The sequence below is a fragment of the Desulfovibrio legallii genome, from assembly GCF_004309735.1.
In the GTDB taxonomy this organism is placed as follows: Bacteria; Desulfobacterota; Desulfovibrionia; order Desulfovibrionales; family Desulfovibrionaceae; genus Desulfovibrio; species Desulfovibrio legallii.
Genome location: NZ_SIXC01000010.1, coordinates 1 through 99,860, shown reverse-complemented (window position 1 = coordinate 99,860; position 99,860 = coordinate 1). Strand labels below are relative to the sequence as shown.

Below are 99,860 nucleotides of genomic sequence, written 5' to 3'. Positions count from 1 at the left end.
GTCCGAGCGGGGCCGTTTCCTTGCCAGAGAACAAAATTCGCAGCGCCTCGCCGCACAGGATTCCCGGATGACGGGCAGGCGTTTTTGCGTTTTCCCTCTGGCTGCGTCAACGGCCCCTTTYCGTCCGGGTCTGTACCMTAAGAGTACTATCCCCGTCCGAGCGGGGCCGTTTCCTTGCCAGGGTACGGCTGTCGCGTTGCTTGAGGAAAAGAAGTTTTTTGAGGGGTGGGGGGTGTGGGGGGAGGGGGACTTTTGTTCACAAAAGTCCCCCTCCCCCCACAAAAAGCGCATCACTTACCCGTGCTCTTGCGCGCGCTGGCGTTGGCGCAGGCCATCGATGAGCATGCAGCAGCCGCAGAGGGCGATGGATACGGCGGTGGTGACGAACACGCCGCGGTATCCCCAGCCCGCGTCCACGACCATGCCGCCCAGGAGGGGGGCCAGCATGCCGCTGGCGTCGAAGGTGGCCATCATGATGTTGGAGTTGAGGGAGCGGGCGTCGGGGGCGGAGCGGTCGTAGACGGCGGCGGCCAGCAGGGGGTAGAGCAGGCCCAGGCCCAGGCCGTAGAGGGCGGTGGCGGGGATAAAGGTCCAGAGGGGGCCCCAGGCCAGGGTCAGCTGGGTGCAGGCCAGCACAACGCAGCAGAGTAGGGTGACGCGGTAGCGGGGCAGGGAATCGAGCCGGTGGCTGCCCAAAAGGCGCACCAAGATGATAGTGAGGGTGTAGGTGCTGAAGAACCAGGCCGGCTGGGCGCCGGTAACGGAGCAGAGGCCTTTCATGAAGAAGATGGCCAGTACGGTCATGATGCTGAAGGTCATACAGGCCATGTAGACGAAGAACAGGCCGGAATGGCGCACGGCGTGCCAGAGTTCGTGGCCGGAAACGCCGCCCTCGGTGACGTTTTGCAGTTCGGGTTTGCGCAGGCGTGGGGCCAGGGGCAGGAGCATGAGCAGGGAGGGCAGGCCCAGCAGGCCCATGAAGCCGAAGAGGTGTGGCTCGCCGCCCAGCAGGGGCAGAATTTGTTCGCCCAGGGCGGGGATGACGGAATAGGGCAGCAGCAGTGTCAGGGAAAAGAGGGCGAAGCCGCGGGCGCTTTGGCCCTTGGGGATGCAGCTCACCAGCACGGCCACGGTACAGCTGGAAAAGACCGCCAGGGCAATGCCCTGGACGATGCGCAGCAGCCAGATGAGCGCCACCATATGCGGGCCGCTCACGTGGGCGTAGGCCAGCATGACGCCGCTGGAAATAAGGATGGCCGTGCCCACGGCCAGCAGTTTGCCCCGACGCAGGAAGAAAATGCTGGACAGGGGGCGGAACAGCAGCACCATGGCGAACATGGAGGAAATGAGCACGCCGCGCCAGTTGGGGCTGACGGCGAGTCTTTCCAGCCATTGTTCAAAGCAGTAGAAGACGGCCACAAAGCTGTTGCAGAACATGGTCATGCAGAATAGCAGGATAAAGTCGCGGCTGAGGAGGCGTTGGGGCGCGGCGTCCGGGGGGGGCGTCGGGCTGGGGGTTTGTGCGGCGTTGGGCGCGGTGAAAGCGTGGGGCGGCATGGGGCCTCGGAGCAAAAAGGTGGGCCGGGGTGGGCTGGGGGAGGGCCTTCCGGCGGAGCGTCGCGCTGGCGCGCAACTGTCCCGGTCAGTGGTATGCGCCGTTGAGAAATTTGGTGGCGTAGGTTTGCACGGCTGCTTCGTCCACCATGAGCATATCCATCTGGCGGGTCATGATTAAAAGACGCCCCAATTGGTCCAGACGCGTACAGAGGTCGTGGCGCGGGTACTTTTGGAAGCGTGCCCGTATTCTATCACCGGTAATCTCCACGGTAAAGCCGAGTTCTTTGAGGATCAGTCCGATGCAGCGCACGCGCCGTTCGCGCTGCGCATTGCCGGCGGCCCCGCCGGCGAACTCAAAGCGGACGTAGTTTTTACTGAGGGTTTCGCCGCACCAGCTGTCCACGATGGCGTAGTGGTAGCCCACGCGGGAGGAGAAGTTGAGGTAGCGGTCGGAAATGATGGCGTAGCTGCGCTGGCCGAAGCGCGCGCCGGATTCCTGATTGCCGCCGATGACGCTCTGGCTCATGACCGAGAGAAAGCCGCGCATGTTCACAGGGCGCGGCCCGTGCGCCTGTACCGCCGGGCTGAGCATGCCCCGGAGCAGACAGCGGAAAGGGGCGCTGCATACGTCTTCGGGGGTGACGGTGGTCGCGCCGGAGGCATGCAGGCCGCCGCCCAGGTCAATGATGTAGAGGTCCAGGGGGATGGGGGCCGTGAGCCGACAGGCAAGACCGGCGTCTTTTTCGCTGACGCTGTCCGAGATCTGGAACATCTGGCTGTAGCTCAGCTCGTGGGCGTAGCGCATGACGTCGTGCAGGGATGTGCAGTGCTCCGGGCTGAAGGTGGCGGCTTGTGGATCCACCAGGTGCAGAGGCAGGATATAGGGGGCTACGCGCCGGAGCAACATGAGGGCCGGGCTGTCTGTCCGGCTGCGGGGGCGCACCAGACGCAGGGGCAAGAGTTCCGGCACCTCGCCGTCGTAGACCCGGCCGGACAGGGCGTCCACGGTCACCACCTGGCCGGGGGCGAGCAGACTCATGGCTCCGGGCAGATTCATAACTGTGGGCACGCCGAATTCCCGGCAGAGGGAGGCCATGTGCCCGGTGAGGCTGCCCGTTTCCGCCACGATGGCGGCGGCCCGGCGCATGGCCGTCATGGCGTTGGGGGAGGAGTGGGCCAGAAGCATGACCGCGCCTTCGGGAAAGTGGGTCATATCCTCGCCTTCGACCACGGGGGTCACGGGGCCGCAGCCCACGCCCCTGGCGGCCACGTCGCCGTCGGCCAGCAGGGGCCGCAGGTGCCCCAGGGCCGGGGCAGTGGCCAGTTCGGCCGTGCTGTCCAGGCCCATGGGGCGGGTTTGCAGCAGGACAATCTGATCATCCTCGTCCACAGCCCATTCCATGTCCTGGGGGTACTGGTAGTGGCGTTCCAGATCCAGCACCATGCGGGCCAGGGCGCGGGCCTGGTCGTCGCTCAGGCAGGGCACGTCGCGCAGGGCGTCGGGCACGGGTTCCAGCAGGCCTTCCACCAGACCGCCCGGCGTGCGGGAAAGGCGCAGGCGCATTTCTTTGTGAGCTATGGCGGCCTTGACGATTTTGCCCGTGGCGCGCGAAACCAGCCATTGGTCCGGCGTGCCGGAGCCGTCCACCACCATTTCGCCCAGGCCCCAGAGCCCGTTGACGACCACGCAGTTAGAGCGCAGGTCTACGGGATGGCGTGAAAAAGCCACGCCCGCCGCCTTGGCCCGGACCATTTCCAGACAGCACAGGCCCATGCCCGTGGCGTCCAGGGCGTAGCCGTGCCCGGCGCGGTAAGCCAAGGCGCGAGCGGAGAAGAGGCTGGCCATGACCTGACGGAAGGCCATGAGCAGATCCTGCCGGGTTACGCCCAGGATGCTGCGGTACTGGCCAGCAAAGGACTGCACGCCGTCTTCGGCTATGGCGCTGGAGCGCAGGGCGGCCACCACGTCCGCGCCGGTGCCGAAGGCCGCGTCCCAGGCTCCCAGCAGGGCCGTTTCCACTTCTGGCGGCATGGGGGCCGCCAGGAGGCGTTGCTCCACCTGGCGTGCAATGAGGGCAATGTCTTGGGGTTTGTCCGGATCCACGGAGCGCAGCAGGTCATAAATGCTTTTGAACAGGCCGGGCGTGCGCAGCAGAAACATGTTGCCCGCCTGAATAGTGATGGCAAAGCCGCGCGGCACGGGCATGGCGAGCATGTTGCGCAGTTCGCCCAGGTTGGCGTTTTTGCCGCCCACGCTGTAGGCCATGCTGGCGTCCACCTCATCCAGAGAAAGGACCAGCTGGGCCACGTCGCCCTGGGCATGTTGGCTCAGCTCTGTTTCAATGCGTGCGCCCAGGGCCCGCACCGTGCGCAGCAGGGCCGTCTGGCCGCCGTTGGCCAGGTGGTTGAGGGCTGTGGCCATGCGCTCGCTGAAGACCACGGCCCGGCGCGCGTTTTTGCGCACCTGGCCCACGTCCATGCTTTTGTCCCCGCGCTGGGCCTGGTCCAGGGCGGCCAGCACGCCGGCCAGGTCCGCGTTGGCCTGGAGCAGCTCCTTGAAGTCTTTGTAGCGGCTGTTGAACGAAGCCAGGGCCTGTTCGCGTCCGGGGCGCGCGGGCGGGCGGCCTATGAGTTTGCGCAGCAGAGGCAGCATGGGGGCCTCCTTTACGGTTCCACGGCCTTCTGTGACGTGCCGTGGGTTTGGGACTGAGGGGCAACAGCGGTTTTTCCCAGATCTGTAAGCAGATAGCGTTGGGCCGGACCCCGGCCCTCCCGGCGCAGCAGGCCCAGGGTCACCAGCAGCTGCAGATCGTAAAGGGCCGTGCGCACGGAAATGTCTTCGCCGACCAGGCCCTGGTACTCCTGGCGGCTGACAGATCCCTTGGCCGTCAGTAAGGGCCAGGTCCGCAGGATGCGCCTGTTGAGGCGGCCTTCTTGCCCGGCCCGGCGGGCCGCCAGCAGGAGGACGTCGGGCTCCGGCGCGGCGGTTGGCGGGGCGCTGTCAGGGGCGTCTGGGGCGTCTGCGGCGTCTGCGGCATCAGGGGCGTCTGGGGCCTGCGGTGCGGGGACGCGGCGTACCAGCGGGCCCGCCGGCGCGCCGGCGTCCTGCGCGTCAGTGGGCGTTTTCTGGTTGTCTGCCGGGGCGGTAGGGGGACGTGTCCCTGGCGGCGTTTGCGGCGGGGCAGGGCTGCCCGGCGGGGGCAATTGGATATTCTCCTCCTGCAGCAGGTCGCCTTCGCAGAAGGCCAGGGCGCGGGTGAGGGTGTTTTTGAGTTCGCGCACGTTGCCGGGCCAGGAATGGGCCATGAGCCGGGCCAGTGCGCCGCGGCTGAGGCGGGGCGGTCCAGTCGGCGCGGGTTTGCCCTCGGCCAGAGCCTTGCGCACGGCCGCTTCGTGGGCGGCGGTAAGGAAGCAGACCGTAAGCTCCGGGATGTCCTCCCTGCGTTTCCGCAAAGGGGGCGTATGGATAGTAATGACGGCCAGGCGGTAGTAGAGGTCTTCGCGAAAGCCGCCGCTGCGGGCGGCGTCCAGCAGGGGTGTGTTGGTGGCGGCGATAATGCGGGTATCAAAGGGCACGTCCTGGTCGCTGCCCAGAGGGCGGATGCAGCGGGTGGAGAGCGCCCGCAGCAGAGCCTGCTGCACCTTGGGCGCGGCATTGCCCACTTCATCCAGCATGAGAGTGCCGCCGCAGGCGGCCAGAAATGCGCCCTTGCGGCTTTGTTTGGCTTCGGTGAAGGCTCCCTTGGTATGCCCGAAGAGCGTATCCATGAGCAGGCTTTCGTCCAGTGCGCCGCAGTTGATGGTAATGAATGGCCCGGCGTGCCGGGCGCTCAGGCGGTGGATGGCGGCGGAGACCAGCTCTTTGCCCGTGCCCGTTTCGCCCACCACCAGCACGTCGGCCGTGACCTGGGCGGCCTTGCGCACCTGTTCGTAGAGGGCCCGCATGGGCGGGGAATTGCCCACCAGCCCGTGGGCGGGCAGATCCTGGGGATGGGGCAGATCCAGCACGGGTTCGCGCCGCCACTGGGCGTTGTGTTCCGCCTCCTGGCTGCGGCAGAGCTCTTTGGTCAGGCGCAGCCGTTCCAGCAGGGCGTCTATGCCCGCGCGCAGGCGTTCCAGCTCCACGGGCAAAGGGGGGAGCCCCAGGGGGGCGGCGCTGTCCGCGGCATTGCGTTCCTGCAGGCGCCTGGTCACGCTGTGCAGGCTGCCGCTCATCTGGCAGGCCAGCCACCACAGGCTCAGGCCCAGAAGCAAAAATCCTCCGCCGAAGGCGGCGATGTAGATGCTCATGATCTGCATGCCCGTGCGGGTGGTGGTGAAGCTGGTGTCCAGCACGGCCAGGCCACCCAGCACCACGGGGGGGGCCGCCACCTCAGGCTGAAAACTGACGGGCACATAGCTGACCCGCTCCACGCGCATCTGTCCGTTACTCCAGACGGTGACGCTTTCACGCATGGGCAGCTGGCCCGAACGGCCCTCTTGCACGTCGGCCACCATGCTCCAGTAGCTGAGGTGGTCCGGGCCGGGGCGGAAGGCCAGGTTAAAGCCCGGTCTGCCGAAGTCGCCGGCAAAGCCCGCCCGCACGATGTCTGTATTCAGACTTTTTTTGCGCAGGCTGGCGTCCTTGGGCTCGGACTGGAAGAGCATCCAGCCTTCACGGTCAAAAAACAGGCTGCGCACGCGCGTTTCCGCTTCGGCGGCAATGGGGGCTTCTGGGGCGGAATAGGCCGAGATGGTGTCGCGCAGTTCGCGCAGATCCAGAGAAAGGAGCAGACAGCCCGTGAAATTGCCCCGGCGGTCGTAGACCGGCGTGGAAAAGCGCAGCACATAGAGGGTCACGGTCTGCATGGCGCCGTCCATTGGCACCAGGGAGTAGACCGCCTCCAGAGGCTGCCCCACAGTGACGTAGCCGGGCCGCTGCTCGCCGCACATATGGTGGAAGGGACCGGTGGGGCTTTCCAGCGCGATTTTCGGAGGCACGCTGATGACCTTGCCCTCGTAGTTCATGAGGACATAGCGGTCTTCGGGGGCAATCCCCATGAAGGCCACTTCCCGGTAGCGCAGTCCTTTAGTCTGGACGCGGAAGCGAAAACGTTCGGTCATGGCCTGCAGGTCCATGGAGCCGGCGGCCAGGATGAGCAGCTGGTTGCGGGTTTCGGCCAGGGATTCTTCCAGCGCCAGGCGCATGGCCTGGGTCTGGAGTTGCGCGTTGCGCGCAATTGCGCGGTTTAGGACCGTATCCACGGCCTTGCCGGTGAACAGCACGATAAGCAGCAGCGCCAAGGCCAGCAGGGGCAGGCCCAGCATGAGCATGCGGCTGCACAGGCTGCGGTTGAGGAAGAAAGCGGTCAGCTCCAGCGAGTTGCCGCCCGGTAGGGGTCTGGGGAAACGCACGCCCGTCCTCCCTGTTGCGCAAAAAAGCGCAAGCGGTTCTGACTATAGGGGTCTTTATCACTCCGCGCAAGCTGTTTCTTGCAAAAATCGCGTGACACACCCGGATTTTTGTTCTGGAGGCTGCTGTCTCTGTTGTGGCGGGGTGCGCTGCCCTCCCCATGACGGACTGGGGACTGAGCTTCTTCAGCGCAAGGCCCGACCAGCGGCCCTGCACCCGCGCAACGGCCTGCGCGGCCAGCTCTCCGGGCCGGTTCCGGAAAGTTTTTTTGCGCGGCGCCTCCTCCTGTGGCAGGGCGGTTTTTATCCCTTTTTCCCCTCAGACCAGGGGCCATTGCGCGCCTTGCGCTTTGGGGCGGCGCCGCGCAATGGCACGGCAGTTGCTATAATTTTCACAATTGCATGGCATGTGCGGCGCGCCGTGGGCTGCGTTGCGACACTGGCCCGGAAATTGTCTGGATATGGAGGGAATCATGAGCAAGCTGCGTAGGTTCTGGACCTGGATCACCGGCAGCGCCCTGCTGGTCACGGTTTTGCCGTCCCTGGCCCTGGCGGCCAAGAAGTCGGCGGATGTGGTCATTGTGGCGGATACCCGCAAACTGGACGGCATCCTCTACTGGTGGGCGGAAATGTATAATGAAAGCCATTTCTTTTTCGCCATTCTGACCATGATCATCATCCCTATCGTGGGTGTGATCTTCGGCTGGCTGGCCGACCTGGTCATGTCGCACATCGGTATTGACCTCAAGCACCGCGAACTGGCGGAAAAGTAGCCGGAAGGAGGCGCATATGGACTGGTTGTATATGTTGATGCCCATTTCCGGCGTGCACATCTTCTGGCCGGGACTGATCATTCTGGGCTTGGGCGTGGGAATCATCGGCGGGTTCTTCGGCATGGGCGGCGCGTGGATGGTTACGCCCGGCCTGAACATTCTGGGCTTTCCCATGGCATTTGCCATTGGTACGGACATGGCGCAGATGGCGGGCAAATCGCTCATCTCCACCATGCGGCACGGCAAGTTCGGCAATGTGGACTATGCCCTGGGCCTGACCATGCTGATAGGAACCATCTTCGGCATGGAACTGGGCGCGCAGATGGTCATGTGGCTGGAGCGCCTGGGCTCCGTGGACAAAGTGGTGCGCTGGCTCTATGTGGTGCTGCTTTTCTTGTTGGCCTGGCTGGTCTTTCACGACATCGCCGCGCGCAAGCGCAAGGAACGTGAGGCTCTGGCCCAGCACAAGCAGCTGGACAGCACCGCCACCGGCGTGGACTGGGCCTCGCGCCTGCAGGCCATCCGCATTCCGCCCGTGGTGCACTACAAGCACGCCAACATCACCTGCTCTGCCTGGTTGCCCCTGGTCGTCAGCCTTTTCACCGGTTGGCTGGCCGGTATCCTGGGCATCGGCGGCGGCTTGATCCGCATGCCCGCCCTGGTCTACCTGGTCGGTTGCCCCACGCACCTGGCCGTGGGCACAGACCTTTTTGAAGTGGCCATCTCCGGCCTCTATGGTGCGGCCTCCTACGCCTACAAAGGCCGCGTGGAACTTTTGGCTGCCCTGATCATGCTCTGCGGCGCGGCCATCGGCGCGCAGATCGGCGTGGTCGCCACAAAGTACGTCAAGGGCTACGGCATCCGCTTTGTGTTCGGTCTGGCCGTGGTGGGCTGCCTTCTTTCCGTGCTGCTCAAGCTGCTGCAGGCCGAACTGCCTGCCTGGAACTGGCTGCTCGGCCCTGTGGCCACAGTGGTGGTGCTCACCCTGGTCACCGGCATTTCCCTCTACATCACCGTCAAGATGGTGCAGGGAGCCAAGGCGGAATTGGCCGCCAAGAAGCGCCAGCCCGCCGGCAACTAAAGGAGACGCGCCATGAAGATACGCAATCTGCTGTTTACGTTGGCAATGGCCGGCTCTCTTGCCCTACTTGCCGGCTGCAACTTTGATGGCGGGGTGGAGCAGGGCCGTTGTGTGGCCTTTGACCCCGCGGCCAAAACCATGACCATCGTGGTGGACGTGACCCACGACCAGTTCAACCCGCACTACAGCGGCGGCGTGCATACTTTTAAACTGCCCGTCGAAGCCAAGGATATGGGCCCCGCGCCCATGGTTGGCGGCCGCCTGATGATCGACATCAACAAGTCCGTGGTGCTGATCTACGACCAGGCCTCCAAGTCCGTGCGCGAACTGCCCGTGCAGTTTACGGATGTGGAAAAGAACATTGGCGCGGACCATCCCAAGGTGGCGGGCAAGACCTTCCCCGTGGTGGATAAGGAACAGAGCTCTGTTACCGTATACTCCGCCAGGCTCAAGGCCTTGATTACCTTTAAGGTGCCGGCTGAGGCCCTGGATCTGCCGCCCTACGCCTGGACGGCGGGGCACGAAATGCGCGTGGCCTTCCGTAATGCCGAAAAGGGCCAGGCCATCCGTATTATGAATGTAACCAAGACCAATATCTTCAAGAAGTAGCCCCCACGTCGGGCGGGGGATCATGCCGCCCCCGCCTGTAGACACGCGGCGGCTCCCCTCTGCCGCGCAGGCCGGCCGGAGCGGAACAGGTCCGCTCCGGCTTTGGCAAAAGCGCCGCCTACGGCCCCGGCCTGGACAGGACAACTCTCCGCCGCGTCCGGCCGTTACCGGGCGCTGCCCGCATGCGGCACACAGGAGGATGCAGTGAACAGCTACCGTCAGTCTCTCTATACGGGCGTCATCCGCGTTCTGGCCAACCTGGTCATGGTGGCGGCCGTGTTTGTAGGCATGTACATGTCCGCCCACAGTACAGCGGCTTCGGAACTGGTGTTCAGCGTCTGGTTTTTCGGCATCAGTCTGCCCGTCTGGGGGGCGGCCTTTTGGCTGACCCGCCTGGTGCGTCGCCGCTGGCCCGCCGTTGGGCAAAGCCTGGTGGACCTGCCCAAACGCGGCCCTTGCCTGGTCTGCTGGCAGGTGGCCCAGACGGCCACGCAGCCGCTGCCCGTCCGCAGCCGTGGGGGCCGGACCGCGTAATGCGCCGCCGCGGCCTTGCCATGCCCCCGTGTCCGAGGCATAACCGCGGCAAGGAGGAAAACCGCATGTCCCCTACGCCCACCCCTCTGTCAACCTCGCCGGACGCATCTTCGCTGACTGCCCCGGCATCCGCCGCTTGGCGGGACTACGGCCGTTTGCGCGGTTATCAACGGCGGTTGGGCGTGTGTTGCGCCGTGTTTCTGGCCCTGGCCTTGCTGGCCCTGCTGGACGGCGCGCAGGGGCTTATGCGTGCCGGTGCGGGCGTGCTGGACCTTGTGCCCGGCCAGGGCCTGGAGATCTCCGGCCCGGCAGCCTTGAAAAACCCCGTGGACAGTGACCTGCAGGCGGTTTTTACCCCGTCGGTCCCAGATCTGACTTTCCGACTGGAAGGCTTTTTCACCGGCTACTGGATGGGCAACGGCATGTGGCGTGCCGCAGTGGCCGCCGGTCCCTCAACGGAACCGGGCCGGTACGATCTGCTGGTGCGCTTCCGCGGCGCGCCCCCCAGCACGGAGCAGCACCTGACCGTGCAGGTGTACGCCGACGCGCGCTCCCTACGTGCGGCCTCCCTCTCTCTGCTGCAAAGGCTGCTGGGCTGGAACCCTTTTATTTTGGCCGCAAGCCTGGCTTTGCCCGGTCTTGCAGGTGGGGTGCTGGTCTTTGCCCTGGGCAGTCGCTGCCAGAATCTGCTGGCGACCCTGGGCTGCGGTGAAGTGCTGCGCGTGCAGTCGGAAAAGACAGCCCTGCGTCTGTGGTGTCTGCTGCTGGGTGCGCCGCCCCCGCCGCCGGGCACGTCCTGCACGGTGCTGGACCCGCAAGGTTGGCCCCTGGTCCAGGCTCAGGCCCAGGCCCAGCCCGCTAAACCCCGTGGCGTGCTGGAACTGCTGCTGGAACAACAATCTTTTGCCGCGTCGAATGCGGCCCGTTCCGCCGTGCGGCCCGGCTGCCTTGTGCGCCTGCGGCCCCCCAAGGGGCTGCGCACTCCTCAGGACACAAGGCGCTGACCCATGGCCAGGCCGTGCGGGGCGCGTCCCCCGCGCGGCCTATCGCCGTTGTGTCCTTTCCCCCTCCTGCAAAAAATTCCCCCCATAGATAAATGACAGACATGCCTTGGAGACAAAGAGGCTGTCGGCTGCGCACGCAACCGCCAGGGCACTTCAAGGTTGCAATGGCTAACCTGCTTCCCCGCGCAATAATCTCCCTTTCGCCTGTGGGCGTCAGCGTCTGTCTATAAAATGGTATACCATTCTGCATGGTTGGATGGGCATAAAAAGGGGGCAGATCTCCTTGTAAAAAATGGTACAGCCTTGCGCTGTCACGGTTTTTAGATTAGGGTGACACTAATTCCTTCCGTTGCGGAAGAGGAGGGGTCGTGCTGTGGCGCGGCCGCAACGCGGAGCGTCCGGAGCTGCCTCGGCTCCGCCCGCCCTGTACCGGTCAACACCAAGGAGAGGTATAATGAAAAGCACCCGACGGAGTTTCCTCAAGGGCGTCGGTGCCGGAGTCCTCTGTCTCACGCTGGGGCAGTTGGGCTTTGATCTGGGCGAGGCCCAGGCCTATGCCGGCAAGCTCAAAATCGAGGGCGCCAAGGAAGTCATCAGCGTCTGTCCGTTCTGTTCCGTGTGCTGTCAGGTCATCGCCTATGTGCGGGACGGCAAGCTGGTCTCCACCGAGGGCGACCCCGACTTCCCCGTGAACGAAGGGGCCCTTTGCGCCAAGGGCGCGGCCTTGTTTTCCATGTACACCAACGATCACCGCCTGCACAAACCGCTCTACCGCGCACCGCACAGCGACGCCTGGGTGGAGAAAGACTGGGAGTGGTGTCTGAACCAGATCGCCCGGCGCGTAAAAGAAACGCGCGACCGTGATATGGTGCTTAAAAACGCTAAAGGCCAGACGGTCAACCGTCTGGACACCATCTTCTGGATGGGCACCAGCCACGCCTCCAATGAGGAATGTGCGGCCATCCATCAAGCCATGCGCGGCCTGGGAGTTGTCCATATGGACCACCAGGCCCGGGTCTGACACAGCCCCACTGTTGCGGCTCTGGCAGAGTCGTTCGGACGCGGTGCTATGACCAACCACTGGATCGATATCAAAAATACCGATGCAGTGCTTATTATCGGCAGCAATGCCGCTGAACACCATCCCGTGGCCTTCAAGTGGATTATGCGGGCCAGGGACAACGGGGCCGTGCTTATGCACGTGGACCCCAAATTCTCGCGTACGTCCGCCCGCTGCGATTTCCATGTGCCCCTGCGTTCGGGCACGGATATCCCCTTCCTGGGCGGCATGATCAATTACATCCTTGAAAACAATCTGTATTTCAAAGACTATGTGCTCAACTATACCAACGCCGCCTTTGTGGTGGGCGAAGGCTACGGCTTCAAGGACGGCCTGTTTACCGGCTACGATCCCAAGACCCGCAGCTACGACAAGAGCAAGTGGGTCCTGGCCAAGGGCCCGGACGGCGGGCCGGTTATTGACCCGACCCTCAAAAACGAACGCTGCGTGCTCAACCTCATGCGCCAGCACTATTCCCGTTATTCGCTCAAAAACGTTTCGGACGTGACGGGCGTTTCACAGGAAAACCTGCTTAAGGTCTACAAGGCCTTCTGCGCCACGGGCAAGCCGGACAAGGCGGGCACCATCCTCTACGCCCTGGGCTGGACCCAGCACACCGTGGGCGTGCAGAACATCCGCACCTCCACGCTTATCCAGCTGCTGCTGGGCAACATCGGCGTGGCGGGCGGCGGTATCAACGCCCTGCGCGGCGAACCCAATGTGCAGGGCTCCACAGACCACGCTTTGCTCTACCATATTCTGCCGGGTTACAACGCCACGCCGCGCGCGCCCTGGCAGAGTCTGGCCGACTACATGAAGGCCAATACCCCTGTCACCACGCTCAAAAACAGCGCCAACTGGTGGGGCAACCGGCCCAAGTACATGGTCAGCCTGCTCAAGGGCTGGTTTGGCGATGCGGCCACGCCCGAAAACAACTTCTGTTATGACCTCCTGCCCAAGCTGGAGCCGGGCGAAGACTGCTCCTACATGTACGCCATGGACAAGATGTACCAGGGCAAGATGCGGGGTGGCTTCATCGTGGGCGTGAACCCCATGAACAGCTTCCCCAACACCAACAAGATGCGGGCGGCCCTGGACAAATTGGACTGGCTGGTCTGCATGGAAATCCATAACTCTGAAACCACGGACAACTGGAAGCGCCCCGGTGTGGACCCCAAGGCCTGCAAGACGGAAGTATTCTTGCTGCCTTCGGCCCACCGCATTGAGAAGGAAGGCACCATCAGCAACAGCGGCCGCTGGCTGCAGTGGTTCGACATGGGCGTGAAGCCCGGCTATGAGGCCCGCGACTTCGGCGACCTGGTAGTGCCCCTGTTCAATAAGATCCGCGAGCTGTACAAGGCGCAGGGCGGGGCCCTGCCTGATCCCGTCCTCAAGATGCACTGGACGGACAAGTTCGTCGCCGCCGAGTGGACCAGGCGCATCAACGGCCTGTTCTGGGCCGACAGCAAGGTGGGCGACAAGCAGTACAAACGCGGCCAGCTTGTGCCCGCCTTTGGGGCGCTCAAGGACGACGGCACCACCTCTTCGCTCAACTGGCTCTACTGCGGCAGCTGGACGGAAGAGGAGGGCAACAAGTCCAAACGCCGCGATACCAGCCAGACGCCCATGCAGGCCAAGATCGGCCTGTTCCCCAACTGGTCGTGGTGCTGGCCGGTCAACCGGCGCATCCTTTACAACCGCGCCTCTGTGGACCCCAACGGCCAGCCTTGGAATCCCCAAAAGGCGGTTATCCAGTGGGACGGTGCCAAGTGGGTGGGCGATGTGCCCGACGGCCCCTGGCCGCCCCTGGCCGACAAGGAAAAGGGCAAACTGCCCTTCATCATGATGAAGGACGGCCATGCTCAGTTCTACGGCGTGGGCACGGCGGACGGGCCCTTCCCCGAGCACTATGAGCCCGCGGAAACCCCGCTCAAGAGCCACCCCTTCTCCAGCCAGCTGAGCAGCCCGGTCTACAAGTTCCATACTTCGGATATGGACAAGATCGCCCCGCCGGCAGACCCGCGCTATCCCATTGTGCTCACCACCTACAGCCTTACGGAGCATTGGTGCGGCGGCGGCGAAACCCGCAACGTGCCCAACTTGCTGGAAGCCGAACCCCAGCTCTATGTGGAAATGAGCCATGAGCTGGCCAAAGAAAAGGGCATCAAAAACGGCGACGGGGTTATCCTGGAAAGTGCGCGCGGCACCTGCGAGGCTATTGCCATGGTCACCGTGCGCATCCGGCCCTTTACGGTCATGGGCAGGACCATCCACCTGGTGGGTATGCCCTTTGCCTTTGGCTGGACGACCCCCAAGTGCGGCGACTCCACCAACAGGCTGACCGTGGCGGCCTTTGACCCCAATACCACGATTCCGGAATCCAAGGCGTGTTGCGTCAATCTGCGCAAGGCCGAAAAGTTGACCGAAATAGGCTAGAGCGGCCGACCCTTCGGGAGAGCTTCTCTGCAAATCGGACCCACAGGAGGGCGCGTCCCGGCAAAGGGCGCGCCCGCCAAGGAGCATAGCAATGCCGAAAACCTTTCTTATCGACACCACGCGGTGTACGGCATGCCGGGGCTGCCAACTGGCCTGTAAAGAATGGCACAACCTGCCCGCCAATGAGACCAAGCAGCGCGGCTCGCACCAGAACCCGCCGGATCTCAACCCCAATAACCTCAAAATCGTGCGCTTCAATGAGCGTATGAACGACAAGGGCACGGTCATCTGGAACTTCTTTCCCGATCAGTGCCGCCATTGCCTTACGCCCATCTGCAAGGACGTGGCCGACATGAGCGTGCCCGGCGCCATCATCAAGGATCCCAAGACCGGCGCTGTGCTGGCTACGGAAAAATCCGCCCAGCTCAGTGAAGAAGACGCCCAGGCCGTCATAGACGCCTGTCCGTATAATATTCCCCGCCGCGACCCCAAGACTGGCATGCTCGCCAAGTGCGATATGTGCATCGACCGGGTTTCCGCAGGAATGCAGCCCATCTGCGTCAAGACCTGCCCCACGGGCACCATGGTCTTCGGCGAACGGGAGGAAATTCTGCCCCTGGCCCAGAAACGCCTGGAAGAAGCCCGCAAGCGCTTCCCCAAGGCCTTCCTGGCCGATTTTACGGAAGTGAGTGTCATTTACCTGCTGGCCGAGGAAAAAGAACATTATTACGAATACGCCGCCTTCATGTAGGCGCGGCGTTACAGGGGGGCGGCCCCGGCTGCCCCCCTGTCCGCAAAAGGTTTCTCTCCCTGCCAAAAATCCCGCAAAGAACCTCGCGGTCTGTAGTTGTAAAAGTGCCCTTGGGGCGGTATTATTCACAAGCAGGCGGTTTCGGTCGCCGGCTCTTGCATCCATAACTTTTTTCGGAGCGCTCATGCCCCTTACCCCTGCCCACACGGCTGCCCAGGTGACCCGCACCCTGGACGAAATCCATGAATGGCGGCCCGTGCTGGACCCTGTGCTGCACGCCTTTGCCCCCTTGCTGCGCGCCCGCGCCGACCTGGCGGCCCCTATGGCCGCCGCCCTGGAAGAGGCCGGGCTTGCTTTGCCCGCGCTGAATCCCGAACGCCTGGGCCAGGGCGTGCCCCTGCTGGCCGACGCCACGTTTGCGGGCAGCGCCGCGCCTCTGCGTCTGGCCGCCGCAACCCTGCTGCCCCACATGCGCGAGCTTAAAGGCGTGGATGCGGCCCTGCCGGCCCTGGAAATTTTGCTGTTGGCCGAAGACGCGGCCCACAGCGCCGCGCAGGAAGCGCTGGTCCGGGCCGTGGCGGCCGACGACCACGCCGCCCTGGCCCGCTTGGCCGAAGAAAACGGGGTGGAAGCGCCGGCGCTGGAGTTTGTGGGCCAGTTTGTGGCCGGGGCCGTGCTGCGGGGCCTTGCGGCCCAGGCTGCGCCTGAAGGGGCGGCCGCCCCGTGGGATGCGGGCGGCCTGTGGCGCGAAGGCTGCTGCCCCGTGTGCGGCGCTCTGCCCACCCTGGGCTGGCTGGACAAGCCCGCTGTGGACGAAAAAAATGCCTACCTGGTGGGCGGCGGGGGCAAAAAGCATTTGCACTGCGGCCTGTGCGGGGCCAACTGGCCGTTCCGACGCGGCGCTTGCCCGGCCTGTGGGGCGGAGGGCAACGACGTTATGGAATTGCTGCGGGAAAGCGGCCCGGCCCACGGCGAACGCCTGGACTGGTGCACCAAGTGCAAGGGCTACTGCCCCACCGTGGACCTGCGGGAGCGCGATACCGTGCCCGACCCGGACGCCCTGGCCCTGGGCATGCTGCATCTGGACATGGTGGCGGCGCGCAAAAAACTGCATCCGCTCCGTCCTTCGTTCTGGAACACGTTTTAACCCTTACTGGACGCACGACGGCTGTTACGCCGCGCGCAACCGCTCACTGGAGGAAGCACCAATGAAGTACGCTGTTGTTCTCATGCTGGCCCTGACCTGTTGGTGGGCGGGTGACGCGCAGGCCCGCACCATCAAGGAAATGTCGCAGATTATCAAAAATCCCATCAAAATCGAAGGCGGCAACTCCGACCGCATGAGCGTTATGTTCCCCCATACGGCGCATAAAGGCATCAGCTGCATTCATTGCCACCACGAAAATCCCGGCGACGACCGCTATGTTTCCTGCACCGAATGCCACGCTACCCCCGGCGCGCGTGAACGTGACCCCATGAGCATGTTTATGGCCTTCCACTCCAAAAATTCCGACCGCTCCTGCTACGGCTGCCACTCACAGAAAAAGGCGCAGGATCCGGCCCGCTATGCCAAATTCAAGGGCTGCCAGCCCTGCCATATGAGCCCCGCCGCCCGCGAAGCCGCCGCCAAGGCCGGTAAATAGGGAAAACGCAGACTGTGCTTTTTTGTGGGGGGAAGGGGGAACTTTTGTTCACAAAAGTTCCCCCTTCCCCCCACGCCCCCCATCCCCTTCAAAAAACTTCTTTTCCTCACCGGCCGATACGGCTTTCTCTCAGGCCGTTGCCGCCAGCGGCGTTTTTTGTGGACCACGATGCCTTTTCTTGAGGTAGCCCCTTTCCCCCATCGTCGCCCGTACAGCTGCTCATATCTCCGACCAAGGCATACCCGCGGCCCTTCCTCACAGCCACCAGCCCCAACCTGCGCATATCTGCATCTTTACCCTTACTGCCCCATATCCTTACCAGCCCGCATACCCGAGTGATTTTCCCCCGGAAGTTGAGCGCGGCATAAAGGGGTGTGGTCGCGCAGCGGCACACCCCAGCCGCGCCGGATAGAGTGGGGCTGCCTGTGGCAAGCGGGGTATGGGGGTTGTAGGGGGGCTAGAGCAGTTAGCGAATGAAATGAGCTAACTGCTCTGCAAGGATTTTCTTGAAAATCCTTGCCACGAAATGCGAGAAGGCAGGTTTTTGCCTGCCGTAAGCGAGCATTTCAAGTGTTAAATGCTCTAGGGGCTGCAGGCCCCTCCCCCCCTCGCGGGGGAGTCCCTTCTCCTCTTACGGAGGAGAAGGGACTCCAAACGCCGCAGCGCAATTCCACTCTGAAATTGCGCTAGTAATCAATATAGGCCACATGGGTCTGCAGGTACTCCATCAGCCCGTGCTTGCCGTCGGCCCCGCCGATGCCGGACTTGCGCCAACCGGCGTGGAAGCCCTGCATGGCCTCGAAGTGCTCACGGTTGACGTAGGTTTCGCCGAACTTGAGGCGGTTGACCGCTTCCATGGTATTGGTGAGCTTGGTGGTGAAGATGGAGGAGGTGAGCCCGTATTCGCAGTCGTTGGCCAAGGCAATGGCCTCATCCAGGGTATGGAAGGTGAGCATGGGCAGCACGGGCCCGAACACTTCTTTACGCACAATTTCCATGTCCTGGCGGCAGTTGCCCAGCAGGGTGGGGGCGTAGAAGTAGCCGGCTTCACGGTTCAGGGGCGCGCCGCCGGTGATGGCTTCCGCGCCGTCGGCCTTGGCGCGTTTGACCATGCTGTCGATTTTTTCCAGCTGTTCGGCGTTGATCTGGCTGCACATATCGGGCGCGGGCTCGTCAAAGGGATTGCCCAGGCGTACCTTGGCAAAGGCTTCAGCCAGTTTGTCGGCGAACTGTTCGGCGATGCTGTCCTGCACATAGAGGCGTTCGGCGCAGTTGCAGACCTGGCCGCTGAAGATGGTGCGCGAGGCCGTGACGCCGCGCACGGCCAGATCCAGGTCGGCGTCGGCGCAGACGATGACCGGGGCCTTGCCGCCCAGCTCCAGCGAAACTTTGGTGACGTTGGCCGCGCTGGCGGTGATGATGCGCTGGCCTGCCTCCACGCTGCCGGTAAGGGTGACCATATCCACCAGGGGACTGGAGGAAAGGGCCTCGCCCAGGGTGGAGCCGCCGCCGGTGATGAAGTTGAGCACGCCGGCGGGGAGGTCCAGATCCGCCACCATTCTGGCGAATTCCATGACGGTCACGGGCGCGACGCTGCTGGGCTTGATGACGGCGGTGCAGCCGGTAAGCAGGGAAGGCGCCACCTTACGGGCCATGACGAAGAAGGGAAAGTTCCAGGGGCAGATGCCCGCCACCACGCCGATGGGCTGGCGGTAGAGCAGGATATTTTCGCGCTGGCGGTCGCTCTGGATGATTTCGCCTTCGTAGAGGCGGGCCCAGCCGGCATAGTAGTCAAAATATTCTGCGGTGCCGTCGATTTCAGCATAGGCCAGGGGCAGGGTTTTGGCTTGTTCCTCGGCCAGCAGGCGGGCCAGATCCGTGCGGTGTTTGCGGACCAGGGTGGCCATTTGCTTGAGGTATGCGCCACGGGCGGCGGCGGACTGTGCGGCCCAGGCTTCCTGCGCCTTGTGGGCGGCCTCCAGAGCTTCCTGGGCGTCTTCGCGCCCGCCGTTGGGGGTCTGGGCCATGATTTTTCCGGTGGAGGGGTTTTCCACCTCAATCATGCTCTGACCGGGGCGGGAAACAAGTTTGCCATTGATGAACTGCTGATAGGTGCGCATAGGCTGCTCCTTGGTTTCCCAACACATAGCCACAGTTCGCCCAAAAGGTAAAGAAGGGCGGCAAGTCCGTGGCGTCAAAGGTCCACAGGCTCACCGCCCGGCAAGGAATTGTTGCGGCGCGCTCAGGCGGCGGGTTTGTCCGCCAGGGCTTCTATCGTCTCCAGGGCCTTGTCCAGCCATGGGCCGGTGACGGATTCCACACCGCCGGCGTCACAGGCGGCGGCCAGGGCCGGGTCAATGGGTAGGCGCCCCAGCACGGGCAGGTGGTGGCGCGCGGCTACTTCGTCCAGGTGACTTTCACCAAAGATTTTGTAGTCCTTGCCGTTGTCCGGGCAGTGGAAGTAGGCCATGTTTTCCACCAGGCCCAAGATGGGAAGGTCCATCTGCCGGGCCATGTCAATGGCTTTTTCCACAATCATGGAAACCAGATCCTGAGGCGAAGTCACCACTACAATACCGTCCACGGGCAGGGACTGGAAGACCGTAAGGGGCACGTCGCCCGTTCCTGGAGGCATGTCCACAAACATGTAGTCCACATCCTGCCAGATGACTTCAGACCAGAACTGCTTGACCACCCCGCCAATGATGGGCCCGCGCCAGATGACGGCGTCGCTTTCGCCCGGCAGCAGCAGATTCATGGACATCATTTCCACCCCGCCTTTGCTGCGCACAGGCAACAGGCCGGATTCGTTGGCCCTGGCCTTGCCGTGCTGGCCAAAAATTTTGGGGATGGAAGGGCCGGTGATGTCCGCGTCCAGAATGGCGCTCTGCCGTCCCCGCCGGGTCATGCCCGTGGCCAGCAGGGCCGTGACCAGGGACTTGCCCACGCCGCCCTTGCCGCTCATGACCGCCACCACCTTGCCCACACGGCTCTGGGGGTGCGGCTTGACGCGAAAGTCTGTCTGCTCCGTCTGGCGGTCTGTACACTGCTCGCCGCAGGAACCGCACGCATGGTTGCACTGTTCGCTCATGGGAAACTGCCTTTTTGAGGTAAAAGATTTTTTCACAGCCCGGAAAATTTTTATTGACATATGTCAAAAACTGGGCCTAAATGGATTTACGACATATGTCAAATAACAACTCAAGCCAATTCTGGCAAGAGCAAGGCGTGGCCCTGGGACCAGCCTGAAAGGATAGTCCGCAGGGCCCGCGTACACAAGGAGGTTCATATGCCGGGCAGAGATCACACTGGTCCTGAGGGCAAGGGTTCCCGCACCGGGCGGGGTTTGGGTAATTGCGGCACGGCCGCGCGGAGCAATGAGGATATGGTGCAGGATAGGGAACAGGGTATGGACCAGCCCCAGACTATGGGCTTGGGGCTGGCCCATCGCTATGGTCAGCGGCGCGGCTTGTGCATGGGCAACGGCCAAGGCCAGGGGCGCGGTAAGGGCCGCGGGCAGGGCCAGGGGCGTGGCATGGGCCAGTGCCGGGGCAGCGGTATGGCTCGCGCCGGCAACGCGCAGGGGGCTGCGCAGCCGGACAAAACGTCGTCTGCCGCGCCTGCAGTAAGCGTCAATGAGTCGGCAGCGACTGTGGAAAAGGCCTGACCGCCACGTCCGCCGCAAGCGGACGGGGGTTTGCAATGGGTGTCAGGCAAGCCTGACCGTCTGAGAAAAACAGCGGCGGGGCCACATGGGGTGCGGCCCCGCCGTAATCAAGTTTGCCCTGGCGCGCCGTGAGGCGGCGTTTGCGATTTTTTACAATGCCCCGGAACCAGGATATAGATGTGAAGTGGGCGGGTGCGGGCCGCGGCTTTTTGGAAGGCGCGCCGTGTACCGGCCAAAATATTTTGAAGCATGAGGTCTGTGTATGCCGCGACCGCGAAAATGGCGCAAGGTCTGTTGTCTGCCGGAAAGCGACTGTTTTGGCCCCCTGGGGCCGCAAGCGCCGCAGGGTGAAGTGGTTATGACGGTAGATGAATACGAGGCCGTGCGCCTGATTGATCTGGAAGGGCTGAACCAGGAATCCTGTGCCGAAAAAATGCGCATTGCCCGCACCACAGTGCAGAGCATCTATGCCGCCGCGCGCCGCAAGGTGGCGGAAGCCCTGGTCAACGGACTGCGGCTGCGCATTACCGGCGGCGATTACCAGCTTTGCGACGGGCACGGTCCGCAGTGCGGAGTGGGGGGGTGTCGCCGGAGGCGGGGGGGCACGCTGCGCTAGGCAGTTAGCGAATGAAATGAGCTAACTGCTCTGCAAGGATTTTCTTGAAAATCCTTGCCACGAAATGCGAGAAGGCAGGCTTTTGCCTGCCGTAAGCGAGCATTTCAAGTGTTAAATGCTCTAAGGGGTCCCGCCGGAAGGCGGGGGTGTCGCTGCGCGACCACACCCCTTTATGCCGCGCGCAACTTCCGGGGAAAAGTCGCCCGGATGCGCGGATCGGGAATGTGGTGGGCTGTGAGGGCACAGGCCCGGAGAAAAAGCTGACGCTGGGGGCAACGGCCTGGAAAAACACCGCATCTGTCAGTGAGGAAAAGAAGTTTTTTGAAGGGGATGGGGGGGCGTGGGGGGAAGGGGGGACTTTTGTGAACAAAAGTCCCCCTTCCCCCCACAAAAAATTAACTTGCCGAGTTGGCGGCGGCCACGCGGCGGGCGGCCTGGCCATCGGCGCGCTTGTGGCGGGCGGCTTTCTGGCTGGGGGCTTTTTTGGCTTTGGCGGCTTTGAGCTGTTTGTCCTGCTGTCGGGCGGCCTTGCGCACATGCTGCTTGCGTGCGGGCTGGTCTGCGCCGGCGTAGAGGCGGCTGGCTTCGCGGGCCAGGAGGTGGGGGTCGGGGTGGTAGGCGTTGGGGGGCAGAGTATCAAGAGCGGCGGTGACGGAGACAGCCTGGTTGGTGCAGACCTTGAAGCCTGCGTCCAGCAGACGGAAGGCTTCTATACTGCGGGTGCGGCCATCGGGCGCGGCCATAATCACGGCCAGGAGGCGGTGGTTTCCCTGGGCGGCGGTAAAAATAAGATTATAGCCTGAAGCGTTGGTCCAGCCGGTTTTGAGGCCGTCCGCGCCGGGGTACTGGCCGAGCAGGGGGTTACGGTTCCAGGTAATGCTGCCCCTGTGGTTAAGCACATGGGTGCTGTGAAAGCGCAGGGCCTCCGGATAGGTGCGCAGATAGGCGCGGGCAAGGGCCAGCATGTCGCGCGCGGTGGTCACTTGGCCGCGGGCGGGCAGGCCGTGGGGGTTGACGAAGACGCTGTCGCGCATGCCCAGGCTGCGGGCCTTGGCGTTCATCATGTTGACGAAGGCGGGCACAGAGCCGCCCACAAATTCGGCTGCAGCGGTGCTGGCATCGTTGCCTGAAGAAACGGCCATGCCCGTGAGCAGTTGTTCCAGAGTGAGTTGTTCACGCTGGCGCAGGCCCATGCGGGAGCCGCCGGTGCGCGCGGCCAGACGACTGATGGTCACCGGGCTGTCCAGGCTGGCGAGGCCGGCGCGGATCTGGTCCATAACCAGAAACATGGAAAGAACTTTTGTTAGTGAAGCTGGTGGAATGGGGGTATCAGCATTTTGCTCGAAGAGGATGGCGTCCTGATCCAGGTCGTAGAGGATGGCGGCGCAAACCCCCACGGCCCCGTGCGTCGGCACTGGAGGCGCGGCGCGGCTTGTGGCGGGCAGTCCGGCTAAAAGCCAGCACAGGCAGCACAGGGTCAGGAAAGCAACGCGCGACGCGCGGGGCGCGTCGGCAAAAAACGGTGAGTTCATGCGTATACCCTCGGTTCGCTCCGGGTCCGTGGCGGTTTCGCCTGGGCAGCTGACGTTTGGAAGGGGCAGGCCGTGCACAACGGAAGTGCGGGCGGAAATAGCTCTAATCTAGAAAAACAATAGACAGTTTATTGCCTGTACGCGAGAAATCCGGCAAATGCAAGCGGGCCGGGCCGGGGGAGGAAGAGGCTTGGCCGTTGCGGGCACGTGTTTATCGGAGGGAGCCCTTGCGGGGAGTCGGGCAGAGCCCTTTTCGTTGCAATTCTCCTGCGGCAGTGCGAGGCGGCCACGGGCCGCCAAGGCGTTACGTAAGCCTTATGCAGCCGGACGTGAAACCGGCCTGCCTGAGGCGCTGAACCAGTCTGTTTCCCACGCAAAAATGTTATGCGGGCGGCTGTTGCGGCAGGCGGGCGTCGGTATGCAGGCACATATGCCTGACAATGCCGTCCACTAGGCCGATTTTGGGAATGATAATCCGTGTAGCGCCCACAGTGTCCGCCACTTCCAGAAAGATTTCCAAGGCGGGCACAATAACGTCCGCACGGTAGCTGTTGAGCCGGAACTTGTCCATGCGATCTTCCAGGCTCAGCCCGCGCAGCGCCATGTGCAAATTGCGCAGCTCTTGCGGGGTGGCGGATTTCCCTTCTTTTTTATCCAAGAGTTTTGCTATCTTGTTAATGTTTCCGCCAGTGGCGATAATTTTGCGCGGTTGGTAGGTCTTGGTCAGGCTGGCTAACTCGCGCGCCAGCCGTCGGCGTTCGTCCGGAGCCACGGCCCCGGCAAGTAGCCGCAGTGTGCCCACTTGGAAGGAAAAGGCCTCGACCAGAAGCCCGCCGCGCGCCAGGACGATCTCCGTGCTGCCGCCGCCCACATCCACATAAAGGACCGCCTCGCTATCTTCCATATAGCGGGAAAAGACATTGGCTTCGAACAGGATTTCCGCTTCCTCGATGCCGGAAATAATGGACATATCCAGGCCGGTATCGGCCTTGACGGCGGCCAGGAGGTCCAGGCCGTTGGCGGCGTCACGCATGGCGCTAGTGGCGCAGATGCGGTAGTGGTCCACGCTGTAGGCCCGCATGAGGTGTGCGAGGGCCTGCATGGCCTCACGGAAGAGCGCCTTTTTTTCGTCCGAGATGCGCCCTCGTGCGAATACGTCCGCTCCCAGCCGTAGGGGAATGCGCAGATAGGCGCTTTTTTTGGCGGGCCTGTCAGGTCGCAAGCGGCTCACGTCGCTGATCAGACAGCGTACGGCATTGGAGCCCACATCCACGGCGGCCACGGTTTGCAAGTTCATATCTGCGCTCCGCGTGGGGCATTGTCCCTGGCTTTGGCGGCGTCCGTCTTTTGTCTTCGCTTGGGGGACGTCCCCTGGCGCAGGGCTTTGCGGGCGTAATAGTCGTAGAGCAGAAGCTGCGATCGGCAGGGCACCGCCGTGAGGCCGGTATGGTAACTGTTGCAGCAGGCGTCATCAAGTACCCTGGCCTTAACGTTGTCCGACCATTGGATGGCGAAAATATCCCGCAAAGTACGTGCCAGACGGGGGCAGTCCACAGGAGCCGCGACCTCTATGCGTCGGTCCAGGTTGCGGGGCATCCAGTCTGCGCTGGCGATGTAGACTTTTTCTTCATCGGCGTTGCAGAAAATCAGAATACGGGCGTGCTCCAAAAATTTGTCTACAATGCTGATGGCCCAGATATTTTCGCTCAGGCCCGGCACCTGCGGCTTAAGACAGCAGGCCCCGCGCACGATAAGCCGTACCTCCACCCCTGCGGCTCCGGCCTTGTAAAGCAGGCGGATCATGCCTTCGTCCGTGAGGCTGTTGAGTTTGGCAAAAATATAGGCGGACTTTCCAGCGCGGGCATTTTTGATTTCTTTTTCTACCAACCGGCTGAAAAATGTGCGCATGTGGTAGGGGGCCACCACCAGGTTGGCACATTCCAGGGGTTTGTGCGAAGCGTCCAGCACGCTGAAGATGCGGCGTGCGTCCTCGGCAAAGCCGGGGGCGGCGGTAAGCAGCCCCACATCACTGTAGAGCCGGGCCGTGTCCTCGTTAAAATTGCCGGTGCCGATGTAGGTATAGCCGTTTTTCTGTCGGCCCTCCATGCGTTCTACCAGCACAAGTTTGCAGTGCACCTTAAGATCCTTGACGCCGTGGATAATGTGGACTCCGGCCTGGCGCAACACATCCACGGCCTTGACGTTGCGTTCTTCATCAAAGCGGGCCATGAGCTCTACAAACGCGGTGACGCGCTTGCCGTTCTGGGCCGCGTTGGCCAGAGCATTAATGACCCTGGATTGGTCCGCCGTGCGGTAAAGCGTGATGCTGATGTCCGTCACCTTGGGGTCAATGGCCGCTTCTCCTAAAAAGTCCACCATGTGGTTGAAGGAGTGGTAGGGAAAGTGCAGCAGAATATCTTTCTTTTTCACTACCTTTAAAATACTTGAAAAAGGCGTCAGATCCGGATGGGCCAGGGGCGGAGGCATATTGCTTTCCAGGTCCGGCCGCACCTGCGGAAAATGCATCAGGCTGCGCATCATGTGGTAGCGGCCGCCGGGGTTGAGTTCTCCAGACTTCAGATTGAGCTTAGAGGCCAGCAGCGCCAGCAAATCGGCGGGCATGGCCTGGTCGTAGATCAGGCGCACGGGTCGACCGCGCAGACGGTGTTCCAAGCCTTCTTCCATTTTTTCAATAAGGCTTTTAGATACGTCATCGTCCAGTGAAAGCTCGGCGTCACGCATTACTTTGAAGGTATAGGCGGAAATTTTTGCGTAGCTGAACATAAAAAAAATGTTGTTCAGACACAGGCGGACGATGTCGTCCACAAAAATGATGTCATGACAGCCGGGCTGGGAGGGCATTTCCACAAAGCGGGGGCAGCTGGCGTTGACGGGAATGCGGATAATGGCGTAGCGCGCTTTTTTGTTGCCTTCCGGGGCCATGCGGACAGCGTGGTAGATGTGGCTGTCCTGCAAAAAAGGCAGGCGGGCGCGGCGGTTGAGGATCAGGGGCACCAACTGGGGTTTAATGACATCGGCAAAGTAGGCGCGGCAAAAAATTTCCTGCCCTGTGGTCAATTGGTGTTCGTCCCGTACGCGAATGCCCTGGCGCGCCAGGGCTGCCAGCACTTCCGCGTAGGTGGCGCTGAAGGCCGCCTGCCCCCGTGCCGCCCTTTCGTTGACGCGGCGCAGGGCTTCTTGTGGGCTGAGGCCACCCATGAGCAGGGGGCGGCGCGGATCTCTTTCGCGGCATAAGCGCACCAGCGCGGCCAGCCGCACTCGGATAAATTCATCCTGATTGCTGGAAAATATCCCCAAAAATCGTAAGCGCTGCACCAGAGGATTGGCCGGATCGCGGGCTTCCTGTAAGATGCGTTCGTTAAAGCACAACCAGCTCAGCTCCCGGTTGTTCATCCTGGCGCTGTCGTTCATCACGCGGGCTCCGTTTTTTGTGTTTTGCCCGGCTTATAGGCCTCCTTTGTGAAAATATGGCGACAGTACGGAAAAAATTGCGGCGTAGACTTGTGGTGCATTTTCCCCAGGGCAGGCGCACTGCCTTACCCGCAGGCATAACAACAGGTTGACCGGATTCCTGCCCGCCGTGCCCTTGGCCGCGAAAAAAGCTGCGGCGCAGGGCGTAGTTACGCCTCGTCCGCAGAGGTGTCCATGCGGAAATCTACGCGGATTTTGAACAGTTTGGTGGCGGGCAGGTTGAGGATGTCCACGCCCGTGTCGCGGCTGATGGCGTCCAGGGTAGCCTGGGCGTCCTGCCGCGAGGGACTGATGAGGGTGAACCAGATGTTATAGGCGTGTTCGCGCTGGTAGTTGTGGGTGACGCCTGGTTCGGCATTGACGCGCTCCACAAAGGCGGCCATGCGCGCCTCCGGCACTTTGGCGGCGCAGAGGGTGGAAACATAGCCCAGCTTGGCGGATTGAAAGTTGGCCCCCAGGCGGCGGATGATCTTACGGGCCTTGAGGGCGCGCACCCGCGTAAAGGCTTCCTCTTCGCTGATGCCCAGCTGCTCCCCCAGCACGGCGTAGGGACGCGGAGCCAGGGGAAAGGCCGTCTGGATAATGTCCAGCAGTTGTCTGTCCGTGCGGTCCAGGGTCTCCTGGGGCGTGGCCGTATCCGTGGCTTTTTCGCGGGCCTGGGTCATGCTTTCTCTCCCTTGGGGCGCAGTTTTGCCGGAATATAGGTGCAGAGGGGCTCTTCGCCCATGTGGTCATTGTCCATGCTGTAAGCGCGGGCGCGGCAGCCGCCGCAGACCTTGTGATACTCGCACACGCCGCATTTGCCCTTGTAACAGGATTGGTCGCGGAACTGCAGAAAATACTTGCTGCTGCGCCAGATTTCGGGAAAGGGCGTTGTGCGCACGTTGCCGCAGTTGAGTTCCAGGTAGCCGCAGGGCTGCACCTGGCCCACATGGCTGATGAAGCAGAAACCCGTGCCGCCCAGACAGCCGCGGGTGTGGGCGTCCATGCCAAAGGTTTCGGCCGTGACGCTGAGGCCTTCTTCCCGCGCGCGCTGGCGCATGATGCGGTAGTAGTGCGGCGCGCAGGTGGCCTTGAGGTGCATGCTGGTGCCTTTGCGGAAGTCGTAGAGCCAGTGCAGCACGTCTTCGTATTCCTGAGCCGAGATGACCTGGTCGGCCAGACCAGAGGCGCGGCCCATGGGCACCAGCAGAAAGATGTGCCAGGCCGCCGCGCCGATGCGCTCACAGAGCTCGAAGATTTTTTTGAAGCTGCTCAGGTTGTTGCGGGTGACGGTGGTGTTGATCTGAAAGGGCACGCCCGCGGCTTTGAGGTATTCTATACCCCGCAGGCTGGCTTCAAAAGCGCCGGGTACGCCGCGGAAGCTGTCGTGGCTGGCCGCGTCCGGTCCATCGATGGAGATGGAGCAGCGGTTGACCCCGGCGGCCTTGATTCTGGCCGCCGTTTCCGGGGTGATGAGGGTGCCGTTGGGCGAAAAGGCGCAGGGCAGGCCCTTGGCGTGGGCATAAGCTACCAGCTCGTAGACGTCGGCCCGCATCATGGGGTCGCCGCCCGTGAAGATGATGATGGGACGGCCCACCTGGGGGAAGGTGTCGATAAGGGCCTTGGCCTCGGCTGTGGAAAGTTCGCCGGGGTAGGGCTCCGGATGGGCCTCGGCCCGGCAGTGCTTACAGGCCAGGTTGCAGGAGCGGGTCACTTCCCAGGCAATGAGCCGGCACACGGGGCTGCCGTCCGGCAGGGCGGCGGGTCCGCCCTTGTGCGCGCCCTTGTGCGCTCCGGGATGTCCGCCTGCAGTGTGTCCGCCGGGATGCCCGGCCAAAGCCGCAGACCCTTCCTCAGCGGGGGGCGCAACATCGGGCAGGCCGCAGGTGGGGTTGCCGCTCAGGCCTGGGGGGGGGCAGTGGTGGGACATCAGCGGACCAGCCTTTCCTTGAGCAGGGTTTCGGTAAAATAGGTGATGATCATGTCCGCGCCTGCGCGCTTGAGGCCGGTGAGGGATTCGAGCATGACGGCGCGTTCGTCCACCCAGCCGTTAAGCCCGGCGGCGCGGATGAGGGAGTATTCGCCGCTGACCTGGTAGGCGCAGAGGGGCACGCTGACGTGGTCGCGCACCGTGCGGATAATGTCGCTGTACGGACCGGCGGGCTTGACGATCAGGGCGTCCGCGCCTTCTTCCAGGTCGGCCAGGGCTTCAATGAGGGCCTCGCGGGCGTTGGCCGGGTCCATCTGGTAGGACTTGCGGTCGCCGCAGGCCGGGGCGCTTTCGGCCGCGTCGCGGAAGGGGCCGTAGTAGGCCGAGGCGTATTTGACGGCGTAGGAAAGGACGGGCGTTTCCGTCAGACCGCCCTGGTCCAGGGCCTCGCGGATGGCGGCCACGCGGCCGTCCATCATGTCCGAAGGGGCCACCATGTCGGCCCCGGCTTCGGCGTGACTCACGGCGGTTTTGGCCAGCAGGGGCAGGGTGGCGTCGTTGAGTACCGCGCCGTCGGGCATGAGCACGCCGCAGTGGCCGTGGCTCATGTATTCGCAGAGACAGACGTCGGTGATGACCAGCAGCTTGGGCCAGCGCTGTTTGAGCAGGCGCACGGCCTGCTGCACAATGCCGTTTTCAGCATAGGCTCCGCTGGCCTGTTCGTCCTTAACGGCCGGAATGCCGAACAGGATCACGGCCGTGAGGCCCGTATCCACGGCCTTGGCCACCTGCTTTTCCAGCTCTTGCAGGCTGAGCTGGTACTGGCCGGGCATGGAGGGAATTTCTTTACGCAGGCCCGCGTCTGCGGTTTCCACCACAAAATAGGGCATGATCAGGTCTTCGCTCAGGAGGGGCGGAGTTTCGCGGACCAGGGTGCGGAGCTCCGGGGTCCAGCGCAGGCGGCGGCCCCTGTGGAATGCGTTCATGATGTGCTTCCTTGTTATGTTCGCCGGGCGCGCTAAAAACGGCGGCGCGCCAAGGAGAAGTTTTTGCCATTGTCCTGCGGGCAAAGCGCCCTGTCAAGGGCGGGACGGCGCAAGCAGACGTGTCGCGTGTCCTGCTGCGCCGTTTTTGCCCGCCGGTTTTTGGCGGGTCAGGCCGTGCGCAGCACAAGCCGGCTGATTTCGGCGGGCACGCCGAGCCTTACGGGAAAGCCCGCCCACAGACCCACGCCGGGGCCGACAAAAAGCCGCATGGCGTCCACATCATAGAGCCCGCGGACAAATCCGTCGTTGCGGGCGGCGACGATCTGGTCAAAGCCCAGCATCTGCCCGCCGTGCGTGTGTCCGGAAATCTGCAGGTCAATGCCGTGGGCGGCGTTTTCGCGCGCGCCTACGGGCTGGTGCGCCAGCAACAGCGTGGCGGCCCCGGCCGGAGCTCCGGCCAAGGCTTTTTCCAGGTCCGGGCCGGGCCTGCCGAAGAGGGGGGCCATGGGGTCATTGAGGCCCGCAATGACCAGGGGGGTTCCCCCAATGTCCACAACCGTATGAGCGTTGTGCAGGAGGGGCAGGCCCAGGGCGGCAAAATGCCGCATCCAGCCGGCATAGTCGGCATAATATTCGTGGTTGCCCTCGCAGGCATACACCCCGTAGCGGGCGCGCAGCAGCCCCAGCGGGGCCACGTCGGCGTCCCTGTTGGTGGTGGTTCCGTCCACCAGGTCGCCGGTGCAGACAATGAGGTCCGGGCGCAGAGCGTTGACGGCCGCCACAATGGCCGCCACGCGGGGCGCGTGCAGCAGGGCCGAGGCGTGCAGGTCCGTAAGCTGCACAACCACAAGGCCATGCAGCGCGGCGGGCAGGCGGCGCAAAAAAATTTCCGTTGTTTTGACGGCCGGAATCCGCAACGCCTCTTTAAAGCCGTAAGCGCCCACGGTCAGCCCCAGACCGGCCAGGGCAACGGCCCGCCTGCCCGGCGAAAAGGGCGTGCTGCGCCGGCACGTCAGTTTGCGCACAAGCAGGAGCCCCAGCCGCAGGCCGTCGCGCAGCAGCAAGAGGGCGAAAATGACGGTCATGACGATGAAGGCCGCACTGAAGGCCGCCAGCACAAAGTAGGGCATCTCCGGCGAGCTGAGCGAACCGGACAGGAAACGGACACACAGATGGTACTGCGAGACCAGCAGGGCAAGCGTTGCGGCAAGAGCCTTGCCCCGGGGCGGCAAAGGCGCGGGCAGGATCAGCCGGAAGGTCACGTAGAAGAAGAGCAGGACACCGTAAAGATGGATGAGTATCATAAACCCTGCTGCCGGTTCCGACCCGCGAAAACTGCGGGACAAAGCGGCGTGGCTGGCATGTTTCTGGATCGTCTGGCCGGGGGAACGGCGTGCGGCGCTGGCATTGGGGGCGGGCGGGGGCGCCGGCGCTGGCTTTTGTGTCCGGCCGGGGGGGGGCCCCCTGTGCTGTGCGGAAAGAGGATTTTTTGCAGGATGGGGGAGGCAACGTCAGGGTCGTGCCGTTTTGCACGGGCCCCGACGCTTCCTTCCCCGCAATAACGCGCCCTTACAGTCCTATTTCTTCGTCCGTAAGGTAACAGGCGGGATCCTGGGCCCAGATGTCGCCGTAGAAGGCTTCGGCGCGGGCGCGGAAGTTGCCGCCGCAGATGTTGAGATAGCGGCACTTGGCGCAACGGCCCTTGACGTGGGTTTTTTTGTCCTTGAGCTGGTGCAGCAGTTCAATGTCGGGGTCGTCCCAGATCTGGGAGAATGGGCGCTCCAGCACATTGCCGAAGACGTGCTGCCGCCAGAACTGGTCGGCGTGCACCTTGCCGTCCCAGGAGATACAGCCGATGCCCCGGCCGGAGTTGTTGCCCTCATTGTACTGGAGAAGCTCAAAAACATCCTCGGCGCGTTTGGGGTCTTCGCGCTTGAGGCGCATCCAGACGTAGGGGCCGTCGGCGTGGTTGTCCACGGTGAGGATTTCTTTGGGCTTGCCCGCGTCAAACAGGGCACGGGTTTCGTCCATAATGAGGTCCAGCACCTGGCGGGTTTCGCTGTGGTCCAGGTCTTCCTTGATGAGGTCTGAGCCGCGCCCGGAATAGACCAGGTGGTAGAAGCAGGCGCGGGGCACTTCCAGTTCGCGCAGCAGGCGGAAGATGCCGGGAATTTCAGCCACGTTACGCTTGTTGATGGTAAAGCGCAGGCCCACTTTGAGGCCCTCGGCCTGACAGTTGGCAATGCCCTCCAGGGCCTTTTTAAAGGCCCCCGGCACGGCGCGGAACTTGTCATGCACGGGCTCCATGCCGTCCAGCGAAACGCCCACATAGGAAAGCCCTACGGACTTGAGTTCGCGGGCCTTGGCCTTGGTGATGAGCGTGCCGTTGGTGGAGATGACCGCCCGCATGCCCTTGGCCGTGGCGTGGCTGGCCAGCTCCACCAGGTCTTTGCGCACCAGGGGCTCACCGCCGGAAAAAAGCATGACCGGCGCGCCGTAGGCGGCCAGATCGTCGATCATGGCCTTGGCCTGGGTGGTGCTGATCTGGTCCTCGCCGTCCACGGGCACGGCCTTGGCATAGCAGTGCACGCACTTGAGGTTGCAGCGCTGGGTCATGTTCCAGACCACAACGGGTTTTTTATCCTTGGAAAATTGCAGCAGATGGGAGGGCAGCTTGCCCGATTGCCGCCCGTAGCGCAGGGCGTCGGAGGGTTCCACCTGGCCGCAGTAGAGTTTGGAGATGCCGATCATGGCGTATATGTCCTCATGCGTCCAGCAGGCGCTGGTGTAACAGGGCGAACGCGGCTTCCAGGCCTTCGGGCCTGGTGCCGCCGGCCTGGGCCATGTCCGGGCGTCCGCCGCCCGAACCGCCGCACGGGGCCGCGACTTCCTTGATCAGGGCCGGGGCCGTAAATGTGTTGTGCAGATCCTTGGAAACATAGACAAGCAGACCCACCTTGCCGTCCTCTACCGTGGCCAGGCAGGCCACGGCCTTTTCCGGCAGGCGGGCGCGCACGTCGTCCATGAGGCCGCGCAGGGCCTTGATGGGCACGCCGTCCAGGCGGGCGGCCAGCAGACGCCGGCCGTTGACTTCCTTGACCTGCGAAACCAGGTCCGCGCCCGTGGCCGGGGCGGCCTTTTCCGAAGCCTTGCGCAGCTTCTTGATTTCGCCGTGCAGGGCCTGCACCCGCTCGGCCAGCTGGCCCGGCCGGGCTTTGAGCAGGTCGGCCAGGGAGGCCAGCTCGGCCCGCTGCTCCACGGCGCGGGCATAGGCGTTCCAGCCGGTGACGGCTTCAATGCGCCGCACCCCGGCGGCCACGCCGCTTTCGGAAACAATCAGGAAGGAACCGGCCTCGCCCGTACGGGAAAGGTGCGTGCCGCCGCACAGTTCCACGGATTCCGGCGCGTCTGCCGTCGGGTCGGCCACGGTCAGCACGCGCACGGCATCGCCGTATTTTTCGCCGAACAAGGCCATGGCTCCGCTGGCCATGGCTTCGGCCACGGGCATGATTTTGGTGCTGACGGGCATGTCCGCCAGAATGGCGCGGTTGACCTGGCGCTCTACAGCAGCCAGCTCTTCAGGGGTCAGGGCCGCAATGTGGGAAAAGTCAAAACGCAGATGCGTGCCGTCCACCAGTGAGCCCGCCTGCTTGACGTGGCTGCCCAGCACCCGGCGCAGGGCCGCGTGCAGCAAATGGGTGCAGGTGTGGTTGCGGGCCGTGGACGCGCGCTGGTCGGCGTCCACGGTCAGTTCTGCCGTGTCGCCCAAGCGTAGTTCGCCCGAATCCACATAAATTTCGTGCACCAACAGGGTGGGCGCGGGCTTGAGGGTGGTGCGCACCGTGGCTGCGCCTGAAGCGGAGCGCAGATGCCCCGCGTCTCCGGCCTGCCCGCCGCCCTCGCCGTAAAAGGGCGTGCTTTCCGTCACCACATAGCCTGTTTCGCCCTCGCCCAGCAGGTCCACGGCCGCGCCCGCCGCGTTGCGCAGGTCCGTGACCGGGCTTTGGGCCGTAAGACGCTCGTAGCCCACAAAGGTGCTGGTCAGGCCCGCGTCCAGCAGAGGCTGGAAGGGATTGGCCCCCGCTCCGGCCTGGCCCAGCAGGCCGCCTTTTTTCTGGTGCTCGCGGGCGCGGGCGCGCTGCGCGGCCATGTGGGTTTCAAAGCCCGCCGCGTCGGCGGTAAAGCCGCGTTTTTCGGCCACGTCCGTAACAATGTCCAGGGGGAAGCCATAAGTGTCGTAGAGTTTGAAGCAGAAGTCGCCGGGGATGCGCGTTTTGCCCGCGGCCTTGAGGGCGGCCAGCTCTTCGTCCAGCAGCTCCAGGCCTTTCTGCAGCGTGAGGGAAAAGCGCTGCTCTTCCTCAAACACGGCGCGGGCGATAAAATCGGCATGTTCCGTCAGTTCGGGATAGGCGTCGCCCATGACCTCCGTGACCTTGCGGGCCACTTTGTACATGAAGGGCTCGTGTACGCCCATGAGGGTGGCAAAGCGTAAAGCCCGGCGGATGAGACGGCGCAGCACATAGCCCCGGCTTTCATTGGAGGGCAGCACGCCCCCGGCAATAAGAAAGGCTGCGGCGCGGCTGTGGTCGGCAATGACGCGCAGGGCCGTATCCACGTCGTTGGTGTCCGGCGCGCTGTAGCTGTAGCTTACGCCCGCCAGGCCCGCTGCGTACTGGATGATCTCCTGAAACAGGTCGCAGTCGAAGTTGGAGCGCTTGCCCTGCACGACGGCGGCCATGCGCTCCAGGCCCATGCCCGTATCGATGTTGGGCCGGGCCAGGGGTGAGCGCGTGCCGTCGGCGGCCTGGTCAAACTGGGTGAAGACCAGGTTCCAGATTTCCAGAAAACGGTCGCAGTCGCACTGGCCGATGCCGCAGTGGGGGCCGCAGGACATTTCTTCGCCCTGGTCCACATAGATTTCGGAGCAGGGGCCGCAAGGGCCCGTATCGCCCATGGTCCAGAAGTTGTCCTTCTCGCCCATGCGCACAATGCGTTCTTGCGGCAGACCGGCCAGCTCGGCCCACAGGGCGGCGGCCTCATCGTCTTCGCGGTAGACCGTGACCCAGAGCTTTTCCTTGGGCAGTTCCAGTTCTTTGGTCACAAACTCCCAGGCCCAGGCAATGGCCTCGCGTTTGAAGTAGTCGCCAAAGGAAAAGTTGCCCAGCATTTCAAAAAAGGTGTGGTGGCGCGCCGTGCGGCCCACGTTTTCCAGGTCATTGTGCTTGCCGGAAACGCGCAGGCATTTCTGACAGGTGGTGGCGCGGCTGTAGTCGCGCTTTTCCTCGCCCAGAAAAAGTTTTTTGAACTGCACCATGCCCGCATTGGTAAAGAGCAGGGTGGGGTCGTTGGGTGGAATGATGGGCCCGGAGGGCACAATGGCGTGCTGGTGACGCTGAAAAAATTCCAGATAGCGGCGGCGGATTTCTTTGGCGGTGAGCATAGTGGCTCCGTAGTGCAAGGCTGCGCGCGGCAGGGCGCGCCGCGCCCCCGGCGCGGCGTCCTCTGCCCGAAATTAAGGGCCTGATCAGTCGTAGTCGGGGGCGGGGGGCGGCGTTTCGTCCAGCTCCTCGCCGTCAGGAAGGCTTTCCTGCGGGTGCAGTCCCAGAAACTCCACGACCTTGGCTTCAATCTGGTTGCGCAGTTCGGGGGTTTCGTCCAGCAGGGCGCGCACCTTTTCACGTCCCTGGCCCAGCTTTTCCGCGCCAAAGGCAAACCAGGAGCCACTTTGCTCAATGACCTTGGCCTCAATGCCCAGGTCGATGAGTTCGCCGGAACGCGAAATGCCCTGACCGTACAAAATGTCGAAAATGGCGCTGCGGAAGGGCGGGGCCACCTTGTTTTTGACCACCTTGACCTTGGTGCGCGAACCGAAAGACTCTTCTTTGTCCTTGAGGGTCTGGATGCGGCGGATGTCCATACGCACCGAAGCGTAAAATTTGAGGGCGTTGCCGCCGGTGGTGGTCTCCGGGCTGCCGTAGCCTGTGACGCCGATCTTCATGCGGATCTGGTTGATGAAGATGACCGACGTGTGCGACTTGTGGATGGTGCCCGTAAGCCGCCGCATGGCGTGGGACATGAGCCGGGCGTGACCGCCCACCTGCGTTTCGCCCATGTCGCCGTCCAGTTCCGCCTGGGGAATCAGCGCGGCCACCGAGTCCACCACCACCAGATCCACCGCGCCGGAACGCACCAGCATATCCGCAATGTCCAAAGCCTGCTCGCCGTAGTCCGGCTGTGAAATGAGCAGCTCGTCCGTGTTGACGCCCAGCCTTTTGGCATAGCCCACGTCCAAGGCGTGCTCCGCGTCCACAAAGGCGCAGGTGCCGCCCTGCTTCTGACACTCGGCAATGATGTGCAGGGTAAGCGTGGTCTTGCCCGAAGATTCCGGGCCGAAGATCTCCGTGATGCGCCCGCGCGGAATGCCTCCCACCCCCAGGGCCAGGTCCAGACCGATGGAACCCGTGGGAATAACAGGGATGTTGACATGAGCCTCGTCGGAGAGCTTCATGACCGCACCCTTGCCGTATTTGCGCTCAATAGTGGAAAGCGCCGTGCCTAAGGCCTCGGCGCGCGCGTCCGCAGGACTGAGGGCCGGTTTTCTGGCCATATGTGTACTCCGTGTAAAGATGCCTTCAAGCTGTCAAGCATACCAAAGCCGCCCTCGCATGGCAAATGTTCCGGCCGGGCCGGAGGCGGTTGCAGACGTGCGGTCGGGATTTTTGTGTGGGGAAGAGGGCGAAAAAACGGGGGTGGCTATTTTGTGCCGTTGCCGTCGCCCACAGCCCGGACGCAGGCTTTTCCAGGAGATAATATTCCCTGATAATAGTATATTGAAAAAATAAATTTCTCTGACGTCACCCTTGTTACCCCGTTCAGGGTACGCCCGGCATATTGCCGGGAGGGAAAAAGTTTTTTGAAGGATAGGGGGTGTGGGGGGAAGGAAACTTTTGTTCACGAAAGTTTCCTTCCCCCCACTTCTTCCCCGTCTACTTCAGCTTTCGAAAAGCCTTTTCGGCGCCTTCGGGCAGGGGATAGACGTGTTCTTCAGCGGGGAAGGCCGCGGCGCGCACTTCGCGGGCGTAGGCTTCCACAGCGCCGCGCAGGGCCTGGCCCACCTCTCCGAAGCGTTTGACGAAGCGGGGGAGTTTGCCGGGGGTCATACCGGTCATGTCCTGCCAGACGAGCACCTGGCCGTCGCAGTCCGCGCCCGCGCCAATGCCGATGGTAGGGATGGTCAGGGCCTGGGTGATCTTGGCGGCCAGGGGGGCGGGAACGCATTCGAGCACCAGGGCGAAGGCCCCGGCGTCCTGCAGGGCGCGGGCGTCGTCCAGGAGTTTTTGGGCGGCCAGGGGGGTTTTGCCCTGTACCTTGTAGCCGCCGAAGGCGTTGACGGACTGGGGGGTGAGGCCCAGATGGCCCACCACCGGGATGGAGGCCCGCACCAGGGCGCGCACTTCGGGGCAGAAGTCCGCCCCGCCTTCCAGTTTGACGGCCTGGGCGCGGCCTTCGACCATGAGGCGGCCGGCGTTGCGCACCGCTTCTTCCACGCCCGTGTGGTAGCTCATGAAGGGCATGTCGCAGACCACCAGGGCTTCGCGTGTGCCGCGGGCCACGGCGGCGCAGTGGCGGATCATGTCGTCCAGGGTGACGGAGAGGGTGTCTTCGTAGCCCAGCATGACCATGCCCAGGGAATCGCCCACCAGGATGGCGTTAACCCCGGCGGCGTCCATGACCCTGGCCGTGCTGTAGTCGTAGGCCGTGATCATGACCAGTTTTTCCCCGCCCTTGGCTTCTCGAAAGGTGACTGCCGTATTTTTCATGAGCGTGCCTCCGCAGGTTGTTGGTCGTTGGCGGCCTGGGCCAGGCCCATGAGCAGGTGGGTCAGCTTGGCCGCCGTAAAATCCGCGTGGTGCAGGCCGGGTATGGGGGCCAGCTCCACCACGTCCAGGCCCGCCACCCGGCGGCCCGCCACGCAGCGTTCCAGAATGAACTGGGCCTCGCGCCAGTTGAGGCCGCCGGGCGAGGGCGTACCCGTGGCCGGCATGAGGGAGGAGTCCAGTCCGTCCAGGTCAAAGGTGATGTAGATATTGTGGGGGAATCCTTCGGGAAAGGGTTTTTCCGGCAGGCCCACGCGGGCCAGGAAGCGTGCGTCGTAGTGCGTCACGCCCAGGCGCTCGCGCGTGGCGGCCTCTTCGCGGCAAAAGTCCCGCACGGCAAACTGGACCAAGGGCAGGCCCAGGTCCGCCGCAGCCCGGTACATGACGCAGGCGTGGGAATAGGGGTCGCCCTCATAGCTCTGGCGCAGGTCGGCGTGGGCGTCAAACTGCACCACGCCCAAAGGCTCACCGCGTTGTTTTGCCCGCGTCGCCAGGGCGCGCAGGGCCCCCAGGGTGACCGTGTGCTCGCCGCCCAGCAGCACGGGCACGGCCCCACAGTCCAGAGCCGTGTCAACGGCGGCCGTAATGCGGTCCAGCACCTCTGCCACCGGGCCGGTGCAGTCCACGGGCGGGGCAGTATAAAAACCTGTCTCGCCGGGCGCGAGGCCGCTTTCCCAGGCTTCCAGCTGCTGCGAGGCGGCCAGCAGGGCCGCCGGGCCTTGGGCCGCGCCCCCGCCGTAAGAAACGCTGCGCTCCAGCGGTACGGGGATGATGTGAAAGCCCGCGCGTGCCGGCGGGCAGGGCGGATATTCCGAAGCCAGAAAATGCTCGTGCATGCTGTTCACCGTGGTTTGGAGATAAAAAAACGGCCCGCTTGGGGAGGCAGGCCGTTTCGTTTGGAGGAGGCTGTCAGCAAAAGAAAGGAAGGTACTCTTTCTATTGCAATGGCCGTGCCAAGAAAAATACGCGGATGATTTTTTCTAATATATTGATTTTACAAACTTTTGTTAATAACGCCCGTATGCCGCTCCGTAAAAATTGTTTAACCGGCAAGGCGTTCTCCCGGCCTTGTGGGGCCCTACGTGTACAAAATCTTGCTCCGGGCCGGGATCACTGTACGGTGGTTTTGGGGGGCGTTGCCGCGCCGGACTGGATGGAGATGGAGAGTTTTTCGCCCAGTTCCCGGGCTGCCGGGGTGGCCGTCCATTCCGTAAACAGCTTACGCCACGCGCCGAAGTCCAGAAATGCCTGGTCCAGTTGGCTTTCGTGCATCTGCACCCAGGCGTTGAAGAGCTGCAGGCGCACCTGAAAGGCCGTGCTGCCGAAGATCATGCCTGCAGTGTCGCGCGGTATGGTCTTGCCGTCCATCTGTTCCAGTACAAAGTGGCAGACGGCCTGGCGCGAGGTTTCAAAATCCACTTCCTTGCCGTTCATGGCGTCGGCCAGGGGCAGCAGGTGGGGGTAGAGCTCACTGATGCGCTCCATGCCTTTGACCGGCACGGCCATAAACAGGGGCGCTTCACCGTCTTCATGGGCGGGGGCGTCGGGCTTTTCACTGATGAAATAGAAGCGCAGCCAGTTTTCAAACATGACGGCTTCCAGCACCTGGTCCACGGTTTTTTGGAATTGTTCCTGTTCCTGGGGCATGGCGTTTCCTCGCAGTGTGCGTCGCGTCCTGGCGCGGCGCGGGTTGGGGCCGTCTGTGGTTGTAAACGCGCGGGCCGTTTGCGTCAATGCGGGCGCAGCGCGGATTGTTCCTGTGCAGGCGTTTCCTGCGCCCGGCGACGCGCCAGCAGACGGTTGCCCGCAAGACCCGTGAGCAGGGCCAGCAGGCCGCTGGCGGCGCAGATCAGGCCCAGGGGCACAGCGGTGTCCGGGCCGCCCAGCCCCACCAGGGGGGAAGAGGCGGCTCCGGCCAGAAACATGGCCACGCCCAGCAGCCCCGAAGCCGTGCCCGCACCCACGCGCTGGGCCTCAATGGCCAGGGTAAAGGCGCAAGGCATGGTCATGCCCTGCAGCACCAGCATGGCGTAGAGGCTGGCCATGATGGGCAAAGGCGAGGCGGGCCGCAGCAGGGTTACGGCCAGGACCGCCAGGCAGGCCACCAGACGCAGCCAGTTGCCCACGTTGAGCAGGCGCATTTCGCCCCGGCTGCGCGCCAGCCGCCCCGTGATCAGGGCCATGATGGTGACGCTCAGAGCGTTGCCGCCGAAAATAAGGCTGTAGCCCGTGGGCGAGATGCCGTACATGCCCTGAAAAACAAAGGGCGAGGCGGCCACATAGCCGAAGAAGCCGCCCATGGTAAAGCCCTGCATGCCCACATAGCACATGAAGGCCGGGTCGCGGCAGAGAGCGGCGGTGGCCTGCAGGCTGGCGCGGGTGCCGCCCTGACGGCGCAACTTGGGGGGCAGGGTTTCGGGCAGGCCGAAAGCGCAGAAGAGCAGCAGCGCCACGCCCATGCCGGTCAGAAAGATGAACACCCAGGGCCAACCGCCCAGCCCGGCCAGCGCGCCGCCCAGCACGGGCCCGGCAATGGGGGCCACGCTGTTGACGGCCATGAGCAGGCTCATGAAGCTGGTGAGCTCTGGTCCGCGAAACAGGTCGCAGGCCACGGCGCGGGAAAGCACAATGCCGCCGGCTCCGCCCAGGCCCTGGGCAAAGCGCAGGGCAATGAAGCCGTGCCCCGACCGGGCCGCCACACAGCAGGCCGAGGCCAGGGTAAAGAAAACCAGGGCGCAGAGCAGGGGGCCGCGCCGGCCTGTGCCGTCGGAAAGGGGCCCCACAAAGAGCTGGCCCAGGGCCATGCCCAGCAGACAAGCCGTGATGGTGAGCTGGGTGGCTGCCGTAGAAAGGGAAAGGTCCGCCCCCATGGCGGGCAGGCTGGGCAAATAGGTATCGGTGCAGAGGGGGCCGAAGGCCGCTAACATGCCCAGCAGCACCGCCAGGTACAGCCGCCGCCGGCGGGAGAGCCGGGCCCCCGCCCCCACTACCAGTTCGTCTTCCGTAAAGCGCATGGCAAATCCTGATTAAAGGCCAAAGAAAGATTGTCACTGCTGCGGGGGTGGGTGTCAATGCCGGGTATTGGGGGAGGCTTTGCCGCGGTTGCCGTCGGCTTTTCCTCAAAAAAGGCTCGCGTCGCTTGAGGAAAAAGTTTTTTGCAGTTCCCTTTCCCCCACAAAATCCCTCTTTTCCCCCAGGTTTCGGCCTCTGGCCTGTGCGGGCCGCCTGTGCTACCGTGCCCGCATGATTGATTACGCACAAGCCCTCAATGAGGCGCAGTACGCGGCGGCCACCAGCGGCGACGGCCCCACCCTGGTGGTGGCGGGCGCGGGCAGCGGCAAGACCCGCACCATCGTGTACCGTCTGGCCTGGCTGGCGGAGCGGGGCGTATCGCCGGAGAGCATGTTGCTGCTTACCTTTACGCGCAAGGCCGCACGGGAAATGCTGCACCGGGCCGGGCTGCTGCTGGGGCAGGGGCTGGCCGGGGTGCAGGGCGGCACGTTCCACGCCTTTGCCTACGGGGTTTTGCGCCGCTGGCGGCCGTCCTGGCTGGGCGACCGGCCTTTTACGGTCATGGACGCGGCGGACATCACCGCGGCCGTAAAGCAGTGCAAGGAGGCCCTGCGGCTGGGCAAGGGGGATCGCTCCTTCCCCAAAACGCAGAGTATTGTGGGGCTGCTGAGCAAGGCCAGGAACAAGGAACAACCCCTGGACGAAGTGCTGCGGCGTGAGGCCTTTCATCTGCTGCCGCACGCGGAATCCCTGGCGCTGCTGGACACGGCCTATACGGCCTACAGGCGGGAAAAGGGGCTGCTGGATTACGACGACCTGCTTTTTGAGCTGGAAGCCCTGCTGCGGGAGAACGCCCTGGCCGCCGCGGCCCTGCGCGAGCGTTACGGGCATATCCTGGTGGACGAGTATCAGGATACCAACCTGGTGCAGGCCCGTCTGGTGCGGTTGCTGGCCGGGGAGAGCGGCAACGTCATGGCCGTGGGTGACGAGGCCCAGTCCATTTACGCCTTTCGCGGCGCCAATGTGCGTAATATTTTGGATTTTCCCAAGCTGTTCCCAGGGGCGCGGGTCATCCGCCTGGAAGAGAATTACCGCTCCACCAAGCCCGTGCTGGACGTGGCCAACAGCTTGCTGGCCCACGCGGCGGAATCCTTCCGCAAAAAGCTGTTTACGCGCAGACAGGGCGGCGCGCCCGTGCGCCTGATCACGCCCCTGAGCGACCTGAGCCAGGCCCGGCTGGTGGTGCGGCGCATTGAAGAATTGCTGCAGGAGCATCTGCCCCACGAGATTGCCGTGCTGTTCCGGGCGGGCTTCCATTCGTATCAGCTGGAGCTGGCCTTGAACCAGGCCGGGGTGGCCTTTCGCAAGTACGGGGGGCTGCGCTACACTGAAGCCGCGCACGTCAAGGACGTCATGGCCTATGTGCGTCTGCTGCTCAACCCTCTGGACCTGCCCGCCTTTGCCAGGATGGCGGCCCAGCACCGCGGCATCGGCCCCAAGACCGTGGAAAAGCTCTATACGGCAACGGCCCGCGGCGACGCCAAGAATGTGGAAAAAGCCTTTGCCCGCTTTCCCGCCCTGCTGGAGGACATGCGCTTTGTGGACAGCCTGCGCGCCGCGCCCCAGACCCCGGCGGCCACGCTGAACGCCGTGCTGGAGCACTACCGGCCCCGGCTGGAGACCCTGTACCCCGAAGACTGGCCCCGGCGGCAACAAGGCCTGGAAGAAATTGTGCAGATGGCCTCAGCCTATACGGAGCTGGACCTCTTTGTGGCGGATCTGGCCCTGGAATCGCCGGAAGAGGAGGGCGACGACGGCGAGGGGCGGGTGACCCTTTCCACCGTGCATTCGGCCAAGGGGCTGGAGTGGAATGCCGTGCTCATTATTGATTTGGTGGAGGACCGCTTCCCCTCCCGGCATGCCCTGGCCCGGCCCGAAGATTTTGAGGAAGAACGCCGCCTGATGTACGTGGCCTGCACCCGCGCCCGTCAGAGTCTGGACCTCTACGTGCCCGCCGCCCTGTACAGCCGGGCCGAGCGGGGCAACCAGCACGCCAGCCCCAGCCCTTTTGTGCGTGAGCTGGCCCCCGGTCTGGTGGAGGAATGGGTAGAGGGCTTTGGCGGCGTACTGCGCCGCCGTGAGGCCGGCGGTGCGGGTTTTGGGCGCAAGGCCTCCGGCGAGGGGCTGTTGGCTCCGGCCGCGGCCTTGGGCCTGCGCAATCACGGGGCCGAACCTCCGGCCGCCGCCTGGGACGACTGCCAGCTGCCGCCGGAAGAGCGCGCGCCCGCGCCTGCGGCAACGTCCGTGGAGCCTGCCGCCGCGCCGGAGGCTTCGGGGACAGCTTCTGCGGCCGCAGGCGCGCTCTGCTACTGCCGCCACCGCATTTTCGGGCGCGGCAAGATCGTGAAGGAACTGCCGCCGGACAAGGTGCAGGTTAATTTTCCCGGTTTCGGTCTCAAGGTTATTTTGCGCGAATATCTGCTGCTGGAGGGTTGAGATGCACGCCTCCCTTTCCGAAGACGGCATTCTGGGCCTGCTGGCCCGCCACTTTCCCGCCACCCATCCTTCCCTGCTGCTGGGGCGCGGCGATGACTGCGCCATCCTGCGGGCGGGGCGCCCCTTGTGTGTGAGCAGCGATCTGTTTCTGGAGGACATCCACTTCCGCCGTGCTTATTTTACGCCGGAGGACACAGGCTACAAGGCCCTGGCCGTCAACGTGAGCGACATAGCCGCCTGCGGCGGCCGACCTTTGGGCTTCAGCCTGTGTCTGGGGCTGCCCGCCTGGGCGGACGCGGCCTGGCTGGACGCGTTTTTTGCGGGCATGGCCGGGCTGGCCCAGGAACGGCAGATGGTGCTGGCCGGTGGCGACCTTTCCCGCTGCGAACGGCTGCACATTTCCGTCACGGTCTGGGGCGAGGCCGTGGAGCCGGGCGGCTTTCTGGTGCGCGGGGGCAGCATGCCGGGGGACAGCCTGTTTGTGGTGGGCCGCCTGGGGCTGGCCCGCACGGGCCTGCAGGCCCTGGAGGCTCAGGGCCGCGCCGCTCTCGACGCCTGGCCAGCCGCCTGCGCTGCCCATCTGCGCCCCTGGCCGCAGGTGGACGCGGGGCTCATGCTGGCGCGGGCGGGTTATAACGCCCGGCCTCCGGCCCTTATGGACCTTTCTGACGGCTTGCTGCGCGATCTGCCGCGTCTGCTGGGGCTCACGGGCGAGCAGAGCGTTACCTGCACAGACCGCTGCGCCTGCCTGGGGGCGGAAATCGTTTTGGCCCGGGGCCAGCTCCATCCGGAGGTGGTGCGCTACGCCGCACAAACGGGCAGAAATCCCGTGCACGAGGCCCTGAACGGCGGCGAGGACTATGCCCTGCTGGGCTCCTGCGCGCCGGATATGCTCCCGGCCCTGCACGCGGCCATCCCCGGCCTGACCAGCATTGGCGTGGTCACCTCCGGGGGGCGCATTCTCTGTAATAACGAACCGGTAGAGGCTCTGGGGCAGGGGTTTGACCATTTTGCCGCCGCAGGCTCTGGGGCCTGAAAACCGCTTGCGGGGCGCGGCAGCGCCTTTCCGTCGGCGGCCCTGACGGGCGGCCCGGCAAGATGAAAACGCTTTACGGCCGTGTGAGGGCAAAGGGGCGCGTTCATGAGCACGACGACACAGTGCAACATCACCATGCCGGTTTACAACCGTCCGGCCATGACCCTGAAAAATATTCTGAACCTGCGCGGCAAAACCCGCACGTCCATCCCTTATGTACTTACGGTGGTGGACAACGGCAGCGAACCGGAACTGCGTCGCAGGCTGCTGGATCTGCACCGCGAAGGGCTTATCCACAATCTGTTTCTGTTGCCGCGCAACATGGGCATTTCCTGCGCCTGCAATCTGGGCTGGCGGGCAGTAGACGCGCCGTTCTACATAAAGTTTGACAACGACATGCACATTACGGCCCCGGATTGGCTGGACCGGCTTTTTCGCCTCTATGCGCGCGTGGAGCCCCGGTCTACCCTGGGACCGTCGTTTTCGCCGGAAGAGGTGCGCAGGCAGCCGCATCTGCGCTGTGAGGACGGGGAGCTGGGCATTTGCGTCAGCAATCTGTGTGGGCAGTGCCTGATGGTGCCGCGGGCCGTTTCGGACATCCTGGGATATTGGAGCGAGGACTACGGCCTTTACGGCGCTGAGGACGGGGACTACGGGCTGCGCATGCGGTGTGCGGGCTTTCCGCAGTACTATTACTATGCCGCGCCGTTGATGGAACACCAGGGCACGAACCCCAGGGACTATGACCTCCGTCTGCTGGACAAGGGGCGTGAACACAGCCGGCTTTTTGTGGAAGAAGATGGGGGGGTGGGGCTGTTCAGCCTGAACGGCTATCTTTATAACATCTGCGCCCGCAGCTGTCGGACGCCCCTGCGCTACCGCGTGCTGGACGTTACCCGCAGCCATGAGGTGATCTTGGGCGAAGACCCGGCATACGCCCCCGTGGCGCGGGCCCTGCGCCTGTCGCGGGAACTTGTGAACAAGGAATACGCCCGTTCCGGCAACGAGGGCGTTATCGGCGACGCATTTGTCAGGAAGATAAAGCGTCTCTGGGAAGACTGCGGCCAGGGCTGCAGCACCATCCTTCAAGAAGGCCGGGCATGAGCGCCGCCGTAAACCCTGTCCGTCTGCCGGACTACGCCGTGGAGCAGCTGCGCGCGGTCTGCCGGGACGCCTGGCTGCTGGGCCTGCTCTGCGGCTGCAACGGCAATGTGAGCCTGCTTTTGCCCGCTGCGGCGGTCGCATCCTCGCCGACGGAAGCGGCCCCGGTCCTGTGCGGAGCAAAAACGCCCGAAGGAAAAGAGCCCGGAGCAAAAATATCCGATGCAGATGAAGCCGCCGCAAGCGGGGCGGCCCCCAGGCCTGTTGCCGCGCCGGTCGGGCGCATCTGCATCACCCGGTCGGGCGCGGCCAAGGGGCGGCTCACGGCGGCGGACTGCTGCCTTATGGACGCGGGCACAGGGGGTGTGCTGCTGGGCGGCCCGCCTTCCAGCGAGAGCGCCATGCACCTGGCTGTGTACGCGGCCAGGCCGCGCTGCAGAGCTATTGTGCACGTCCACCCGCGCCATCTGTTGGCCCTGAGCCTGCGTTGCCCGCCAGAGGCCATGTTGCGGTTGCCCCTGTTTGAGGCCGATGTCTGGCGCGCCAGGCTGGGCTTTGCCCCGGCCTTGCCGCCGGGCGGCGCGGAACTGGCCCAGGCCGTGGGCAGGGCCGCCGCCGAGCGTCCGGCCGTGTGGATGGCCGGGCACGGCCTGTGCTGCGCCGGGGAAGACCTGACCGGGGCCCTGGCCCTGGCCGAAGAACTGGAGCACCTTGCGGCCATGCAGCTGCTTACTTTGGACAAATAACGTTTGTTCCGCTGCCCGGCGTGCGTAAACAGCCCGCCCCAAGGACGGAACGTCCCTTGGGGGCGGGCCCCTGGGTGCTGCCCCTGTAACGACAATCCCGCTATTTTTTGTCCGCGCCCTGCTGCGGCAGGGGCGCTTTTTCCAGTTCGGCCCGGATGGCGGCCTTGAGGTCTTCGCCGGCTTCGGGGCTGTGCAGCCCGGCGCTGAGCTGAGCTATGCCGCGCTCCGGCTCGTCCAGATAGTACAGATAGAGCACACCCAGGCTGTAGCGCACGGCGGCATCGTCCTTGAGGGTGAGCACCTTTTCCAACGTGGCGGCGGCTTCCTTGTGGCGGCCCTGGTTGTGCTGCACCACGCCCAGCAGGTAAAGGGGGCGGGGATTGTTCACATCCAGGGTGATGGCGCGCTGGGCAAAGGTTTCGGCGGCTTCCCAGTTTTGGACGGTGACCAGATGTTCCACCAGGTGGATCATGGCCTTGCTGTCGCGCGGATTTTCAGCCACCTGGCGCATAAGGTCGCCAATGGCGGCCTGGCCGCTGTCGCGGGCTGCGGGGGCGGGTTGACGGTTTTCCACGGTCAGGTGGGGGTGCTCAAAGCGGTCCTTGAGCGAGATGCCCAGCATGACCAGCAGGCCCAGGCCCAGAAACAGGGCCAGGCCGCGGGCGCGGCGCGCGCTGTAAGGGGTGTCAGTCATGGTCGCACAGCTCCAGTTGGGTCAGGCGGAGAGCCAGACGACGCTGGCGCGCCGCCAGAAAGGCCAGATACGCGCCAAGCCCCGCCCACACGGCGGCGTTGGCCAGGATGATCCAGGTCAGGGTGTCCATAGGGGTGTTCTCCAAATCGGGCGTCAGCCGTGCAGACGGTTGACGGTGAGAGCCTCCAGGCGGGCCGAGAGGTCCAGCTGGCGTTTGCGGGTCCAGACCAGCCCGGCCCAGAGCAGGCCGAAAGCGGCCACGCAGGTCATGGCCGTGAGGCGCATTGCCGGGTCCAGTCCGCCCCCTTCGCTGGCAAAGACGGCAGGGTGGATGGAGCGCCAGATGCGCGCGGAAATAAAGACCAGAGGCACGTCCAGAAAGGCCGCCACGCCCACCACGGCGCAGACCGTGGCCCGGCGCTGGGGCGGCAGATCCAGCCCGCGCAGGACCAGATACCCGGCGTAGACAAACCACATGATCAGGGTGGTGGTCAGGCGCGGATCCCAGGTCCACCACACTCCCCAGGAGCGTCGCGCCCAGAGCATGCCCGTGACCAGGGCCAGCCCGCTCAGCAGTACGCCCACCTCGGCCGCGGCGGCGGCCAGCCGGTCCGCGCCGGGACGCCGCCGCCAGAGGTGCGCCACAGAGGCGAGAAAAACCACAAAAAAACTGATCAGCGCCCACCAGGCCAAGGGCAGGTGGACGTAAAAAATTTTCTGCACCAGGCCCAGGGTGGCTTCCACCGGGGCGTAGGCAAAGATGAGCCACTGGCAGACCGCAAAGGCCACGCCCCCCAGCAGGGCCAGCGCCTGGGGCCATGACGAAAATTTTGGCATCAGTCCTCCCCCGCGTAGATAAAGCCGAACAGCAAAAGTCCCGCCCCCAGAAAAACGGCGTCAAAAGCGGCGGCCAAGCCCAACCAGAGGCCGGGACCGTCCGGGGCGGGCGCGCCCAGGGTCTGCGCCCCCACGCTGATGCCTGCCAGCAGAAGCGGCGTCAGCAGCGGGAAAAGCACAATGCTGAGCAGCGATTCGCGTGCGGCCTGGCCCTGGGCCAGGGCCCCCAGCAAGGAGCCCAGAGCGCACATGCCCAGATCTGTCAGGACCAGGGCGGCCAGAGCGGGGAGCAGCGCGCCGCTCACTTCCTGCCCCAGAAAAACCACTGCGGCGGGCAGAAAGACCAGTTGCGCCAGGACCAGCAGCACCAGGCCCGCGCAGCCCTTGCCCAGCCATACGGCCTGCACGGGCGCGGGGCAGAGCAGCAGGCCCAGGCGGGCGTTGCTGGCCTCCTCCAGGGCGTAAAGCTGGTTGAAGACCAGTACCTGACAGAAGGCCGAACTGAGCCAGAACACGGCGGCCGCGCCCTGGGGCGTCATGCGTTCGCCCACGCCCTGCGAGAGGCTGAACACGAAGAGCAGCAAAAGCCCCAGCAGCAGCGCCTGCACCAGGCCGCTGCCCCTGGCCAGCACCAGGGTCAGATCCTTGCGGCAGACGGCCAGGGTCAGGCGCAGCATGGGGGGCCTCCGGCAGGGCGGTCGGCGGTGGGGGCCCCCGACGCGCAGGGGCCTGCCGTGAACGCACCCGGCGTAAGGGCGTCTGGCGCAAGGGAGTTTGACGCGGCAAAGCCGTCGAATCCTGCAGGCGGGCCGTCAAAGAGCAGTCTGCCTTCTCCCAGGGCCAGCAGGCGGTCGGCCAGGGGCGCGTCGCCGGCCAGGTCGTGGCTGATGAGCACCACGCAGGCGCCGCGCGCCCGCGCGGTACTGATCTCCCGCCGCAAAAGGGCCAGGGAGGCCGCGTCCAGGCCCGTGCCCGGTTCGTCCAGCAGCAGCAGATCCGGCTCCTGCATAAGCACACGGGCCAGGTTCAGGCGCTGGGCCATGCCGCGTGAAAAAATCCCGGCCCGCTCCTGAGCGTGGGCCGCCAGGCCCACCCGCTCCAGGCAGGCCAGCAGATCCTGGCGGGAAAGGCGCAGGCCGTAGGCTTCACGCCAGAAGTTCAGGTTCTCCAGTGCGCTGAGCCCGGCATAGAGAAAAGTGCTGTGTCCCAGATAGCCCACGCGCAGGTCGTCGTCCTGACGCACCGCGCCCGCGCTGGGCTGCGCCAGCCCGGCCATGACGCGCATGAGCGTGCTCTTGCCCGCGCCGTTGCCGCCCACCAGCAGAGAAACGCTGCCCGCCGCAAAAGCGCAGCTCACGTTTTTGAAAACAACCTTGACGCCGTAGATTTTGGCGACGCGCGCAAGTTCCAGCACCGGACCACCCCGGACGGATCTGCGGGGGCGGCGGCATGCGGTCCGCCCTGCGCCCCTGCGCTCCGTCAGCCTCTCTGTTTGTGTCTCTGTCGCCGCACCGGGCCGGTCTGCGCCGTCCCCGGAGCGGGCTCCACGCGGCGCGCCCGCGCAACGACAGCGCGAATTCGCGCGGTTGCGGGCGGGAACGCCTGGGGTTCAGGCGGTCTGGCCGTCCTCCGGCGCGTCCGTGTCCTTCGGCGCGTCCGTGTCCTTCGGGGCGTCGCCGTCGGGGGCCGCGTTGCCGGAGCCTTGACCGTCGGCGCGGCCCTTGCCCCGGCGCAGGCCCAGGAGCGGCAGGAAGCACATGAGCGTGCCGCCGATCCACAGCCAGTTGACCAGGGGCTCCACACTGACCTTGACCACCACCCTGGACTGGCCGTCCAGGCCCAGCAGGGAGGCGTAGACCTCGTTGCCCAGGCCGGGGATGACGTCCACTTCAGAGAACTGCATGTTGCCGAATTTGTCGTAGAGGCGGCGTTCCGGCGCTACCTCGCCCACGGTCTTGCCGTTTTTGCTGACCTGCAGCCGCGCGGCGATGAAATCATAACCGGGGCGGCTGCCTTCCTGCAACTCCAGCAGGGTGGCGGTGTACGCGCCCACCGTGCCGGATTCGCCCTGGCGCAGGGCCATTTCACTGTCCTGGGTGTAGGGGCCGGAAAAGGCTATGCCCAGAGCCGCCAGGGCCATGCCCAGGTGCGCGCCCAGAGCTCCCAGGCTGGGAGGGTGCCGCCATACGTCCCGGCGGGCGAGCAGCACGCCCACGCCCACCAGTATGCCCACCACCGCAGCCGCGGCCAGCAGCGCCACGGACTGCCGGTAGCCCAGCAGCCAGATGCCCGCGCCGCTCAGATGGGCGGCCGCCAGCACAATCCAGAAGCTCTTTTTGTTGCGCATGCCGCCGCCCCAGCCCAGCCAGGGGCAGAGGGCCATGAGCACCAGCAGCGCTGCGCCCAGGGGCAGGCAGACGCGGTTGTAAAAGCGGGCGTCCAGCCCTTGCGGCGCGGCGGACCAGAGCTTGCTGATCACGGGCCACATGGTGGCCGTGAGGATGATCGCGGCCAGGGCCAGCAGCACCCAGGCCACCAGGGTAAGAAAGCCCTCGCGGCTGTACAGGCCGGCCAGGGGTTCGCCTTCGGCCGGGGCGGTCAGGGGCACCCAGAGGGCCACGGCCAGTCCGGCCAGGATAAAGCAGAGCAGGGGCGTGCCCACGCCGCCGTCGCCAAAGGCGTGTACGGAGTCGATGACGCCGCTGCGCACCAGGTAGGTGGCGAAAAAGGCGGACACGGTGGTCAACGCCATCATGGCCACATTGACGCGTGTGAATTTGCGGCGGCGGTCCTCCACAATAAGGGTGTGCAGTGAGGCTGTGGCAATGAGCCAGGGGATGAGAGAGGCGTTTTCCACCGGATCCCAGGCCCAGTAGCCGCCCCAGCCCAGTTCCATATAGGCCCACCAGGCGCCCAGCACGATGCCGGCGGTGAGGAAGATCCAGGCCAGGAGGATGCAGGGGCGGGCCACGCGAAACCAGGCCCCTTCCGTGCGGGCCTGGCCGGAAAGACTCTGGGCCAGGGCCAGACAGGCGGGCACGGTAAAGCCGCCGTAGCCCAGAAAGAGCAGGGGCGGATGAAAGATCATGCCGGGGTTCTGGAGCAGGGGGTTGAGGCCGTTGCCGTCGGGCGGGACCGGGCTTTGCAGCACAAAAGGGTTGCTCCAGGCCGTGAGCACCAGAGCAAAAAAGCCCATGATGACGTAAAAAAAGCCCCAGTACCAGAGTCTGGTGGGGCGGCTCAGGCCGTGGTAGGCGCGCGTACAGGCAAAGAGCGTGCCGCTCAGACCCACGGCCAGGGCCCAGAACAGCATGGAGCCGGGCTGCCCGGCCCAGAAGGCCGTGAGGCGGTAAAATACGGGCAGGATGCGGTCCGTATAGTGGGCCACATACTGTACGCTGAAGTCGTTCCAGTACAGGGCGTGCAGCAGCAGGGCCGAGGCCAGGGTCAGGGCGGCGCTGATGACCAGGTGGGCTTTTTCCACCAGGCGCAGGCAGTCATCGCGGCCCTGCCATAGCTGCAGCAGGGCCAGGCCGCCGCCGCCCAGCGCGGCCAGCAGTACGAGAAGCAGGAGAGCGAAGGCGAATACGTACATGAGAGTCCTTTGACGGGCGTTCCGGCCTTACGGCGCGCAAAAGAGCGCGCGCCCGGCCTCGGACGGACGCGGTATCGGGGGCACGGGGCGGCGGCGGGTCAGCCGCGCCGGTTTTCTTTCTGATACTTGGAAGGGCACTTGGTCATGAGAGTTTTGGCCTTGAAGCGGCCTTCGGGCCCCATGCCGCCTTCCACAATGACTTCGGCCCCAGGCTTGAAGGTATCGGGCACCACGCCGCTGTAGGTGACGTCAATGGTCTGGTGCACGTTGTCTTTGTCCACCAGGCGAAAGTCCACGCCGGGACCGGCGCTGTGCGGGGCAAGTCCGGCCTCGGCCACGGTGCCGAACAGACGAGCCGCGGTGAGCTTTTCGGGTGTGGCGGCCCTGGCCTCGGAAACATTGAGGAAGTAAACGCTGTTTTCGGCAAAGCCGGAGTACGTCAGATAGCCCACACCGCCCAGAAAGAGCAGCAGGGCGGCCACATAGATGCCGGTGTTTTTCTTACACGCCATGACTTCTCCTGCGCCGCGGCCGCGCGGCTTGCAGAGGGGAATGCGGCCTGCGGGTACGCGCATTACCCTACGGCATTTTGCGGTGGCTGACAAGATGGTAATTGTTCTTGTTAGGCTGTTTTAACCTTGCAATGCCTTGGCGGCTGCCTAGGCAAACGTCCGCGTAGGGGCGCAAGCACAATGTATTTGAGCCGTTAGAGGCGCCGTAAGCGTTGAGACGACACCTGCGCAAAGGGAACCTGCTCTGAAGATGTTTTTTGTTTAGGGCTGCCGCCGGCCGGAGCATACAAAGCGCTCTGGCTGACATATAACAGCTCAAATAAATTATATTTATATCTGTACAGCAATAACCGGGGTCTGCCCGCGCGGCTGTGCGTATTTTTATGAACCGTACTTTTGACGGCAAGGGGCCCGTTCGCAGGCCGTGCCCGCTGTCGGAGGCAGGTTGTGGTCGTGCTGTGAAGCATAGTAAAAAAATAAGGATAAAGGTGCAAGCCCGTTGGCCGTCGCAGGGGAACCTTTTCTTCGCGCTGGTTCGCCCCTTTGCGGCGACAGGGGGGGCGGCGTTTTCGCCGTCGCTTCTTTTTCGGGGTGGTTGCGCCTGAAGCCCTGCCATTTTATTGCTGTCTCACGAAGGCGCTTTTTTGTGGGCACTGCCCTCCCGTTCCAGCGCGTCCGGCGGCACGAAAACCGCGGCCTTGCGGCCTCCACTGTGCCCCGAAGCGCTACACGCTCAAGCCGCAAAACAGGTGCATATGGCTATGCAAGTTGATAATCCACTGAAATACATGGGTAAAAAGATTACAGCCTTTACTAATATGCTGGCTACCGTCACCCAGATGGATATAGAGATCGTGGACGCCGATCTGATCCGGCTGGKCGGCACGGGCGGCTATGCGGCCGGCATTGGCGAAAGCATTGAGGACGCCGGGGAGCTGTACTTTACAGCCATGCGTACCATGCGGACCATCTGCCTTGACAACCCGCGGGAGCACCCCATTTGCCGCGCCTGCCCCAACCTGCGCAATTGCCGGGAAATGCTCAATATCTGCTCGCCTATCGTGGTGGGGGGCAAGACCGTGGGCATTATTGGTCTGCTTTGCTTTTCGGAAGAGCGAAAAAAGACCGTACTCGCCAATAAGACATTTTACATGGAATTTCTGGAGCAGACCTCCCATCTGCTGGCCATGAACGCCCTGGAGCGCCGCTCTTCCCGTCAGGCCGAGCGCAAACTTGATATGCTCATGCGCGTGACGGATTCCAACCCGCGCATCATTATCGTGTTTTCCCGCGGAGGGCGGATCAGCTTCTGCAACGAAATGGCGCGCAAGGAGCTGGCCATTCCTGAAGACTACGAAGGGACCGGCCTGGAGCTGAGCAAAACAGGCAATACCGTGCTGGACGCCGATGAGTTTGTGGTGCGGCTGCCCCACAAGGAAGTAACCCTGTTCGGCAACCATATCTGGTTTGAAGACGGGGACGACAGCTTTGCCAATGTGCTGGTGGCGGAAAGCACCACCAGTTTTGCCGGGCGGCTGGGTGCGGATGGTCGGGCCGCGAGCGCCGTGGGAGCCGGAGTGGCCAGCATCATCGGTGAAAGCCCCGTGGTGGGGCAACTGAAAAAACGGGTCCTGCAGATAGCCGATTCCGTCTCCACGGTGCTGATCACGGGCGAGAGCGGTACGGGCAAGGAGATTTTCGCCAGGGCTATCCATGCTGAAAGCGACCGGCGCGACCAGCCTTTCATCGCCATCAACTGCGGGGCCATTCCCGGCCACCTGCTGGAAAGCGAACTCTTCGGCTATGTAAGCGGCGCTTTTACCGGGGCCAACAGGTCCGGCCGCATGGGCAAGTTTGAGCTGGCCAACCACGGCGTGGTCTTTCTGGATGAAGTGAGCTCCATGTCGCTGCACCTGCAGGTCAAGCTGCTGCGGGTGCTGCAGGACAGGAGTTTTACCCGGCTTGGCTCCAACAGGCTCATTTCTGTAGACGTGCGCATCATTGCCGCGACAAATGAGGATTTGCAGGCGCTGGTGGCGGAACGCATGTTCCGGGAGGATCTGTATTACCGGCTCAATGTCATCCCCATCCATTTGCCGCCGTTGCGGGAGCGGAAAAAAGACATCCCCCAGCTTGGGGAATTTTTTCTGAGCCGGTTTTGCACGTCGTTGGGCAAATGGCCCATGCGCTTGAGCCCGGCCATGGTAGAGAAGCTCCAGCACTATCCCTGGCCGGGCAATGTGCGTGAATTTCAGAACTGCATGGAATATATGGTCAATATTAATCCTGGCGGCGACCTGACCTGCGCCATGCTGCCCCGGAAAATCAGCGAGGCGGCCATGGCGGCGCACCATGACGCCCAGCGTTCTTTCCGCTTTCCATCCGGAGGAGGATCGGCATCGCCCCCGCCCGCCCAGGCAGCCCCCATAGTGCCTTTGCGGGAACTGGAGGAAAACGCCGTCCGGCAGGCCCTTGCCGTATACGGGGATACGGTGGAGGGCAAAAAACAGGCCGCCGCAGCCCTGGGCATTGGCGTTGCCACGCTCTACAGGAAGCTGCGCGCCATGCAGGGCGGATAAAACGGCCCCCGCTACGGGGCAACAGACGCCGGCAGGGGAAGACAGCTGCACGCCGTCTGCGTTTACCAGAATGATAAAATCGGGCCCTTCAGTCTTCTCATTTTGAGAAATTTCTCATAATGAGAAAATTGAAGGGCCGTTTTTATGGCTCGTAATTATATATAACAATGTAAAATAAAATGAAATTATCTTAAAATTGAAGGTTGGCACCTTCTTTGCTTTTTATACCGCAGCAACGCAAGTGGAGGAGTTCATGAAGTCAGTATCCTATATCATCAACGCCGGGAAAAAGCCTTCCCGGCAAGCCGCGGGGCTTGCGCCGTACAGCCTGGAGGAAGCCGCGCGGGCGCAGGCTTTTCACGAGAGTTTTGCCGAATACGCGCCCACCCCGCTGGTCCGGCTGCGGGCGCTGGCCGCCGATCTTGGTCTGGGTGGCGTTTTCGTCAAGGACGAATCCAAGCGTTTCGGGCTCAACGCCTTCAAGGTGTTGGGCGGGGCTTACGCCATGGGACGCTACCTGGCCGCGAAACTGGGGACGCCCATTGAATCGCTTACGCGTGAAAAACTCTGCTCTCCGGAAGTGCGGCAAAAGCTCGGCGACATCACCTTCGTAACCGCCACCGACGGCAACCACGGGCGCGGCGTGGCCTGGACGGCGCAGCAGCTGGGGCAGAAGGCCGTTGTCTTCATGCCCAAAGGCTCTGCGCGCGCTCGTGCGGAAAACATCCGCAAGACCGGCGCCACCTGCACCGTTACGGACCTCAACTATGACGATGCCGTGCGCCTGGCCAACCAGTATGCCGAGGCCCACGACGGCGTCATGGTGCAGGACACGGCCTGGGAAGGCTACGAGGACATCCCGCGCTGGATCATGCAGGGCTATATGACCCTTGCCCATGAAGCGGCGCAACAACTGCGCGAGTACGGCGTAGCCCGCCCGACGCACCTTTTTCTCCAGGCCGGCGTGGGTTCCTTTGCCGGTGCGGTGCTGGGGTACTTTGCCGCCAGACTGGGCGAGGAGACGCCGGTCACCACCATTGTGGAACCGCGCCTGGCCGACTGCATTTACGGCTCGCTCAAGGCTGCGGACGGCGCTCCCCACGCCGTTACCGGCCATATGCCCACCATTATGGCGGGGCTGGCTTGCGGCGAACCGAGCACGGTGAGCTGGAATGTCCTCAGGGACTACGCCACGGCCGCTTTGGCCTGCGACGACTGCATTGCCGCCAACGGCATGCGCATCCTGGCCTCGCCCCATACCGCCGACGCCCCCGTGGTCAGCGGAGAATCGGGGGCCGTCACCGTCGGCGCTCTGGAATACATCATGAAGCACGAGTCCATGGCCGGGCTGCGCGAGGCCCTTGGCCTGAACGCCCGGTCGCAGGTGCTGCTTGTCAGTACCGAGGGCGACACATCGCCCGAAATGTACCGCAATATCGTCTGGTACGGACAGCATCCCTGCCAGGAAGAGGAGTAATGCCAATGCTGAACAATGAAGATAAAAAGCGCGTCCGCGACCTTTGCGTGGATCTTGTGCGTACCCCCAGCCTTTCCGGCCAGGAAAAGGATGTGGTGGAGGTTTTGCGGACCTTTATGACCTCTCAGGGCTTTGACGATGTGGTGGTGGACGAATACGGCAGCATCATCGGGACCATCAAGGGCAAGCGGCCCGGAAAAACCCTTTTGTACGACGGGCATATCGATACCGTGCCCGTGCCGGACCCCAGCGTGTGGACGCACGACCCCTTTGGCGGCGAAGTGACGGACGGCAAAATTTACGGCCGGGGCACTTCGGACATGAAGGGCGCAGTGGCCGCCATGGCGTGCGCGGCGGCCAGGTTTGCCCATGACACGGGCAAGGATTTTGCCGGTGAAATCTGCGTTTCCGGCGTGGTGCACGAAGAGTGCTTTGAGGGCGTGGCGGCGCGCGCCATCAGCCGTCGCGTCAATCCCGATGTGGTGATCATCGGCGAGGCTTCGGAACTGAATCTCAAAATCGGCCAGCGCGGCCGGGCCGAGGTGGTTCTGGAAACCTTCGGCGTACCCGCGCACTCGGCCAATCCGGACAAGGGCGTCAATGCCGTGCTTTCCATGGTGCGGCTTATCGACGGGTTGAGCCTGATCCAGCCCAAGGTGCAGCCGGTGCTAGGGGCGGGCGTTTCTGTGGTGACCGACATCATTTCGACCCCTTACCCCGGCGCTTCCGTGGTGCCCAGCCACTGCCGCGCCACCTGCGACAGGCGGCTGCTGGTGGGCGAAACCCCCGAAGACGTGCTGCTGCCGTACCGGGAGGTCATTGCCKGGCTGCAGGGCGCGTCCAAGGATTTCAAGGCCAAGGCGTCCTATGCCTCCGGCCGGGAAAACTGCTGGACCGGCAATGTCATTGAGGGCGAGCGTTTTTTCCCCGGCTGGCTGTTCGATGAAAACGAGGACTTTGTGCGCAAGGCTCTGGAGGGCCTGCGCGGGGCCGGACTTGAGCCTTCCATTTCCCACTATTCGTTCTGCACCAACGGCAGCCACTACGCCGGTGAGTGCGGCATAAAAACCCTGGGCTTTGGACCTTCCAGAGAAAATCTCGCGCACACCATCGACGAATATATTGAAGAAAGCCAGCTGTATGCCGCCACGGCAGGTTATGCGGCCATCAGCAAGGCGCTGCTTGCGTAAGCGCGACAGGCCGCAATTTGGCCCGGGCCTGACCGCGCCGTGGCCCTGCGACGGATTCCATGCCTGTGGGGGGCGGCGCCCGACCGCTTCCCACAGGCGTCCGGAGCGCCGTCGCAGCCGTGGCGGCGCAGCTGACGCAACGGTTTTTTAGCCGGTTATCGGAGGATGCGTGTTTATGGCGGGCAAAGCCGCCGTGAATATTTATTAAAAATATTCCCAACTTATATGGATTGGGGGGTTTATGCAAGCTGGTTCCGCTTCAAAAGGGTTTTGGCGAGTTCGCTACACGGTGCTCGGCATTATGCTGACGGCGTGGCTGTTTTCCTTCCTCGATCGCATGGTCATGGGCATTGCGCTGCCCTATATCGGCGCGGATTTCAATCTTACCAACGAGCAACTGGGGCTCATCATGAGCGCCTTTTTTGTAGGCTATGCGCTGTTTCAGATTCCCGGCGGGCTGTTGGCCGACAAGTTCGGCCCGCGCAAGGTCATGGCCGGGGCCATTACCTGGTGGTCCGTGTTCACCAGCATGACGGGCCTTGTTTTCTCTCTGCCCATTATGCTGGTGGTGCGCTGCGTGTTCGGCATCGGCGAGGCGGCCTTTCCCTCGGCTTCGTGGAAGACCATAGCCACCTACTTCCCCTCCAGTCAGCGCGCCACAGCCACGGCCATCCAGTCCTGCGTAAACGCGCTGGGCCCGGCCCTGGCCACCATGGCGGCGGCCAGCATCATCAGCATGTTCGGCTGGCGGCACGTCTTTGTGGTGCTGGGCCTTCCCGGCCTGCTCATCGCCCTGGCCCTGTACCTGTATGTGCGCAACGACCCCAAGGACCACCCCGGCATGAGCGCCGAGGAGCTCAAAGAGCTGGAGGAGGACCCCGGCATTGTTTCTCTGAGCGCCTCCGGGCAGGAAAAACCCACCTTCGGCCAGCTTATGCGCCAACCCATCCTCTGGCAGATGGTCATCATCTGGTTTGCCTTTGACATCACCTACTGGGGCTTTGTGAGCTGGCTGCCCTCCTACCTCATCAAGGGGCGCGGCTTTTCTCTGGCCGAGTTGGGCCTTCTGGGCTCCCTGCCGTTTTTTGTGGGCACTGTGGCCCTGATTATCGGCGGATTTTTTTCCGACAATCTCAAGGCCAAGGGCGTGCACAGAAAATGGATTTTTATTCCCACCTGCGCCATTGCGGCCATTGCCCTCTATGTCACGTTCAAGGCTGAAACCGTTACCGGCAGCGTAACGGCCCAGTGTGTGGCGGCCTTTTTCCTTTTCCTGGCTTTTGCAGCCTTCTGGGGCATTGTGGTGGATTCCATTCCCCCGGCCATCATGGGCGCGGGGTCGGCCACGGTCAATTTTGGCGGGCAGATGGCCGGCATTGTGGCCGGCTGGGCCGTGGGCAAACTTATCGACCTGAACGGCGGTTCGTTTGAGTGGGCTTTCTTTTTCCTCATGGGCGGCACCATCCTGGCCCTGCTGGTGGCGCTGACCATCAAAAACGAGAAACCCGCAGCGGCAAAATCCTGATCGGCCTTTTGGCACATCACGGAGGATACCATGAAAACATTGATCAAAAATGGCATGTTGATTGACGGCACGGGCGCTCCGGGAACGCCGGGCGACCTGCTGATGGAAGGTGAGCGCATTGTGGCCGTGGGGCGGCTGGAATCGCCCCACGCGGACGTGGTGGTGGACGCCGCAGGGCTTGCCGTGGCCCCCGGCTTTATCGATACCCACAGTCATTCTGATCTGGAAGTCTTTAAGGAGCCGGAGCTGGCCCCCAAGCTGCGGCAGGGCATTACCACTGAAATTCTGGGCCAGGACGGCATTTCCATGGCCCCGCTGCCGCAGCAGTTCATCAGCCCCTGGCGCAAAAACCTTGCGGGACTGGACGGGGACAAAGATGACCTGGACTGGACCTACGGCACAACGGAAAACTATCTGAATCTGCTGGAAAAAAACGGGTCGGGCACCAACCTGTGCTACCTGGTGCCCCACGGCAATGTGCGCATGGAGGCGCGCGGTCTGGGCAGCGGCGTGGCTGATGCTGCGGAATTGCGGCGTATGTGCGAAATTCTTGCGCGGGAACTGGAGGCGGGGGGATTCGGCTTTTCCACTGGCCTCATTTATATGCCCTGCGCCTATGCGGACACGCGCGAAATGGTGGAAACCTGCAAGGTTGCCGCAAAATTTGATGTGCCCTTCGTCATCCACCAACGCAGCGAAGCTGACACCATTGTGGATTCCATGCACGAGGTCATCAACATTGGGCGCGATTCCGGGGTGAAGGTGCATTTCTCGCACTTTAAGCTCTGCGGCAAAAATAACGCGCACCTCTTCCCGCAGGTCATTGCGCTGCTGGAGCAGGCTAAAAAAGAGGGCATCCGGGTTTCGTTCGACCAGTATCCCTATGTGGCCGGCAGCACCATGCTCGGCGTCATTCTGCCGCCGTGGGCGCACGACGGCGGCACGGACAAGCTGGTAGAGCGCCTGGGCAATGCCGAAGACAGAAAACGTATGGTCCACGATATTACCCACGGCATCCACGGCTGGGATAACTTTGTGGCTTTTGCCGGGCTGGACGGCATCTTCGTCACCAGCGTAAAAACAGCGCGCAATACGGATGTAGTCGGCAAAAACCTTGTGCAGTTGGGCGAAATGCGCGGCAAAGAGCCGCTTGAAGCCACCTTTGACCTGCTGCGCGAAGAAGAAAACGCCGTGGGCATGGTGGACTTTTACGGGCTTGAAGAACACGTCAAAACGCTCATTGCCCGGCCTGAAATGAACGTCTGCACCGACGGCCTGCTGGGCGGCACGCCCCATCCCCGCGTGTACGGAGCCTTCCCCAGAGTTCTCGGCAAATACGTGCGGGAAGAAAAGGTGCTGCCGCTGCACGAGGCCGTACGCAAAATGACCGGCAGACCCGCCGCCGTGTTCGGCATTGAGGGGCGCGGCGTGCTGCGCCCCGGCAACTACGCCGATATCGTTGTTTTTGACCCCGCGACCATCATTGACAAAGGCACCTTTACGGAGCCGCGTCAGTTCCCCGACGGGATCGCGCACGTCTTTGTCAACGGCGCGCATACGGTCAACGGCGCGAACCTGGATACAACGGCCCTGGCCGGTAAGGTGCTGCGTAAAAAATAGGTTTCGCCGCAGAGGCTGAAGCCGCAACCATACGCGCGGCCGCTCGGCTTTGCCGACGGCCGCGCCTGCAGAAAAGGAGATGCCATGAACAGTGTGGAACAGATTGCCACGGACAAAGCCCCCGGCGCCGTGGGGCCGTATTCGCAGGCCCTGGCCGTGGGCGGCCTGGTCTTTACTTCCGGGCAGTTGCCCATCAATCCCGAAACCAAGGCCATGCCGCAGGACGTGGCGGCGCAGGCGGCGGCCTCGCTTAAAAACGTGCAGGCTGTGCTGGAGGCCGCCGGTTCCTCCATGGGCAAGGTGCTGAAGACCACTGTCTACCTGACGGATATCAATGACTTTGCGGCCATCAACGAAGTGTACGCCACGTTTTTCAAGCCGCCCTTCCCGGCGCGCAGTTGTTTTGCCGTGAAAAGCCTGCCCCTGAACGCCAAAATCGAAATTGAGGCCGTGGCCGCCCGATAACGGTTTTTAGCCCTGTTATCATGCCTGGCGGCGACGTAACCGTGCCGTCGCGGGCAATCTTCCATGCCCCCTTTGCCGTGTGCGGCAAAGGGGGCATAAGTTTTGGGGGGTGGCAACAACCATAGCGTGCGGCACGCCGACAGCCGGCTTTCGCAACCGGCAGCAGGTTCAGGCCAGCTTGGGCAGGGTATTGGCCCCGTGGGGCAGCAGGGTGGCGCGCAGCCGGCCGTTGCCGTTGTTCAGTCTGCGGGCCAGGGCCAGGGCTTCGTCCAGGGTGCGGGTCACATGGATGCCGGTTTTGGCGAAAGCCTCCTCCGGCATGGCGCAGACCAGGATAAGGTGATATTTCTCCGCCGATTCGGCAAACAGAAAGCCCACATAGCTGCCAATGGAAAAATGGGCGCGCAGGTCTTTTTCACGCGCCTCCATGCTGGCGAAGTCGCGGATCTGGTGCTCTGTGTCCTTGCTGCCGAAGCCCTCGGTGCAGGCTGAAAGCAAAATGATGGTGCCGCCTTCTTCCACCACCGCCAGGGCGTTGGCCAGGGTTTTGATGGTCTGGTAGAAATTGATGTCCTTGGGCGCGCCGCCCGCGCTGGCAATGACCAGAGGGGTGCGTCCGGCCACGGGCACGCCGTCAATGGCGTCCACCAGGGCGCAGGCCTCGCGGTGGGCCTTGACCATATCGCCGGCCACGGCCTTGATGATGTTGTACTGCTCGTCCACCACCACATTGAGCAGAAAACTGGGACGGCCCAGCAGGGCGGCTTCTTCCAGATCGGTGTGGAAGACGTTGTCCCGCGTCAGATTGGCGCTGCGCACGGCTGGGTTGCTGCCGCTGCCGAAGCCCTTGTTCAGGGCCAGGTTGTGGTGGCGCTGGATGGTTTCATAGCTGGCGATGCCGGGCAGCATGTATTTGGGGCCGCCGCCGTAGCCCGCCAGAAAATGGTAGACCACCCCGCCCGTGAGCACGATGTGGTCGCTTTCCATGGCCAGGCGGTTGAACCAGACTTCAGTGCCGTGGGAGGTCACGCCGGCCTTGACCATGTTTTTGCTGTCTGTGCAGACGTGGTCCACTACCGGGATGCGTTTGTAAATATCTTCGGAAACAATGGCCATGTGCTCTTCGCGGGTCATGGACCGGTGGGAGCCCGTGGCCGTGAGGATGCGGATGTGGGCGTCGGGCACGCCGCAGGCGTTGAGGCGCTCCACCACGGCCGGGATGTAGACGTGGGGCGACTGCCACAGGCGCGTGGCGTCCGGAGCCACAATGCAGACAGTCTGGCCGGGTTTGACGATCTCCTCCAGACGGGGGGAGCCAATGGGGTGGTCCAGGGCGTAGTCCACATGTTCGCGGGCCGTGCGCTGCGGCAGGGACACGGTATTGGATTCCAGTTCGCAGGCAATGCAGTCTTCGTCAAGGTTGACGGAAAATTCCTGCTCTCCGTACTTCATCAGATGCTTGGCCATGGTTTTGTGCCCCTCGGGTTTTGGGTTTTGCGCACGGACGTGCCGTGCAGTGCCGCCCGGACAAACGGGGGGGGCCGGGCTGTCGGCCGCGCGCCTGCGCGAACCGGCGTCTTTTTTATGCTTCTTTGGCGGCATTGTGAACACGCGTCAGCAGGCCGCGCCTCTGGAGCATTTCAAGTGTTAAATGCTCTAGAGCAGCGCGCTCAGCAAGGTCATGTACAGCGGGATGGTGACCACGGAAAGGAGGGTGGAAAGGGTCACAGCCAGCGCGCCGAAGCGGGAATCCGTATGGTAGTGGGCGCTGAGAATAGCCGCCTGCATCATAACCGGCAAAGAGGACTGGACCACAAAAACTTTGCCCATCAGGGACGGCACGGGGAAAAAGTGCAGAAAAGCCAGCATGATCAGCGGCCCGCCCACCAGACGTCCCAGCAGCACCACCACCAGGTCGCGTTCCAGACGCAGGCCCCGCAGGCCGATGTCAAAAATGCTGATACCGATAAAAATAAGGGCCAGCGGCGTGGTCAGGCCGCCCAGGTAGCGGGCCGCGTCCTGCACGGATGTGGGCAGGGTTACCCCGCAGAGGGTCAGGGCCACGCCCAGCAGAAATCCCAGCAAAGGCGGCGAAAAAATCTGCAGCAGCAACGTGCGCGCCGAAAGGGGCCCCTTGCTGTTTTCCTGGTCGTGCACCACGGCGTACTGCCCAATGGTCCAGAAAAAAACCGTGCCCGCGCAATAATACACCAGCGCGTAGGGCAGGGCTTCTTCGCCAAACAGGGCCAGATTGACGGGAATGCCCACAAACACCGTATTGGGGTTGGAAATGCTGGCGCAGAACAGGCCGAAATGCTTGTGCGGCACCCGCAGCAGCCGGCCCAGAGCGCAGGCCAGCACAAAGGTGACGGCAATGGAAGCCAGCGGCAGCAGCGCGCCCCGCGCCAGCCCCGGCAGCGCCTCCCGCTGGAAGGAATGCATGATGGTGTACATGAGAAAGGGCGGCAGGGCCACGCAGGTCACCAGGCGGGGCAGCAGGATGCGCGTTTCTGCGCCGAACCAGCCCCTGGCCGCCAGCACATAGCCCACCAGGCCCATGATGATGAGCCCGAAAACGCCGCTCAGCGCGTGCAGAAAAACCATGAGGCCCCCAAGGCTGTCGTCCGGATGGGGCGGGGTGGCGGCGTAAGGCGCTTCGCAGGGGAAGGGATTTTTTGTGCACAAAAGGTTCCCTTCCTCCGCACCCCCATCCTTCCAACAGTGTACCTTTCCTGGAAAACGCGGCGGTCATCCCCCCCAGAGACGGACCGCCCCCGCGGCGCGACCTGTCGCTTTTGCCGCCGCAGCGGCAACTTTGTGACCGGGGGCCGCGCAACCGCCTTGTGGGCCCCCGGCCGGAGCGACGTCAGATTTCCTTGTAGCGCCCGCCGTTGGCTGCGGAACTCACCAGGGCGGCGTAGCGCCGCAGCACGGGGTAGGGGCTGTCCTTTTTGTGCGGCGTAAAGGCGGCCCGGCGCTGCTCCAGCTCTGCAGGGCTGACCAGCAGGTCCAGCTTGCGGTTGGGAATATCGATATGGATCATATCCCCTTCCCGCACCAGGGCGATGACGCCGCCGTCCGCCGCTTCGGGCGAGATGTGGCCGATGGCCGCGCCGTTGGTGCCGCCGGAAAAGCGTCCGTCCGTGAGCAGGGCCACGTCCTTGCCCAGGCCCATGCCGGTGATGGCCGCCGTGGGCGAGAGCATCTCGCGCATGCCCGGTCCGCCGCGCGGGCCTTCGTAGCGAATGACCACCGCGTCCCCGGCCTTGATTTTGCCGTCCAGGATGGCGCGCATGGCGTCTTCTTCATTTTCAAACACGCGGGCGCGCACGTCGCGGCACATCATTTCCGGGGCCACGGCGGACTGTTTGACCACGGCCCCCTCCGGAGCCAGGCTGCCGCGCAGAATGGCTATGCCGCCCTGTTTGGAATAGGGGTTGTCCACGCTGTGGATTACTTCTGGATCCAGTACGCGGGCTTTGAGGTCCGTGAGGTTTTCGCCCACGGTCTTGCCGGTGACGGTCAGGCAGTCTTTATGGATCAGGCCCAGCTTGTCCAGCTCGGTCATGACGGCCGGGATGCCGCCGGCATTGTCCAGATCTACCATAAAATACTTGCCCGCCGGGGAGAGCTTGCAGAGGTTGGGGCTTTTGCGGCTGACGGCGTCAAAAATTTCCAGGCCCAGGTTGAGGCCGGCTTCGCCGAACACGGCGGGCAGGTGCAGCACCGTGTTGGTGGAACAGCCCAGGGCCATGTCCACGGCCACGGCATTGGCCACGGCGTCGGGGGTGACGATGTCGCGCGGGCGGATGTTGCGCTCCAGCATGTCCATAACGCGCATGCCCGCAGTCTTGGCCAGGCGGACGCGCGCGCCGCTCACCGCCGGGATGGTGCCGTTGCCGGGCAGGGCCACGCCGATGGTTTCGGCCAGGCAGTTCATGGAATTGGCCGTGAACATGCCCGCGCAGGCCCCGCAGCCGGGACAGGCGCGCTCGGTAAGGCGCTCCAGGTCGTCTTCGGTCATGGCGCCGCTGCGCACCTTACCCACGGCCTCAAACACGGTGATCAGGTCGCCGCGCTGGTGCGGGCCGATATTGCCGGGCAGCATGGGCCCGCCGGAAACCAGCACCGAGGGGATGTTCAGGCGCATCATGGCCATGAGCATGCCGGGCACGCATTTATCACAGTTGGGGATGAAGACCAGGGCGTCAAAGGCGTGGGCGCGGGCCATGATCTCAATGGAATCGGCAATGAATTCGCGCGACGGCAGAGAAAAGCGCATGCCCTCGTGGTTCATGGCCAGGCCGTCGCAGACGGCAATGGCCGGAAACTGCAGGGGCGTGCCCCCGGCCATGCGTACCCCGGCCTTGACCGCGTCGGCCAGAGTATTGAGGTGCATGTGCCCCGGCACCACTTCGTTGGCGGCGTTGACCACGCCCACCAGGGGGCGGTCCATTTCTTCTCTGGTCAGGCCCAGAGCGTAAAGCAGAGAGCGGTGGGGGGCCTTCTCCAGGCCGGACTTCATCTTTTTACTGCGCGCTGTAGCATCCATGACGGCATCCTTGTGGTAAAGAACAAAAAATCCCCGGCACAATGGCGCACAAGGGCAAGCTCTTTGTTTACGCCAAAAGTCCACCTCCGTAAACATAGCCCCCGCCGTTCTCCGCGCGCCGCGGCCCGCTGCTGCGGCCCTTTGTCCCACCGCAACCGTTGATGCCGCGCCGCTCCTGTGCACGTTGCGCTCCGCTACTGTGGCCCGGTTCGCGGCCGGTTCTGCGGCAGGCTTGCCCTGCCGATTTTGCACGGCCCTTGGCGCACAAGGCTTTCTGAGGGTCAGGGGCAAGGCGGGATATGTCGAGGCGCCGCGCCTGCGCGTGCCGGATGCCGCGTTGCGCAAGACCTGGAAGCAAGCGCCCCGGCAGCGCGTCCGGCCTGCAGCAAGACGGGCGCCGTGCTGCGGCAATTTCTACGGGACGTCCTTCAGCTAAAAGATTTTTCAGAAAAACGTGAAAAATTGCTTGCCAAACCCCTGGGCTTAACGTAGAAGATTTTTCGCGCCGAAGTGGTGGAATTGGTAGACACGCTAGGTTCAGGGTCTAGTCCTGGCAACGGGGTGGGAGTTCGAGTCTCCCCTTCGGCACCATGAGAAAAACAACGGGTTAGCAAAGGTTCATTCCTTCGCTGGCCCGTTTTGTTTTTGCACTATCTCAAATTGGCCCCACCATAGCCCCACCTTTCGGGGTGCCCTCTTTGCTATTCCTTTTTGGGTTGTATCTGTATGGGCGGCCGCTATGTCGGACTACACCAAAGACGGGGGCAAGCGCTCTTATTGGGTTTTCCTTCAGCCTGTTTTTTTGAGCCGATACCCAATAGAAGGCAGGACCCGGAAAGTCTGCTTCTGCCTTTGTGGCGCGTGGAGGAGAAGCGTGGGATTGCCTCGTACTGTTCTTGCCACATCATAGGTGCAGTGTTTTTTGCAGCACCTGTGCTGTTGTTTCCGCAGCCCTTGCCCAAGAGAAAGTGTGGGCGTGCGCGCGTCCTGCTGCGGCGTGTTGGCGTCGTTCCTGTGGGGGAAGGGCGAGCACTTGCAGCATGGCCTGAGCAAGTTGCCCTTCACTGTCCGGAGAAAAATACTGGGCGTGTGTGCCACAGACCTCCCGCACCGGGGGAATGTCCGAGGCGACCACAGGGACGCCGGTGGCCAGAGCTTCCAGTGGCGGTAAGCCAAATCCTTCATAGCGTGAGGGGAAAACCAGGGCCGTTGCGCCGCGCATCAGGTGCACTAGTTCGGTCTGTTCTAGCGCTCCGGTGAAGTGGATGCGGCCTGGGCAGATGGCCGCCAAGGCTTCCGTAGACGTTTCTGCGCTCCGAAAGCCCGTATATGCGCCCGCCAGCACAAGGTTAGCCGTACATTGGCCTGCTATCCCGGCAAAAGTATGACACAGCAGGCGAATATTCTTGTGGGGCTTGACATTTCCCACAGCCAGAAAATACGGCGGTTGCGTCGGGGCGTCCACCAGGGGGCATTCCAACCAGCTTGCGTCCACCCCGTTGGGGGTAACGGTTGCGCCGCCCCGTGGGCGGCCTACCAGTCGTAAAAATTCCTGCCGGGAAAATTCTGAAACAAAAAGGAGTTCTGCCGCCTTATGGCGTACAGCCTGAAACATGAGGCGGGCATACATTTTTTGTATGCCGGTAAATAACCCCGGCAGGGCCAGGTGGGTCACATCATGGACTGTCACCACCAAAGGGATGCCCGCCAGCACAGGGATCGGATAGTGCGGCAGCCACAGGGCGTCGCAGCCGCGCAGCAGGGGCAGCATGCGATATTGCTCTGTAATGCTGTAGATGAGAGCGTCAAAAGAAACAGGCTCCCAGGAAACGCCATCTGGCACAGGGAATGCGCCGTCATACCCCAGCAGGCGAAACCGCACGGCATCCGCCAGCAGCGCCATGCAACGGGGTGCGACGTTGCGCAGGTACACCCCGATGCCCGACATGCGGGCCATGCGACAGTCAATGGCCAGGGTTCTCATGCAGATCTCATAGGGTAGGGAAAAGGTGTACGGGCTTGCCCATGTGTCCGCGCAGACCGTCCCATGCGGCCCGGAAGATCAGGGGAATGCGGTTGGCCTGGCCCCGCCGGATGCGATTAAGCATAACGCCCAAATAGCTCGCCGCCACCACGGGCAATGCCCAGGGATAGTGCTTGCGCATCATGTACACGCGGTTGCGCAAGGCAAGGTAGTCAACCCAGGCCGGGCGGTTGAAGGCGCGCTCTCCAACGGCGCTCTCTGCGCCGGTGCTTCCGCCTTCCTTATGATATACGATGCTGTCGGGTGCCCAGGCCAAAACAAAGCCCGCGTTACGCGCCCGAATGCAGAGTTCTGTTTCCTCAAGGTAAAGGAAAAAATCCTCTCTAATCAGGCCAATTTTAGCTACGATCTCTTTTGGCAACAAAACAGACGCACCGACAATGTCCCCAAGTTGGGCCTCAACCGTTCCGGGGTCAACGCGGTCAATATTTTTTAGTGAACTCCCACCGCATATGGGACGGGAAGTTCCAAGCCATCTGTTAAAACTGCAACCAGCGGCGCATTGCACGGTTACTCGGTCATAAGCAAAAACCAGGGTTGATCCAACGATGGCAGGTTCCGTAAATTTGTTGGCGCGTGCGCACAAAGCATTAAGGGCCTTCGTATCAGGAAGGGTATCGTTATTGAGAATCCAGAAGGCATTGCATGTGCTGTTGCGCATGGCAAGCTGTATGCCGCCATTATTTCCCCCGCCATAGCCGAAATTTTCGGGCAATGCCAAAAAGACAGAAGCACATTCCAATCGTATCGAGGGATCTGAAACAACAACGGGCTCGGCCCAGCTCCGCCAACTTTCAAGAATTTTTTGGCGTGAATTATCGCTGGAATTGTTATCAACAACAATGACCATAGCCGGAGGGCATTCAAGCCTGTAAACATGGCGCAGACACTCAATGGTATCTGATGAACCATTATAGTTGAGAATAATGACAGCCGTACTCGATGGCTGAACAGGCACGGTTACGCCCTCCCAAACAGGCGCTTAACCTTTTGCCGTAAAAACCATTCCAGCCGAAAGAGGTGTGAAAACAGTTTCCAAGAAAACAGGCATTCTCTTTGGGATTTTTCAACGCGAAAATTTGCCCCATAACACATAAAATCGATGATATGATCATGAAAAAGATCAGGCCGTGCGGCATACATGGCAGCAACTTTTTCGCATTCCGTTGGCGCGCCGGCTCGTAGCGCACTCATAGAGAAGGGTTTGATGCGATAATAGATGAGTATTTCGGGCAAAATTTCAACATCCCCGCCATCTTTCAACATATCCAGCCAAAAAACCATATCTTCTTTACCCAGGATCAGGCTTTCTTCATACCCGCCAATACGGGCCCAGTCCTTTCGGCGAAAAAGGCTTGCTGATAATACCTTATGCTCTTCCAGAACAAGGTTGGCATATGAGTAGGGTTTCTGAGTCCACTCGTGATGGCGCAGTCCAAAGAAACGAACGCGCGCGGTGCATACAAGAACATCGGGTTTGCGGTCAAGCACTGCAACTGATTTTTCAACATAGGTCGGGTCTACTTTGTCATCGGCATCCAATGGCAAAATGTATTTTCCGCTCGCAGCCTCAATGGCGGTATTACGCGCTGCCGAAAGCCCTTTTTTCCCTGGTGCGGTATTTATCACGGTGATGCCTTCAGCCGCGAATTTTTCAAGCAATGAGTTCGTCAGAGGGTCAGTGGAGTAGTCATTGACAATGATTATTTCAATGTCGGGATACGACTGGGCGCGAGCGGATGCGACAGCTTCTGGCAAATATTTTCCATCATTATAACAGGGAATGATGATCGAAACTAGATCAGCCATATCTACCTTAACCTCTCCCGGAGTTTAAACAGGATGAAAGAAAAAAAGCCTGCACGAACTGCAGAAAATTGACGTTGAATATCCTTCACATCAAAATACGGGGCAAAGTCCAGAGTTGTATCAAATTGTGCGAAGAGGGTTTCAAAAAAGTTCAGAATTTTTTTTCGTTCTACCCTGCCAAATTGACGAAAAAAAGCCAGAGATAAAAATTGATGCGCAACAAGGTACGCATAAAGCGCGGCTTGTTTATGCCATCCGCGTTGATTGAAAATATCTATAACAAGAGAAATATGCGTAAGATAATCAGAAACTTTTCTTCCGCTTGTTGCTTTTATGTACTCCGGGGCGCGGTAAAGGTAAACGATGTCGGGGATCACCATGATTTTCTTTGCCATGCATAGCGCGTGGGTCATGAAAACAGGATCCTGCCCGCGGAGCAGGTTGGGAAACTGTATATTATGGGACTGTAAAAATTCTCTTCTAAAAAGGGCTCTTGGAAAACAATACGGGATCCACAAGGGGGGGTACGCGTCTGGCAAAACAGTTTGGGCCGACCCAATCTGCATGGCAGCCAGCATGGGCGGATGAGGCTTAAAATAACGTAGTTGTGAATCCATATAGGCAATATTTGCTACACAGATGTCAGCTTGAGCGGATATGACCGAGGCATAAAGGGTTGCCAGCGCCTGTTCTGGGAATGCATCGTCTGCGTCGCAGAATGCTATAAAAGAAGATTTGGCCTGGGTCATGCCCAGATTGCGCGCGATACCGGCACCAAGATTTTCGGGGCTTTTAAAAATGCGCACGCGAACATCTTTTTTTGCGTATTCTTCCAATATGTTCAGAGAACTATCAGAAGAGCAATCGTCAATGCAAAGAACTTCAAAGTCTACGTGGGTCTGTCTTAAAATGCTGCCAAGACAGGTTCGCAACGTGCTGGCTGCATTGTATACGGCGATAATAACGCTTACTTGTGGCGCCACTTGCAAAGTACCTTTTTAATTTTTTCAAATATGATGCCATTGTAACATACCGGAGTGAAAAAATGCTGAAGCACCATTGCCCGCCAAGAATATTCCTTATTAGGAGCTATTGCATCTTTTGCGGTTAACCAGCAACCTTTAAGGTACATATAAAAAAGTTTCATCAGCGCATGCCGATGCTGTTGCGGCGCTACCTGTTCCAAGCCACGTCCACGGGCAAATGCAGACTTTATCTGCCAAAAGAAGCTATATTTATATGGTAAAACACAATGGTCTATTTTCATGGCAGGCACATACCCTAATCTGAAGCCTGCTGCCTTCATGCGATCGAACATTAAAGTTTCTTCGCCATAAGCGCATTTTTTACCGGTCATGCCGATATCAACGGGAAAGCAGCCAACAGTTTGGGCTGCGCTGAGTTTAAATGCGCAGTTTCCGCCAGGTATATGATTGGCGTCGCTTAAAGGCCCATAAGATTGTGCTGCTTCATACGTGCCGAAATCTTTGGGAAACCATTTGGGCGGAGCGCCGAAAAAGTGCCACGCATAATAAGGGCCGCCAAAAGCGTCAAAATCATCGTTTTTGATAGTCTCAAGGACAGTTGCAAGCCAGTCTGGATGCGCTTTGGCGTCACTGTCAAGACAAGCGACCCAATCGGTTGTAACTTTTTTTAGTGCGGCATTTCTGGCGTTGCCAGCTCCCCGTTTTTTTTCAATGATAAACTTTAGCTGTGGCCAGTCGTGAGAAAAATCTTTCACCAATGCTTGAGTGGCGTCATTTGAGTCATTATCAACAACAATAATATTAAAAAAGCATGTCGGGAGCGTTTGTGCTTGAAGGGATCGCAAACACTCCCCTAGAATATAAGCTCTATTGTAGGTACAAATAACGATTGTAACCAGGGGTAGAGGTGATCTAATTTCTTCGCGCATCAGAGCCTCGTGCTATTGATTCAATCATCCGTTTGCCCAATATGCCAACTCGCAAAACAAAAAACAGGAAAAAAGCGAAAAAGTTTTTTCTGTTAACACCGCAAATATGCAAAACCCGGCGGGACACTTCATCTTTTAAAGTTTTTTTATTGTACTTGCCTTTGGAAATTGCCGTGCTGTAAAACTTTTTAAGCCATGCGAGACACTGCCACAAGTGAATGGTTGTCAGCCCTTTTTCGTATGCGGCCAAAGCCCTGTGAGCAGCAAATTCTTGGTTCGTTGGCTTTAATCCGATGCTATGGAGCAAATTTAGCCTGACCCTGTCGGCAGCATCGCGCTGGCGTTGTTTGTATTCACTCCGCCCTTTCCCTTCATTAATTCTATAGCGAAGTAGAGGGGCGGGCAAGTTTGCGAATAGTATTTCTTTTCTTTGAGCCACGCGGCTCCACAAATCATAATCTTCAGCGGGCAGCATGCTGGAAAAATACGGCGAATCTAGGCCATTAAAAATACTTTTACGCATAATTACTGTTGGGTGGTACAGGCATGATTCAAAAAAAAGCATGGCTCTGATTGAATCGTTATCCAGCGGCGGCAGCCAAACAGTGCTTGGTGAATCGTAGACACTCAGCGCGGTGCCACAGACCGAAACATTTGGGTTGGCCTGCATGAAGGCAACCTGTTTTTCCAGGCGGCCAGGCAGGCTGACATCGTCTGCATCCATCCTTGCTATCAACTCTCCTGATGCCAAAGAAATTCCTTTATTCAAAGAGGCTGCAAGGCGCAAGTTGACAGCGTTTGTAACAATCTTGATACGAGAGTCTTCCCGTTCGTACCTTTTTAATATTTCTGCTGTAGAGTCTGTAGAAGCATCATCAATAATAATAAATTCAAAATTTTTATATGATTGGCAAAGAATACTGTCTATGGCCTCTGCTAAAAACCGCTCGCCATTATAAACAGAAAGAAGAACAGTTACATGAGGAGGCGTCAAAATTTTATCCACGCTTCTGGTGCAGGGTTATTGTCCGGTTTTTCTATATACCATTTCCTCGGGGCGCAGGTTATCCCCCCTTTTCTCGCCAACCATGCCCCCCACCAGGAAAAGCTGGAGTTGGCTATAATGTGGTGACGGCACAAACTCATAAGATGCATGTCATGCCAGGGCTCATCCACATGTTCAGAAAAAGCAACGACCGTTGAGGGTAAGCTGCTGCAGTCAAAATGTTCTTTAACCCAATCCGGATCATCGCTGAACAGAAAAAGTTCAATGCTGTCAAATTTAGAGATAAGGTACTTCAACGCCGCACTATAATACTCTTGGGAGCAAATACCGTGAATTTTATTTGTGACAGGATTGGATACATAGTCTCCTCTGCGTACATGCACAGCTACGGAATTAGAGGAGGCGCAAATTCGCTTTGCCAAAGCAGCAGCCCTGATTTTGAGGTCGGAAAATGTAAAGTCACGGCGGATCACGGCTTCAATCTGGCTGAAATATCTCTCGTTTTGCCAGTAACCTGAAAGAAATGTTGGCGACGTTAAAGCGTTGAAGCCTTGCCAATAAGATGTTTGTGGCTCGCAAACGTATGTAGCAGCATGCGGGCGAGGGTGTCGACGAATACGGCGCAACAAGCGAGAAAAATAAGATTCTCGACGCCATGTGAGTGGGGCGCATTCATCTGGAGTAGTAACGGCAGGGGTAAGGGAAAAGGCATCGTCCAATAGGTATTCGCGCGGCGTGCAGCCTTCGGCGATGTTTGTGAACCACGAGAGATCCAGCTTGAGATCTGCACGTAGGCGTAGTGCTAGAGCGCGACCGGCAGCATATTGGAACATCTGGTTGCCAAGGCCACCACAAATTGAAACAATTATCACGAGCAGCGTTCCCAGTTTTCCCAAACAAAGTCATATTGCCACTTCAGTCGATGGGTTTTAGACAGTTTTGCACGAATATTCGCAGCACGTGTTCGTGCATCGGGCAGTTTATCGTGAAATTGAACCTGTATATTTTTTATACGATAGATAAAGTCATGGTCACACAGGGCTGGCAGCAAATCATATTCTGCGCCTTCAATGTTCATCTTCACTAAATCTATTTCAGCGTGATTATATTCCGAAAAAAAATCAACAACACTTCTGAGTTGTATTTTTTCTGTGGGCAAGCCGCCATCAGAACATAATGAGGAGCCATCTCCTGCAACAGTGAGCAACGCTTCAGAAGTTTTACTCGCAAGGCCAAAAGGAAAAACGGTGATGTCGCTATTAAATGTGAAACGGCTTTTAATGTTATTATAAAATGATAGCATTGGTTCAAATACAAAAATTTTGCATCGATATTTACTGTAAATGTCACTTGCCCATTGCCCTTTATATCCACCAATATCATAAACTACTGAGTCAGGAATAAGGGGGTAGGTTAACCGTAATGTTGCGTCTCCATTTGCCTGATGCCATTGCAACAGCGCTGGGTTGTCCGCTTGTTCAATGGCTTTGGCGCAACGCAGTGAGAGATGCGATATTTTTCTTAGCCCTTTACCGCAAAAGAATTGCAGTTTTTTTAGTGCGTTCATTCTTCCTCCACTGGAATATTATTGGAATAATTTTGTGTGTTGTCGTCTCCAAGCATTAAGGGGGGAGACCATAGCTGAAATGTTTTGCATTTATACTTCGCTCTTTTAGTGAAGTCTTACATAGTTTAAAAAGCTTTTAGCAAGCCTAAAAAGAAGAGGATATTTGTTTTTCAGTTTTTCTTTTAGCTGACAGGTGATATTTTTTTTAGAAAAACTTGTGAATATTGGTTTTGGAAAATCTTCGATTTGATTTTCTTTAATAATATCTGTCAAATCCGTTACCATTTTATATTTTATATCGCCGTGCCACTCAAAGGCATTGAAAAATATCTCTCTATAAGTTTGGTATATCATATTATACAGATTTATATTATCTATTTTAATTGTATAAAATAGTTTTCTCCAAGCATGAACAAGTGGACTTTCTAGTAAAGCACTTACTCTTTCTTTGTCCAGAAATACAATTGTGTCTTTGTGAAGGGCCATTAGTGATCTATGTGCAGGAGCGTTACACATGTGTTCATAAATACCGTTCGGAAACTCAATAAATCCACGTGGCGCTACTCTCGTCAACTCACTAATAAAAGTTGGTATTTTATCCAGAGGAATATGCTCAAGTACATGAGAGCATATTACATAATCAAATGACTGGTCCTGGAATGGGAATTTGTCTCCTCTGTAGTATACTATTGGTTGTGTAAATTCTGGTTTGGGAATATTTCCTCTTTGCCTAAAGGCTTCTTCCTCAGAAAAAGCATAATCAAGCAAAACTGTTGCACGGGGATGTGGAAATCCGCCAGGACCGACCTCAAGAACCTTATGCGAAGGCTTAATCGAACATATTTTTTCAGGAAAAAACATTCTAAACCTCTTCGACACTCCATTTGAACAAGGGTGCCAAAAGACCTGGGCGAGTTATATTCCAATATGGAGAATCACTAATAAACCCTTTGATATGTAGCTGAATTGACGGAGACGAGACTCCTGGTTGGCATATCCAAAATTGACGATATACTGCGGCCAAAAGTTCTACGCGGTATGTGCCATTATTCAAAAAGTATTTGGGGATATTAACGTAAAATGCATACTCCCCCGTCTGAATCTGTGGCCAATCTGTTTGCGGGCCGTCATTATGACACGCCCAAAAAAGCGTCTCCCCATTTATTGAAGAAATAGCGATGCCTACTTGCAAGCCTATATTTGTTTTTTTTATTGAACCGGTTATTTTTATTATTTTTGAACCGTCCTGCTGTTCAATAGCTTCCATCTCCAAAGGCTTAAAAAAAACATTATCAAACTGAGCGTCAAGTCTTTTCCATACACTTACGTTTCTATCACTACCAAGATATACAGAAATATTTTTAGCAATATCTGTAGAATCGTTGGCTAAACTCCCGTGTTGCAACATGAGCGCTCTACTACATAACTGTTGAATTGCTCCCATATTATGGCTCACGAACAACACCGTCCGACCTTCCTTCCCTACCTCTTCCATTTTGCCGAGGCATTTCTTCTGAAATTCTGCATCTCCTACGGCCAGGACTTCGTCCACGATAAGAATTTCTGGCTCCAAATGCGCGGCTACGGCAAAGGCAAGGCGAACATACATGCCTGAGGAATAGCGTTTTACCGGCGTGTCCAGAAATTTTTCCACTCCTGCAAAATCTACGATCTCGTCAAATTTTCTCCGAACTTCGGCACGGCTCATGCCCAAAATTGCGCCATTGAGAAAAATGTTTTCCCGCCCCGTCAGTTCAGGGTGAAAGCCAGTACCAACTTCAAGCAGGCTGGCTACGCGCCCGCGCAAGGTAATGCGGCCCGTTGTCGGTTCGGTAATGCGTGAAAGCAGCTTGAGCAGAGTTGATTTACCCGCGCCGTTGCGTCCGATAATGCCAACACGGTCGCCGGGCATGACGTCAAAGCTGACGTCTTTAAGCGCCCAAAATTCTTCCTGGTTTTGACATCTGCGTTGTAATAGCCGCTGCGGCAGTTTGAAAAGTTCTTCACGCAACGACTTGTAGCGCGTTTGGCCTTCATGCCGGATGGTATAGCTTTTGCCAAGTCCTTCAACGGAGATAATGGGTTTCATATGCGTATCCTAAATTACGTCCGCGAAGGTGCGTTCTGTCTTGCGAAAAATTTTGATACCGAAAAACAAAAAAATAAGCGCGCAGACGATGCTTATGCATAATGCTCGCTGCGGAAATTCGATTGAACCCAGCACCGCCCAACGAAAGCCGTCAATAACGCCAACCATAGGGTTACATTCGTAGAGCAGCCGCCATTTTTCCGGCACAATGCCGGATGAAAAGCCCACGGGCGAAAGGTACAGGCCAAACTGGGTAATGAAGGGAACAATAATGCGAAAATCGCGGTACGTCACATTGAGCGCGCAGAGGATCAGCCCTGGCCCCAGGGACACAAGGGCAGCCAAAAATGTCAGCGGCACAACAGCAAAAAACTGTATGGGCGGCAGATACTGATACCACAGCATCATGGTGCACAACAGCACAAAAGAAATAGCAAAGTCTACTACAGCCACGCCAATGGTGGCAGTAGGGACGATAATTCTGGGAAAATACACCTTTGAAACAAGGTTGCTGTTAGCAACAAGACTATTGGCCGTGGCTGCAATGGCTGTGGAAAATAGCTGCCACGGCAGCATGGCCACAAAAACCATCAGGGGGTAGGGCGTATTGCCTTCTGATGGCAGCTTAGCCACTTTGGCAAATACAAAGGTAAAGGCCGCCATAGTCAGCAGAGGGCGAAACACAGCCCACAAGACGCCTACAACCGTCTGCTTGTACTGCACGGCCACATCGCGCCACGTCAGAATGAGAAAAAGCTCACGGTAGCGCCACAGGTCTTTCCAGTACTGGCGTTCGGCGCGACCAGCTTCAATAACAAGCTCGTGTGACATGAATGCTAATAGCCCCGTGTATGTTGATTTTGCAGAAAATCGTTATAAGCATCGGTCAGCCCTTCTTCCAGCCCCACGCGGGGCCGCCAGCCCATGGCGAAGAGCTTGCCGCTGTCCATGAGTTTGCGCGGCGTGCCGTCGGGCTTTTCGGGGTCCGTGGCAATGTTGCCGTCAAAGCCCACCACGCGGGCCACGCGCCGGGCCAGATCCAGAATGGTGCATTCCTGCTGGCAGCCCACGTTCATGTGTTCAAAGTCAGAATAGTTCTCGAGCAGAAACACGCAGGCCTCGGCCATATCATCCACATACAGAAATTCGCGCAACGGCGTGCCCGTGCCCCAGATGGTCACCTGGGCCGCGCCGGAGACTTTGGCCTCGTGAAATCGGCGGATAAGCGCCGGGACCACATGGCTGTTTTGCGGATGGTAGTTGTCGCCGGGGCCGTACAGATTGGTGGGCATGGCGCTGATGGCGTCAAAGCCGTACTGTTTGCGGTAGGCCTGACACATCTTGATGCCGGATATTTTGGCCAGGGCATAGGCGTCGTTGGTGGGCTCCAGAGGGCCGGTGAGCAGATATTCTTCCTTGATGGGCTGCGGGCAGAGCTTGGGATAGATGCACGATGAACCGAGAAACAGCAGCTTTTTGCAGCCGTTGCGCCAGGCGCTGTGGATGACGTTGTTCTGGATCTGCAGATTCTGGTAAATGAATTCCGCCGGATAGGTGGCATTGGCCTGGATGCCCCCCACCTTGGCGGCCGCCAGAATGACCACGTCGGGCCTGTGCTGCGCAAAAAAGGCCGCCACCGCCGCCTGATCGCAGAGGTCCAGCTCCGCATGACTGCGGGTCAGCAGGCGCGCGTAGCCCGCGCGGTTCAGGGCGCGGCACAAGGCGCTGCCCACCAGACCGCGGTGCCCGGCCACATAGACAAGAGCGTTTTTGTCCACCGTGCTACTCATTGTGGCTGAACGTCTTGAAGCCCGCCACCTGGCACAGGGCGTCGCGCATGCTCAGACCCAGGTCTTCGCGGGCCATCTCCGCCACCATGACTTCAAACGTGGTTTTGGGCTCCCAGCCCAGCTTCTGCTTGGCCTTGGCCGGGTCGCCCAGCAGGGTTTCCACCTCCGTGGGCCGGAAATAGCGCGGATCCACCCGCACAATGACGTCGCCGGGCTTGAGGCGGCATTCCAGCCCCTGCCGGTTGCCGGCGGCCCGGCGCAGGCGGTCCGGATCCACGGCGGCCACAGTGCCTGTTTCGTCCACGCCCTCGCCCTGCCAGGTAAGGGTCAGGCCCATTTCCGCTGCCGCGGCATTGACAAAATCCCGCACGGAAAATTGCCGCCCTGTGGCGATCACAAAATCATCAGGCTTTTCCTGCTGCAGCATGAGCCACTGCATCTCCACATAATCGCGGGCGTGGCCCCAGTCGCGCTTGGCGTTGAGGTTGCCCAGATAGCAGCAGTCCTGCAGGCCCAGCACCATACGGGAAAGCGCGCGAGTGATCTTGCGGGTCACAAAGGTTTCGCCGCGGACGGGCGATTCGTGGTTGAACAGAATGCCATTGCAGGCATACATGCCGTAAGCCTCTCGGTAATTGACCGTGATCCAGTAGGCATAAAGTTTGGCGCAGGCGTAGGGCGAGCGGGGATAAAAGGGCGTCTTTTCCGTTTGCGGCACTTCCTGCACCAGGCCGAACAGTTCGGAAGTGGAGGCCTGGTAAAAACGGGTGGTGCCCGTGAGCCCGGCAATGCGGATGGCCTCAAGCAGGCGCAGCGTGCCCAGGGCGTCCACGTCCGCCGTGTATTCCGGCGATTCAAAGGAGACCTGCACATGGCTCTGGGCGGCCAGATTGTAGACTTCGTCGGGGCGCACCTCCTGCATCAGGCGCACAAGATTGCTGGAATCGCTCAGGTCGCCGTAGTGCAGGATAAAGTGCCGCGCACTGGCGTGCGGATCCTGATACAGATGGTCGATGCGGTCCGTATTGAACAGTGATGCGCGACGTTTGATGCCGTGCACCTCATAGCCCTTACGCAGCAGAAATTCCGCGAGATAGGCCCCGTCCTGGCCGGTGATGCCGGTAATGAGCGCTTTTTTCATGATGCCGGGCAGCTATCCTTTGCAGCGGGCGCACTGGCCCGCGTCTGGAAGTCCGTTTGTTTCAGAATCGCAGCAAAATATCCTGTTTCTGTGCCCTTGTCCACCGCGTTGCCGGCGGGGATTATGTGTTTAGCTATGCACGATCTCCCCGGCCGTAGACGTCGGCAAAGCGCACGATGTCGTCCTCGCCCAGATAGGAGCCGGACTGGATTTCAATAAGCACCAGAGGGATGACGCCGGGGTTCTTCAGCCGGTGCCGTGTCCCGACAGGAATATATGTTGACTGGTTTTCAGTGTACAGTCGGGTCACATCGCCGTTGGTGACCTCGGCCGTGCCGCTCACCACCACCCAGTGCTCGGCGCGGTGGTGGTGCATCTGCAGGGAGAGTTCCCCGCCGGGTGAGACGATGATGCGTTTGACCTGAAAGCGTCCGTCCAGAACAAGCGTTTCGTAGCTGCCCCAGGGCCGGTAGACCTGTGGGTGCTGACGGCATTCGGGACGGCCGGCGCGTTGCAGGCGGTTCACGATTTTTTTGACGTCCTGGGCCTGTTCCCGCGGGGCCACCAGCACGGCGTCCCGCGTTTCCACCACCACCAGGTCGCGCACGCCCATGACGGCCAGCAGCCGGTGGGTGGCGTTGCAGTAGCAGTGGGCGGCCCCTTCCAGCAGCACGTCCCCGCTGCAGACATTGCCTTCCGTATCCGCCTGCCCAGCCTGATAAAAGGCTTCCCAGGAGCCCAGGTCGCTCCAGCTCGTGACCAGCGGCACGACGGCGGCCAGGGCAGTGTGCTCCATGACGGTGTAATCTATGGAATCGGCGGGCGCGGCCAGAAAAGCGTCTTTGTCCGGCCGGTGGAACACGCCGTCGTCCTTGTGTCCTTCCCAGGCGGCGCGGCAAGCGGCGGCCATGCCCGGGGCGCAGCGTTTCAGCTCGCACAGATACACGGAAGCCCGCAGCAAAAACATGCCGCTGTTCCACAAAAAGCCGCCCTGGGCCAGCATGGCTTCTGCGTTGGCCTGGTCGGGCTTTTCCACAAAGCGGGCCACGGCAAAACCGTCCTCGCCCAGGGGCGCGCCCTGTTCGATATAGCCGAAGCCCGTTTCCGCAGCCGTGGGTGCGATGCCGAAAGTGACGATATGCCCCTGGTCCGCCAGGCGAACGGCGCGCTCCACGCCCGCCGCAAAGGCGTCCACGTCCGCGATGGCGTGGTCCGAGGGCAGCACCAGCATGCAGGGGTCCGCGCCGTCGGCCGCCAGGGCCAGCGCGGCCAGGGCAATGGCCGGCGCCGTGTTGCGCGGGGCGGGCTCCAGCAGCACCGTGCCGCTGATTCCGCATTGGTAGAGCGCCGCATTCACATAAAAGCGGTGCGCCTCATTGCAGACGATGACGGGGGCCGCATTGGGGGCCACGGCGGCGGCACGGGCTACGGTGTCTTTGAACAGGGTACGCCCTGCGCCCAGATCCACAAACTGCTTGGGGTAGGTTTCGCGGGAAAGGGGCCAAAGCCGCGTGCCGCTGCCGCCGCACAGAATAACGGGAACTATGTCCGACATGAGTTTCTCACCAATAAGATAGATGCTGCCAAAAGTCTGTCTAAGGGGTATTTATCGGGATGCAGACGCAAGATACACCATTCCCGGGCGCGGAACAAGGTTGTGCCGCAGCCGGTTGCAGCTGACGAAGCCGCCGGATTTTGGGAGGGCCTTCCGCAGCGGCGGCCCCTGTTGGGCCTGAAGCACTGCAACTTTGCGAATATCCATTTGCAAAGATGTTACTGCGCGCACTTCAGTGTTTACCAGCCAAAGACCTTACTGGCGCCTGCGCGGCGGGCGTCTGCCCACACAGCCGCCAGAGCAATTTTACCGTTGCAGCGTCCTATCCCCGCAGGGAGAGCAGGCCATCCAGGATGGTCCAGGGATTGGGCGGGCAGCCCGGAATGAACAGGTCCACGGGCAGGAGATTGCTGACTCCTTTGTTGCACTGGGGCGCGTGGCGGAACAGGCCGCCGGAAATGGCGCACGCGCCCACGGCCAGCACCAGGCGCGGTTCCGGCAGGGCGGCGTAGGTGTCCAGCAGGGCCAGGCGCATGTTTTCCGTAACCGGGCCCGTGACGGCCAGGCCGTCCGCGTGGCGCGGGGAGGCCACAAAATCAATGCCGAAGCGGCCCAGATCGTAGACCAGGGTGGTGAGCACGTTGCAGTCCGCCTCACAGGCGTTGCAGCCCCCGGCGCTGACCTGCCGTAGTTTGAGCGACCGGCGGAAGAGGGCAAACTTTTCTCGCGCGGCCGGCGGCGCATTGTGGGCCGCCTCCTGTTTCGCAGCGGCAACGCCGGGCCGCACCAGCAGGCCCTCGCGGGTGAATGAGGCTAGGCGGTGTTCGCCCGTAAACGCAATGGCTCCCTTGGGGCAGGCGTCGCGGCAGGCCCCGCAGAAGGTGCAGCGGCCCATGTCCAGCGTGGGGGCGCCGTCCTCGGCCCCCAGGGTGGGCAGCAGCGCGCCCGTGGGGCAGATATCCAGGCAGACTCGGCAAGGGCCGCAGTCCACCGGCGTAAGCACGGGCCGCCCCAGAAAGCGGGGCGAAAGCGCGGGCTGACGCCGGGGGTAGTCCAGCGTGCGGTATTTCTGGTGCAGACGTTCCCTGATGATGCGCAGCATGGCAAGGCCTCACAAATCGTGGCCGCAGTAAGAAAGGTTGAAGCTCTTGTTGCAGAGCGGAAAGTCGGAGATCTGGTTGCCGCGCAGGGCTACGGCCAGGCCCGGCCAGTTGCGGAACGAAGGGTCCACGACCTTGTAGACCCGCAGTCCGCCGTCCGGACCGGTGACGGCCAAGTGGCAGATTTCGCCGCGCCAGCCTTCTACCTGGGCCACGGCCAGGGTGTCGGGCGGCAGGGGGGCCAGGGGCTCCGTTGCGGGGGCGGCGGCGCAGCCCGGCATGTTCGCCAAGGCGGAGAGGTCCAGCTCCAGCAGCCGCAGGGAGTCGTCCAGCTCCGCGCTGCGGACCAGGGTGCGGGCCAGCACGTCGCCGCCTTGCGCCACGCGCGGGGCGCAGCCCGCGGTGGGCAGGTCCGCCAGGGGGAAGTGGAAGCGCGCGTCCAGCGCCAGTCCGCAGGCCCGCGCCGCCGGGCCGGTCAGGCCCAGTTCCCGCGCTGTGGCCGTTGTGAGCGCGCCCGTGCCGGTGAGGCGATCCAGCACGCTCTGGCTGTGCAGCATGACGTCCACGGCCCCGCGCGCGTCGCGTCCTGCCTCGCGTACGCGGGCCAGCAGGTCGGCGCACTGCTCCGGGTCAAGGTCGTGGCCCGAGCCGCCGGGCCGCAGCAGGCCCCGGCCAAAGCGGTTGCCGCAGAGGCTGGCCGTAAGGTTGAGAAAATCGCCGCGGATGCGGCCATTCCAGGAGGACGTGGGCAGAAAGCCCGTATCGCCGGCAATGGCCCCCAGGTCACCCACATGGTTGGCGAGCCGTTCCAGTTCCAGCCCTATGCGCCGCAGGCGCTGGGCGCGCGGGGCCGCTACGCTGCCCGCCAGGCGTTCCAGCAGCACGCAGTGGGCCGTGGCGTGCCCCACGCTGGTGTCTCCTGCCGCGCACTCCAGCAGCGGCAGACGGCAGTGCGGCGGCCCCTCCAGCACGAGACGCTCCAGGCCCCGGTGTTGGTAGCCCAAGGCGATTTCCAGATGCAGCACGTTTTCGCCGTAACACTGAAAACGGAAGTGCCCTGGCTCGATGACCCCGGCGTGCACCGGCCCCACGGCCACCTCATGGATTTCTTCGCCCTTCACCCGAAAAAAGGGATAAGGGGCTGCAGCGGGCGTGGCCTGCGCCGCACAGGGGCCGCCTTCCCTCTGGGTGCGGGCTGCGGCTTCCGCCGCGTCGGGGATGCGGCGCACGGGCTTGAGCCAGGGGTGCCCCAGGGGCTCCACGCCCCACTGTTCCCAGATTTCGCGCTCAAAGAGCTGGGCTTGCGGACAGACGGACGCGAGGGAAGGAAAACTGCGCAGGGGCGGGGTGCGCAGGGCCTCCAGATAGTGTGAACTGTCCTGCGCCAGTACACAGCACAGGGTGACTTCTTCGGGTTTGTCCCTGGGGGCGTCCGCATCCGGCAGGCCGCACAGGACCAGCAGCCGCCAGCCTTCGGCCAGACGACGACGCACAGTATCGCCCAGCTCCTCTACGGAAACCGGCGGCATGCCTTTCAGGGGCACGGTATCGCGGTAGTCAAACAACATTTATTTTCTCACTTGGGCAGATTACCGTTGAGAATATGCCTTCTCAATGTTTACGGCACGCTCGTTCCGGCGCTTACCCGCACAAATACATAGCGGTACTGTCTTTATCCGTAGCTGGCGCTGCTGTCTGTGCCCGCAACTTCCTTCGTCGTGATGGGTCAAGCTCCTTCGCCGCAACGGCTGCAACTGCGCCTGCGCCCTTATCCGCCGATGAGCGCGGCGGCTCGGGTCAGAAAATTCCACAGCCCGTTGGGAATCCACAGGCCCAGGGTCAGCACGGCCAGCCCCAGCGCCAGAGGCGGCAGCACGCTGCAGGGCGCTTCCCGGCGCAGGGCGGGCATATCTGTGGGCCGGTTGCCCTGCACCATGCGCAGCACAGAAACGGAAAGCCCCACAAAAATGACGGCCAGCAAGATCAGATAGGCGGCGGCCAGCCAGGGTTGCTCCGCAGCCAGCATGCCCTTGAAGATGAGCAACTCGCTGACGAACAGCCCAAAGGGCGGCGAACCGGCTACGGCCAGGAAACCTGCGGTCCACAGTGCGGCGGTGACGGGCATGGTCCAGCGCATGCCGCGCACGTCGTAGCTGGAATAGGTGTGGTAGCGGGCCAGAATGTTGCCGGAAAGCAAAAAGAGCATGCACTTGACCAGAGAATGGCAGACCGCATGCAGCATGGCTCCGGAAACGGCCAGTCCCCCCACGCCCACGCCCAGGGCCAGAATGCCCATGTGCTCCACGCTGGAATAGGCCAGCATGCGTTTGTAGTGCCCCTGGCCTACAATAAAGATGGCGGCCGTGGCCAGCGAAAGCAGGCCCAGGACCGTGAGCATGCCGCTGGAAATCCCGCCCAGACCGGCGGCCAGCATGATCTGGTGGCCGCGCAGCATGCCCAGCATGGCGCAGTTGAGCAGCGCTCCGGAAAGCAGGGCGGAAACCAACGAGGGGGCCTGACTGTGCGCGTCGGGCAGCCAGTTGTGCAGGGGGGCAAGGCCCATTTTGGCCCCATAGCCCACCAGCAAAAAGACAAAGGCCGCCTTGAGCCAGGTGGGCTCCGCCAGGGCGGCGTTGCGCACAAACCAGCCCACCTGGTCCATGCCCTCGGCGCCCTGCGTCGTGCCCTGCGCGCCGTGAAAAGCCACGGCCAGCAGGATGTTGCCCAGCAGGGCCAGGGCAATGCCCACGGAGCAGATGATCAGGTACTTCCAGGTGGCTTCCAGCGAGCTTTTATGCCGGTGGAAATAGATCAGCGGCGCGCTGGAAAGGGTGGTGGCCTCAATGCCCACCCACTGCGCGCCCATGTGCGGCGTGACGGTCACCAAGGTCATGGCCGCCAGAAAAAAACACAGACAGGCGGTAAAGCGGCGTTCGGGCGCATTGGTAAAGTGACCGTGGTCCAGGATGTTGGTGTGTTCGCCGATGCGTTCTTCGTCGCGCAGATAGTGCACGGCGTAGACTGACGCCGCCAGAAACAGCAGACTGGCCAGGCTCAGGAACAGCGTGCCCAGCGGATCCGGGGCCAGCAGGCCGCCCAGGGCCGTGGGCTTTTCGCCCCGCGCCACGGCCGCAGCCACGGAGCCGGTCAGCACGGTGTGGCCCAGGGCCGTAAGGGGCAGGCCCAGACGGCAGACAACGGCGCGGCCCCAGAGCAGCATGAGGCAGCCCATGACCAGGGGGAGAAAAAGCAGTGCCGTCAGCATGGGCGCGTCCCGCAGAAGCAAAGGTGGGCCCCGTGGGGGGCGTGTGGTCTGTTCATGCCGTATGCCTTGCGCGTGCGGCGCCGGATCCGGAACGCTGCGCGCTTGAAATGATCAATAAAGGTGTCGGTTGCCCGGAGGCCAGCCCCCGCTGCCCGTTCTTTTGCTGCAGCCAACGCTCGCCGCCGGTCTGCCGCAGGGCAAACTTTCAGGGGCTGCCCCCTTCCGGCAAGGGCCACGCGCGCGCGGCGGCTAGTCCCGCAGACTGCGGAAGCCCGCCACGTCGATGGAGGCGAAGGAATCGCTGATGTGGTTGATGGCTATGCCCATGACAAACACGGCCACAAACACGTCCAGCAGCAGGGCCAGTTCAAACCACACCGTGCCCGCGGTCATGAGGGGCACGCCCAGCAAAAAAATGCCGTTTTCCGCCACCAGATAGCCAATAACCTGGGTAATGGCTTTGATGCGGCCCACAATAAGGATGAGCCCGCAGAACACTGTGGTCAGGCCGGCCGGCAGGAGCATGGGCGGAAACAGGCCCTGCGGCATGACAAGTTTGCCGTCCAGCCAGATGGCAAAGGCCAGCCCGGCCATGCCCGCCAGTACGCAGAGGCCCACGCGGCGGGCCGGACAAATCAGCGCGGCGGCGGGCAGGCGGCTTTGGGTGCGCCAGAGCAGGCCGGGCAGCAGCGCGCCCTTGATGAGCAGCACGGCCCCGGCCAGCAGGCTGTGGTCCAGACTCAGCAACAGGGCGGCCAGCAACAGTCCCTGCAGGGCCGTCAGGCGCGTCATGCCCGCCACGCGCCGCGTGCCCAGCATGAGAAAGTTGCTGAGCACCAATAGAAAAAGGCAGGATTGCAGCAGCGTGTCCATGTTCACCTCGCCTGAATCAGGATAAGGGCCAGAGCGGCCATGACCGCCGCGCCGCCCAGCAGCCAGGGCACCCGTTCCATGCGCAGGCGGGCCATGACCGATTCTACCACGCCCACGATCACGGCCAGCAGCAGCACGGTGACGAGCCGCAGCCCGGCTTGTTGCCAGGCGGGCAGGGCAGGGATGAGCAGGCCCGCCGTCAGGGCGGCGAAAAACCAGAGCTTGAGGGCTGATCCGTAGAGGATGCAGGCCAGGTTGGGGCCGGAGTGGTCCAGCACCATGACTTCATGGATCATGGTCAGTTCCAGATGGGTGTTGGGGTCGTCCACCGGGATGCGGCAGTTCTCCACCAGCAGCAGGATGAAAAAGATGGCGGGCAACAGGAGCAGGGCTCCGTTGCCCCGGAGCCACGCGCTGGTGGTCTGCCCGCCGAACATGGCGGAGAGGGTAAAGGCCGTGTCCGTACCCCGGCCCAGGTCCAGACAAAGGCTGGTAAGGGCCATGAAGGCCAGAAACAGGACCGGTTCCGCTAAAGCGGAAAAGGTGGCTTCGCGGCTGGCGCCCATGCCCTCGAAGGCCGAGCCCGTGTCCAGGGCCGCCAGCATGAGGGCAAAGCGCCCCATGCCCAGCAGGTAGGCCGCCAGCAGCACGTCGCCCGTAAAGGCCAAGGGCGAGACCGCACCGCCCAGGGGCAGCAGGGCCAGAGCGCAGAGCGCGCCGGCCAGGCCAATGGCGGGTGCGGCGGCAAAAATCCAGGTGGTGGTGCGGCTGCGCGCCTCGCCCTTGCCCAGCAGTTTGGCCAGGTCGTAGTAGGTCTGCAGCAGGGGTTTGCCGTGGCGTCCGGCAAAGACGGCTTTGACCCGGTTGATGATGCCGGGCAGGAGCGGGGCCAGCAGCAGGGCCAGTGCAAACTGAAACAGATAGACTGCGGCGTTGTTCATGAACGCAGCCCCCAGACCAGCAGGGCCACCAGGGTGGCCAGAATATAAAGGATATAGAGGTGGATCTTGCCGTGCTGGATGACCTTGCAGGCATTGCACAGGCTTTCCACAGCTGTGAACAGAGGGGTGAACAGTCCGCTGCGCAGGCGGTCCGGCGCGCTGACATACAGCTCGCCCGTCTGTGGGAACAGGCCGGAATCCATCTCCAGGCGGGTTTTCAGGCCCATGACCGGAGCAAAAATTTTGGCCGTGGGTTCGGAAAAGCCCGCGTCGGTGTACTGGATGCGCGGCGATGCCCCCTGAAAGCCGCAGCCCCAGGTGGGCACGGCCTGCACCGGGCGTTTTTTGAGCAGCAAACGCCGCGCCAGCAACAGGAGCAGCGTCAGGGCCAGACCCGCGCCGCCCACCTGGGCCACGGCCGTCATACTCAAACGGGCCTGGGTCAGCCCGGCGCGGCCCGCATCCGCCAGGGACGCGGGCAGGGGCAGGGCGCTCTGGGCGGCTGCGGCGGCCAGGTCAAACAGCCACGGTCCGGCCAGTCCGCCGCCGAGGCAGAGCGCGGCGGGCAGGGCCAGGGGCCAGAGCGTCCGCCAGGAACACGGGTGGGCCGTGGCCGCAAAGGGCGAACGCGGCTCACCGAGAAAGGTGATGCCGTAAGCCTTGGCGTAGAGGGCCGCCGCCAGGCCGCTGATGGCCGCCAGTCCGGCCAGGGCCAGCAGCAGGCCCATCTGGCGTTCCACGCCCGACAGGGTGGGGGCGTCCAGCAGGGCCAGGGCCAGAGCTAATTCGCCCGTAAAGCCGTTCAGGGGCGGCAGGCAGGCAATGGCGGCCGCGCCTACGGCAAAAAAGGCCCCCAGCAACGGCAGCCGCCGTTGCAGACCGCCCAACAGGGGCATGCGCACCGTGCCCGTGGCGTGCAGCACTTCGCCCGCGCAGAGAAACAGCAGGCCCTTGAAGGCCGCGTGGTTGCACATGTGCAGCAGCGCGCCGCCGAAGCCCAGGACGGCGATCCAGGCATTGCCGTTGGCCTGTCCCACCAGCCCCGCGCCCAGGCCCAGGACCATGAGGCCTATGTTCTCCACGCTGGAATAGGCCAGCAGGCGCTTCAGGTTGCTTTGCGCGGCGGCCTTGAGAATGCCCATAAGCCCGGTGGAAAGGCCCAGCAGCAGCAGGGCCCAGCCCCACCATTCCGGAGCCGCGCCCGCCGGGGCCAGCAGGCCGAGCGTGCGGGTCAGGCCGTACAGTCCGGCGTTGATCATGGCCCCGGAAAGCAGGGCGGAAACGTGGCTCGGCGCGGCGGGGTGGGCTTCGGGCAGCCAGACGTGCAGGGGCGCAAGCCCGGCCTTGGCCCCGAAGCCGAGGACGGCCAGGATGAAGAGGGCCGTAAGCGTGCCCGTGCCGGTCGTGCCCAGCGTCAGGGGCAGCGCGCCGCCCGGCAGCAGGGTGGTTGCGCCCGTGGTCTGCCAGAGCAGGACGAAAAAGGCCAGCAGAGCCACGGCCCCCAGGTGGGCCGCCACCAGGTAGATCCAGGAGGCGTCGCGCACCCGGCTGTCGCCATCGTTGAAATCAATGAGAAAAAAGGGCGCGAGGGACATGATTTCCCACGAGGGCAAAAAAAGCACGGCGTCGCGTGCGGTCATGACCAGGGCCAGGCCCAGCAGCAGCAAGAGGAAGAAAAACCAGTGTGCGCCCAGGTTGTGACGTCTGGGATTCTCATGCCGCAGGGCCAGACCGCCGGCAACGGCGCAGACCATGCCCAGGCCGAAGACCGGCAGCAGGAACAGGCGGCTCAGGGCGTCCAGCCCCAGGTCGCACGCGCCCACGGGCAGCCCCATGGGCAGGCGCACGGCAAGGACGGAGCTCCACGGCCCGACAGCCACGGCGTAAAGCCCTGTAAGGCAGGCGGCGACGGCCCCGTATGGGCCCACCAGGTTGGCCGCGCGGCCAACGGCCCTGGAAGGACGGCACACGGCCAGCAAGGCGCAGAGGGCTGCGGCGGCCACAAGAATGCAGAGAGCCAGAATGAAAAGAAACATGTGGCGTGCGCCTAGGCTGCCGCGCGTCCCGGCCGCATCCGGAAGTGCGGGCGCGCGTCAGGACACGCCGGACCGTTCACGGCCGGAGCGTGTGTATGTGTGGACATGGTTCCCCCTCCCCAGACAGGCGTGGCCGCCCAAGGCAACCACAAAGCGGAGGCAGCATAGCCCTTATGTTCGGGCAAAGCAATGGCGGGAGGGCAGATAATTGCTGTGGTGCGGGGCGGGGGAGGCGTTCGGCCTGCCGCGCATATGGTTCGCTGCAGCGGAGGCCCGTCGGCGCTACAGGCCGTCCGGGAGCTTGGAGCGCATCATCTCTCTGCGGTCGAATTTTTGGCCGTCCGCCATAAACGTGCCGTCGCCCACGGCGTGGAGGGTGCGCTTTTCGTGGCGGGAGGCATCCAGATAGGCGGCAATGCCTTGCAGAATAAGGATATTGTGCTCTTCCAGCACGGCAGTGACACGGCATTCAATGTTGGCCAGGCACTCTTTAATCAAGGGGGCGCGCACCTGCGCAGCGGGCAGGGCGGTGAGCCCGAAGCGGGCAAACTTGTCCGTATTCCGCCCGGAGCAGGTGCCGATGCCCACCGCCGTGTTGAGCCGGTCCACGGTGGGGATGGCCAGCACGCATTGGCGGGTGGTGATGAGCGCCGCGTAGGAGTAGTTCCACGGGCCCGTGGCTATGGCGAAGCCGGCCGCGAAATCCAGAACCATGGTCCAGGTGATGGTCATGACGTTGTTTTTGCGGCCGTCGTAGGTGGTGACCAGGACGACCGGCCCCGGTTCCAGCAGCGTAAAGGCTTTGTGGAGCGGAAAAGGCTGCATGCGCGCCCTCCCGGATTTGCCGTGCCGTGTGTTGCGGCGCGAATCTGAAAAGAGCCTAGAGCAGTTAGCGAATGAAATGAGCTAACTGCTCTGCAAGAATTTTCTTGAAAATCCTTGCCACGAAATGCGAGAAGGCAGGCTTTTGCCTGCCGTAAGCGAGCATTTCAAGTGTTAAATATTCTAGCAGCCCGGCGGCAAGAGTTCAATGCGCGGCGAGGGGCGGGCGGCTGTGCCCGCAGGCGGCAGGGGGCCATATCCGTTTTGCCGCAAAGAAAAAGGGAGCGCCCAAGACCCCGGAGCACCTTGGGGTGCGCGGGGTCTTGGGCGTGTTTGCGTATTTTCTTGGGGAAAAGCGTTTGGCAAGTTTTTTGCGTTATTTTGTTATGCGGCGGCTGCGGCCTTGACGTCGCTCCTGTGGAAGAAAATGGCGATTATGGCCGCCATGATGTTGGAGCAGCACAGAAAGCCAAAGGCCACGTTGTAGTTCTGCACGCCGTCGGCAGCGGTGGTGATGAGCATGCCCACGACGATGGGGGCCAGGAAACCCGCCAGTTGCCCGGCGGTATTCACTATGCCCATGGCCCGGCCCGCAATTTCTTTGGGCACTTCCATCATGGGCAGGCTGAAGACCGAAGCCACGCAGCAGAAGCAGAAGTAGCCCGCAATGATATTGAAGGTCATGAGGGCGGTCACGCTTTCAGCCGTGAACATAAGGTAGAGAAACAGGGCCATGCACAACTGGGTGACGACGACATAGTGGAAGCGGTACTTTTTCAGCGCGCCGTCCATGAGGTAGCCGGAAACAATGGCGCCGATGAAGCCGGCGAAAAAAGGCAGAGAAGCGGCTATGCCCATCTGGCCCATGGCCAGACCACGGCTTTTGACCAGGTAGGTGGGCAGCCAGGACATGTAGCCCCAAGCCACGGTATTGCTGAAAAAGAGCAGAAGAAAGGACTTCCAGACCACAGGCGTGGTCAGCACCTGAAGAAAGGTCAGGTTTTTCTGTTCCACGCCGCCGGTTGCGGGTTCGTTTTCCAGCTCCTTGAGCTCTTCGGCGCTGACGCCCTTCTTTTCCTGCGGATTGTCATACAGGGTGAACCAGATCCAGACGCAGAGCAGAAAGCCCGGAATGCTCAGGTAGTGGAAAACGGCCCGCCAGCCCCAATAGGACATGATGGCCACCACAAAGAGGGGGGCCAGGGCGGGGCCCAGCGAGTTGGTGCTCATCATGATGGAATTGGCGCGTCCGCGCTCTGCGGCGGGCGTCCAGACGGCCAGGGACTTCCACGTGGCGGCGGGGCCGATGCCTTCGCCGATGCCGAAGCAGATGCGGATGATAATCAGGCCCAGCAGGCTGCCGGCATAGCCGGTAAACAGGGTGAAGAGAGACCACCAGGCAATGGCGAAGACAAGCACTTTGCGCGCGCCGAAGCGGTCGCTCAAGATGCCGCCGGGAATCTGGAACAAGGCATAGCCCGCGAAAAAGGCGCTCATGACCACGCCCATTTCACCGGCGGAAAGGTTAAATTCATCGGCAATGTAGGGTATGGCGGTGGACATGACCATACGGTCAAGATAGGAAACCAGCCAGACCATAAAAACCACAGACAGGGCCGTGTGCCTGTGCTTCCACGTAAACTTCATAGGGCCTCCCCCTCAGCTTGGTATGGGCCTGCCGTCGGCCCGCCCCATGTTTTTATCCGGCCGTTTCGGCAAGCCAGTCCAAAGCCACCTGCGCATACAGAGCCGCACCGTAAATCAGGCTTTCGTCATCCACATTGAAGGCCGGGTTGTGCCATGAGAATCTGATGCCTTTCTCCGGATTGCCGCTGCCAAACCAGACAAAGACGCCCGGCGTCTGGGCCATGTAGCAGGCAAAGTCCTCCCCGCCCATGCTGGGCGTGCAGGGCAGGATATTTTCTGCGCCGTAAACTTCCTTCATGGGGCCATTGCGCAGCCATTGGACGAGTTCCGGCGGGTTGTTCACATTGGGGACCAGTTCGTTGTAGTCAAAGTCGGCTTTGACGTTGTACGCGGCGGCAGTATGGTCAATAATGCGCCGCAGGCGGTCCCCAAGCTCGTGGAAAAGCTCCAGATCAAAACAGCGCACCGTCCCCTGCATGGTCACGGTATCGGGAATGACGTTGGCCACTGTGCCGCCGTGTATGCTGCCGATGGTGACCACCACCGCTTCGGTTGGGCGCATTTCGCGGCTGACCACCGTCTGCAGGGACGACACAATGGCGGCCGCGGCCACCACCGGGTCATGGGCCAGGTGGGGCACGGCCCCGTGCCCGCCCTTGCCGTGCACTGTGATGGAAATGAAGGCCGTGCAGGCCATGATGGGGCCGGGGGAAACAAGGCCCTTGCCCGCCGGGTATTCGCAGATGTTGTGCTGCCCGAAGATGAAATCCACATGGGGATTTTCAAGCACGCCCTTTTTGACCATAAGGGGGCCGCCGGTAAAAATCTCCTCGGCAGGCTGAAAGATAAACTTCACCGTGCCGGCCAGGTCGTTTTTGCGGGCGGCCAGCAGGCGGGCCGCGCCGAGCAGGGCGGCCATATGGCTGTCGTGGCCGCAGGCGTGCATGACGCCGGGATTTTCAGAAGCAAAAGGAACGCCGCTTTTTTCTTCAATGGGCAGGGCGTCGATGTCGGCCCGCAGGGCCACGCACTTGCCGGGCCTGGCGCCGCGCAGCAGCCCCACCACGCCGGTTTCGCCGCCCCAGTCCACTATTTCGACGCCCATGGCGGCCAGTTCTTTTTTCAGATAGTCCGTGGTCCAGAATTCCTTGAGGCTCAGTTCGGGGTGCCGGTGCAGGGTTTCACGCCACGTTGACAGTTGCTCCCTGATGGCCTCGGCTTCGCTGCGCATATGGTGCATGTTCTTCTCCTTTACTGGAGACAGTTCCATCCGGGCAGGGGGGGAACTGCCGGCAGCGCGCTGTACTGATAAAACGGCGTGATTATATACCACGCAAAAACGGATGACAATTGCCAATCCGCTTATTTTTTTGAATAAATAATAAGAAAACAAATTGTGGCGCGCAAAAAGCCCTGCGCCGCAGCCGGAACCATTGGCGGCCGCGGGGAGCAGTCCTGTTGAAGCCCCTTGCGTGCAGGAGAAATGCGTCTTATGTACCTGCCGCTTTACAAGGCCCTGTCTGCCGCTAAAACGGGGCGGGGGCAGCGCGCATGCGGATTTTGCCTGCCATAACGCAATAACCGCGAAGCGCAATCGCCATAAGAGCCATATGGCTTCAGCGCCGTTGTGGTATAGGGAAAGGATCGCGGGCGCCCCTCCGGCTTCAGGCAGAAGTTTGGGGGGCGTGCATTCCGGCGCTGCGGTTCGTCCGTTTTGGCACAGGATCCCGCATCTCCAAGAATACGCCGTAGGGCGTGAGAGGCACTGCCATGTGGCTCAAAACCAGACACGAATTCCCCCGGAAAGTAAAAAAACAGCAATACGCGGCTATGTCGGTATTTTTTTTAGTCGGTTTTTTCTATGCCGCCTGGGCCCCGCTTATTCCCTATGCCAGTGACAGGCTTTTTCTTGATGAGGCCTCATTAAGCATTATGCTCCTGTGCTTTGGGCTGGGGTCGATCATAACCATGCCCATTACCGGAGTGCTTGCCGGCAGGTTCAGTTGTCACAGGGTCATACTGGTTGCATCGGCGCTGCTGGCGGCAAGTTTTCCTCTGCTGGCCATTTTGGACCACTTTATCCTTATGTGCGTTGTGCTTCTGCTGTTCGGGGGCTGTGTGGGCGCTGTGGACGTGGCCGCAAACATTCAGGCCAGCATAGTCCAGAAAAAAAGCCATGTTGTGATGATGCCTGTTTTCCACGCATTTTACAGCATCGGCAGCCTGACTGGCTCCGGCTATCTGATTTTTCTGCTTTGGATCGGGCTTCCGGTAAGCTGGGCGGCTTTTTCATGCGTCCTGTTTATTGCCGCGCCGCTGCTGCTTTTTTCACACTCTTTCCTGCACCACATCCCCACCAGAGAAGAGCGGAAAACCGCGGTTTTTCCAAGAGGGATTGTTATCGTCCTGGGATTGATGTGCTTTATTGTTTACCTGGCGGAAGGAGTAATAGCCAACTGGAGCGCCTTGTACATGTTGCAGTATAAGGGCTTTGAAAAGTCGTATGCCGCTCTCGGCTACAGTGTGTTTGTTGCCGCTGTCGCCCTGGGCAGATTGTCCGGCGAAGGGCTGATCCGCACCCTGGGGGGTATCGGCAGGGCGGTGTTTATCGGCAGCGTCACCGCTGTGGGCGGCATGCTTTTGTTTATGGAAATTCTTCCGGGTTTCTGGGCAATGGCCGGCTATTTCCTTTTGGGATTTGGCGTGTCCAACATTGTGCCGATTATTTTTATTGCGGCCGGCAGCCAGCACAGGGTGCCCCTCAATGCCGCCATAGCCGCGGTCACCACTATAGGCTATTCCGGAACTGTGCTGGGCCCCGTTATTATCGGCCTTATCGCCCACGGCAGCTCCCTGCAAACGGCTTTTTGGTTCAATATCACGCTGTTGGTTCTTCTGGCCGGCATTGCAAGGGTTGTGTTTCGCCCCGTGTATGGCCTGGTCGGCCCGACAGGGAAATAAGGCGGGGCTACTGCGTTTTCCGAGAAAATGCACCCGCCTGCGCCAAGGGCTGCGCGTCCGGTTTTATCGGGGCAATTCCAGTCGCAGGCGCACAGGGGCTCTTCGCTGCGGCCCCCGCCAGCGTGCAGGACGCCCCTGGCGGAGTTATGGCGTTGTCCTGGTACTGCGCGCAGAATAGACGCTGACGCAAATTGTGGCCAGAAAAAAGGCCGCTGCCGCATAGCCTGTCGTGTGCAGGCCAAGAGTGTTAAACACAAAGCTGCCGATGAAGGCCCCGCCGCCAATGCCCACATTAAAAATGCCCGAATAGATGGACGTGGCGATGTCTGCGGAATGTGCTGCTATTTCAAGAATCTTGCTCTGAAACAAAAGCCCAAGCACAGCCATGCTTCCCCCCCAGAGGATGCATATGGGCACGATGGCCGCCAGATGCGCTATGGAGATATTGAGCGCCAGAAGGCAAAGAAAGATAGCCACTGACGGCAGAATAAACACCAGTTTGGTCTTCATGGCCGCCAGCCGCGTGGCGAACAGGCTGCCGCAAATGCCGGAAAGCCCCATCAGCAACAAAAACAGCGGCACGGCCTGGCCGGAGAAGCCGCCAATCTGGATCAGCAGAGGCGCAAGATAGGTATAGGCAAGAAAATAGCCCGTCACCGCCAGCAGGGTTTGCAGGTAAAGGAGTGCGAGCTCTTTGTTGCGAAACAAGCCGGGAACGCTTTTGAATGAGCCTGTATCTTTGGCGACAAGCGGCGGAAGCAGACGCCAGAGTATAAAGGCAATGCAGGCGGCCACAGCGCCAATAAGCAAAAAGGCCGCCCGCCAGCCAAAGTGCTGTCCGACAACGGTGCTGAGCGGAACCCCCATCACCGTGGCAAGCGAACTGCCTACGATGACAATGGCAAGGCCCCTGGCCTTCATCCCCTGCGGCGTAATGCGGACCACAATGGGGGTTGTTATGGACCAGAACACGGCGTGCGCATTGGCGATGCAAATGCGCGCGAGCATAAGGGTTGTGAAGTTGGGGGCCAGAGCGGAAAGCACATGCCCGGCTATGAACACGACAAACAGGCCAATAAGCAGCTTACGGCGCTCAACCCGTGCCGTAAGCGCGGTGAGCGGCAAGGAAAGCAGGGCCACGCTCCAGGCGTACATGGCGACCAGAAGCCCGGTAAAAGCCTCGGTTTCGCCAAGATCCTTGGCGATTTCCGGCAGCAGCCCAATGGGCAGAACCTCTGTGGTGACAAATATGAAGGCAGCCAGAGCCAGAGAAAAAACAGGCACCCAGAGGCGTCGGCCTTCCGGGGTTTTAATCGAAGTCATGATCTGATCCTTATCACGCGCAACAGTAATACCAGTGTCTCCCATACGCCTGCTTTCGGCGGAGCACAAGCCGGGCTGTTTGCGGCGGCACGGTTGGCGGGGGGGGGAACACCGGGCCCTGTCGGATCAAATCAAGACGGCCCCAACTCAAGGCTGCCTCATATAAAAATCGTGTTCTGCAGCCCGTGGTACAGGGGTGAGCCTTTTCGCACAGGGAAAGCGGCGGGGGCCTGGATTTTCGGCCCCCTGCCGCTTGTTTAGGAACGTTCTGTGGGCAGGGTCAGCGCACCAGCCCGGCCTTGACCGCAAAAGGATCCCAGGCCGGGTCTCGGTGCGCGTCGTACTCGGTGACCTGCTCCAGCCAGTCGCCCAAAAGCCGGCCATACAGACGGGAGATGACCGCCACGGTCATATCCATCCCGGCGGAGACGCCGGAAGAGCTCACCACCGTACCGTCATCCACCCACCGCGCCTGTTTGACCCAGTTCACCTTGGGGCCGGGCGCTGTAGAAGCCTTGAAGGCCATTTTGTTCGTTGTGGCCGGCCTGCCGTCCAGAATGCCCGCTGCAGCCAAAAGCGACGCGCCGTTGCACACGGACATGACGATCTTCGTCTTGGTCGCCTGGTCGCGCAGCCAATCCAGTGTTGCCGTGTCGCGAACCAAGGGCACTGCCCCGCTGCCGCCGGGCACCAGCAGATAGTCCAGCTTGGGCGAGTCGGCATAGCTGTAGTCGGCTACTGTTTTCGGCCCTTGGTTCGAGGGAATTTCTCCCCGCGTTGCCGCAATGGTTACCAGCCGTACACCCACACGCTTTTCTTCTCCACCCCAGAAACGGGCCGGGGCGTGCTTGAGGCTGCCCCACATTTCCATGGGGCCGTATGCGTCCAGCATTTCGAAGCCGGGGAAGAGGAGCACCCCGACAGTTATCTGCCGGGAGACGTGGCCTGGGTGGACTTCATACATGACCTGATCCTCTGGTTGGGGTGATGGCACTTGCGCCGGAACAGAGCGGGCGGATGCGAGCAGCATGAGCGCGAGCGCAAGGCACTGCAAAGAGATCTGTTTCATATGCCTATCCTAAGTGTTAACGCCATGTACCGGAACGGAATCTGCTCCGGTACTGGCCGGGGGTGATGCCAAAGCGGCGTGAAAATGTCAGGCGGAAGTGCTCGCCGGACTGGAAACCACACTCCCGGGCGATGGTTTTCAGTGCTTGCGTTGTTTCCTCCAGGCGTTTCACAGCTGCTTCAAGGCGAATATTTTCAATGAAATGGGCCGGAGTCTCGCCGGTTTCGCGTTTGAAGACCCTGGCGAAGTTGCGCGGGCTCATGGCCGCGTGTTTGGCTATGTCCTCATTGCGCAGCGGGCGCTGGTGGTTGTCGCGCAGCCATTGGATCGTCGAGGCCAGGGCGCCGCCCTCGTGGGTCTGCGCCAGCAGGGTTGTGCTGAACTGTGATTGCCCACCCGGACGCTTGAGGTAGAGCACCAGCACCCTGGCAACGTGCAGCGCCAAATCGCGGCCGCAGTCCTCCTCCAGCAGGGCTAATGCCAGATCAATGCCCGCCGTCACCCCGGCCGAGGTGTAGACGGAGCCGTCCTTCACATGCAGGGCGTCAGTCTGGACATCAATATTTGGAGAAAAGGCGCGGAGTTGCTCAAGCATGAGCCAGTGGGTGGTGGCCCGGCGGTTTTCCAGCAGCCCCGCGCGCGCCAGGATGAAGGCTCCGGTGCAGATGGAGCACACGCGCCGCACCAGAGGCGCAGCTTCGCGCAGCCAGTCCACCAGCGCCTGTGGCGCCTGCGTTGCCGCGGGGCCGCCAGCCACCAGCAAGGTATCAATGCCGCTGCACTGCCCCAATGCCGTATCCGTCAGCAGCCGCATGCCGGAGGCGGTCCGCACTACCGCGTCAGGGGTTTCGCCCGCGACCTGGATGCGGTAAAGTGGTTCTGTGCCGCCGGACTGCGCATGTAGGGCGTTGGCTGTGGAAAACACGCCCAGGGGCCCCGTGATGTCGAGGATTTCCGCTCCGTCATGGACAGCCATGACGACAAGGCGCGGGGCAGTTGGACCACAGGCGGTGGGGCGTTGTGCACATTTCATGGCCGTACCCTAGGCCAGGGCCCCCCGTGGCACAATGACATTGATAGTGATATTCCTGCCAATGTGGTCCCCAGTCTGCTTAGGGGGCAGGTGGACCACATCTAACCGCAACAATATTCTTTTCAGATCCAGGAGGTCATCGTGAAGATTTACGCCGTCAACGGTGGACCCAGAAAAAAACACAATACCGCAAAACTGTTGCAGGCTGCCCTTAGCGGCGCTGCCGCCGCGCCCTGCGCCGAGGCCGTGGAAACGGAGATGATTCACCTGTATGATCTGGATTTTCAGGGCTGTATGAGCTGTTTTGCCTGCAAGCGGCTGGGGGCAAAAAGCTATGGCCGTTGCGGCTTCAAGGACGCCCTTTCCCCTGTGCTGGAAAAACTTTCGCAGGCGGACGGCATCATTTTCGGCAGTCCCATTTACTTCGGCAACGTTACCGGCAAGCTGCGTTGCCTTCTGGAGCGGCTGCTGTTCGCCTATCTGGTGTACGACAAAGCCTACAGCACGTTGGCCCCCAAGCGCATGCCCACGGCCTTTTTGTATGACATGAACGTGAGCCGCGAGGAAATGGAGCAGTACGGCTATCGCAGCGGCCTTGAAAGAATGGAGATGTTTGTGGGGCGCATTTTCAGCCGGCCCGCAGTGCTGCACATCTGCAATACCTATCAGTTTGACGACTACAGCAAATACAGGGCCGAGCGGTTTTCAGAGCCGGAAAAAGCCGCCTGGCGCGACAGTCACTTTCCGCTGGATCTGGCGGAGGCCGGGCGCATGGGCGCGGCAATGGTCACGGGCGGCAGGCAGACGGTCTAACCTGATAAACAGGGGTATGCCCCTTGCTTTGCGGGAGATCCGTTTGACGTGGACATGTGTTGCTTGATACTATATAAAAAATATACAAATATATCCTTGACGAGGGTAGGAGCATGTCCGCAGCGCATTTGAATGGCATTCAAGAGGTCAAGAGTTCAATTCTCTTCAGCTCCACCATGTAGGTAATTAAAAACCCCGATCATCGCGAGATGGTCGGGGGTTTTTGCGTGGTTGGGACTTGTGATGGGAGTTGTCTTACCTGTTTGTGTCAAGCGGTTCCGCCAATTCATTATTCGAACGGGAGGGAGTTCTTTAATAATTTGTAAACTTAATCTCATGCGTTGTTCCATACATACTCAATATAAGCAATTTCAGCAGCTAGAAAGGCGTCTGTTGATTCATGAACCCCTTTAACTGGAAAAATTTTACCTTGATGCAAATCTAAAAATGCAAAATTTGTATTATCGGGGCAGCAATCTCCGAGAGTTTTTTGCAAAAGATGAGCTGCAATTTGTAATTTCCCTTTTGAAAGCGGCTCCTTATTCATGTGAAGTTTAATTACAATCATGTTCCCAGAATCCATCTGGAATGCTAGTTCTGGGTTAACTTTAATACCAATAACATTAGGCTTAAAATATCCTTTTGGAGGCGATATCCAAGACAAATTTTTATTTTTTTTCTTCCATGCAATTATATTTTTGCAGATTACTTCATAATTTCCCCATTTCTTTTTGTTTGCTGCTTGAATTTCTAGAGATACATCTTCAATGTTGCCTGAAGATTCGCATAGTTCAATAATTTTTTGACGTAATGGTTTATAATAATCCTTAGATGGGGAATATGCTCCCCTCGATTTGACATTTTGGATCTTCGAAAACTTTGTAACTCCAGCGCTTTGGACGATATTCATGAAATCCGTAAAAGTTATGTCAGCCATAACTGCTCCAATAATATTAGGGTATTAAGGAAATTCAAGATTAAGAATCACCAGCTTTTAATTAATTTTTACGCAAGATACAGAATCTTGACAAGGTAGTTTTTAAATAGGATGTTATAAAAAATAGGAATGGAGATTGTCATGAATATAAATTTTCAGGCATTTAAATGGAGATGTAACTGCTCGGCACTTCCAATGGAAAAGTTCTTGGCTGAAAATGCACTCCTAAATGGAATTAATCTCAACAACAGAATCCTTTATTATATTGAAGGAGATGATTTCTGGCGGGGTTTGGTGTTGACTGTTAAGAATATGAAAAAATTTACAAAAATTGTTAATTCAAGTGGTAAAATTCGGCTTGATATACATAAACTTGAAAAAAATGAGCACATTGCAGATTTTAATTTTTTTATAATTGACAAAAATACTGGTTGCGGAATGTATCAGCATTATCACAACTCATGCTCTTTAAATATTTTTAACGCTATTAATAAGGATAGATATTTAAAGATTAAAAATAAACTATATGAAGATGCTAAAATTCAATTAGAGAATGAGAATAAACCATTAAAGCAAATTAAGAATGATTTAAAAATTTTTAATGAAACTATTGAATGTAGTATAATTGAAAGAAATGGTAGTTTTGTCGAGAGAGTCGCATTGATGAAAAGCGCAAAAGAAGCAGAAATTGAATTCGAAATATTGGATACAACAAAAGATGAATTTGTCGCAATTATGCCTCATATGAGAAGACTTAAATATCAATTGTTTTTTAACAAAGAATCTCCAATGAATCTTTTAATCGAAGGGCTTACTCGGACATTTAAGGGGGCAAAACTGAAGAAAGCAAAGGTTGTTGGCATTGACGAACATGGAAACGATGCAGTGTATAAGCTTCTAAATGATTTTGATCGTTTTGGTTCTTTTGACTATGAAGCTATGGTTCCTGCATTAAGTCTAGATCAAGACAAAGTGAAAGAGTCAATAAATGAAAATTTAATTATATCAAAGCTTATTGAAGCTTATAACAGGGTTAAAACTATTCTAGTATGCTAAAAATTTTATATCGATACATAATATCAATAGCAATCCTAACGATTGGAATTATGCTTATTCCTACTTCCTGGTGTGATATTCACTACTTATTTAAATCCACTTTGCGAAGCACATTCTTTTCATCATTTTTAACTATGGGGAGTTTTACCCTATCCCTAATGACAATGTTTATGTTTTCATTGAAAGATAAGCTGTTTGACGATAAAAAATATGTTGAAGATATAGAAAAGACAAGCAAGGAATTAGGTCAAAAAATAAATAGGTATAATAGCCTAGTGATGATTTCGCAACTTTTTCTATTTTGTGTATTTTGTTGCTTTATTACTTCCCTTTTTCAAGTTTCCATAGGTCTAGTTGACAAAAAAGCGGCATCTGCATTGTGCATTGCGCTTGCGCTTTCAACAATTGGGTTAGCTTTATTTATCTTAATCAAAGTTTGGAAAAATCTTAAAATTTGGTTTAATATACTGAAGGATCAAGGAAATCAATAATACAAATTTTGCATTTTTAGATTTGCATCAAGGTAAAATTTTTCCAGTTAAAGGGGTTCATGAATCAACAGACGGTAATCCTCCCATTTTTAGGAGCACTTACAAGTAGAGCCTAAGACACCTGTGCGAGCTTCATGGCGGGAGTTATGCCGCCAATGCCCATGTTGGGGCGCTCGTTATTATAACTCCAGAGCCATTTGGTGGAAAAATCCTGTATTT

81 protein-coding genes and 1 tRNA gene are annotated in these 99,860 nt (G+C 60.9%); 26 read left to right on the top strand and 56 right to left on the bottom strand.

Features of this window, described 5'->3' with window-relative positions; translation table 11 throughout:
* Positions 1 to 294 precede the first annotated feature (294 nt).
* From EB812_RS09030 to EB812_RS09020, 3 genes are all read right to left on the bottom strand, one after another.
* Complete coding sequence (locus EB812_RS09030) at positions 295 to 1,557, bottom strand: MFS transporter (protein ID WP_118230795.1); 1,263 nt, start codon at positions 1,555 to 1,557, stop codon at positions 295 to 297.
* Positions 1,558 to 1,642: 85 nt separating this feature from the next.
* Entirely contained in the window at positions 1,643 to 4,210 is a 2,568-nt protein-coding gene (locus EB812_RS09025) for a PEP/pyruvate-binding domain-containing protein (protein ID WP_118230794.1), read from the bottom strand.
* A gap of 11 nt (positions 4,211 to 4,221) precedes the next feature.
* On the bottom strand, positions 4,222 to 6,951 hold the full coding sequence (locus EB812_RS09020; RefSeq protein WP_242621256.1) for a sigma-54-dependent transcriptional regulator: 2,730 nt from the start codon (positions 6,949 to 6,951) through the stop codon (positions 4,222 to 4,224).
* 470 nt (positions 6,952 to 7,421) lie between these two features.
* Between EB812_RS09020 and EB812_RS09015 the strand changes: the two genes are divergently transcribed.
* The 9 genes from EB812_RS09015 (at position 7,422) to EB812_RS08975 (ending at position 16,839) form a co-directional block, all read left to right on the top strand.
* Positions 7,422 to 7,721, top strand: a complete 300-nt coding sequence (locus EB812_RS09015; RefSeq protein ID WP_118230793.1) for a DVU0150 family protein — start codon at positions 7,422 to 7,424, stop codon at positions 7,719 to 7,721.
* A gap of 16 nt (positions 7,722 to 7,737) precedes the next feature.
* Entirely contained in the window at positions 7,738 to 8,802 is a 1,065-nt protein-coding gene (locus EB812_RS09010) for a sulfite exporter TauE/SafE family protein (protein ID WP_118230792.1), read from the top strand.
* Between the two features lie 12 nt (positions 8,803 to 8,814).
* Positions 8,815 to 9,411, top strand: a complete 597-nt coding sequence (locus tag EB812_RS09005; protein WP_130958125.1) for a DUF4881 domain-containing protein — start codon at positions 8,815 to 8,817, stop codon at positions 9,409 to 9,411.
* A 204-nt stretch (positions 9,412 to 9,615) separates the two neighbouring features.
* Positions 9,616 to 9,945, top strand: a complete 330-nt coding sequence (locus EB812_RS09000) for a hypothetical protein (RefSeq protein WP_130958124.1) — start codon at positions 9,616 to 9,618, stop codon at positions 9,943 to 9,945.
* A 65-nt stretch (positions 9,946 to 10,010) separates the two neighbouring features.
* The gene (locus tag EB812_RS08995; protein WP_118230789.1) at positions 10,011 to 10,949 is read left to right on the top strand and encodes a hypothetical protein; all 939 of its coding nucleotides are present in this window, start codon (positions 10,011 to 10,013) and stop codon (positions 10,947 to 10,949) included.
* A gap of 454 nt (positions 10,950 to 11,403) precedes the next feature.
* Positions 11,404 to 14,445, top strand: a complete 3,042-nt coding sequence (fdnG, locus tag EB812_RS08990) for a formate dehydrogenase-N subunit alpha (protein WP_130958123.1) — start codon at positions 11,404 to 11,406, stop codon at positions 14,443 to 14,445.
* A gap of 91 nt (positions 14,446 to 14,536) precedes the next feature.
* The gene (locus EB812_RS08985; protein WP_130958122.1) at positions 14,537 to 15,196 is read left to right on the top strand and encodes a 4Fe-4S dicluster domain-containing protein; all 660 of its coding nucleotides are present in this window, start codon (positions 14,537 to 14,539) and stop codon (positions 15,194 to 15,196) included.
* Positions 15,197 to 15,380: 184 nt separating this feature from the next.
* Entirely contained in the window at positions 15,381 to 16,343 is a 963-nt protein-coding gene (locus tag EB812_RS08980; protein WP_130958121.1) for a formate dehydrogenase accessory protein FdhE, read from the top strand.
* 61 nt (positions 16,344 to 16,404) lie between these two features.
* Positions 16,405 to 16,839 carry a cytochrome c3 family protein gene (locus EB812_RS08975; protein ID WP_118230785.1) on the top strand — a complete coding sequence of 145 codons (435 nt, stop codon included), beginning with the start codon at positions 16,405 to 16,407 and terminating at the stop codon, positions 16,837 to 16,839.
* 686 nt (positions 16,840 to 17,525) lie between these two features.
* Here the strand turns inward: EB812_RS08975 and aldA are convergent.
* Both aldA and EB812_RS08965 read right to left on the bottom strand, forming a co-directional pair.
* Complete coding sequence (gene aldA, locus EB812_RS08970; protein ID WP_130958120.1) at positions 17,526 to 18,959, bottom strand: aldehyde dehydrogenase; 1,434 nt, start codon at positions 18,957 to 18,959, stop codon at positions 17,526 to 17,528.
* 122 nt (positions 18,960 to 19,081) lie between these two features.
* Positions 19,082 to 19,930: an Mrp/NBP35 family ATP-binding protein gene (locus tag EB812_RS08965; protein ID WP_130958119.1), complete on the bottom strand. Its 849-nt coding sequence runs from the start codon at positions 19,928 to 19,930 to the stop codon at positions 19,082 to 19,084.
* A 198-nt stretch (positions 19,931 to 20,128) separates the two neighbouring features.
* Here EB812_RS08965 and EB812_RS08960 point away from each other — a divergent pair, with 198 nt between their 5' ends.
* Both EB812_RS08960 and EB812_RS08955 read left to right on the top strand, forming a co-directional pair.
* Positions 20,129 to 20,506: a DUF5320 domain-containing protein gene (locus EB812_RS08960; protein WP_130958118.1), complete on the top strand. Its 378-nt coding sequence runs from the start codon at positions 20,129 to 20,131 to the stop codon at positions 20,504 to 20,506.
* A 262-nt stretch (positions 20,507 to 20,768) separates the two neighbouring features.
* Positions 20,769 to 21,122, top strand: a complete 354-nt coding sequence (locus tag EB812_RS08955; protein ID WP_130958117.1) for a DUF134 domain-containing protein — start codon at positions 20,769 to 20,771, stop codon at positions 21,120 to 21,122.
* Between the two features lie 395 nt (positions 21,123 to 21,517).
* Here EB812_RS08955 and EB812_RS08950 read toward each other — a convergent pair whose 3' ends face one another.
* The 14 genes from EB812_RS08950 to EB812_RS08885 all read right to left on the bottom strand — a co-directional run bounded on the left by EB812_RS08950 (position 21,518) and on the right by EB812_RS08885 (position 39,935).
* Complete coding sequence (locus EB812_RS08950; protein WP_130958116.1) at positions 21,518 to 22,654, bottom strand: D-alanyl-D-alanine carboxypeptidase family protein; 1,137 nt, start codon at positions 22,652 to 22,654, stop codon at positions 21,518 to 21,520.
* A 382-nt stretch (positions 22,655 to 23,036) separates the two neighbouring features.
* The gene (locus EB812_RS08945; protein WP_118230112.1) at positions 23,037 to 23,951 is read right to left on the bottom strand and encodes a Ppx/GppA phosphatase family protein; all 915 of its coding nucleotides are present in this window, start codon (positions 23,949 to 23,951) and stop codon (positions 23,037 to 23,039) included.
* Positions 23,948 to 26,086, bottom strand: a complete 2,139-nt coding sequence (gene ppk1 / locus EB812_RS08940) for a polyphosphate kinase 1 (protein ID WP_242621257.1) — start codon at positions 26,084 to 26,086, stop codon at positions 23,948 to 23,950. Before ppk1 ends, EB812_RS08945 begins: the two co-directional genes overlap by 4 nt.
* 209 nt (positions 26,087 to 26,295) lie before the next feature.
* Complete coding sequence (ahbA, locus tag EB812_RS08935) at positions 26,296 to 26,811, bottom strand: siroheme decarboxylase subunit alpha (protein WP_130958115.1); 516 nt, start codon at positions 26,809 to 26,811, stop codon at positions 26,296 to 26,298.
* Positions 26,808 to 28,058, bottom strand: coding sequence for a heme b synthase (ahbD, locus tag EB812_RS08930; protein WP_165450932.1), 1,251 nt, complete (start codon positions 28,056 to 28,058; stop codon positions 26,808 to 26,810). Before ahbD ends, ahbA begins: the two co-directional genes overlap by 4 nt.
* Positions 28,058 to 29,044, bottom strand: a complete 987-nt coding sequence (gene hemB / locus EB812_RS08925) for a porphobilinogen synthase (protein WP_165450931.1) — start codon at positions 29,042 to 29,044, stop codon at positions 28,058 to 28,060. Before hemB ends, ahbD begins: the two co-directional genes overlap by 1 nt.
* Positions 29,045 to 29,211: 167 nt before the next feature.
* Entirely contained in the window at positions 29,212 to 30,348 is a 1,137-nt protein-coding gene (locus EB812_RS08920; RefSeq protein WP_118230115.1) for a metallophosphoesterase, read from the bottom strand.
* A gap of 265 nt (positions 30,349 to 30,613) precedes the next feature.
* A complete protein-coding gene (gene ahbC / locus EB812_RS08915; protein WP_118230116.1) occupies positions 30,614 to 31,795 on the bottom strand; it encodes a 12,18-didecarboxysiroheme deacetylase in 1,182 nt (393 codons plus the stop codon).
* A gap of 13 nt (positions 31,796 to 31,808) precedes the next feature.
* Entirely contained in the window at positions 31,809 to 34,484 is a 2,676-nt protein-coding gene (gene alaS / locus EB812_RS08910) for an alanine--tRNA ligase (RefSeq protein WP_118230117.1), read from the bottom strand.
* A gap of 84 nt (positions 34,485 to 34,568) precedes the next feature.
* Positions 34,569 to 35,651 carry a recombinase RecA gene (recA, locus tag EB812_RS08905; protein ID WP_118230118.1) on the bottom strand — a complete coding sequence of 361 codons (1,083 nt, stop codon included), beginning with the start codon at positions 35,649 to 35,651 and terminating at the stop codon, positions 34,569 to 34,571.
* 379 nt (positions 35,652 to 36,030) lie between these two features.
* Positions 36,031 to 36,864, bottom strand: coding sequence for a 3-methyl-2-oxobutanoate hydroxymethyltransferase (gene panB / locus EB812_RS08900; protein WP_118230119.1), 834 nt, complete (start codon positions 36,862 to 36,864; stop codon positions 36,031 to 36,033).
* Positions 36,861 to 37,757 carry an agmatinase family protein gene (locus EB812_RS08895; RefSeq protein WP_118230120.1) on the bottom strand — a complete coding sequence of 299 codons (897 nt, stop codon included), beginning with the start codon at positions 37,755 to 37,757 and terminating at the stop codon, positions 36,861 to 36,863. The genes panB and EB812_RS08895 overlap by 4 nt, the downstream gene beginning before the upstream one ends.
* 274 nt (positions 37,758 to 38,031) lie before the next feature.
* A complete protein-coding gene (locus EB812_RS08890) occupies positions 38,032 to 38,568 on the bottom strand; it encodes a hypothetical protein (protein ID WP_118230121.1) in 537 nt (178 codons plus the stop codon).
* Positions 38,569 to 38,651: 83 nt separating this feature from the next.
* Positions 38,652 to 39,935 carry a multidrug effflux MFS transporter gene (locus EB812_RS08885; protein ID WP_118230122.1) on the bottom strand — a complete coding sequence of 428 codons (1,284 nt, stop codon included), beginning with the start codon at positions 39,933 to 39,935 and terminating at the stop codon, positions 38,652 to 38,654.
* Positions 39,936 to 40,164: 229 nt separating this feature from the next.
* Here EB812_RS08885 and EB812_RS08880 point away from each other — a divergent pair, with 229 nt between their 5' ends.
* The 4 genes from EB812_RS08880 to EB812_RS08865 all read left to right on the top strand — a co-directional run bounded on the left by EB812_RS08880 (position 40,165) and on the right by EB812_RS08865 (position 45,312).
* A complete protein-coding gene (locus EB812_RS08880; RefSeq protein WP_118230170.1) occupies positions 40,165 to 42,429 on the top strand; it encodes an ATP-dependent helicase in 2,265 nt (754 codons plus the stop codon).
* 1 nt (position 42,430) lies between these two features.
* Positions 42,431 to 43,465 (top strand): thiamine-phosphate kinase, encoded by a 1,035-nt coding sequence (gene thiL / locus EB812_RS08875; RefSeq protein WP_118230123.1) that lies wholly within the window; start codon positions 42,431 to 42,433, stop codon positions 43,463 to 43,465.
* Positions 43,466 to 43,570: 105 nt separating this feature from the next.
* A complete protein-coding gene (locus EB812_RS08870; protein WP_118230124.1) occupies positions 43,571 to 44,569 on the top strand; it encodes a glycosyltransferase in 999 nt (332 codons plus the stop codon).
* Complete coding sequence (locus EB812_RS08865) at positions 44,566 to 45,312, top strand: class II aldolase/adducin family protein (RefSeq protein ID WP_130958114.1); 747 nt, start codon at positions 44,566 to 44,568, stop codon at positions 45,310 to 45,312. Before EB812_RS08870 ends, EB812_RS08865 begins: the two co-directional genes overlap by 4 nt.
* A 100-nt stretch (positions 45,313 to 45,412) precedes the next feature.
* Here the strand turns inward: EB812_RS08865 and EB812_RS08860 are convergent, their stop codons facing one another.
* From EB812_RS08860 to EB812_RS08830, 7 genes are all read right to left on the bottom strand, one after another.
* On the bottom strand, positions 45,413 to 46,006 hold the full coding sequence (locus tag EB812_RS08860; RefSeq protein ID WP_118230126.1) for a hypothetical protein: 594 nt from the start codon (positions 46,004 to 46,006) through the stop codon (positions 45,413 to 45,415).
* Complete coding sequence (locus tag EB812_RS08855) at positions 45,999 to 46,136, bottom strand: CcmD family protein (protein ID WP_118230127.1); 138 nt, start codon at positions 46,134 to 46,136, stop codon at positions 45,999 to 46,001. The genes EB812_RS08860 and EB812_RS08855 overlap by 8 nt, the downstream gene beginning before the upstream one ends.
* Before the next feature lie 23 nt (positions 46,137 to 46,159).
* Positions 46,160 to 46,843, bottom strand: a complete 684-nt coding sequence (locus EB812_RS08850; protein ID WP_118230128.1) for a cytochrome c biogenesis protein — start codon at positions 46,841 to 46,843, stop codon at positions 46,160 to 46,162.
* Complete coding sequence (locus EB812_RS08845; RefSeq protein WP_118230129.1) at positions 46,843 to 47,520, bottom strand: heme exporter protein CcmB; 678 nt, start codon at positions 47,518 to 47,520, stop codon at positions 46,843 to 46,845. Before EB812_RS08845 ends, EB812_RS08850 begins: the two co-directional genes overlap by 1 nt.
* Positions 47,508 to 48,257 carry an ABC transporter ATP-binding protein gene (locus tag EB812_RS08840; RefSeq protein ID WP_118230130.1) on the bottom strand — a complete coding sequence of 250 codons (750 nt, stop codon included), beginning with the start codon at positions 48,255 to 48,257 and terminating at the stop codon, positions 47,508 to 47,510. Before EB812_RS08840 ends, EB812_RS08845 begins: the two co-directional genes overlap by 13 nt.
* Positions 48,258 to 48,452: 195 nt before the next feature.
* A complete protein-coding gene (locus EB812_RS08835) occupies positions 48,453 to 50,438 on the bottom strand; it encodes a heme lyase CcmF/NrfE family subunit (protein ID WP_130958113.1) in 1,986 nt (661 codons plus the stop codon).
* 98 nt (positions 50,439 to 50,536) lie between these two features.
* On the bottom strand, positions 50,537 to 50,950 hold the full coding sequence (locus tag EB812_RS08830) for a cytochrome c maturation protein CcmE (protein WP_118230132.1): 414 nt from the start codon (positions 50,948 to 50,950) through the stop codon (positions 50,537 to 50,539).
* A gap of 755 nt (positions 50,951 to 51,705) precedes the next feature.
* Between EB812_RS08830 and EB812_RS08825 the strand changes: the two genes are divergently transcribed.
* From EB812_RS08825 to EB812_RS08800, 6 genes are all read left to right on the top strand, one after another.
* A complete protein-coding gene (locus tag EB812_RS08825) occupies positions 51,706 to 53,529 on the top strand; it encodes a sigma-54-dependent Fis family transcriptional regulator (RefSeq protein ID WP_242621255.1) in 1,824 nt (607 codons plus the stop codon).
* A 253-nt stretch (positions 53,530 to 53,782) separates the two neighbouring features.
* Positions 53,783 to 55,006, top strand: coding sequence for a diaminopropionate ammonia-lyase (dpaL, locus tag EB812_RS08820; RefSeq protein WP_130958112.1), 1,224 nt, complete (start codon positions 53,783 to 53,785; stop codon positions 55,004 to 55,006).
* A 5-nt stretch (positions 55,007 to 55,011) separates the two neighbouring features.
* The gene (locus EB812_RS08815) at positions 55,012 to 56,196 is read left to right on the top strand and encodes a YgeY family selenium metabolism-linked hydrolase (protein WP_130958111.1); all 1,185 of its coding nucleotides are present in this window, start codon (positions 55,012 to 55,014) and stop codon (positions 56,194 to 56,196) included.
* Between the two features lie 301 nt (positions 56,197 to 56,497).
* Positions 56,498 to 57,721 carry an MFS transporter gene (locus EB812_RS08810; protein WP_207287351.1) on the top strand — a complete coding sequence of 408 codons (1,224 nt, stop codon included), beginning with the start codon at positions 56,498 to 56,500 and terminating at the stop codon, positions 57,719 to 57,721.
* 30 nt (positions 57,722 to 57,751) lie between these two features.
* Positions 57,752 to 59,341, top strand: a complete 1,590-nt coding sequence (locus tag EB812_RS08805) for an N-acyl-D-amino-acid deacylase family protein (RefSeq protein ID WP_118230136.1) — start codon at positions 57,752 to 57,754, stop codon at positions 59,339 to 59,341.
* Positions 59,342 to 59,425: 84 nt separating this feature from the next.
* A complete protein-coding gene (locus tag EB812_RS08800) occupies positions 59,426 to 59,806 on the top strand; it encodes a RidA family protein (protein WP_118230137.1) in 381 nt (126 codons plus the stop codon).
* A 168-nt stretch (positions 59,807 to 59,974) separates the two neighbouring features.
* Here EB812_RS08800 and EB812_RS08795 read toward each other — a convergent pair whose 3' ends face one another.
* The 3 genes from EB812_RS08795 to ilvD form a co-directional block, all read right to left on the bottom strand.
* Complete coding sequence (locus EB812_RS08795) at positions 59,975 to 61,273, bottom strand: lactate racemase domain-containing protein (RefSeq protein WP_130958110.1); 1,299 nt, start codon at positions 61,271 to 61,273, stop codon at positions 59,975 to 59,977.
* 189 nt (positions 61,274 to 61,462) lie between these two features.
* Positions 61,463 to 62,491, bottom strand: a complete 1,029-nt coding sequence (locus EB812_RS08790) for an AEC family transporter (protein WP_242621254.1) — start codon at positions 62,489 to 62,491, stop codon at positions 61,463 to 61,465.
* 181 nt (positions 62,492 to 62,672) lie between these two features.
* Complete coding sequence (ilvD, locus tag EB812_RS08785; protein ID WP_118230140.1) at positions 62,673 to 64,358, bottom strand: dihydroxy-acid dehydratase; 1,686 nt, start codon at positions 64,356 to 64,358, stop codon at positions 62,673 to 62,675.
* A gap of 504 nt (positions 64,359 to 64,862) precedes the next feature.
* On the opposite strand from ilvD, the gene EB812_RS08780 reads away from it, so the two are divergent.
* Positions 64,863 to 64,949: transfer RNA gene (locus EB812_RS08780), tRNA-Leu, on the top strand.
* A gap of 313 nt (positions 64,950 to 65,262) precedes the next feature.
* On the opposite strand, the gene EB812_RS08775 is transcribed toward EB812_RS08780, so the two are convergent.
* From EB812_RS08775 to EB812_RS08665, 23 genes are all read right to left on the bottom strand, one after another.
* Positions 65,263 to 66,342 carry a glycosyltransferase family 4 protein gene (locus EB812_RS08775; RefSeq protein ID WP_130958109.1) on the bottom strand — a complete coding sequence of 360 codons (1,080 nt, stop codon included), beginning with the start codon at positions 66,340 to 66,342 and terminating at the stop codon, positions 65,263 to 65,265.
* 7 nt (positions 66,343 to 66,349) lie between these two features.
* Positions 66,350 to 67,360, bottom strand: coding sequence for a glycosyltransferase family 2 protein (locus tag EB812_RS08770; RefSeq protein ID WP_130958108.1), 1,011 nt, complete (start codon positions 67,358 to 67,360; stop codon positions 66,350 to 66,352).
* Positions 67,361 to 67,362: 2 nt separating this feature from the next.
* Positions 67,363 to 68,211: a glycosyltransferase family 2 protein gene (locus tag EB812_RS08765; protein ID WP_130958107.1), complete on the bottom strand. Its 849-nt coding sequence runs from the start codon at positions 68,209 to 68,211 to the stop codon at positions 67,363 to 67,365.
* A gap of 2 nt (positions 68,212 to 68,213) precedes the next feature.
* Positions 68,214 to 69,194, bottom strand: a complete 981-nt coding sequence (locus EB812_RS08760; RefSeq protein ID WP_165450930.1) for a glycosyltransferase family 2 protein — start codon at positions 69,192 to 69,194, stop codon at positions 68,214 to 68,216.
* On the bottom strand, positions 69,179 to 70,126 hold the full coding sequence (locus EB812_RS08755; RefSeq protein WP_130958105.1) for a glycosyltransferase family 2 protein: 948 nt from the start codon (positions 70,124 to 70,126) through the stop codon (positions 69,179 to 69,181). Before EB812_RS08755 ends, EB812_RS08760 begins: the two co-directional genes overlap by 16 nt.
* Complete coding sequence (locus tag EB812_RS08750; protein WP_130958104.1) at positions 70,110 to 71,132, bottom strand: glycosyltransferase family 2 protein; 1,023 nt, start codon at positions 71,130 to 71,132, stop codon at positions 70,110 to 70,112. Before EB812_RS08750 ends, EB812_RS08755 begins: the two co-directional genes overlap by 17 nt.
* Positions 71,117 to 72,028: an alpha-1,2-fucosyltransferase gene (locus tag EB812_RS08745; RefSeq protein ID WP_130958103.1), complete on the bottom strand. Its 912-nt coding sequence runs from the start codon at positions 72,026 to 72,028 to the stop codon at positions 71,117 to 71,119. The genes EB812_RS08750 and EB812_RS08745 overlap by 16 nt, the downstream gene beginning before the upstream one ends.
* The gene (locus EB812_RS08740) at positions 72,001 to 72,699 is read right to left on the bottom strand and encodes an FkbM family methyltransferase (protein ID WP_130958102.1); all 699 of its coding nucleotides are present in this window, start codon (positions 72,697 to 72,699) and stop codon (positions 72,001 to 72,003) included. The genes EB812_RS08745 and EB812_RS08740 overlap by 28 nt, the downstream gene beginning before the upstream one ends.
* 105 nt (positions 72,700 to 72,804) lie before the next feature.
* A complete protein-coding gene (locus EB812_RS08735) occupies positions 72,805 to 73,560 on the bottom strand; it encodes a class I SAM-dependent methyltransferase (protein WP_130958101.1) in 756 nt (251 codons plus the stop codon).
* A 1-nt stretch (position 73,561) separates the two neighbouring features.
* Positions 73,562 to 74,788 (bottom strand): ABC transporter ATP-binding protein, encoded by a 1,227-nt coding sequence (locus EB812_RS08730; protein ID WP_130958100.1) that lies wholly within the window; start codon positions 74,786 to 74,788, stop codon positions 73,562 to 73,564.
* 9 nt (positions 74,789 to 74,797) lie between these two features.
* Complete coding sequence (locus tag EB812_RS08725) at positions 74,798 to 75,619, bottom strand: ABC transporter permease (protein ID WP_130958099.1); 822 nt, start codon at positions 75,617 to 75,619, stop codon at positions 74,798 to 74,800.
* Between the two features lie 5 nt (positions 75,620 to 75,624).
* A complete protein-coding gene (gene fcl / locus EB812_RS08720) occupies positions 75,625 to 76,566 on the bottom strand; it encodes a GDP-L-fucose synthase (RefSeq protein ID WP_130958098.1) in 942 nt (313 codons plus the stop codon).
* Between the two features lie 4 nt (positions 76,567 to 76,570).
* Positions 76,571 to 77,719: a GDP-mannose 4,6-dehydratase gene (gene gmd, locus EB812_RS08715; RefSeq protein WP_130958097.1), complete on the bottom strand. Its 1,149-nt coding sequence runs from the start codon at positions 77,717 to 77,719 to the stop codon at positions 76,571 to 76,573.
* Positions 77,720 to 77,852: 133 nt separating this feature from the next.
* Positions 77,853 to 79,274, bottom strand: a complete 1,422-nt coding sequence (locus EB812_RS08710; RefSeq protein ID WP_130958096.1) for a mannose-1-phosphate guanylyltransferase/mannose-6-phosphate isomerase — start codon at positions 79,272 to 79,274, stop codon at positions 77,853 to 77,855.
* 322 nt (positions 79,275 to 79,596) lie between these two features.
* Positions 79,597 to 80,376: an NADH-quinone oxidoreductase subunit B family protein gene (locus EB812_RS08705; RefSeq protein ID WP_130958095.1), complete on the bottom strand. Its 780-nt coding sequence runs from the start codon at positions 80,374 to 80,376 to the stop codon at positions 79,597 to 79,599.
* Between the two features lie 9 nt (positions 80,377 to 80,385).
* Entirely contained in the window at positions 80,386 to 81,942 is a 1,557-nt protein-coding gene (locus EB812_RS08700; RefSeq protein WP_130958094.1) for a hydrogenase large subunit, read from the bottom strand.
* A 200-nt stretch (positions 81,943 to 82,142) separates the two neighbouring features.
* On the bottom strand, positions 82,143 to 83,639 hold the full coding sequence (locus EB812_RS08695; protein WP_130958093.1) for a proton-conducting transporter transmembrane domain-containing protein: 1,497 nt from the start codon (positions 83,637 to 83,639) through the stop codon (positions 82,143 to 82,145).
* Between the two features lie 249 nt (positions 83,640 to 83,888).
* Entirely contained in the window at positions 83,889 to 84,512 is a 624-nt protein-coding gene (locus tag EB812_RS08690; RefSeq protein ID WP_118230157.1) for a hydrogenase-4 component E, read from the bottom strand.
* Between the two features lie 2 nt (positions 84,513 to 84,514).
* A complete protein-coding gene (locus EB812_RS08685; RefSeq protein WP_118230158.1) occupies positions 84,515 to 85,453 on the bottom strand; it encodes a respiratory chain complex I subunit 1 family protein in 939 nt (312 codons plus the stop codon).
* The gene (locus EB812_RS08680) at positions 85,450 to 87,489 is read right to left on the bottom strand and encodes a proton-conducting transporter transmembrane domain-containing protein (RefSeq protein WP_130958092.1); all 2,040 of its coding nucleotides are present in this window, start codon (positions 87,487 to 87,489) and stop codon (positions 85,450 to 85,452) included. The genes EB812_RS08685 and EB812_RS08680 overlap by 4 nt, the downstream gene beginning before the upstream one ends.
* A 282-nt stretch (positions 87,490 to 87,771) precedes the next feature.
* The gene (locus EB812_RS08675) at positions 87,772 to 88,314 is read right to left on the bottom strand and encodes a flavin reductase family protein (protein ID WP_130958091.1); all 543 of its coding nucleotides are present in this window, start codon (positions 88,312 to 88,314) and stop codon (positions 87,772 to 87,774) included.
* Positions 88,315 to 88,695: 381 nt separating this feature from the next.
* The gene (locus EB812_RS08670; protein WP_130958090.1) at positions 88,696 to 89,958 is read right to left on the bottom strand and encodes an MFS transporter; all 1,263 of its coding nucleotides are present in this window, start codon (positions 89,956 to 89,958) and stop codon (positions 88,696 to 88,698) included.
* 52 nt (positions 89,959 to 90,010) lie between these two features.
* Entirely contained in the window at positions 90,011 to 91,198 is a 1,188-nt protein-coding gene (locus EB812_RS08665; RefSeq protein ID WP_165450929.1) for a M20 metallopeptidase family protein, read from the bottom strand.
* Between the two features lie 530 nt (positions 91,199 to 91,728).
* Here EB812_RS08665 and EB812_RS08660 point away from each other — a divergent pair.
* Complete coding sequence (locus EB812_RS08660) at positions 91,729 to 92,919, top strand: MFS transporter (protein ID WP_118230163.1); 1,191 nt, start codon at positions 91,729 to 91,731, stop codon at positions 92,917 to 92,919.
* 144 nt (positions 92,920 to 93,063) lie between these two features.
* Here the strand turns inward: EB812_RS08660 and EB812_RS08655 are convergent, their stop codons facing one another.
* The 3 genes from EB812_RS08655 to EB812_RS08645 all read right to left on the bottom strand — a co-directional run bounded on the left by EB812_RS08655 (position 93,064) and on the right by EB812_RS08645 (position 96,287).
* Positions 93,064 to 94,242: a sugar transporter gene (locus tag EB812_RS08655; RefSeq protein ID WP_165450928.1), complete on the bottom strand. Its 1,179-nt coding sequence runs from the start codon at positions 94,240 to 94,242 to the stop codon at positions 93,064 to 93,066.
* 280 nt (positions 94,243 to 94,522) lie between these two features.
* Positions 94,523 to 95,311: a DJ-1/PfpI family protein gene (locus EB812_RS08650; RefSeq protein WP_207287348.1), complete on the bottom strand. Its 789-nt coding sequence runs from the start codon at positions 95,309 to 95,311 to the stop codon at positions 94,523 to 94,525.
* A 16-nt stretch (positions 95,312 to 95,327) separates the two neighbouring features.
* Complete coding sequence (locus EB812_RS08645) at positions 95,328 to 96,287, bottom strand: GlxA family transcriptional regulator (protein ID WP_207287347.1); 960 nt, start codon at positions 96,285 to 96,287, stop codon at positions 95,328 to 95,330.
* Positions 96,288 to 96,485: 198 nt separating this feature from the next.
* Between EB812_RS08645 and EB812_RS08640 the strand changes: the two genes are divergently transcribed.
* Positions 96,486 to 97,157, top strand: coding sequence for a flavodoxin family protein (locus EB812_RS08640; RefSeq protein ID WP_118230167.1), 672 nt, complete (start codon positions 96,486 to 96,488; stop codon positions 97,155 to 97,157).
* Between the two features lie 334 nt (positions 97,158 to 97,491).
* Here the strand turns inward: EB812_RS08640 and EB812_RS08630 are convergent, their stop codons facing one another.
* Positions 97,492 to 98,094: a hypothetical protein gene (locus EB812_RS08630; protein ID WP_130958089.1), complete on the bottom strand. Its 603-nt coding sequence runs from the start codon at positions 98,092 to 98,094 to the stop codon at positions 97,492 to 97,494.
* Positions 98,095 to 98,235: 141 nt separating this feature from the next.
* Here EB812_RS08630 and EB812_RS08625 point away from each other — a divergent pair, with 141 nt between their 5' ends.
* The gene (locus tag EB812_RS08625; RefSeq protein WP_130958088.1) at positions 98,236 to 99,150 is read left to right on the top strand and encodes a hypothetical protein; all 915 of its coding nucleotides are present in this window, start codon (positions 98,236 to 98,238) and stop codon (positions 99,148 to 99,150) included.
* 50 nt (positions 99,151 to 99,200) lie between these two features.
* Positions 99,201 to 99,641 carry a hypothetical protein gene (locus tag EB812_RS08620; protein WP_130958087.1) on the top strand — a complete coding sequence of 147 codons (441 nt, stop codon included), beginning with the start codon at positions 99,201 to 99,203 and terminating at the stop codon, positions 99,639 to 99,641.
* Positions 99,642 to 99,860: the final 219 nt, after the last annotated feature.

Bases quoted from the DNA above. Each gene is read 5' to 3' on its own strand.
- recA (WP_118230118.1), bottom strand. From the start codon at position 35,651: ATGGCCAGAAAACCGGCCCTCAGTCCTGCGGACGCGCGCGCCGAGGCC.
- EB812_RS08695 (WP_130958093.1), bottom strand. From the start codon at position 83,639: ATGCTGACGGCACTGCTTTTTCTCCCCCTGGTCATGGGCTGCCTCATG.
- EB812_RS08880 (WP_118230170.1), top strand. From the start codon at position 40,165: ATGATTGATTACGCACAAGCCCTCAATGAGGCGCAGTACGCGGCGGCC.
- EB812_RS08680 (WP_130958092.1), bottom strand. From the start codon at position 87,489: ATGTTTCTTTTCATTCTGGCTCTCTGCATTCTTGTGGCCGCCGCAGCC.
- EB812_RS08960 (WP_130958118.1), top strand. From the start codon at position 20,129: ATGCCGGGCAGAGATCACACTGGTCCTGAGGGCAAGGGTTCCCGCACC.
- panB (WP_118230119.1), bottom strand. From the start codon at position 36,864: ATGAAAAATACGGCAGTCACCTTTCGAGAAGCCAAGGGCGGGGAAAAA.
- EB812_RS08975 (WP_118230785.1), top strand. From the start codon at position 16,405: ATGAAGTACGCTGTTGTTCTCATGCTGGCCCTGACCTGTTGGTGGGCG.
- EB812_RS08795 (WP_130958110.1), bottom strand. From the start codon at position 61,273: ATGGCCAAGCATCTGATGAAGTACGGAGAGCAGGAATTTTCCGTCAAC.
- EB812_RS08835 (WP_130958113.1), bottom strand. From the start codon at position 50,438: ATGTACGTATTCGCCTTCGCTCTCCTGCTTCTCGTACTGCTGGCCGCG.
- EB812_RS08655 (WP_165450928.1), bottom strand. From the start codon at position 94,242: ATGACTTCGATTAAAACCCCGGAAGGCCGACGCCTCTGGGTGCCTGTT.
- EB812_RS08765 (WP_130958107.1), bottom strand. From the start codon at position 68,211: ATGGCTGATCTAGTTTCGATCATCATTCCCTGTTATAATGATGGAAAA.
- EB812_RS08620 (WP_130958087.1), top strand. From the start codon at position 99,201: ATGCTTATTCCTACTTCCTGGTGTGATATTCACTACTTATTTAAATCC.
- EB812_RS09030 (WP_118230795.1), bottom strand. From the start codon at position 1,557: ATGCCGCCCCACGCTTTCACCGCGCCCAACGCCGCACAAACCCCCAGC.
- ahbD (WP_165450932.1), bottom strand. From the start codon at position 28,058: ATGTCCCACCACTGCCCCCCCCCAGGCCTGAGCGGCAACCCCACCTGC.
- EB812_RS08950 (WP_130958116.1), bottom strand. From the start codon at position 22,654: ATGAACTCACCGTTTTTTGCCGACGCGCCCCGCGCGTCGCGCGTTGCT.
- dpaL (WP_130958112.1), top strand. From the start codon at position 53,783: ATGAAGTCAGTATCCTATATCATCAACGCCGGGAAAAAGCCTTCCCGG.
- EB812_RS08650 (WP_207287348.1), bottom strand. From the start codon at position 95,311: ATGAAACAGATCTCTTTGCAGTGCCTTGCGCTCGCGCTCATGCTGCTC.
- EB812_RS08885 (WP_118230122.1), bottom strand. From the start codon at position 39,935: ATGCGCTTTACGGAAGACGAACTGGTAGTGGGGGCGGGGGCCCGGCTC.
- ahbA (WP_130958115.1), bottom strand. From the start codon at position 26,811: ATGACCCAGGCCCGCGAAAAAGCCACGGATACGGCCACGCCCCAGGAG.
- EB812_RS08685 (WP_118230158.1), bottom strand. From the start codon at position 85,453: ATGAACAACGCCGCAGTCTATCTGTTTCAGTTTGCACTGGCCCTGCTG.
- EB812_RS08920 (WP_118230115.1), bottom strand. From the start codon at position 30,348: ATGATACTCATCCATCTTTACGGTGTCCTGCTCTTCTTCTACGTGACC.
- EB812_RS08675 (WP_130958091.1), bottom strand. From the start codon at position 88,314: ATGCAGCCTTTTCCGCTCCACAAAGCCTTTACGCTGCTGGAACCGGGG.
- EB812_RS08670 (WP_130958090.1), bottom strand. From the start codon at position 89,958: ATGAAGTTTACGTGGAAGCACAGGCACACGGCCCTGTCTGTGGTTTTT.
- EB812_RS08710 (WP_130958096.1), bottom strand. From the start codon at position 79,274: ATGTCGGACATAGTTCCCGTTATTCTGTGCGGCGGCAGCGGCACGCGG.
- EB812_RS08660 (WP_118230163.1), top strand. From the start codon at position 91,729: ATGTGGCTCAAAACCAGACACGAATTCCCCCGGAAAGTAAAAAAACAG.
- EB812_RS08850 (WP_118230128.1), bottom strand. From the start codon at position 46,843: ATGCCAAAATTTTCGTCATGGCCCCAGGCGCTGGCCCTGCTGGGGGGC.
- EB812_RS08705 (WP_130958095.1), bottom strand. From the start codon at position 80,376: ATGCTGCGCATCATCAGGGAACGTCTGCACCAGAAATACCGCACGCTG.
- EB812_RS08690 (WP_118230157.1), bottom strand. From the start codon at position 84,512: ATGGACACGCTGCTGCAATCCTGCCTTTTTCTATTGGTGCTCAGCAAC.
- gmd (WP_130958097.1), bottom strand. From the start codon at position 77,719: ATGAAAAAAGCGCTCATTACCGGCATCACCGGCCAGGACGGGGCCTAT.
- EB812_RS08665 (WP_165450929.1), bottom strand. From the start codon at position 91,198: ATGCACCATATGCGCAGCGAAGCCGAGGCCATCAGGGAGCAACTGTCA.
- EB812_RS08805 (WP_118230136.1), top strand. From the start codon at position 57,752: ATGAAAACATTGATCAAAAATGGCATGTTGATTGACGGCACGGGCGCT.
- EB812_RS08890 (WP_118230121.1), bottom strand. From the start codon at position 38,568: ATGCCCCAGGAACAGGAACAATTCCAAAAAACCGTGGACCAGGTGCTG.
- EB812_RS08625 (WP_130958088.1), top strand. From the start codon at position 98,236: ATGAATATAAATTTTCAGGCATTTAAATGGAGATGTAACTGCTCGGCA.
- EB812_RS09015 (WP_118230793.1), top strand. From the start codon at position 7,422: ATGAGCAAGCTGCGTAGGTTCTGGACCTGGATCACCGGCAGCGCCCTG.
- ilvD (WP_118230140.1), bottom strand. From the start codon at position 64,358: ATGGATGCTACAGCGCGCAGTAAAAAGATGAAGTCCGGCCTGGAGAAG.
- EB812_RS08735 (WP_130958101.1), bottom strand. From the start codon at position 73,560: ATGTTTTTTCCTGAAAAAATATGTTCGATTAAGCCTTCGCATAAGGTT.
- EB812_RS08855 (WP_118230127.1), bottom strand. From the start codon at position 46,136: ATGGACACCCTGACCTGGATCATCCTGGCCAACGCCGCCGTGTGGGCG.
- EB812_RS08945 (WP_118230112.1), bottom strand. From the start codon at position 23,951: ATGAACTTGCAAACCGTGGCCGCCGTGGATGTGGGCTCCAATGCCGTA.
- EB812_RS08645 (WP_207287347.1), bottom strand. From the start codon at position 96,287: ATGGCTGTCCATGACGGAGCGGAAATCCTCGACATCACGGGGCCCCTG.
- EB812_RS08830 (WP_118230132.1), bottom strand. From the start codon at position 50,950: ATGGCGTGTAAGAAAAACACCGGCATCTATGTGGCCGCCCTGCTGCTC.
- EB812_RS08810 (WP_207287351.1), top strand. From the start codon at position 56,498: ATGCTGACGGCGTGGCTGTTTTCCTTCCTCGATCGCATGGTCATGGGC.
- aldA (WP_130958120.1), bottom strand. From the start codon at position 18,959: ATGCGCACCTATCAGCAGTTCATCAATGGCAAACTTGTTTCCCGCCCC.
- EB812_RS08725 (WP_130958099.1), bottom strand. From the start codon at position 75,619: ATGTCACACGAGCTTGTTATTGAAGCTGGTCGCGCCGAACGCCAGTAC.
- EB812_RS08800 (WP_118230137.1), top strand. From the start codon at position 59,426: ATGAACAGTGTGGAACAGATTGCCACGGACAAAGCCCCCGGCGCCGTG.
- EB812_RS09025 (WP_118230794.1), bottom strand. From the start codon at position 4,210: ATGCTGCCTCTGCTGCGCAAACTCATAGGCCGCCCGCCCGCGCGCCCC.
- thiL (WP_118230123.1), top strand. From the start codon at position 42,431: ATGCACGCCTCCCTTTCCGAAGACGGCATTCTGGGCCTGCTGGCCCGC.
- ppk1 (WP_242621257.1), bottom strand. From the start codon at position 26,086: ATGAACGACAGCGCCAGGATGAACAACCGGGAGCTGAGCTGGTTGTGC.
- EB812_RS08980 (WP_130958121.1), top strand. From the start codon at position 15,381: ATGCCCCTTACCCCTGCCCACACGGCTGCCCAGGTGACCCGCACCCTG.
- alaS (WP_118230117.1), bottom strand. From the start codon at position 34,484: ATGCTCACCGCCAAAGAAATCCGCCGCCGCTATCTGGAATTTTTTCAG.
- EB812_RS08955 (WP_130958117.1), top strand. From the start codon at position 20,769: ATGCCGCGACCGCGAAAATGGCGCAAGGTCTGTTGTCTGCCGGAAAGC.
- EB812_RS08755 (WP_130958105.1), bottom strand. From the start codon at position 70,126: ATGCGCGAAGAAATTAGATCACCTCTACCCCTGGTTACAATCGTTATT.
- EB812_RS08860 (WP_118230126.1), bottom strand. From the start codon at position 46,006: ATGACTGACACCCCTTACAGCGCGCGCCGCGCCCGCGGCCTGGCCCTG.
- EB812_RS09010 (WP_118230792.1), top strand. From the start codon at position 7,738: ATGGACTGGTTGTATATGTTGATGCCCATTTCCGGCGTGCACATCTTC.
- EB812_RS08995 (WP_118230789.1), top strand. From the start codon at position 10,011: ATGTCCCCTACGCCCACCCCTCTGTCAACCTCGCCGGACGCATCTTCG.
- EB812_RS09005 (WP_130958125.1), top strand. From the start codon at position 8,815: ATGAAGATACGCAATCTGCTGTTTACGTTGGCAATGGCCGGCTCTCTT.
- EB812_RS08865 (WP_130958114.1), top strand. From the start codon at position 44,566: ATGAGCGCCGCCGTAAACCCTGTCCGTCTGCCGGACTACGCCGTGGAG.
- EB812_RS08965 (WP_130958119.1), bottom strand. From the start codon at position 19,930: ATGAGCGAACAGTGCAACCATGCGTGCGGTTCCTGCGGCGAGCAGTGT.
- EB812_RS08985 (WP_130958122.1), top strand. From the start codon at position 14,537: ATGCCGAAAACCTTTCTTATCGACACCACGCGGTGTACGGCATGCCGG.
- EB812_RS08700 (WP_130958094.1), bottom strand. From the start codon at position 81,942: ATGTTGTTTGACTACCGCGATACCGTGCCCCTGAAAGGCATGCCGCCG.
- EB812_RS08740 (WP_130958102.1), bottom strand. From the start codon at position 72,699: ATGAACGCACTAAAAAAACTGCAATTCTTTTGCGGTAAAGGGCTAAGA.
- EB812_RS08775 (WP_130958109.1), bottom strand. From the start codon at position 66,342: ATGAGAACCCTGGCCATTGACTGTCGCATGGCCCGCATGTCGGGCATC.
- EB812_RS08730 (WP_130958100.1), bottom strand. From the start codon at position 74,788: ATGAAACCCATTATCTCCGTTGAAGGACTTGGCAAAAGCTATACCATC.
- EB812_RS08895 (WP_118230120.1), bottom strand. From the start codon at position 37,757: ATGCACGAGCATTTTCTGGCTTCGGAATATCCGCCCTGCCCGCCGGCA.
- EB812_RS08845 (WP_118230129.1), bottom strand. From the start codon at position 47,520: ATGCTGCGCCTGACCCTGGCCGTCTGCCGCAAGGATCTGACCCTGGTG.
- hemB (WP_165450931.1), bottom strand. From the start codon at position 29,044: ATGAACGCATTCCACAGGGGCCGCCGCCTGCGCTGGACCCCGGAGCTC.
- EB812_RS08630 (WP_130958089.1), bottom strand. From the start codon at position 98,094: ATGGCTGACATAACTTTTACGGATTTCATGAATATCGTCCAAAGCGCT.
- ahbC (WP_118230116.1), bottom strand. From the start codon at position 31,795: ATGATCGGCATCTCCAAACTCTACTGCGGCCAGGTGGAACCCTCCGAC.
- EB812_RS08870 (WP_118230124.1), top strand. From the start codon at position 43,571: ATGAGCACGACGACACAGTGCAACATCACCATGCCGGTTTACAACCGT.